114 protein-coding genes (2 of these 114 running past the window's edge) are annotated in these 111,804 nt (G+C 66.7%); 60 read left to right on the plus strand and 54 right to left on the minus strand.

All coding sequences use genetic code 11. The annotated features are described in order from the left end of the window. The 5 genes from ACN5W5_RS14010 to ACN5W5_RS14030 all read left to right on the plus strand — a co-directional run. Positions 1-684: the 3' portion of a VIT1/CCC1 transporter family protein gene (locus ACN5W5_RS14010; RefSeq protein WP_420049103.1), read on the plus strand. Its footprint begins 18 nt before the window's first position; only the last 684 of its 702 coding nucleotides appear in the window; its start codon lies beyond the left edge, outside the window; its stop codon occupies positions 682-684. A 29-nt stretch (positions 685-713) separates the two neighbouring features. Further along, complete coding sequence (locus tag ACN5W5_RS14015; RefSeq protein ID WP_420049104.1) at positions 714-1,508, plus strand: S1 family peptidase; 795 nt, start codon at positions 714-716, stop codon at positions 1,506-1,508. 98 nt (positions 1,509-1,606) lie between these two features. Next, entirely contained in the window at positions 1,607-2,239 is a 633-nt protein-coding gene (locus ACN5W5_RS14020; protein WP_420049105.1) for a DUF938 domain-containing protein, read from the plus strand. A 94-nt stretch (positions 2,240-2,333) separates the two neighbouring features. Continuing rightward, positions 2,334-3,287 (plus strand): aldo/keto reductase, encoded by a 954-nt coding sequence (locus ACN5W5_RS14025; RefSeq protein ID WP_420049106.1) that lies wholly within the window; start codon positions 2,334-2,336, stop codon positions 3,285-3,287. A 40-nt stretch (positions 3,288-3,327) separates the two neighbouring features. Further along, on the plus strand, positions 3,328-4,041 hold the full coding sequence (locus tag ACN5W5_RS14030; protein WP_420049107.1) for a DUF6064 family protein: 714 nt from the start codon (positions 3,328-3,330) through the stop codon (positions 4,039-4,041). Positions 4,042-4,066: 25 nt separating this feature from the next. On the opposite strand, the gene ACN5W5_RS14035 is transcribed toward ACN5W5_RS14030, so the two are convergent. From ACN5W5_RS14035 to ACN5W5_RS14045, 3 genes are all read right to left on the minus strand, one after another. Next, positions 4,067-4,561: a hypothetical protein gene (locus ACN5W5_RS14035; protein ID WP_420049108.1), complete on the minus strand. Its 495-nt coding sequence runs from the start codon at positions 4,559-4,561 to the stop codon at positions 4,067-4,069. Between the two features lie 136 nt (positions 4,562-4,697). After that, positions 4,698-5,465, minus strand: coding sequence for a hypothetical protein (locus ACN5W5_RS14040; protein ID WP_420049109.1), 768 nt, complete (start codon positions 5,463-5,465; stop codon positions 4,698-4,700). A 42-nt stretch (positions 5,466-5,507) separates the two neighbouring features. Beyond that, positions 5,508-5,723, minus strand: a complete 216-nt coding sequence (locus ACN5W5_RS14045) for a hypothetical protein (protein WP_420049110.1) — start codon at positions 5,721-5,723, stop codon at positions 5,508-5,510. Between the two features lie 345 nt (positions 5,724-6,068). Between ACN5W5_RS14045 and ACN5W5_RS14050 the strand changes: the two genes are divergently transcribed. After that, the gene (locus tag ACN5W5_RS14050; protein WP_420049111.1) at positions 6,069-6,281 is read left to right on the plus strand and encodes a hypothetical protein; all 213 of its coding nucleotides are present in this window, start codon (positions 6,069-6,071) and stop codon (positions 6,279-6,281) included. Between the two features lie 6 nt (positions 6,282-6,287). On the opposite strand, the gene ACN5W5_RS14055 is transcribed toward ACN5W5_RS14050, so the two are convergent. After that, positions 6,288-7,643 carry a tetratricopeptide repeat protein gene (locus ACN5W5_RS14055; RefSeq protein WP_420049112.1) on the minus strand — a complete coding sequence of 452 codons (1,356 nt, stop codon included), beginning with the start codon at positions 7,641-7,643 and terminating at the stop codon, positions 6,288-6,290. A 147-nt stretch (positions 7,644-7,790) separates the two neighbouring features. On the opposite strand from ACN5W5_RS14055, the gene ACN5W5_RS14060 reads away from it, so the two are divergent. Beyond that, positions 7,791-8,783 carry an AraC family transcriptional regulator gene (locus tag ACN5W5_RS14060; RefSeq protein ID WP_420049113.1) on the plus strand — a complete coding sequence of 331 codons (993 nt, stop codon included), beginning with the start codon at positions 7,791-7,793 and terminating at the stop codon, positions 8,781-8,783. Between the two features lie 30 nt (positions 8,784-8,813). Here the strand turns inward: ACN5W5_RS14060 and ACN5W5_RS14065 are convergent, their stop codons facing one another. Together ACN5W5_RS14065 and ACN5W5_RS14070 are read right to left on the minus strand one after the other, a co-directional pair. After that, a complete protein-coding gene (locus ACN5W5_RS14065; RefSeq protein ID WP_420049114.1) occupies positions 8,814-10,130 on the minus strand; it encodes a leucine-rich repeat-containing protein kinase family protein in 1,317 nt (438 codons plus the stop codon). Positions 10,131-10,217: 87 nt separating this feature from the next. Beyond that, positions 10,218-10,361, minus strand: a complete 144-nt coding sequence (locus ACN5W5_RS14070) for a helix-turn-helix domain-containing protein (protein WP_420049115.1) — start codon at positions 10,359-10,361, stop codon at positions 10,218-10,220. Here ACN5W5_RS14070 and ACN5W5_RS14075 point away from each other — a divergent pair. The 8 genes from ACN5W5_RS14075 to ACN5W5_RS14110 all read left to right on the plus strand — a co-directional run bounded on the left by ACN5W5_RS14075 (position 10,328) and on the right by ACN5W5_RS14110 (position 14,019). Beyond that, positions 10,328-10,642, plus strand: coding sequence for a hypothetical protein (locus tag ACN5W5_RS14075; protein ID WP_420049284.1), 315 nt, complete (start codon positions 10,328-10,330; stop codon positions 10,640-10,642). The genes ACN5W5_RS14070 and ACN5W5_RS14075 overlap by 34 nt on opposite strands. 118 nt (positions 10,643-10,760) lie before the next feature. Further along, positions 10,761-11,234: a YeeE/YedE family protein gene (locus tag ACN5W5_RS14080; RefSeq protein WP_420049116.1), complete on the plus strand. Its 474-nt coding sequence runs from the start codon at positions 10,761-10,763 to the stop codon at positions 11,232-11,234. Then, positions 11,231-11,659, plus strand: a complete 429-nt coding sequence (locus ACN5W5_RS14085; RefSeq protein ID WP_420049117.1) for a DUF6691 family protein — start codon at positions 11,231-11,233, stop codon at positions 11,657-11,659. Before ACN5W5_RS14080 ends, ACN5W5_RS14085 begins: the two co-directional genes overlap by 4 nt. A gap of 77 nt (positions 11,660-11,736) precedes the next feature. After that, positions 11,737-12,207, plus strand: coding sequence for a TerB family tellurite resistance protein (locus tag ACN5W5_RS14090; RefSeq protein WP_420049118.1), 471 nt, complete (start codon positions 11,737-11,739; stop codon positions 12,205-12,207). Between the two features lie 108 nt (positions 12,208-12,315). Continuing rightward, the gene (locus ACN5W5_RS14095) at positions 12,316-12,816 is read left to right on the plus strand and encodes an RcnB family protein (protein ID WP_420049119.1); all 501 of its coding nucleotides are present in this window, start codon (positions 12,316-12,318) and stop codon (positions 12,814-12,816) included. A gap of 94 nt (positions 12,817-12,910) precedes the next feature. Further along, a complete protein-coding gene (locus ACN5W5_RS14100; protein ID WP_420049120.1) occupies positions 12,911-13,495 on the plus strand; it encodes a thioredoxin fold domain-containing protein in 585 nt (194 codons plus the stop codon). Between the two features lie 88 nt (positions 13,496-13,583). Next, positions 13,584-13,724 (plus strand): hypothetical protein, encoded by a 141-nt coding sequence (locus ACN5W5_RS14105; RefSeq protein ID WP_177135669.1) that lies wholly within the window; start codon positions 13,584-13,586, stop codon positions 13,722-13,724. A gap of 13 nt (positions 13,725-13,737) precedes the next feature. Then, positions 13,738-14,019, plus strand: a complete 282-nt coding sequence (locus ACN5W5_RS14110; RefSeq protein ID WP_177135668.1) for a DUF427 domain-containing protein — start codon at positions 13,738-13,740, stop codon at positions 14,017-14,019. Between the two features lie 36 nt (positions 14,020-14,055). On the opposite strand, the gene ACN5W5_RS14115 is transcribed toward ACN5W5_RS14110, so the two are convergent. From ACN5W5_RS14115 to ACN5W5_RS14125, 3 genes are all read right to left on the minus strand, one after another. Further along, positions 14,056-18,054 carry a PAS domain S-box protein gene (locus ACN5W5_RS14115; protein ID WP_420049121.1) on the minus strand — a complete coding sequence of 1,333 codons (3,999 nt, stop codon included), beginning with the start codon at positions 18,052-18,054 and terminating at the stop codon, positions 14,056-14,058. Between the two features lie 206 nt (positions 18,055-18,260). Next, positions 18,261-18,902 (minus strand): response regulator, encoded by a 642-nt coding sequence (locus ACN5W5_RS14120; RefSeq protein WP_420049122.1) that lies wholly within the window; start codon positions 18,900-18,902, stop codon positions 18,261-18,263. A gap of 193 nt (positions 18,903-19,095) precedes the next feature. Then, a complete protein-coding gene (locus ACN5W5_RS14125) occupies positions 19,096-21,138 on the minus strand; it encodes a PAS domain S-box protein (RefSeq protein WP_420049123.1) in 2,043 nt (680 codons plus the stop codon). A gap of 193 nt (positions 21,139-21,331) precedes the next feature. Here ACN5W5_RS14125 and ACN5W5_RS14130 point away from each other — a divergent pair, with 193 nt between their 5' ends. Further along, a complete protein-coding gene (locus ACN5W5_RS14130) occupies positions 21,332-21,937 on the plus strand; it encodes a hypothetical protein (protein WP_420049124.1) in 606 nt (201 codons plus the stop codon). Here ACN5W5_RS14130 and ACN5W5_RS14135 read toward each other — a convergent pair. Next, positions 21,934-22,422, minus strand: coding sequence for a MarR family winged helix-turn-helix transcriptional regulator (locus tag ACN5W5_RS14135; protein WP_420049125.1), 489 nt, complete (start codon positions 22,420-22,422; stop codon positions 21,934-21,936). The genes ACN5W5_RS14130 and ACN5W5_RS14135 overlap by 4 nt on opposite strands. A gap of 52 nt (positions 22,423-22,474) precedes the next feature. On the opposite strand from ACN5W5_RS14135, the gene ACN5W5_RS14140 reads away from it, so the two are divergent. Beyond that, positions 22,475-23,038: a PaaI family thioesterase gene (locus ACN5W5_RS14140; RefSeq protein WP_420049126.1), complete on the plus strand. Its 564-nt coding sequence runs from the start codon at positions 22,475-22,477 to the stop codon at positions 23,036-23,038. Between the two features lie 34 nt (positions 23,039-23,072). Next, positions 23,073-23,486: a lactoylglutathione lyase gene (gloA, locus tag ACN5W5_RS14145; protein ID WP_420049127.1), complete on the plus strand. Its 414-nt coding sequence runs from the start codon at positions 23,073-23,075 to the stop codon at positions 23,484-23,486. 76 nt (positions 23,487-23,562) lie between these two features. On the opposite strand, the gene ACN5W5_RS14150 is transcribed toward gloA, so the two are convergent. Next, positions 23,563-24,123 (minus strand): OmpA family protein, encoded by a 561-nt coding sequence (locus ACN5W5_RS14150; RefSeq protein WP_420049128.1) that lies wholly within the window; start codon positions 24,121-24,123, stop codon positions 23,563-23,565. Between the two features lie 105 nt (positions 24,124-24,228). On the opposite strand from ACN5W5_RS14150, the gene ACN5W5_RS14155 reads away from it, so the two are divergent. Together ACN5W5_RS14155 and pdxH are read left to right on the plus strand one after the other, a co-directional pair. Next, positions 24,229-24,888, plus strand: coding sequence for a gamma-glutamylcyclotransferase (locus tag ACN5W5_RS14155; protein WP_420049129.1), 660 nt, complete (start codon positions 24,229-24,231; stop codon positions 24,886-24,888). 44 nt (positions 24,889-24,932) lie between these two features. Beyond that, complete coding sequence (gene pdxH, locus ACN5W5_RS14160; protein WP_420049130.1) at positions 24,933-25,568, plus strand: pyridoxamine 5'-phosphate oxidase; 636 nt, start codon at positions 24,933-24,935, stop codon at positions 25,566-25,568. Positions 25,569-25,684: 116 nt separating this feature from the next. On the opposite strand, the gene folK is transcribed toward pdxH, so the two are convergent. Genes folK through ACN5W5_RS14185 form a run of 5 tightly spaced genes read right to left on the minus strand, consistent with a single transcriptional unit; the run spans position 25,685 to position 30,329 of the window. Continuing rightward, positions 25,685-26,155, minus strand: a complete 471-nt coding sequence (folK, locus tag ACN5W5_RS14165; protein ID WP_420049131.1) for a 2-amino-4-hydroxy-6-hydroxymethyldihydropteridine diphosphokinase — start codon at positions 26,153-26,155, stop codon at positions 25,685-25,687. 24 nt (positions 26,156-26,179) lie between these two features. Continuing rightward, positions 26,180-27,838, minus strand: a complete 1,659-nt coding sequence (gene pcnB / locus ACN5W5_RS14170; protein WP_420049132.1) for a polynucleotide adenylyltransferase PcnB — start codon at positions 27,836-27,838, stop codon at positions 26,180-26,182. Continuing rightward, the gene (locus ACN5W5_RS14175; protein WP_177135656.1) at positions 27,835-28,503 is read right to left on the minus strand and encodes an HAD family hydrolase; all 669 of its coding nucleotides are present in this window, start codon (positions 28,501-28,503) and stop codon (positions 27,835-27,837) included. The genes pcnB and ACN5W5_RS14175 overlap by 4 nt, the downstream gene beginning before the upstream one ends. Positions 28,504-28,509: 6 nt before the next feature. Beyond that, positions 28,510-29,196, minus strand: a complete 687-nt coding sequence (gene hda, locus ACN5W5_RS14180; protein WP_420049273.1) for a DnaA regulatory inactivator Hda — start codon at positions 29,194-29,196, stop codon at positions 28,510-28,512. Between the two features lie 17 nt (positions 29,197-29,213). Then, positions 29,214-30,329 (minus strand): AI-2E family transporter, encoded by a 1,116-nt coding sequence (locus tag ACN5W5_RS14185; RefSeq protein WP_420049133.1) that lies wholly within the window; start codon positions 30,327-30,329, stop codon positions 29,214-29,216. Between the two features lie 191 nt (positions 30,330-30,520). Here ACN5W5_RS14185 and purM point away from each other — a divergent pair, with 191 nt between their 5' ends. The 4 genes from purM to ACN5W5_RS14205 all read left to right on the plus strand — a co-directional run bounded on the left by purM (position 30,521) and on the right by ACN5W5_RS14205 (position 33,939). After that, positions 30,521-31,558, plus strand: a complete 1,038-nt coding sequence (gene purM, locus ACN5W5_RS14190; RefSeq protein WP_420049134.1) for a phosphoribosylformylglycinamidine cyclo-ligase — start codon at positions 30,521-30,523, stop codon at positions 31,556-31,558. 232 nt (positions 31,559-31,790) lie between these two features. After that, positions 31,791-32,348, plus strand: a complete 558-nt coding sequence (locus ACN5W5_RS14195) for an isochorismatase family protein (RefSeq protein WP_420049135.1) — start codon at positions 31,791-31,793, stop codon at positions 32,346-32,348. After that, on the plus strand, positions 32,345-32,956 hold the full coding sequence (locus tag ACN5W5_RS14200) for a DJ-1/PfpI family protein (RefSeq protein ID WP_420049136.1): 612 nt from the start codon (positions 32,345-32,347) through the stop codon (positions 32,954-32,956). Before ACN5W5_RS14195 ends, ACN5W5_RS14200 begins: the two co-directional genes overlap by 4 nt. Beyond that, positions 32,941-33,939: a GlxA family transcriptional regulator gene (locus ACN5W5_RS14205; protein WP_420049137.1), complete on the plus strand. Its 999-nt coding sequence runs from the start codon at positions 32,941-32,943 to the stop codon at positions 33,937-33,939. Before ACN5W5_RS14200 ends, ACN5W5_RS14205 begins: the two co-directional genes overlap by 16 nt. 28 nt (positions 33,940-33,967) lie before the next feature. Here the strand turns inward: ACN5W5_RS14205 and ACN5W5_RS14210 are convergent, their stop codons facing one another. From ACN5W5_RS14210 to murJ, 3 genes are all read right to left on the minus strand, one after another. After that, positions 33,968-34,600 carry an NAD-dependent dehydratase gene (locus tag ACN5W5_RS14210; protein ID WP_420049138.1) on the minus strand — a complete coding sequence of 211 codons (633 nt, stop codon included), beginning with the start codon at positions 34,598-34,600 and terminating at the stop codon, positions 33,968-33,970. 170 nt (positions 34,601-34,770) lie between these two features. Next, a complete protein-coding gene (locus tag ACN5W5_RS14215; RefSeq protein ID WP_420049139.1) occupies positions 34,771-35,628 on the minus strand; it encodes a SirB1 family protein in 858 nt (285 codons plus the stop codon). A 51-nt stretch (positions 35,629-35,679) separates the two neighbouring features. Next, entirely contained in the window at positions 35,680-37,245 is a 1,566-nt protein-coding gene (gene murJ, locus ACN5W5_RS14220; RefSeq protein WP_420049140.1) for a murein biosynthesis integral membrane protein MurJ, read from the minus strand. A 121-nt stretch (positions 37,246-37,366) separates the two neighbouring features. Here murJ and rpsT point away from each other — a divergent pair, with 121 nt between their 5' ends. After that, positions 37,367-37,666, plus strand: coding sequence for a 30S ribosomal protein S20 (gene rpsT / locus ACN5W5_RS14225; RefSeq protein WP_226462997.1), 300 nt, complete (start codon positions 37,367-37,369; stop codon positions 37,664-37,666). A gap of 154 nt (positions 37,667-37,820) precedes the next feature. On the opposite strand, the gene ACN5W5_RS14230 is transcribed toward rpsT, so the two are convergent. Next, entirely contained in the window at positions 37,821-38,147 is a 327-nt protein-coding gene (locus ACN5W5_RS14230) for a DUF3579 domain-containing protein (RefSeq protein ID WP_290971267.1), read from the minus strand. 278 nt (positions 38,148-38,425) lie between these two features. On the opposite strand from ACN5W5_RS14230, the gene ACN5W5_RS14235 reads away from it, so the two are divergent. From ACN5W5_RS14235 to ACN5W5_RS14250, 4 genes are all read left to right on the plus strand, one after another. Next, the gene (locus tag ACN5W5_RS14235; RefSeq protein WP_420049141.1) at positions 38,426-39,634 is read left to right on the plus strand and encodes an aspartate aminotransferase family protein; all 1,209 of its coding nucleotides are present in this window, start codon (positions 38,426-38,428) and stop codon (positions 39,632-39,634) included. Beyond that, a complete protein-coding gene (gene argF, locus ACN5W5_RS14240; RefSeq protein ID WP_420049142.1) occupies positions 39,631-40,578 on the plus strand; it encodes an ornithine carbamoyltransferase in 948 nt (315 codons plus the stop codon). The genes ACN5W5_RS14235 and argF overlap by 4 nt, the downstream gene beginning before the upstream one ends. Before the next feature lie 90 nt (positions 40,579-40,668). After that, entirely contained in the window at positions 40,669-40,989 is a 321-nt protein-coding gene (locus tag ACN5W5_RS14245; protein WP_420049143.1) for a YkgJ family cysteine cluster protein, read from the plus strand. A gap of 2 nt (positions 40,990-40,991) precedes the next feature. Beyond that, on the plus strand, positions 40,992-41,981 hold the full coding sequence (locus ACN5W5_RS14250) for a class I SAM-dependent methyltransferase (protein ID WP_420049144.1): 990 nt from the start codon (positions 40,992-40,994) through the stop codon (positions 41,979-41,981). A 183-nt stretch (positions 41,982-42,164) separates the two neighbouring features. Here ACN5W5_RS14250 and feoB read toward each other — a convergent pair whose 3' ends face one another. Both feoB and ACN5W5_RS14260 read right to left on the minus strand, forming a co-directional pair. After that, positions 42,165-44,033: a ferrous iron transporter B gene (feoB, locus tag ACN5W5_RS14255; RefSeq protein WP_420049145.1), complete on the minus strand. Its 1,869-nt coding sequence runs from the start codon at positions 44,031-44,033 to the stop codon at positions 42,165-42,167. A 61-nt stretch (positions 44,034-44,094) separates the two neighbouring features. Next, entirely contained in the window at positions 44,095-44,421 is a 327-nt protein-coding gene (locus ACN5W5_RS14260; protein WP_420049146.1) for a FeoA family protein, read from the minus strand. A gap of 214 nt (positions 44,422-44,635) precedes the next feature. On the opposite strand from ACN5W5_RS14260, the gene ACN5W5_RS14265 reads away from it, so the two are divergent. From ACN5W5_RS14265 to kynA, 3 genes are read left to right on the plus strand one after another with little or no spacing between them, the layout of a single operon-like run. Further along, positions 44,636-45,346 carry a cyclase family protein gene (locus ACN5W5_RS14265; RefSeq protein WP_420049147.1) on the plus strand — a complete coding sequence of 237 codons (711 nt, stop codon included), beginning with the start codon at positions 44,636-44,638 and terminating at the stop codon, positions 45,344-45,346. Positions 45,347-45,368: 22 nt separating this feature from the next. Beyond that, on the plus strand, positions 45,369-46,643 hold the full coding sequence (gene kynU / locus ACN5W5_RS14270) for a kynureninase (protein WP_420049148.1): 1,275 nt from the start codon (positions 45,369-45,371) through the stop codon (positions 46,641-46,643). Between the two features lie 13 nt (positions 46,644-46,656). Then, positions 46,657-47,523, plus strand: coding sequence for a tryptophan 2,3-dioxygenase (gene kynA, locus ACN5W5_RS14275; RefSeq protein WP_420049149.1), 867 nt, complete (start codon positions 46,657-46,659; stop codon positions 47,521-47,523). Positions 47,524-47,812: 289 nt separating this feature from the next. On the opposite strand, the gene ACN5W5_RS14280 is transcribed toward kynA, so the two are convergent. Next, positions 47,813-48,079, minus strand: a complete 267-nt coding sequence (locus ACN5W5_RS14280) for a hypothetical protein (protein ID WP_420049150.1) — start codon at positions 48,077-48,079, stop codon at positions 47,813-47,815. Positions 48,080-48,463: 384 nt separating this feature from the next. On the opposite strand from ACN5W5_RS14280, the gene ACN5W5_RS14285 reads away from it, so the two are divergent. Next, on the plus strand, positions 48,464-49,240 hold the full coding sequence (locus tag ACN5W5_RS14285; RefSeq protein ID WP_420049151.1) for an enoyl-CoA hydratase/isomerase family protein: 777 nt from the start codon (positions 48,464-48,466) through the stop codon (positions 49,238-49,240). Here the strand turns inward: ACN5W5_RS14285 and ACN5W5_RS14290 are convergent. Genes ACN5W5_RS14290 through ACN5W5_RS14300 form a run of 3 tightly spaced genes read right to left on the minus strand, consistent with a single transcriptional unit; the run spans position 49,227 to position 52,144 of the window. Beyond that, entirely contained in the window at positions 49,227-50,030 is an 804-nt protein-coding gene (locus tag ACN5W5_RS14290; RefSeq protein ID WP_420049152.1) for an alpha/beta fold hydrolase, read from the minus strand. The two genes, ACN5W5_RS14285 and ACN5W5_RS14290, sit on opposite strands and share 14 nt — an antisense overlap. Continuing rightward, positions 50,030-51,028, minus strand: coding sequence for a Bug family tripartite tricarboxylate transporter substrate binding protein (locus ACN5W5_RS14295; RefSeq protein WP_420049153.1), 999 nt, complete (start codon positions 51,026-51,028; stop codon positions 50,030-50,032). The genes ACN5W5_RS14290 and ACN5W5_RS14295 overlap by 1 nt, the downstream gene beginning before the upstream one ends. Positions 51,029-51,067: 39 nt before the next feature. Next, positions 51,068-52,144, minus strand: a complete 1,077-nt coding sequence (locus tag ACN5W5_RS14300) for a mandelate racemase/muconate lactonizing enzyme family protein (RefSeq protein ID WP_420049154.1) — start codon at positions 52,142-52,144, stop codon at positions 51,068-51,070. Positions 52,145-52,347: 203 nt separating this feature from the next. On the opposite strand from ACN5W5_RS14300, the gene ACN5W5_RS14305 reads away from it, so the two are divergent. The 3 genes from ACN5W5_RS14305 to ACN5W5_RS14315 all read left to right on the plus strand — a co-directional run bounded on the left by ACN5W5_RS14305 (position 52,348) and on the right by ACN5W5_RS14315 (position 55,254). Continuing rightward, positions 52,348-53,304 (plus strand): Bug family tripartite tricarboxylate transporter substrate binding protein, encoded by a 957-nt coding sequence (locus ACN5W5_RS14305; protein WP_420049155.1) that lies wholly within the window; start codon positions 52,348-52,350, stop codon positions 53,302-53,304. Positions 53,305-53,405: 101 nt separating this feature from the next. Then, entirely contained in the window at positions 53,406-54,635 is a 1,230-nt protein-coding gene (locus tag ACN5W5_RS14310; protein ID WP_420049156.1) for a CaiB/BaiF CoA transferase family protein, read from the plus strand. Positions 54,636-54,648: 13 nt separating this feature from the next. Beyond that, positions 54,649-55,254 (plus strand): glutathione S-transferase family protein, encoded by a 606-nt coding sequence (locus ACN5W5_RS14315; protein ID WP_420049157.1) that lies wholly within the window; start codon positions 54,649-54,651, stop codon positions 55,252-55,254. Positions 55,255-55,266: 12 nt separating this feature from the next. Here the strand turns inward: ACN5W5_RS14315 and ACN5W5_RS14320 are convergent, their stop codons facing one another. The 3 genes from ACN5W5_RS14320 to ACN5W5_RS14330 all read right to left on the minus strand — a co-directional run bounded on the left by ACN5W5_RS14320 (position 55,267) and on the right by ACN5W5_RS14330 (position 58,024). Further along, complete coding sequence (locus tag ACN5W5_RS14320; protein WP_420049158.1) at positions 55,267-56,094, minus strand: amidohydrolase family protein; 828 nt, start codon at positions 56,092-56,094, stop codon at positions 55,267-55,269. 8 nt (positions 56,095-56,102) lie between these two features. Beyond that, on the minus strand, positions 56,103-56,672 hold the full coding sequence (locus ACN5W5_RS14325; RefSeq protein ID WP_420049159.1) for a carboxymuconolactone decarboxylase family protein: 570 nt from the start codon (positions 56,670-56,672) through the stop codon (positions 56,103-56,105). 95 nt (positions 56,673-56,767) lie between these two features. Continuing rightward, positions 56,768-58,024 (minus strand): LysR family transcriptional regulator, encoded by a 1,257-nt coding sequence (locus tag ACN5W5_RS14330; RefSeq protein WP_420049160.1) that lies wholly within the window; start codon positions 58,022-58,024, stop codon positions 56,768-56,770. A 159-nt stretch (positions 58,025-58,183) separates the two neighbouring features. Here ACN5W5_RS14330 and ACN5W5_RS14335 point away from each other — a divergent pair, with 159 nt between their 5' ends. After that, positions 58,184-59,275 (plus strand): DNA glycosylase AlkZ-like family protein, encoded by a 1,092-nt coding sequence (locus ACN5W5_RS14335; protein WP_420049161.1) that lies wholly within the window; start codon positions 58,184-58,186, stop codon positions 59,273-59,275. Positions 59,276-59,289: 14 nt separating this feature from the next. On the opposite strand, the gene ACN5W5_RS14340 is transcribed toward ACN5W5_RS14335, so the two are convergent. From ACN5W5_RS14340 to ACN5W5_RS14385, 10 genes are all read right to left on the minus strand, one after another. Next, positions 59,290-60,261 carry a Bug family tripartite tricarboxylate transporter substrate binding protein gene (locus ACN5W5_RS14340; RefSeq protein ID WP_420049162.1) on the minus strand — a complete coding sequence of 324 codons (972 nt, stop codon included), beginning with the start codon at positions 60,259-60,261 and terminating at the stop codon, positions 59,290-59,292. Positions 60,262-60,451: 190 nt separating this feature from the next. Further along, on the minus strand, positions 60,452-61,675 hold the full coding sequence (locus tag ACN5W5_RS14345; RefSeq protein ID WP_420049163.1) for an FAD-dependent monooxygenase: 1,224 nt from the start codon (positions 61,673-61,675) through the stop codon (positions 60,452-60,454). Between the two features lie 110 nt (positions 61,676-61,785). Beyond that, positions 61,786-62,838, minus strand: a complete 1,053-nt coding sequence (locus ACN5W5_RS14350; protein WP_420049274.1) for a VWA domain-containing protein — start codon at positions 62,836-62,838, stop codon at positions 61,786-61,788. Positions 62,839-62,870: 32 nt separating this feature from the next. Then, a complete protein-coding gene (locus ACN5W5_RS14355; RefSeq protein ID WP_420049164.1) occupies positions 62,871-63,953 on the minus strand; it encodes a DUF58 domain-containing protein in 1,083 nt (360 codons plus the stop codon). Between the two features lie 15 nt (positions 63,954-63,968). After that, positions 63,969-64,970 (minus strand): AAA family ATPase, encoded by a 1,002-nt coding sequence (locus ACN5W5_RS14360; protein ID WP_420049165.1) that lies wholly within the window; start codon positions 64,968-64,970, stop codon positions 63,969-63,971. 13 nt (positions 64,971-64,983) lie between these two features. Further along, positions 64,984-65,928 carry a S1C family serine protease gene (locus ACN5W5_RS14365; RefSeq protein ID WP_420049166.1) on the minus strand — a complete coding sequence of 315 codons (945 nt, stop codon included), beginning with the start codon at positions 65,926-65,928 and terminating at the stop codon, positions 64,984-64,986. 60 nt (positions 65,929-65,988) lie between these two features. Continuing rightward, a complete protein-coding gene (locus ACN5W5_RS14370) occupies positions 65,989-68,886 on the minus strand; it encodes an aconitate hydratase (protein ID WP_420049167.1) in 2,898 nt (965 codons plus the stop codon). A 181-nt stretch (positions 68,887-69,067) separates the two neighbouring features. Beyond that, on the minus strand, positions 69,068-69,937 hold the full coding sequence (locus ACN5W5_RS14375) for a hypothetical protein (RefSeq protein ID WP_420049168.1): 870 nt from the start codon (positions 69,935-69,937) through the stop codon (positions 69,068-69,070). A gap of 103 nt (positions 69,938-70,040) precedes the next feature. Next, positions 70,041-70,199, minus strand: coding sequence for a DUF3309 family protein (locus tag ACN5W5_RS14380; protein WP_177135629.1), 159 nt, complete (start codon positions 70,197-70,199; stop codon positions 70,041-70,043). 30 nt (positions 70,200-70,229) lie between these two features. Further along, positions 70,230-70,574, minus strand: coding sequence for a collagen-like protein (locus tag ACN5W5_RS14385; protein ID WP_420049169.1), 345 nt, complete (start codon positions 70,572-70,574; stop codon positions 70,230-70,232). Between the two features lie 186 nt (positions 70,575-70,760). Between ACN5W5_RS14385 and yegQ the strand changes: the two genes are divergently transcribed. Next, a complete protein-coding gene (gene yegQ / locus ACN5W5_RS14390; RefSeq protein ID WP_420049170.1) occupies positions 70,761-72,143 on the plus strand; it encodes a tRNA 5-hydroxyuridine modification protein YegQ in 1,383 nt (460 codons plus the stop codon). A gap of 10 nt (positions 72,144-72,153) precedes the next feature. Here yegQ and ACN5W5_RS14395 read toward each other — a convergent pair whose 3' ends face one another. Then, the gene (locus ACN5W5_RS14395) at positions 72,154-72,555 is read right to left on the minus strand and encodes a hypothetical protein (protein ID WP_420049171.1); all 402 of its coding nucleotides are present in this window, start codon (positions 72,553-72,555) and stop codon (positions 72,154-72,156) included. A gap of 122 nt (positions 72,556-72,677) precedes the next feature. On the opposite strand from ACN5W5_RS14395, the gene ACN5W5_RS14400 reads away from it, so the two are divergent. Both ACN5W5_RS14400 and ACN5W5_RS14405 read left to right on the plus strand, forming a co-directional pair. Then, complete coding sequence (locus ACN5W5_RS14400; RefSeq protein ID WP_420049172.1) at positions 72,678-73,511, plus strand: helix-turn-helix domain-containing protein; 834 nt, start codon at positions 72,678-72,680, stop codon at positions 73,509-73,511. A gap of 146 nt (positions 73,512-73,657) precedes the next feature. After that, positions 73,658-74,533: a Rossmann-like domain-containing protein gene (locus tag ACN5W5_RS14405; RefSeq protein WP_420049173.1), complete on the plus strand. Its 876-nt coding sequence runs from the start codon at positions 73,658-73,660 to the stop codon at positions 74,531-74,533. 48 nt (positions 74,534-74,581) lie between these two features. Here the strand turns inward: ACN5W5_RS14405 and ACN5W5_RS14410 are convergent, their stop codons facing one another. The 4 genes from ACN5W5_RS14410 to ACN5W5_RS14425 form a co-directional block, all read right to left on the minus strand. Then, positions 74,582-76,465 (minus strand): DUF3592 domain-containing protein, encoded by a 1,884-nt coding sequence (locus ACN5W5_RS14410; RefSeq protein WP_420049174.1) that lies wholly within the window; start codon positions 76,463-76,465, stop codon positions 74,582-74,584. A gap of 102 nt (positions 76,466-76,567) precedes the next feature. Then, entirely contained in the window at positions 76,568-79,168 is a 2,601-nt protein-coding gene (gene acnB, locus ACN5W5_RS14415; protein ID WP_420049175.1) for a bifunctional aconitate hydratase 2/2-methylisocitrate dehydratase, read from the minus strand. 69 nt (positions 79,169-79,237) lie between these two features. Continuing rightward, positions 79,238-80,260 carry an HpcH/HpaI aldolase/citrate lyase family protein gene (locus ACN5W5_RS14420; protein WP_420049176.1) on the minus strand — a complete coding sequence of 341 codons (1,023 nt, stop codon included), beginning with the start codon at positions 80,258-80,260 and terminating at the stop codon, positions 79,238-79,240. An 18-nt stretch (positions 80,261-80,278) separates the two neighbouring features. Then, positions 80,279-81,265, minus strand: a complete 987-nt coding sequence (locus ACN5W5_RS14425) for a malate dehydrogenase (RefSeq protein WP_177135620.1) — start codon at positions 81,263-81,265, stop codon at positions 80,279-80,281. 225 nt (positions 81,266-81,490) lie between these two features. On the opposite strand from ACN5W5_RS14425, the gene ACN5W5_RS14430 reads away from it, so the two are divergent. The 20 genes from ACN5W5_RS14430 to ACN5W5_RS14525 all read left to right on the plus strand — a co-directional run bounded on the left by ACN5W5_RS14430 (position 81,491) and on the right by ACN5W5_RS14525 (position 101,858). Next, positions 81,491-82,327 carry a GntR family transcriptional regulator gene (locus ACN5W5_RS14430; protein WP_420049177.1) on the plus strand — a complete coding sequence of 279 codons (837 nt, stop codon included), beginning with the start codon at positions 81,491-81,493 and terminating at the stop codon, positions 82,325-82,327. Positions 82,328-82,488: 161 nt separating this feature from the next. Beyond that, positions 82,489-82,920, plus strand: a complete 432-nt coding sequence (gene sdhC, locus ACN5W5_RS14435; RefSeq protein ID WP_420049178.1) for a succinate dehydrogenase, cytochrome b556 subunit — start codon at positions 82,489-82,491, stop codon at positions 82,918-82,920. Positions 82,921-82,946: 26 nt separating this feature from the next. Further along, positions 82,947-83,312, plus strand: coding sequence for a succinate dehydrogenase, hydrophobic membrane anchor protein (sdhD, locus tag ACN5W5_RS14440; RefSeq protein WP_177135618.1), 366 nt, complete (start codon positions 82,947-82,949; stop codon positions 83,310-83,312). Positions 83,313-83,316: 4 nt separating this feature from the next. Then, positions 83,317-85,122, plus strand: coding sequence for a succinate dehydrogenase flavoprotein subunit (sdhA, locus tag ACN5W5_RS14445; protein ID WP_420049179.1), 1,806 nt, complete (start codon positions 83,317-83,319; stop codon positions 85,120-85,122). A gap of 39 nt (positions 85,123-85,161) precedes the next feature. Continuing rightward, positions 85,162-85,866 carry a succinate dehydrogenase iron-sulfur subunit gene (locus ACN5W5_RS14450; RefSeq protein ID WP_420049180.1) on the plus strand — a complete coding sequence of 235 codons (705 nt, stop codon included), beginning with the start codon at positions 85,162-85,164 and terminating at the stop codon, positions 85,864-85,866. Between the two features lie 19 nt (positions 85,867-85,885). Next, positions 85,886-86,176 carry a succinate dehydrogenase assembly factor 2 gene (locus ACN5W5_RS14455; RefSeq protein WP_420049181.1) on the plus strand — a complete coding sequence of 97 codons (291 nt, stop codon included), beginning with the start codon at positions 85,886-85,888 and terminating at the stop codon, positions 86,174-86,176. Between the two features lie 20 nt (positions 86,177-86,196). Next, positions 86,197-87,507, plus strand: coding sequence for a citrate synthase (locus ACN5W5_RS14460; protein ID WP_290973581.1), 1,311 nt, complete (start codon positions 86,197-86,199; stop codon positions 87,505-87,507). 204 nt (positions 87,508-87,711) lie between these two features. Beyond that, the gene (locus tag ACN5W5_RS14465; protein WP_420049182.1) at positions 87,712-88,662 is read left to right on the plus strand and encodes a LysR substrate-binding domain-containing protein; all 951 of its coding nucleotides are present in this window, start codon (positions 87,712-87,714) and stop codon (positions 88,660-88,662) included. Positions 88,663-88,690: 28 nt separating this feature from the next. Then, entirely contained in the window at positions 88,691-90,112 is a 1,422-nt protein-coding gene (leuC, locus tag ACN5W5_RS14470; RefSeq protein WP_420049183.1) for a 3-isopropylmalate dehydratase large subunit, read from the plus strand. A gap of 35 nt (positions 90,113-90,147) precedes the next feature. After that, the gene (locus ACN5W5_RS14475; RefSeq protein WP_420049184.1) at positions 90,148-90,402 is read left to right on the plus strand and encodes a hypothetical protein; all 255 of its coding nucleotides are present in this window, start codon (positions 90,148-90,150) and stop codon (positions 90,400-90,402) included. A gap of 29 nt (positions 90,403-90,431) precedes the next feature. Beyond that, entirely contained in the window at positions 90,432-91,082 is a 651-nt protein-coding gene (leuD, locus tag ACN5W5_RS14480; RefSeq protein ID WP_420049185.1) for a 3-isopropylmalate dehydratase small subunit, read from the plus strand. Between the two features lie 33 nt (positions 91,083-91,115). Further along, positions 91,116-92,186: a 3-isopropylmalate dehydrogenase gene (gene leuB, locus ACN5W5_RS14485; RefSeq protein ID WP_420049186.1), complete on the plus strand. Its 1,071-nt coding sequence runs from the start codon at positions 91,116-91,118 to the stop codon at positions 92,184-92,186. Between the two features lie 297 nt (positions 92,187-92,483). After that, on the plus strand, positions 92,484-93,614 hold the full coding sequence (gene asd / locus ACN5W5_RS14490; protein WP_420049187.1) for an aspartate-semialdehyde dehydrogenase: 1,131 nt from the start codon (positions 92,484-92,486) through the stop codon (positions 93,612-93,614). Between the two features lie 285 nt (positions 93,615-93,899). After that, complete coding sequence (locus tag ACN5W5_RS14495) at positions 93,900-96,476, plus strand: FimV/HubP family polar landmark protein (protein WP_420049188.1); 2,577 nt, start codon at positions 93,900-93,902, stop codon at positions 96,474-96,476. 74 nt (positions 96,477-96,550) lie between these two features. After that, positions 96,551-97,336, plus strand: coding sequence for a tRNA pseudouridine(38-40) synthase TruA (gene truA / locus ACN5W5_RS14500; protein ID WP_420049275.1), 786 nt, complete (start codon positions 96,551-96,553; stop codon positions 97,334-97,336). Positions 97,337-97,435: 99 nt separating this feature from the next. Next, entirely contained in the window at positions 97,436-98,119 is a 684-nt protein-coding gene (locus ACN5W5_RS14505; RefSeq protein WP_420049276.1) for a phosphoribosylanthranilate isomerase, read from the plus strand. A 35-nt stretch (positions 98,120-98,154) separates the two neighbouring features. Then, positions 98,155-99,444 (plus strand): tryptophan synthase subunit beta, encoded by a 1,290-nt coding sequence (gene trpB, locus ACN5W5_RS14510; protein ID WP_420049189.1) that lies wholly within the window; start codon positions 98,155-98,157, stop codon positions 99,442-99,444. Continuing rightward, positions 99,441-100,250 carry a tryptophan synthase subunit alpha gene (gene trpA / locus ACN5W5_RS14515; protein ID WP_420049190.1) on the plus strand — a complete coding sequence of 270 codons (810 nt, stop codon included), beginning with the start codon at positions 99,441-99,443 and terminating at the stop codon, positions 100,248-100,250. Before trpB ends, trpA begins: the two co-directional genes overlap by 4 nt. A 52-nt stretch (positions 100,251-100,302) precedes the next feature. Next, positions 100,303-101,181, plus strand: a complete 879-nt coding sequence (gene accD, locus ACN5W5_RS14520) for an acetyl-CoA carboxylase, carboxyltransferase subunit beta (RefSeq protein WP_420049191.1) — start codon at positions 100,303-100,305, stop codon at positions 101,179-101,181. Then, the gene (locus ACN5W5_RS14525) at positions 101,178-101,858 is read left to right on the plus strand and encodes an LON peptidase substrate-binding domain-containing protein (protein WP_420049192.1); all 681 of its coding nucleotides are present in this window, start codon (positions 101,178-101,180) and stop codon (positions 101,856-101,858) included. The genes accD and ACN5W5_RS14525 overlap by 4 nt, the downstream gene beginning before the upstream one ends. A 114-nt stretch (positions 101,859-101,972) precedes the next feature. Here the strand turns inward: ACN5W5_RS14525 and nagZ are convergent, their stop codons facing one another. The 10 genes from nagZ to ACN5W5_RS14575 form a co-directional block, all read right to left on the minus strand. Further along, the gene (gene nagZ, locus ACN5W5_RS14530; protein ID WP_420049193.1) at positions 101,973-103,064 is read right to left on the minus strand and encodes a beta-N-acetylhexosaminidase; all 1,092 of its coding nucleotides are present in this window, start codon (positions 103,062-103,064) and stop codon (positions 101,973-101,975) included. A 19-nt stretch (positions 103,065-103,083) separates the two neighbouring features. Beyond that, positions 103,084-103,539, minus strand: coding sequence for a holo-ACP synthase (gene acpS / locus ACN5W5_RS14535; protein WP_420049194.1), 456 nt, complete (start codon positions 103,537-103,539; stop codon positions 103,084-103,086). Positions 103,540-103,546: 7 nt separating this feature from the next. Further along, complete coding sequence (locus ACN5W5_RS14540) at positions 103,547-104,323, minus strand: pyridoxine 5'-phosphate synthase (RefSeq protein ID WP_420049195.1); 777 nt, start codon at positions 104,321-104,323, stop codon at positions 103,547-103,549. Continuing rightward, the gene (gene recO / locus ACN5W5_RS14545) at positions 104,320-105,120 is read right to left on the minus strand and encodes a DNA repair protein RecO (protein WP_420049196.1); all 801 of its coding nucleotides are present in this window, start codon (positions 105,118-105,120) and stop codon (positions 104,320-104,322) included. The genes ACN5W5_RS14540 and recO overlap by 4 nt, the downstream gene beginning before the upstream one ends. An 18-nt stretch (positions 105,121-105,138) precedes the next feature. Beyond that, the gene (gene era, locus ACN5W5_RS14550) at positions 105,139-106,107 is read right to left on the minus strand and encodes a GTPase Era (RefSeq protein WP_420049277.1); all 969 of its coding nucleotides are present in this window, start codon (positions 106,105-106,107) and stop codon (positions 105,139-105,141) included. Positions 106,108-106,261: 154 nt separating this feature from the next. Next, positions 106,262-106,939 (minus strand): ribonuclease III, encoded by a 678-nt coding sequence (gene rnc / locus ACN5W5_RS14555; RefSeq protein ID WP_177135597.1) that lies wholly within the window; start codon positions 106,937-106,939, stop codon positions 106,262-106,264. A gap of 31 nt (positions 106,940-106,970) precedes the next feature. After that, on the minus strand, positions 106,971-107,318 hold the full coding sequence (locus tag ACN5W5_RS14560) for a DUF4845 domain-containing protein (protein WP_420049197.1): 348 nt from the start codon (positions 107,316-107,318) through the stop codon (positions 106,971-106,973). Between the two features lie 27 nt (positions 107,319-107,345). Continuing rightward, on the minus strand, positions 107,346-108,323 hold the full coding sequence (gene lepB, locus ACN5W5_RS14565; protein ID WP_420049198.1) for a signal peptidase I: 978 nt from the start codon (positions 108,321-108,323) through the stop codon (positions 107,346-107,348). Beyond that, on the minus strand, positions 108,323-110,131 hold the full coding sequence (lepA, locus tag ACN5W5_RS14570) for a translation elongation factor 4 (RefSeq protein WP_420049199.1): 1,809 nt from the start codon (positions 110,129-110,131) through the stop codon (positions 108,323-108,325). The genes lepB and lepA overlap by 1 nt, the downstream gene beginning before the upstream one ends. Before the next feature lie 532 nt (positions 110,132-110,663). Beyond that, positions 110,664-111,804, minus strand: partial view of a DegQ family serine endoprotease gene (locus ACN5W5_RS14575; RefSeq protein WP_420049200.1) — the 3' portion only. Its footprint extends 302 nt past the window's final position; 1,141 of the gene's 1,443 nt are visible here — the last part of the coding sequence; its start codon lies beyond the right edge, outside the window; its stop codon occupies positions 110,664-110,666.

Below are 111,804 nucleotides of genomic sequence, written 5' to 3' on the forward strand. Positions count from 1 at the left end.
CACGCCGAACGCCACCGAACCGACCGCATCGGCTGGCTGCGCGCCGCCGTGCTCGGCGCCAACGACGGCATCGTCTCCACCGCCAGCCTGGTGCTGGGGGTGGCGGCGGCGAGCGCCGACCACAGCAGCATCCTGCTGACCGGGGTGGCCGGGCTGGTCGCTGGCGCCATGTCGATGGCCGCGGGCGAGTACGTGTCGGTGCATTCGCAGGCCGACACCGAGGGGGCCGACCTGGCCCGCGAGCAGGCCGAGCTCGATGCCGACCCGGCCGCCGAACACCGGGAACTCAGCGCCATCTACGCCGGGCGCGGGCTGGACGCCGAACTGTCCCGGCAAGTGGCCACCCAGCTCATGGCACACGACGCACTGGGCGCCCATGCGCGCGACGAACTGGGCATTTCGGACACCCTGAGTGCGCGGCCGGTGCAGGCCGCGCTGGCCTCGGCCGCCAGCTTCGCAGCGGGTGCGGCGCTGCCGCTGGCGGTGACGGCGCTGGTGCCCGGGCCGGGTCTGATCGGCTGGGTGGCCGCCACCTCGCTGCTGTTCCTTGCCCTGCTCGGCGCCCTGGCCGCACGCGCCGGCGGTGCCCGCATGGGCCTGGGCGCCTGGCGCGTGGGCTTCTGGGGGGCACTGGCCATGGCCATCACGGCCGGTGTCGGCGCCCTGTTTGGCGCCGTGGTCTGAACCGCCGCTTCAGGAATACCGAACCCGCCATGAACCCGACCTCGCCACCACCCCCCCGCAACGCCACCGCCACGGTGGACCCGCTGTTCCTGGCCGCGCCGCGCGTGTCCACCTTCCTGCGCAGCTACGCGCTCACCAACGCCAGCGGTTTCTTCTTCCAGCGCGACGAGCGCCTCTACCTCGTCACCAGCCGCCATGTGGTGATCGACGAAGCCACCAGCCACCTGCCCGACCGGCTGGAGATCGAGGTGCACCTGGACGCCAGCAACCTCACCCGCTCGACCGGGTTTTCGATGCTGCTCTACAACCAGGGCGCGGCGGTGTGGCGCCAGGGCCGGGACGGCGGCAGCGAGATCGACGTCGCCGTGCTGGAGCTGGACCGCAGCCAGCTGCCGGCCGGCGCGATCATCCGCGCCTTCACCCCGGCGCACCTGCAGACCTCGTTTGCCAGCGTCCCGGTTGACGCCTCGCTGCTGGTGGTCGGTTTTCCGCTCGGCTTTCACGACGCCGTGCACCACCTGCCGGTGGTGCGCCAGGCGGCGATCGCGTCGCCCTATGGCATCCGCTTCCAGGGGCAGGGCTTCTTCCTGACCGACGCGCGCACCCACCGCGGCACCAGCGGCGCGGCGGTGGTGATGCGCGACACCGCGCCCACCCCCGAGACGGCCGCGCTGCCCTGGAAATTGCTGGGCGTGCATTCGTCGCGCATGGACATGGGCAACCGCGACCGCGTGCTCGACGAATCGCTGGGCCTGAACTGCGCGTGGTACGCCGACATCCTGCTGACCCTGACCGCGCCCCGAACCACCAGCGACCCGGGCTGACCGCCGATCAGAGATTCCCGAACGCCCCCCTGCGGTACTGGCTGAATGCCAGTGCCTGGTGATAAATTGCCAGATTGCCCTGCCCCCCAGCGACCCCCATGGCCACCCTGCCGTTCAGTCCCGCCGCCGACCGCAACAAGCAACCGATTCTGGAAGCCTTGCGCGAGCTGCTGCCGGCCCGGGGCCGGGCACTCGAAATCGCCTCGGGCACCGGGCAACACGCCGCCTGGCTGGGCGCCGGCCTTCCCGGCTGGGAGTGGCAACCCACCGAAGCGAACAGCACCGCCCTGCCCACCATCGCGGCCTGGGTGCGGCAGGCCGGGGCCAGCAACGTGCGCCCGCCCTGTCTGCTCGACGTCATGGAGCCGCAGTGGCCGAGCGACGAAGAGACCCTGGCCAGTGCTTTCGCGCGGCCTTTTGACGCCATCTTCTGCGCCAACATGCTGCACATCTCGCCCTGGACCGCCTGCAAGGCACTCATGCAGGGCGCACGCCGCCATCTCGCAGCCGACAGTGGCCTGCTGCTGATCTACGGCCCGTTCCTGGAAGACGGTGTGTCCACCTCGCCGGGCAATCGGAACTTTGACGCCAGCCTGCGCACCCAGAACCCGGTCTGGGGCCTGCGCCAGCGCGAAGCGGTGGAAGAAGAAGCCACGCGCTGCGGCCTGCGCCTGCGCCAGCGGCTCGCCATGCCGGCGAACAACCTGCTGCTGGTGTTCGGGTTTCACTGACCCCGGTGCGTCCACCCGGCGGGCCGAAGCCCGACCGGAACTTCGGGCCGCAGGGGCCACTCCCAAGCAGGCCGTCTTTTGAAGCAGGCTCCGCATGCACCGACCGCACCGACTTTCGCCAGCCCCGTTCGCACCGGAGCGCCGCCGCTGGCTGGCCGCTTCGGCGCTCGCCGCTGGCCTGCCCGCCTGGGCCCCACGCGCCACGGCGCAGCCCGCGCAAAGCCTCCTGACCCGCCCCATTCCCGCCAGCGGCGAAGCGCTGCCGGTGGTGGGGCTGGGCAGCTGGATCACCTTCAACGTGGGCAACGACCCGGTGGCCCGCGATGCGTGTGCCGAGGTGGTGCGCGCGTTCTTTTCCGAGGGCGGCCGCCTGATCGACAGCTCGCCCATGTACGGTTCTTCGCAGCCCGTGATCGGCCATGCGCTGGCGAAACTGGGCCACCCGGCCACGCTGTTCTCGGCCGAAAAGGTGTGGATGGGTGACTCGGCACGCGGGGTCGGGCAGATGGCGGCTTCGCGGGCGCACTGGGGCGTGCCGCGCTTCGACCTGATGCAGGTGCACAACCTGCTGGCCTGGGAGGAACACCTGCCGAAGCTGCAGGCGATGAAGGCCGCGGGGCAGCTGCGCTACGTCGGCATCAGCACCTCCGAAGGCCGGCGCCACGCCGAACTGGAGCGCATCCTGCGCACGCAAGCGATCGACTTCGTGCAGCTCACCTACAACCTGCTGGATCGAGAGGTCGAGCAGCGCCTGTTGCCGCTGGCACAGGAACGCCGCATCGCCGTGATCGTGAACCGGCCGTTCCGCCAAGGGGTTTTGCTGGACCAGTTGCGTGGCCATCCGCTGCCGGGCTGGGCACGCGAGATCGGTTGCGACGGCTGGGCGCAGGTGGCGCTGAAATTTGTGGTGTCGCACCCCGCCGTCACTTGCGCCATTCCCGCCACCAGCCAGGTGGCCCATCTGCGGCAGAACATGGGCGCGGCGCGCGGACGCCTGCCCGACCCCACCCTGCGCGCGCGCATGGCGCGCGACGTGGCCGCGCTGTGAGCAAGCCCGCGATGCAAGGCGCAACCCAGCCGAGACAGCCATGAGCGAATGGTGGACCTACCAACCGGCCGATCTGCTGATGTTCGCGCCGCGCACCTATTGGCGCCTGTTCGAGCTGCAGAACCAGGCGCTCTGGCCCATGCCGGTGTTGACCACGCTGATCTTCCTGGCCGTGGGCCTCGGCCTGCTGCGACGCAACGACACCGCACTGCGGGCAGGCACTGCGGCGCTAGCGCTGTGCTGGGCGCTGGTGGCCTGGAGTTTTCACCTGCAGCGCTATGCGCCCATCAACCCGGCGGCCATGGTGTCGGCCGGCGTCTTCGCCGTGCAGGCGCTCGGTCTGCTCGCGCTGGCGGGCGCCGGCGGTCTGCGCACCACGGTTCACCCCCTGCGCTGCGAGATCGGCCTCGGCTTGCTGGTCTGGGCGCTGCTGCTGTACCCGCTGCACGCAATGGTCGCGGGCCGGTCGCTGGTTCAGGCCGAGGTGTTTGGTTTTGCGCCCGACCCGACGGCGATCGGCAGCCTGGGTCTGCTGCTGTGCGCGGACGCGAGCGGACGTTTCGCGCGCAGGCTCCTGGGGGCCTTGCAGGGGGTGGCGGTCGCCTGGTGCGTCGTCAGCGCGGCCACTTTGTGGACCATGGCGTCACAGCAAGGCTGGGTGCCCTTGGTCGCCGCCCTGATCACGCTGGCGGTGCGCTGGCACTGGCCCCACCCGTTGGACCGGCGGCCAACGGGCATCGCCAGCCGCCGATGAAGGGCGCTGGCGCGCCGCGATCCGGTTATCTGGGTGCGGGCATCGGCGCTGGCATGGGGGCCTGCATTGGCGCTTGCATTGGCGCTTGCATGGGGGCTTGCATCGGGGCCTGCATGGGCGCCGGCGCCGGAACCACGGTCACCAGTTCACGCAACACACCGCCGGCGGCCACGGAACCCGTTTCATTGCCTTCGCCCCGCGCCCTGCGCTCACAGAGCATCTTGTCGTCGGGCGGCAGCTTCTGGCAGCGCTGGAGGGCGTTGCGGGCCAGTTCTTCGGGTGAGGTTCCGGTCGACCGACGGCCCTTCAGGGCTTCGGCGCGCACCGCACCGGCCTCGCGCAGGCAGGCCGTGCGTTCGTGCATCGACGCGCTGTCGAGACAGGCGGCGCGGTCCCTCTGGTAGGTCGCATCAATCGACGATCGGGATTTTTCGGGCTGGGCCAACGCGGCGGGCGACAGCATGATCAGGGCGGCGGTGGCCAGCAGACCGCGGGTCATGGAATGGGACAAGAGGGACATACGGTCTCCTTTGGAACAGGGATGAAAGCGTGCGGTGGCGAGCCACCGCATCACCGGAACAAGGTAACGCCCGCGCGGTGGTCCGTCTGTGCACCAGCGCACAGTGCACGGCAGGTGCCGATCTCGCAGCGGCGGTTCAGGAAGGCATGGCATGTGTGACTGGCGGCGCCTGGAACCCGAACACCTGCTGCAGGGATTTGTGTTCCGGCAGCACATAAATCACGGCATGCCGGCCGGAAAACACCGGACGGATGTGCGCGTCGTAGAAATCGGCCGGCACGTTGATGCAGCCATACGAGATGCGCTTGTCGGCGACGGCGGGCGACGCGAGCCGCTCCAGCCGGCGCTCGGTGGGTTGGGTGGTGCGAACCCGGTGCATCGACACGGCCGCACCGTGATCGACCCACACCACGTCTTCGCCGGTGTGGTTGCGGCCTGACATGCCCACGAAGCGGCCCGCGGGCGTGGTGCGCTCCTCGGGCCTGACCTCGGCGATGGGCCGCGAGCCGATGCCCGGCACGGAGTCGTCGCCCGGCGCCGAGCCCAGCAAGACCGGCGTGGCATCGAGCAAGCGCGCAGCGGCGTCAAACACATAGAGCCGGGCCGCCTTCTTGTCGATGACGACGAACGGCTGGCCACGGTGGTCGCGGGTCCCAGCCACCCAGTGGACCACCTGGCGGGTCTCGGTCGAGGGCTCGCTGGTGCCAAAGTCGGGCTGCAGGCTCACGCTGACCGGAGCGGCCTGCAGCGGGACCCGGTGCGCCGGCGGCATCCCCAGCGCCAGGATGGCGACGCCGGCCAGCACACCGCGCTGGATGTCCTCGATCAGGCTCGGACGGACCGCGTCCGGCGGTCCGGGCAATGGGGTCTGCGCAGAACTGCCCATGGTGGAACGGTGGGTCACGCCAGACCGGAACGGATCAACCTGGCGCGCCCATCCTTCGGGTCAGTTGCGGTCGGGTCGCATCACCGGTTCGCTCATCTCGGCGGCGGGAGCCGCGGCGTCCGGTGCGGGTGTGGCGGCGGTGGTGTCCGCAGGCGCCGTCATGGGTGTCTGCGCCTCGGCGGCCGGCGCGGGTGCGGTCTGGGCGTAGACCCAGCCCACGGCGCCCACAATGGCCAGGGCGGTCACCGATGAGGTGAGAAGTCTGGAAGCAGTCATGACAGTTTCCTTCAGCGTTGCTGCTCGTGGCAGGGGAATGGTGAAACCCGCCGGAAAAGCCGGCTGGGTTCCGCTTGGAACCGGCCATGGGGGCGTGGTTCGCTCCGAAAAAAGGTCGTTACGCGTGGTTCGTTTTGAACAACGGGACTTACATAAAAGTACACGCACGGCATGGGAAATCCGGGGCTCGCCACCGATACTGGTGACGAAGGTCCGGTCTTGTTCGTGGTGCGCAGCACAGAACAACCGGACGGATCAAGAATGGCCAGGTGTTTCCGGCAACGCGCCGATCCAGGTTTCGCCCTTCGGCGAAGCCGCCCCCATCACATCCAGAGGGCATCGCAGATGGCACAAACCGCACGCATTGTTGGCAAGGTCGAGTACCGCGAAGGCGACGGCCCGAACATCGCCATCCGCCCCGGACCGGTGGAGGTGACCCAGGGGCTGAACGACGTCACGCTGAGCTGGGTCGATGAAGAGACCCACGGCGTGGCGGCGATGCCCCTGGCCGATTTCAAGCGCTACGTGGCCGAAGGCCAGATCCGCCTCGACGCCTGACCCCGGTCATTGCGCCTCCGCGACCCGCCTGGTGGCCCGAGGAGTCGTTCCAGTCGCCTGAGCGCGCCGCAGGAACCCGCGGTTGACGGGGCTGTGCGGCCGCAGCGCCAGGCGTTCGTGGGCCAGGGCTTCGGCCATGCCGGGCTGGCCCGCGCGCAGGGCGGACTCGGTCAGCGTCCAGTCGATGATGTCGCGCTGCGCGTGGCTGCCGCCGAAGCGGTTGGCGATGTGCCGCGCGCGGTAGAGGTGTTGCACCGCAAGGTCGTGCTCGCCGCGCCAGTGGGCGACAAAACCTTCGATCAGATCGTGCCCGGTGTCGGCTGCCCAGCGCGAGACCTCGCTGGCGCCGTCGGCGCTGCGCATGGCGTCGCGCAGGCGCTGCACGTCGTGCACCCGGTCGGCGCCGAGGTAGGCCATCACCGCATGCCAGTCGTTGAACGGGTAGAGGCGGCCATCGGCGTGCGCGTCCCAGGTCTGCGCCAGCTCGGTCCAGCGCCCGCCCACGTCCACCCCCGCGAGCTGCAGGCGCCACAGCAGGGCCGAGGCGTCCACCAGGTCCAGCACCACGGCGCTGGGCGTCTGGCGCACGGTGCCGTCGTAGAGCGCGAGCACGGCGTCCGTCTGGCCCAGTTCCAGGTGGCAGAGCGCGCCGTGCCAGGCGTTGTGCACCTTGAAGAAGTTGTCGTCGCCCGACCAGTAGGGCTGGCGCGCGGTCATCCAGCCGATGCCGTCCTGCGCGCGGCCCTGCATTTCCATCACGTGCGCCACCGCGTGGTGCGCCCAGCAGTCCAGCGGCTGCGCGTCGAGCGCCTCACGCCCCACCGCTTCGGCGTGCGCGTAGTCGCCGCTCTCTTCGAGGCCAAACGCGTACATGCCCAGCACGATGGAATGGCCCGGCATGTCGGGCGCCCAGTGCGGCAGCACGCGCGCGATGCGGTCGCGCAGGTTGCGCGCACTGGCGCGGTAGAAGTCGATCAGGTGCCCGGCCTGCAGCGCCACGATGTCGTAGGGGTGCTGCATGTGGTGCAGGTCCATGGCCAGCGCGGCCTGGGTCCATTCGCCCTGCAGCACGCGCTCGATCACCGCCACGTGCGAAGCCTCGCGCTCGTTCAGGGGCAGTTGCCGGATGGCCTGCACCACGTCCTGCGCCATGGCGACGGCACCGGGCTCGGTGGCCAGCGCCAGCATGTGGGCCTGCAGGATGTGCGCCATGGCAAACCGCGGCGCTGCGGCGGTGGCCTGCGCCAGGCTGGCCATGGGGTCGCCGCGGTAGAGCTGGAAGGCCGTGACGGCCTGTTCGTAGAAGGGCAAGGCTTCGGTGGTGGCGCCGCTCAGTGCGTGGCCCTGGATGTCGGTGATCATGGGGTTGCTCCTTGGATGGTTCTCGCTCGCTGCCGGCCGGGAGCAGCGGGTGGGTGTTGCGTCTGCGGGGCCGGTGGGGGTACTCTAGGAGCCTGTCGGCGTGCGGACAATATCCAGGGCGCCGGCATTTGTCGCCGAAACGCCGCCATGCTGGAACAGCGCCCCGCCGACCCTCTGACCGAGATCCTGCGCGCCATGCGCCTGACCGGTGGCGTGTTTCTGGAAGCGGCGTTCACCTCGCCATGGTGCGTGGTGTCCCGCGTCACGCCCGAAGAATGCGCGGGTTACCTGCCGCTGCCGCGGCACATCATTGCCTACCACTTCGTGTGCGAGGGCGAGCTCTCGGTGCGGGTGGACGGGGCCGCTCCGGTCACCGCGCGCCGCGGCGAGATCGTGATCCTGCCGCGCAACGACCACCACCTGCTCGGCAGCGATCTGGACATGGCGCCGATCGACGTGAACGACTTGTTTGAACCCGGTGACGCCAGCCACCCCGGGCGCCTGGTCTATGGCACGGCCGCCACCGCGGACACGCGCTTCTTCTGCGGCTTCCTGTCGCACAACCAGCCGGACGACCCGCTGATCAGCGCCCTGCCCCGCGTGCTCAAGTCGCGCATGGAGGACGCGGCCGCGAGCGACTGGGTCGAGAGTTCGCTGCGCTTCGCTTCACGCCGGCCAACGCCGGACGAAAAGCTGCCGCCGGCCGTGCTCGGCAAACTCGCCGAGCTGCTGTTCATCGAGGCGGTGCGCCAGTACCTGCAGGACGATCCCGCCGCCAGCGGCAGTGGCTGGATCGCCGGGCTGCGCGATCCCCGGGTGGGCCGCGCGCTGGCCCTCCTGCACGGCCAGCGCGAACGCGCCTGGACCACCGAAGACCTGGCGCGCGAGGTGGGCTTGTCGCGCTCGGCCTTTGCCGAACGCTTCACCGGTCTGGTGGGCGATCCGCCCATGCGTTACCTGGGCAAGTGGCGCCTGCAGCACGCGGCGCGCCGCCTGGTGGAAACCACCGAACCCATCGCCCGCATCGCTGGCGAAGCGGGCTACGAGTCCGAGCCGGCGTTCCACCGCGCCTTCAAGCGCGAACACCGGATGACGCCCGCCAGCTGGCGGAAACACCACGCGATGGCCGGCGACGCCTGAACCGGCTGAACGCCAACTCGACGGGCTTGTTCAACGGGCCAGGGTGTCGAGTTCGCTGGCGATGCCGGCCATCCCGGGTCGCGCGGCCGGGTCGGTGTGCAGGCAGGCGGTGGCGAGACCGGCCAGACGGTCCAGCGCCGGCGATGCCGTGGCACCGGCGCCTTGCGCGTGGGCCACGAGTTCCTCCAGCAGGCAGCCAAAGGCGCGCACGTCCAGCGCCAGCAGGGCGTGGCGCAGCGCGGGCTGGTCGTCGGGCAGCAACGTGGCGCCGCCCAGGTCGCTGAGCATGGCCTCGCCGCTGGCCGGGTCCCAGAGGATGTTGTGGGCGTAGAAATCGCCGTGCATCACGCCGCGCTGGTGCAGGTGGGCCAGCGCGCCGGCCATGGTCCGGGCCACTCGCAGCGCGGCGCTGGTGGACAGGGTGAAGCCTGGCTCGTACACGTCGCGCGTGCAGCTGTCGAAGCTGGGCGGGCCAGCGAGGTTCACCAGCGCGGGCGGCAGCAGCGGCAGCAACATGCCGCGCGCGCCTTCGGGATGCTCGCCCAGTTCGGCGCTGGGCGTGCACAGCGCCGGGTGTTGCCCGGCGGCCTGGCAGGCGGCGAGTTCGTGTTCGGGCAGGCCGTCGCTGGTGACCGCACCTTTGAACAGCTTGAGCGCCAGCGCTTCGCTGTCACCGCCGTCCAGGTGCACGCGATGGATGTGGCCCGAAGCGCCCTCGCCCAGCCGCTCGGCCACGCGCAGCCGGCTCCAGGCGATGCGGGGCAGCGGCGCGGGCGCCGCGCGGTGCCAGCCCAGCGGATTGCCCGCCAAGGCCAGCCAGGCCAGGCGCGGCAGTTGGGTGAGCCAGCCGGGCAGCGCGGTGAAGCGGTTGGCCGACAGGCGCAGCAGCTCCAGGCGCTGCGCATTCGCCAGCCCCGGTGGCAGTGCGTCGAGGCGGTTGCCCGCGAGCATGAGCTTCTGCAGCGCCGGGCGCTGGCCCAGTTCGGCGGGCAGCTGTTCGATGGCGTTGTCGGTCAGGATGAGCCAGCGCAGCTTGGTCGGCAGTGCAGCGGCTGGCACCTGCTGGATGCGGTTGGCCTTGAAACCCACCATCTCCAGCGCCGGGCAGTCGCCCAGCGATTCGGGCAGGTGGGTGAAATGGTTGCTGGAGCAGAAAACGATCTTCAGCCGGTGCAGCCGGCCCAGGTCGGGCGGCAGTTCGCACAGGCGGTTGCCGGTGAGGTTGAGCACCTCCAGCGTGTCGGCCAGGTCGAACACCTCGGGCGGCAGTTCGGTCAGGCCGCAGCTCAGGTCGAGTCGGCGCGTGCCGGCGAGCGCGCCGCTGCGCAGTTGTTCCAGGGTGTGCATGCAGGTGGACGGTGAAGGGCTGCCCGGGTGCGCCGGGCGAAACACCTGATTATCGAAGCCGGGCGGTCTCAGCGCGCGTTGGTGTCCTCATGGCGTATCACCGTCGGGCTGGTAGACCAGCAGCCCGCCGGGTTGGCACTGCAGGTACTCGCAGATTTTCTCCAGCGTCTCGACGCGCACGCCCGCTGCAGCTGGCCGTGGCGTCGAGCGCCACGCCGGGTCTGAAGGCACCGACGGCCGGGCGGCGCTGGCTGCTCTGCAGCATGCCCCCGGCCACGCAGGCCGAGCTGCGGCGCGTGCAGGCCCTCGTGCGGCAGGTGCAGGCCGCAACCGACAAGAAACGCGGCGGCAGCCTGGGCGTGGAGGTGGAGCAGGACTCGCTGGCGGTCACCGACCCGGCGCTGTCCCGCACCCGCTGGGACACCTGGCTGCGGGTGCGCCAGAGCGAGGGCTTTTTCGAGGCCTGGTCCGGCGCGCCCGAGCAACTGCGCCAGGCGGCGCAGAAGCGCTGAGCCTCGGCCGGCACCCCGCGACGTGCACCGGGATGGTCTGAAAGGGACCGCACGCAACGCCACCGGGGTCTTGCCGCCTGCGGCCGACGCTTCGCAAGGCGCCACGGATAATCGGCCCATGGATGCCACACTTTCCCTCTTCCCCCTGGGCTGGCAGCACTACCTGCTGGGCGGTCTTTTCATTGGCGCTGGCGTGGCGCTGCTGTTCGTGTTCACCGGTCTGGTGGGAGGCATGAGCTCGGTGTTTTCTTCCACCTGGTCTTACCTGCTGCGCCAACCCTACTTCCAGCAGGCGCGCTACACCGGCTCACGCGGCTGGCGTCTGGTCTACGCGGCCGGGCTGGTGCTCGGTGCGCTGGTGTGGTGGCTGGGTTTTTCCGACGGCACGCCGCTCACCACCGAAGTCCCGGTGTGGGCGCTGCTGGTGGGCGGGTTTCTGGTGGGCTATGGTGCGCGGCTGGGCAACGGCTGCACCTCGGGCCACGGCATCTGCGGCCTCGGCTCGCTGCAATGGCCTTCGCTGCTGGCGGTGCTGACCTTCATGGCCACGGCCTTCATCACGGCCAACCTCGTCGCGGGGTGGATGGCATGAGTTCAGCGCCCAAAATGACGCTGGGCCAGTTCCTCGCCGTGCTCGCGGGTGGCGCGCTGTTCGGCTTTGGCCTGGCGCTCTCCACCATGGTGCGGCCCGAGGTGGTGCTGAGCTTCCTGCGCTTCCAGGACTTCGGGCTGATGCTGGTGATGGGCGGCGCGGTGGCGGTGACGCTGCTGACCTACCTGCTGTTGCCCCGCCTGCTGGGGCAGCCCCTGCTGGGCGGCTATTTCCACCAGCATGTGGCGCACTGGAACCGCGACACGCTGGTCGGCTCGGCGCTGTTTGGCGTCGGTTGGGGCCTGTGCGGCGTGTGCCCCGGTCCGGCCATCGCGGGCCTGGGTACCGGCAACTGGAGCCTGCTGTGGGCGCTGGCCGGCATCGCCCTCGGTGCGCTGGTGCAGGGCCTGCGGGCCAAAGCCTGACCTGCTCACCCGGCGGCGCGGAACCAAAGCGCGGCCGGGAAGCTCCACCGGTTCCCAACCCATCGCATTCAGCCACCATGCTCAGAACCCTGAAAGACCTGTTCGATGCCTTCAACGCCCCACCGGCCGGCCAGTCGCCCGCCGAAGAGGCGCACGCCCTGCAGCTGGCCACGGCGGTGCTGTTGGTCGAGGTGATGCGGGCCGATCCGGCCATCACCGACGCGGAGCGTGACGCGGTGCTGCTCGCGTTGCGCGGCAAGTTCTCGCTCAGCGAGGACGAGCTGGAGCGCCTGCTGGAGGTCGCCCACGAAACCGCCCACACCGCCTACGACTACCAGCGCTTCACCAGCCAGCTCAACGAGCGCTTCACGCAGGAGCAGAAGGTGCAGGTGGTCGAGGCGATGTGGCAGGTCGCGTACGCCGATGACCACCTGGACGCACACGAAAACCACGTCATCAGCAAGGTGGCCGGTCTGCTGCACGTGACACACGGCGAATACATCGCGGCCAAGATGCGTGCCCGCGAAGCGGCCCAGCTGGCGCCCTAGCCAGACGAACAACTGGCTACCCGGCTTTGCACGTTGAGCGTCGCGCCTTTACCCGGGCGACACAAGCGGCTGTCAGGATTCGCTCACCCCAACCCATCGGAGTTATCCATGAAATCCAGAACCCTCATCAGTGCCCTTGTGGCCGCCACGCTCGGCCTCGGCTCGCTGTCGGCCTTTGCCCAGTCGAACGACCGGCGCACCGACAGGCACACCGATGTGCGCGTGGTCGTGCAACCGGTCCAGCACGTCGAGCGGCGCGACGACCGCCGCGATGACCGTGCTGAGCGCCGGGATGACCGCCGGGATGACCGCTTCGATCGCCGCAACGACCGTCGCAATGACCGCTTCGAGCGCCGCAACGACCGCCGCGATGCACGCAACGACCGGGACTTCCGGCACCACCGCTACTACAACGCGCGCAGCCCCGAGTTCCGCCGCGGTCACTACATCCCCTATGAGTACCGCCATCGCCAGTACTACGTGGTGGACCACCGTGGACACCGCCTGGCTCCGCCCCCGCGGGGTCACCAGTGGGTGCAGGTGGGCTCCGACTACGTGCTGATCGCGATCACGACCGGCCTGATCGCCAACATCATCCTGAACCACTGACACCCCCCGGGGTGCCTGGGCATCGGGGGCTGCGCACCCGGTGCCCAATGTCTGCGATGATGGCGGCCTCGCCAGGCCACACCTCGCCAAAACCATGATCTTCAGACACCTCTCCCTCGCCGTTCTGGCCTCGTCCACGCTGCTGCTCGCGGCATGCTCCAAAGAAGAGGCCGCTGCGCCGGCCGTGGCCACCGTGGCGCCGGCCCAGGCCTACGACGCGGTCGCCGCCAGCGCCAAGGGTTTCACCGTCGGCGCGCTGATGGGCGCCAACCCGGTCTACGTGCTCTTTGACCCGCAGTGCCCGCATTGCAGCCAGCTCTGGAAAGCCAGCCAGCCGCTCAACACCAAGGTGAAATTCATCTGGGTGCCGGTCGCCATCATCGGCCCCAAGAGCCTGCCGCAAGGCGCCGCACTCATGCAATCCAGCGACCCCGTGCAGGCCATGAGCGCCCACGAAGCATCGCTGCTCGCCGGACAGGGCGGCATGTCGGCTTCGGCGAATGTGCCCGCCGACGTGGAAGCAGCGATCAAGTCCAACACGCAGTTGCTCGACAGCCTCGGCGCCGACTCGGTGCCCTTCATCGTGGCCAAGAACGCGCGCAACGGTCAGGTGGTGACCAAGGCCGGCGCGATGGCCACGCCGGCGCTGGCAGAACTGCTCGGGGTGTCGGCCCCCTGATGCGGCCGCCCGGTCCGCCAGCAGGGGTGCCGGTCGCTTAACATTGGCGTCTACCCGCCGCGCACAGCGGTCACCAACGGAGATCCCCATGGGCAAAGAACAACGCAACGAAAAGCTGTCGAAAAAACCGAAGAAGGACACATCGGCGCCCAAAGGCCCGTCCACTTCGGACCGCCCGACGCCACCCGTCACGGCCGTGTTGCCGCGCGGCAAAGAGAAGAACAAGTGACCAGGGCTCTCGCATGAAAGCCACCTGGAACGGCGTCGTCGTGGCCGAAAGCGACGACACGGTGATCGAGGAAGGCAACCACTACTTCCCCGAAAGCGCCCTCAACCGCGCCTACGTCACCTTCAGCAACCACCGCACCAGTTGTCCCTGGAAGGGCCAGGCGAGTTATTACTCGCTGCTGGTCAATGGCGAACTCAACGCCGACGCCGCCTGGTACTACCCGGACCCGAAACCCGAAGCGGAACACATCCGCGGCCGCGTGGCGTTCTGGAAAGGCGTGAAGGTCGAAGCCTGACGGGCCCTCCTCGCCTGCGCCATACGGCGAGAGGCCCTAGCCGGCCTTGAACAGGGGCCAGCGCCGCAGCAAGGCGCTCAGGGCTTCGCGATGGACCGGTTTTCTCAGATGGCCCAGCATGTTCAGGCCGTGCGCGCGTGCCAGCCGTTCGGCCGTGTCGATCCCCCGCGGATCAGGCCCCACCACCAGGGCCAGGGCGCCGGCAAAGTGGATGCGCGCCAGGTGGCCGATCAGTTCAACGCCGTCCATGTGGGGCATGTTGAGATCGATCAGCAGCAACACCGGCGCGGTATCGACAAGCCCCAGGCGCTCCAGCAAGCTGCCACCTTCGGCGAAGCCCTCGCTCCCGTGCAGGCCCAGCGCCTGCAGTTGCTGTTGCAAGCCGCCGAGCTGCACAGCATCGTCGTCCACGCAGATCACCCGCCCAACCGGATCGCCACCGCCGGTTTGAAGATGCCGGAAATGCCGGTGCACCGCATCCACCGCTTCGCCCAGCCCGGGCATCAGGCGGTGAACGGATGTCCCGTCGTTGTCGCGCCCCGCGCTCTCCATGCCCTCGAACTGCTGGCCCACGCCCAGCGCCCCCACCGCACGCGACGATGACTTCAGGCGGTGCGCGGTCATGCCCACGGCGCGCCAGTCTTCCGCTGCGACGGCGTGGGCGATTTCGACCATGGCGGCGTCCAGACTGCCGAGGTAGCGCTGGCGCAGTTCCAGCTGCACATCGGCTTCCGGTCCGACCAGGCGCTCCAGCGCCTGGTCATCAAACGCCGGTCTGTCGGTGCCGGGTGGCAGCGCGGCAAACCCGTTGGGCGTCGAAGCGGGCGGCGGCGGTGCGGCACTGGGCGCCAAGGTCTGTGCCAGCCAGTAGCGCAGCGTGTCCTGCAGCAGTGTCAGGGGGACGGGCTTGCTCAGGTAGCCGTCCATGCCCGCGGCCAGATACCGTCCGTCTTCGCCGCCCATCTGGTTCGCGGTAAGGGCGATCACCGGCAGGCGCCGGCCCGGGGCTTCCTCGCGACGGATCGCTGCGGTGAGATCAAACCCGTTGAGCAGGGGCATGTGCAGGTCTGTGAGCAGCAGGCCGTAGCGCGCCGGGTCGGCGCGCCAACGCGCCAGCGCCTCTTCGCCATCGCCCACCTGCTCCGAAGCCAGGCCCATCAGGTCGAGCTGATGAGCGATCACCTTGCGGTTGATCAGGTTGTCTTCCGCGACCAGGATGACGCGGCCCTGTGCCACCGCGAGAACACGGTCTACGGCATCGTGGCTGGGCACGAAGGCGGCTTGCTCTGGCTCGGACAGCGGTTCGGGCAACTCGCGCCCCGTGGCCAGCAGCACCGCGCGCAACAGCTGCATGCAGCGCAGCCCTTCGCCATCGAGCTCCACGCGCCCGGGCCCGGGTTTGCGCAGCTCGGACTGCATGCCGCGGCACACCTCCACGCGGGGCAGGAGGGTGACCAGGGCACCGTCGGTCCCGGCACCCGGCGCCATCAGCCCGCGGTCCAGGATCCACACCACGTTCTCGCTGGCGTTCACCGCGGGACCGGGCAGCGTGTCGTGGACCGTGGCCGTGCCGCCCGCGGCCACCATGTAGGTGGCCCAGTCGCTGGCACGCTCGGGGTCATCGAGCCAGAGATGACAGTGCAGGCCGTCCAGTTCGGTGCGCCGGTGCGCGCCGGGCATCCCGGTCAGGGGCAGGTCGACGCAGAAGACCGCGCCCGCCCCGGGCTCGCTTTGCACACCGATCGAGCCGCCCATGGCATCCACCAGCCGCTGGCAGATGACGAGCCCCAGACCGGTGCCGCCGTAGGTGCGTGTGGTGGCGGCTTCGCCCTGCACAAACGGTTGGAAAATGCGCCGCTGCACCTCCTCGGACATGCCGATGCCGTTGTCCGAAACCACCAGACGAACACCCCCGCCGGGGGCCGGCAGCGCGCGCAGGGAGACGCGGCCGGGGCGGCCGAGGTCGGCTGAAAACTTGATCGCGTTGCCCACCAGGTTGAGAACGATCTGGCGGATGCGGGCAGCGTCGCCCAGCACCTGCGGGGGCAGCGCCGGGTCGACGAAGGCGTGCAGCCGCACATCGCGCGCCGATGCCATCGGGCGGAGCACATCGCTGGCTTTCTCCACCAGGCTGCGCAGCACCACCGGCACACACTCCAGCTCCAGGCGACCGGCTTCGATCTTGGAGAAATCCAGGATGTCGTCGATCAGGGTCAGCAACACGAAGGCGGACTCGCGCAGGGTGTCGGTGAGGTCCCTCTGGTGCGGCGTGAGGCCGGTTTCACGCAACACGTCGGCCAGCCCGATCACGCCGTTCATGGGCGTGCGGATCTCGTGGCTCATGGTGGCCAGGAAAGCGCTCTTGGCCGCGCTCGCCATCTCGGCGGAGCGGCGCGCGCGTTCCAGCTCGCCGGTGCGCTGTTCCACCAGTTCGTCGAGGTGGTTGCGGTAGCGCTCCAGATCCTCGGACATGCGCCGCTTCTCGGTGATGTCCTCTTTCACCGCGAGGTAGTTGGTGATGCGCCCGTCGGGACCGCGCACCGGTGAGATCACCGCGTATTCGATGTAGTGGCTGCCGTCCTTGCGCCGGTTGCTGAGAAAACCGCGCCAGGGCTGGCCGGCCTGCAGGCGGGCCCAGAGTTTGCGGTAGCGGGTGCGCGGTGTCATGCCCGACTGCAGCAGCCGCGAGTTGCGGCCCAGCAGCTCTTCGCGCGAGTAGCCCGAAGAGCGGGTCGCGGCCTCGTTGACGTATTCGATGTTGGCGGCCAGATCGGTGATGACGATGGACTCCGAAGCCTGCTCCGCGGCCATCGACAGCTTGCGCAACCAGCCGTCGTCCTCGCGGCGGCGGCTGATGTCGCGCAAGACCCGCATCTGGTTCCCGTCGTCCAGCGCTGTGATCACCTCTTCAAAACAGCGCATCTCGCCATCGGGGTGCCAGTAGTCCCGCTCGGTGCCCTGCGCGCCGTTGACCCGTTGAAACGAATCGCCGTCGGGGGAGGACCCTGCGGGCGCGCCGACAAACAGGCGCTTGATGGACCGGTTGCTCAGCTCGGCCACGCTGCGCCCGAGCAGCCGCTCGGCCTGCGGATTGGCATCGAGAATGCGCTCCTCTGCATCGACGATCAGGACGCCGAAAGGCAATTGTCTGAAAACCTGGTGGCGCGCCTGCCTGGCCACCTGCCGTTCGGTGACGTCAAACATCACGCCGTTGACGATCATGCCCGGGCCGTTGGCCGGCATCTCGACGCGGACCACGTCCTCGATGTGCCGCCACCCGCCGGACGCATGGCGCAGCCGGTAACGCAGCGCAAAAGGCTCGCCCGCCTCCAGGCCTTCCGCCTGTTCGTCGAGCACGCGTTCGCGGTCATCGGGGTGCAGGGCACGCAACCAGGTTTCGGGCTGCTCCAGCCACTGCTCGGGGGTGTAGCCCAGGTCGCGGATGCGCGGGCTCACATAAGGTGTCGAAGGGGCACCGTCGAGCACATCGCGGTAGACGATGCCGGGCAGGTGTTCGGCCAGTTGCCGGAACGCCGCTTCGCGCTGCAGCAGTTGCTCCTGCTGGCTCTGGCTGATGAGCCAGTGTTCGATGGCCTGCGCGATGTCGAGCATCAGCACCCGTTCTTCGGCGTCCATCGTGCGCGGCTGGCGGTCCATGACGCACAGGACCCCGACCTTGCGACCGCCGTGCCGGATCGGCGCACCCGCAAAAAACACCAGCCCCAGGGCCCCGGTGACGCTGGCATCGGATGCAAAGCGCGGATCGAGCCGGGCATCTGGCAAAACCAGCACGTCGTGGTCGGGCACGGCGTGGGTGTATGCCTGCAACCCGACATCGGACCCGCCGTGTTCGATCCCATGGCAGGCCTTGAACCACTGGCGATCCTCATCCACCAGGCTGACCAGCGCCACCGGGCTGCGCAGCGCGTGCGCAGCCACGCGAACGATGTCGTCCAGCGACTGGTCCTGCGTCGTGCGCAGCACCCCCCGCGTGCGCATGAACGACAACTGGGACAACTCGGCGACAGGCAACAAGGTGGTCACGGTACGGAAAAAGAACGATGGGCATCCACGCGGCGGACGGCATCACCGCCGGGAACCATCACGAAGCGTGATGGGACGCCATGAATATGCGATGAAAATCCCTGCCCGGATGTAGGGAGTTCTGCATACAAGTCGTTACACGCGGACGGATGCGTGACTTATTCCCTGCAAACCTCGGTGCCGGTCGACCAGGGTCCTCACATCTCGTCGGCACTGATCAGGCTTTCGCGGATCGCCAGGCGCACCAGGGCCGGCACATCCGACACCTCCAGCTTGCCCATCAGGCGACTGCGGTAAGAGTCCACGGTCTTGGGTGAGAGGTGCAGCAGCTCGGCGATGGCGTTGCTGGAGTGACCGCGCACCACCAGCAGGATGATTTGCCGCTCGCGGGCCGACAGCTGGCCCAGCGCACCCGACCGCTGCGTCTGCGTCAGCGCCTTGGCAGCCAGTTCGTCCACGCCGGGACCGAGGTAACGGCCCTCGCGCACCACGGTGCCCACGGCGGCCAGCACCGTCGACGCGGGCGAGCCCTTGAGCACATAGCCGGCCGCCCCCATGCGCAAGGCCTCCGCCACGTGGTGCGGCTGGGCCGACATGGTGAGCACGATGGTGCGCGTGGCGAGCTTGCGCCGCGGCAGCTGTTCCAGCAGCTCCAGCCCCGAACGTTTGCCCAGGTTCAGGTCGAGCAGCAGCACCCCGGGCGTCAGGCGCTGGATGTCGGCCAGCGCGATGGTGGGGTCGTCGGATTCCCCCACCACGCGATGACCGCCGTGCTCCAGCACCACCCGCAGGCCGTCGCGCATGAGCGCGTGGTCGTCAACGAGGTAGATGTCGCTCACTGGACGACCCTCCGTGCTGCGCACTGCGGGGCAGAGCGCCTTCGAAACGGCCGGTCGGCGCTCACTGGAGTACCTTCGCCCTGCGGGCTGCGGTGCGAGCTGGCTTGGGAACGGCCCGGCGCGGCGCTCACTGGAGTACCTTCGCCCTGCGGGCTGCGGCGCGAGCTGGCTTGGGAACGGCCCGGCGCAGCGCTCATGGCGCTGCCTCTTCCCGCGTGAGCTCCACCACCGTGCCACCCGCCGCCCCGCGCTCCACCAGCAGGTCCGCGCCAATGGCCGCCGCCCGTTCGCGCATGCCGACGATGCCCAGATGCCCGGAGCGCCCGTGCAGGTCATCGTCTTCAATGCCCTTGCCGTTGTCCTCGATCCGCATGCGGAGATGCCCGGCATCGCCGTCGAGCGACACCCTCACCCGCGTGGCCTGGGCGTGCCGCACGGCATTGCCGATGGCTTCGCGCGCGATCATGAAAGCGGCGTATTCCACCGCATCGGCCCAGCGGATGCCGCGAACCGAGGTACCCAGCTCCAGCTCGACCGCCAGCCCCAGATCGCTGGCGGGCGAAGCGCGCAGTTCGTTGTCCAGCGCCGCGGCCAGGCCCTGGTCTTCCAGCAGGGGTGGGCGCACCTCGCGCAACACATCGCGCACGTGCGCGATGGCGCTGTCGAGCATGCCGGAAGCCTTCGCCAGAGGCCCGGACGCCACGTTCTGTGCCGGTCCCGGACGCGCCATGGCCACATCCAGGTACAGCCGCGCGCTGCTGAGCTGCTGGCCGAGCTGGTCGTGCAGTGACTGGGCGATGCGCCGCGTCGTGAAGCGCTCCTGCGCCATCAGCCGCTGGGACAGGTCGGACAAGGTCGCCTTCGACTGCTGCAATTCTTGCTCGGCCTGCTTGCGCGCCGTGATGTCGGTGATGTAGCCGGCGACATGGTCGCCGGCGGGGTACCAGCGCACCTCCAGCCACAGGCCCCAGGGCTGGCACCAGTCTTCCACCACCTCGGATCGTCCGCTTTCGCGCGCGCGCCAGTACGCGGCCTTGAAACGTGTTCCCCGGGAATCGGGAAACACGTCCCAGACGATGTGACCCAGCATGTCCTGAGGAGACGCCACGCCCACCAGGCGGGCGGCCCGGTCGTTGGCATACACCAGGCGCTGATCGGGTCCGGCCGACACGAAGGCGTCGGTCACGCGGCTGAGCACATCCTCCAGCAGCCTGTGGGCGGCGTCTCGCTCCAGTTCCACCCGCCGCTTGGCGGTCACATCATTGATCAGGACGATCCGGGCCGGCCGCCCTTCATACTCGATGTTGCGCCCCGATATCTCCACCTCAACCACGCGACCGTCCTTCAGCCGGTGAGGCCACGGGCCGGTGACCTGGTTCGCCATGGAAGGTGCCTTCAGCGTCGCCGGCATGACGCGCTCCGGCCCATTCACCAGATCGGGCGGGGCCACCACCGGCAGGCGCATCGACAGGAACTCATCGCGGCTGTAGCCGTAGTGCACCACGGCGGCGTCGTTGACGGCGAGAAACTCCAGCGTCTCCAGATCGATCACCCACATCGGCTGCGGGTTGTTCTCGAACAGCAGCCGGTAGCGCCTTTCGCTCTCCTGCAACTGGCGCCGCACCGTCACCATGTCCGTGATGTCGCGGGCCATGCCGAACACACCGATGGTGCCCGTCTCATCGCGCAAGGGGCCCTTGATCGAATTGAAGGTGCGCCGACCTTCGTTGGTATCGACCTCGTACTCCAGGTTCTCGATACGGCCCTCGCGCATGATGCGGCGCTCGTCCTCCCATATCTTGTCGGCCTGTTCGGCGGGCAGCAGATCCTGGACCCGCAAACCCAGCATCGGCGTCACGCCCTTGCAGACCATGCGCTCGGTTTCCTGGTTGACCAGCAGATAGCGCCCCTCACGGTCCTTGGCAAAGATCGCATCGGGCGAGCTGTCCATCAAGGCCTGCAGCAGGGCTGCGGTTTGCGCCTCCCGCCGCAGGGCCTGCAGCTCGACTTCGGTCTGCCGCTGCATGCGCGCGTGCACGCGCCGGAGGAACAGGAACAGCAGTCCGGTGGTTACGAGCACGAACAGCAGGCCTTTCCAGGCTTGCGCCGCGGCGAGCAACTCGATGTTCTCGAACAGCAGCTCCACCAGCGCGTCGGACCACAGGATCCAGAGCACGGCCACCACGCCGTAGCCGGCGACCACGCGGCCAAAAGGGGCGAATGAGGAGGCGCTCATGGACTGTGGATGGGTTGAAGGCGTGGCTGGGACCGGGGATGCGGCGTTACCGAAAGCAGCGCCATTTTCGCTGTTGGACAACCACCGCGGACGGATGATCTTCTGAAAGGGTCTCGGCCGTGTTCACCAGCGACCTGAAGCCTGCGCCATGGGCAGTGACTACACTGCATGCCTTCTGCGCTCCGGTTTTCCCATGGATATCTTCACACTCAGCCTGCTGGCCTTTGCCGGTGCCTTCATCCTCAAGACCACGGACCAGCGCCAGCGCATCCTGCTGCTGGGGCGCCATCTCGGCCAGTTCCAGATCGAAAAGCTGATGGCACACCTGAGCGAGGGCTACATGCGGGCACTCAGCGAAAAAGACCCTCAGCGACGCCAGCAGATATGGCAACTGCAGGCGTCCACCGAAGCCTCGCTCGCCAGTCAGTTCCAGCGCTTCGCCGCCGGCCTGGCCAAGGACACCTCCGCGCCGTTCCGCGTCAACCGCATCGCCCTGCCCTACGCCGACCGCTGGTTGCCGGGCGCCAGTTTCGATCTGCGTGAGGCCATGCACATCCACGCCCGCGGCATCCAGCAAACGGTGGACAACACGGCACAACGCAGCGAACGCGACCGGGCCTACACCCTGCTGGCCGAGCTGTACCTGATGCAGCACACCTGCCACTGGTACTGCCGAACCCGCGCGACCGCCTCCGCGCGGGTGCTCGCCCGCCACCAGACCCCGTACGCCCAACTGGTGGCCTCGGTGTCGCCGGAGACGCGCCAGGCCTACAGCGCGCTGGTGGGCATCAAAAGCTAAAGGCCGATCCCGTCGTCACCGGCCACCGGTGACAGGCAGGCCATGGCTTCGTCCAGCAAGCTGTGCAGGGCCGCCACGCGCTCCACGCCGAGCGCCCGGTTGATGCCCTCTTGCGCGACGCGCCAGCGCCGCTGGGCTTCTGCCCGCTTGGTCTGACCGGCCTCGGTGGCCATGATCAGGTGGCTGCGCGCGTCGGCCCCCGGCCCCACCGAGAGCCAGCCCGCGGCCACCAGCGGCTGCAGGTTGCGCGACAGGGTCGAGGTGCTGACTTTCATCTCGGCGGCCAGGTCCACCGCACGGATCGGCCCAAGCTTGACCACATAGGACAGCAGCGAATACTGCGTGCCCTTCAGCCCCGACTTGCCCACCTCGTTGTCGTAGTGCTGCGCCACGCGGCGCATCAGCTGGCGCAGCTTGAGATTGGTGCAGCCCTGCGGCTTGACCGCAGCGCCTGTGGGGTTTGACGCGGTGGTGACAGGGTTCATGCGATTGATTGTATCTACAATGAATGCATATGCAACTGTTAAGGAGCAACCCATGAGCGCCAACGACAACCTGGAAACCTGGCTGGCCCAGGAGCAAGAAATTCAGCAACGCCTGGCCGCCGGCCCCGGGCCCGGCGTGGCCCGGCCCGACCAGATCGCCGGCAAGACCGGACTGGAAGTGATGCAGGCCATGTTGCTGGGCGAGATTCCCTACGCCGCCATCGCCAAGACGCTGGACTTCCTGATCGTCGAAGTGGGTGACGGCAGTGCCGTCTTCCAGGGCACGCCGGGCTCGCAGCATCTCAACCCCATGGGCACGGTGCACGGCGGCTGGTTCGCCACCCTGCTCGACTCCGCACTGGGCTGCGCGGTGCACACCAAGATGCCGCCCGGCCGCGCCTACACCACCGCCGAGCTCAGCGTGAACATCGTGCGAGCCCTCACGCCCAAGGTGCCGCGCGTGCGCGCCATCGGCCGCGTGGTCCACTGCGGTCGCCAGCTTGCCACCGCCGAGGCGCAACTGGTCGGGCCCGACGGCACGCTCTACGCCCATGCCACCACGACCTGCCTGGTATTCGACCTGCAGCACAAGCCCGCGGGCGGTGCGACGACATAATTGCGGTCCACGAACCGACCCGAGAGAACCCGACATGCGACTCCTTCACACCATGCTGCGCGTGGGCAACCTGCAGCGCTCGATCGACTTCTACACCCAGGTGATGGGCATGCAGCTGCTGCGCACCTCGGAGAACCCGGAGTACAAGTATTCGCTGGCGTTCCTCGGATTCGAGGGCGGCAACCCCGGCCAGGCCGAGATCGAACTCACCTGGAACTGGGACACCGACAGCTACGACATGGGCACTGCCTATGGCCACATCGCCCTGGGCGTACCCGATGCCTACGCCGCCTGCGAAAAAATCAAGGCAGCGGGCGGCAACGTGACGCGCGAGGCCGGCCCGGTCAAAGGCGGCAGCACCGTGATCGCCTTCGTGACCGACCCCGACGGCTACAAGATCGAGCTGATCCAGCGCGCTGAAACCGAAGGCGGTGCCGGTCTGCGCTGATCCGCCGCCTGCGCTGCAGGCGCCCACAAAAAAGCCCGGCAGTCCGGGCTTTTTTTGCGGGCGCGAGACGCGAGGATCAGTCGACGATCATCACTTCCACGCGGCGGGCTTCGGCGTCGTTGCCGGTGCCGGTGGCTTCTTCAGGCTTCTTGAGTTCCAGCGAAGCAGCGGCCACGCCCGCGCCCACCAGGGCGTCGCGCACCGAGAGCGCGCGTTTCTTGGCCAGCTCGGCGTTCTGTGCCGGGTTGCCGGTCGCATCGTGGAAGCCGGACAGTACCAGGCGTTTGCCCCCCTTGGCGGCGGCGATCGCATCGCCCAGCGCGTCCAGCGCGCCCGACGCCAGATCGGCCTTTCCGGAAGCAAAGTAGAACGTGACCACACCGTTTTCGATCACCACGCTGGCGTCTTCGGCCACCACCGGGGCAACAGCAACGGGAGCGGCGGCGCTGACGGGCGCATCGCTGGCGACTGGTGCATCGGCAACGGGCGCGACCACCACAGCGGTTGCCACGGCGCTGCCGGTGCCACGGGCTTTCTGGATGCCGAAGCCCACCGACAGGCCCACGGCCAGCAGCACGGCAGCCATCAACACCGCCGCGACGACGCGGCCTTCCTGATCGTCATCTTGAGAAGACATGGTCAAACACTCCCTGAAAAACAATGCGCAAGAGAAAATCGACACTGTTCGCAGCCGGCCAGGGAAATGAACCCCAAGACCTGCGCGACCAACCCCGCATTCTAAATGGCCCCATCTGACATGCATCCTGCCCAGAGCTTTCCCCGAGCCCGCCGACCCGACACCTGGGACCCAGCCCGACGCGACGGCGCCCGGATGATGGCCGACACCGTGGCCGAATGGCGCAGCCAGGGGCCAGCGCCCGACCTGTGGGTGTTCGGCTACGCCTCGCTGGTCTGGCGACCCGAGTTCGACGCCGCCGAACAGCGCCTGGCCCGGGTGCACGGCTACCACCGCTGCCTGCAGATGTGGAGCCGGGTCAACCGTGGCACACCCGAGCGGCCCGGCCTGGTGTTCGCGCTGATGAGCGGCGGCAGCTGCACGGGACTGGCACTGCGGGTGCCCCACGCCCAGGTTGAGGCGCTGTTTCCCACGCTCTGGGCGCGCGAAATGCCCAACCCCGTGTACGACCCGAAGTGGCTGCACTGCCAGACCGCACAAGGCCCGGTGCAGGCGCTGGCCTTCACGCTGTCGCGCCGCAGCCCCAACTACACCGGCACGCTCGACGACGAACGCTACCGCGACATCTTCACGCACTGCCGCGGGCGTTACGGCAGCACGCTGGACTACGCCCGCCAGACGCTGCACGGCCTGCGCGCCCACGGCATCGAAGACCACGCGCTGGAGCGCCTGCTGCGGCTGGCCCCGCCCGAAGCAGCCGATTGACCGCGCGCAAGCGCCGCGCACCCCTGGCTGCCTATACTGATCATATGAACATCGCCGACCTGCGCAAAAGCTATGAAAAAGCCGAACTCAGCGAATCCGCTTCCCAGGCCGATCCGCTCAAACAGTTCGACCAGTGGCTCACCGAAGCCATCCACAGCGAAGTGCCCGAACCCAACGCCATGACGCTCGCCACCGTGGGGGCCAACCTGCGGCCGAGCACGCGCGTGGTGCTGATCAAGGGCTACGACGAACAGGGCATCGTCTGGTACACCAACTACCAGAGCCAGAAAGGCCGCGAGCTGGCCGGCAACCCCTACGCCGCGCTGCAGTTCCACTGGGTTGAGCTGGAGCGCGTGGTGCGCATCGAAGGCCTCGTCGAAAAGGTGAGCGCTGAAGAAAGCGATGCCTACTTCAAGAGCCGCCCGCTCGACAGCCGCATCGGTGCCTGGGCCAGTCCGCAGAGCGAGGTGATCGACAGCCGCACCGTGCTGGTGACCAACGCGGCGAAGTATGGCGCGCAGTTCCTGCTGCAGCCCCCGCGCCCGCCGCACTGGGGCGGCTACCGCCTCAAACCCGACAACTGGCAGTTCTGGCAAGGCCGCAAGAGCCGGTTGCACGACCGGCTGCGTTACACGCTGCAAGGCGATGGCAGCTGGCTGCGGGAGCGGCTGGCGCCCTGAACGGAGCACCCCCCCGCGCCGCTTCGCGTCACCCCCCTCAAGGGGGGCGATGCCTGTGGCCGGGCAAAGCCCGTTCCACGGCATCCTGGTTTCGGGCACGCGCTCCGGCTGCGACCTCACATGCGCTGGATGCCTTGGCCTGATACCGCGGCCAGTGCCTCGTCTGTCACCCGCCCGGGCGCAATCTCGTGCAACGGCACCAGCACAAACGCCCGCTCCCCCATGCTAGGGTGCGGCACGGTCAGCGTTGGCGAATGGATGCGCGCGCTGCCGTACAGCAGCAGGTCCAGATCCAGCGTGCGCGGCGCGTTGCGGTAGGGACGCTCTCGCCCTGCGCCCTGCTCGATCGCTTGCAGGGCGGTGAGCAGACCGGGTGCGGTGAGCGTGGTGGCGATCTCGGCCACCGCGTTGAGGTAGTCCGGCCCGCTGGAGTCGATGGGCGTGGTGCGGTACAGGCTGGAGGCCCTTACCAGCCGGACGCCCGGGGTTTCAGACAAGCGCTGCAAGGCTTCTCGCAAGGCCTGCGCCGGATCGCCGAGGTTGGCGCCCAGCGCCACAAAGGCCGTGACTTCAGCGCGCTGTTGCATGCCCGAGGCCTGCACGGATCGAGATCAGTCGCCGGAACCTTCGGTGGCGCCGCCCTGCCCGGCCGCACCACCTGCGCCACCGGGTTTGCGACGGCGGCGGCGGCGCTTCTTGGCGGGTGCCGTCGTTCCATCGGCGGAGGCGCCCGCTTCGGCTGGCGCGTTGTCGTCGTCGCCGTCTTCGTCGTTATCAGCCACACCCGCCGCCCGGAAGCGTGGATCCGGCTCGGTCGCGCTGGCCGGGTGGTCGGCATCGGTGCGCTTCACGCGGCGCGCACCGCCAGCTCCGCCCTTGGGCTGGTTGACCTTGCGCTGCGCGTCCACCATGTCTTCACGGATTTCGTCGCTGGCGTTCTGGAACGTCTCCCACCAGTGGGCGAGCTCTTCCTCGATCTCGCCCACCTGGGCGCGCAGGCGCAGGAAGTCGAAGCCGGCGCGGAAGCGTGCCTGGTCCACCAGGCTGAACGGCGATGTGCCCACGCGCTTGTCAAAGCGCGGCTGCATCATCCAGATCTCGCGCATGTCGGCGCCCAGCTTGCCGCGACCCGACACGTCACCAATGCGGGACTCGAACACCTCGTCCACCGCGTCCTGCAAGGCACCAAACGCCGGCGGCGGGCGCTGGTTGCCGCGCGGCTGCAGGCGCTGGCTCCAGCCTTTGCGCACATCGGCCCACAACACACAGGCCAGCAGGAAGCTCGGCGCCACCGGCTTGCTTTCGCCGACGCGGCGGTCGGTGTCCTGCAGGGCCAGTTTCACGAACGGATCGTCGGCACGCTCCACCACCACGTCGAGCAACGGGTAGATGCCGGTGTTCAGGCCGACCGCCCGGAGCTGCTCCACACTGGCCAGCGAATGCCCGGTCTGCAACAGCTTGAGCATTTCATCGAACAGGCGGCTCTGCGGCACGTCGGCCAGCAGCTTGTGCGACGAAGCCAGCGGCGCCAGGGTCTTGGCGTCGAACTTGAAACCCAGGCCGCTCAGCTTGGCGGCAAAACGCACGGCGCGGATGATGCGCACCGGGTCTTCGCGGTAGCGCGTGGCGGCGTCACCGATCATGCGCAGGGTGAGCTTCTTGGCGTCGCGGATGCCGTTGTGGAAATCGACCACGACCTGGGATTCCGGGTCGTAATACATGGCGTTGATGGAGAAATCGCGGCGCGCCGCGTCCTGCTCGATCGGACCCCAGACGTTGTCGCGCAGCACACGCCCGCTGGCGTCCACCGCGTGCTTCATGCTGGCGAGCTCCCCCTTGCTGGTGCGCTCGTTGCCGCTCACCTGCTCGGCGTCGGCGCTGTCGAGGTAGGCGCGGAAGGTCGAGACTTCGATCATCTCGTGCTCACGGCCACGGCCATAGACCACGTGCACGATGCGGAAGCGCCGCCCGATGATGAAGGCACGGCGGAACAGGCTCTTCACCTGCTCGGGCGTGGCGCTGGTGGCGACGTCGAAGTCTTTCGGACGCAGGCCGAGCAACAGGTCGCGCACCGCGCCGCCCACGATGTAGGCCTCGAAGCCAGCCTGCTTGAGCGTGTGCACCACGTCCAACGCACGCTGGTCCACCAGGCTGCGGTCGATGCCGTGCACCGACACCGGCACGTCTTCGCGTTTGCCGAATTTGGAGATCTTGGCGTTTTTGGAGCCGCTGGCTTTGCCAAGCAGCTTGTCGATGAATTTTTTGATCATTCGAATAGGTTCAGGATGCGCCAGCCCCGCTCGCTGGCGATGGGCCGGAGCCGGGCGTCCGGGTTGGTCGCGACGGGCTCGTGCACTTTTTCCAGCAGCGGCAGGTCGTTGATGGAGTCGCTGTAGAAGGTGCTGTGCGCCACGCTGGCCCAGGAATGGCCGCGCGCAGCCAGCCATTGTTCCACACGCGCGACCTTGCCCTCGCGAAACGACGGTGTGCCCCGGATCGCGCCTGTGGGTTCACCTTGCGCGTCGCGCTCCAGATCGATGGCGATCAGCTCGTCCACCCCGAAGGCTTCGGCGATCGGGCGGGTGACGAATTCGTTGGTGGCGGTGACGATGATCACCGTGTCGCCGGCGTCCTGGTGCTGGCGCACGAGATCGAAAGCAACGGGTTTCATGGCCGGGCGGATCACCTCGTCCATGAAGCGGCGGTGCGCGGCGTCGGATTTCTGGGCGCCGTGCTCGGCCAGGGGTGCCACGGAGAAACGGATGTATTCGTGGATGTCCAGCGTACCGGCCTTGTACTGCTCGTAAAAGGCGTCGTTCGCCCGGGTGTGGGTTTCGGCATCGCGCCAACCCAGGGTCACGGTGAACTGACCCCAGGAATAGTCGGAGTCGATGGGGATGAGGGTGTGATCGAGGTCAAAGAGTGCGAGGCGCATCGGGTGTCATTCGTTTTCCAGCATGGATTTGATCAGCGGGATGGTGATCGCGCGCTGGGTGCGCAGGGCGTAGGCGTCGAGCTGGTCGAGCAGCATCATCAGGCTGGAGAGGTCGCGCGAGAAGCGGGTGAGCATGAAGTCCATGACCTCGTCGCTGAGGAACACGCCGCGCTCGTCGGCCGCCCGGCGCAGCACGGCACGGCGCTCGGTTTCACCCAGTGCGTGCAGCTGGAACACATGGCCCCAGCCGAGCCGGGTGCGCAGGTCTTCGCGCAGCTGCAGGTCGGCCGGCGGCCGGTCGGCGGCGGCCAGCACCCAGCGCGCCGGCCCGTGAGCCGGACTCTGGGCATTGACAAACCAGTTGAAAGCGGCGGCCTGCTGCTCGGCGGTGTAGAGCTGGCAGTCGTCGAGCAACACCACCTCCCAGTGCTCGTCGTATTCGGCGGGGTGCAGTGTGGCGGCGTCGATCCAGCCCACCCGGCTGCCGTGGTCGCGCAGGGCCTCGCGCACCGCGCGAAGCAGATGCGTCTTGCCGCTGCCGCCCTCGCCCCACAGGAAGGTGGGCACGGGCGAGCGCAGCGGGTTGCCGGCCCACAGGCGCAGGTGGGCCAGCGCGGCTTCGTTGCCCGCGGCCACAAAGTTGGCCAGCGTGGCCACGGGCGCCAGGCCGATGTCCAGCGCCATCTGTTTCATGGGGGGCTGACCGCTGCTCATGCCGGGCCGTCCTGCTCGGGCACGGCGCCAACCGCGGGCCGTTGCGCAACGCCTTCGAGATAGAGCTCGCTGGCCATGTAACGGCTCTTGGCCCGGCGGATCGCCACCAGCAGCACCGCGCTGGCCGGCAAGGCAACCAGCACGCCCACGAAGCCAAACAGGTGTCCGAAAGCCATCAGGGCGAAGATGACGGCGATGGGGTGCAGGCCGATGCGTTCGCCCAGCAGCCGCGGCGTGACGTACATGCTCTCGACCACCTGACCGACGGTGTACACCGCCGCCACCAGAGCGACACCCAGCAGCGCCTGAAATTGCAGCACGGCCGCCAGCAGGCCCATGACGAGCCCCAGACCAAAGCCGAGGTAGGGAATGAACACGGCCAGCCCGGTGAACACCCCGATCGGCAAGGCCAGCTTCAGACCCACCAGGGCCAGCCCCACGGTGTAGAACACCGCCAGCACCCCCATGACCAGCAATTGTCCACGCAGGTATTGCCCGAGAACGGCATCGGTTTCGTCCAGAAAACCCTGCACCCCCGCACGCCAGCGCGGCGGGATCAGGCCCTTGCTGCGCTCGACCAGGTTGGCCCAGTCGAGCAGCAGGTAATAAGCCACGATGGGCGCCAGGATCAGGTTGCCGAACACGGCGGCGAGCGCGCTGCCGCCGATGCGCAGCGACGACAGCAGACCCTGGATGAGCTCACTTTCGTGGCCGGTGATGAGTTCCTGCATCCAGCCGCGCACCAGCGCAACGTCCACCTGCAGATCGATCCCGAAACGGGCCAGCAGCGGCACCAGCCGGGTGTTGACACTGTCCAGCAGCGCCGGCACCTGATCCCTGAGCAAGGGCACCTGCTTGGTGATCACCGGCACGATCAGCAGCACCACCGCGAGCATCACCAGCGACAGCATCGTGATGGCCAGGCCGGCGCCGAGCCAGCGCGGGATGCGCCGCGCATGCAGCCGCTCGACCAGCGGGTGCAGCGCATAGGCCAGCACGGCGGCCAGCAGAAAGGGCATGAGCACCGGCGCCAGCAGTGACAGGAGCAGCCAGCTCACCAGCGCAATAGCGGCCCACGAGGCGACACGGATCTGGTTGGGCGTGAAAGTCATGAACAGGTGTGTCGGGGGTGAACGATCGGGCTGCAGGGGCAAACCCTTAAAATCTGGGGCAAATTCTAGTCCGCCACCCCGGGTGGACCCGCAACCGACCGCCAAACCCCGCTGCCCCACCCTGGTGGAGGCTGCTCCATCGACGTTTTCCCCGTCCCAACGCCCGGCCCCGCCGCCGGCACACGCACTCCATGACCTCCAGCAACACTCCCCTTTCCTACAAAGACGCCGGCGTTGACATCGTCGCGGGCGACGCGCTCGTCGAACGCATCAAGCCGCTGGCGAAGAAGACCATGCGCGAAGGCGTGCTGGCCGGCATCGGCGGTTTTGGCGCGCTGTTTGAAGTACCCAAGCGCTACCAGGAACCGGTGCTGGTGTCGGGCACCGATGGCGTGGGCACCAAGCTCAAGCTGGCTTTTGAATGGAACATGCACGACACCGTGGGCATCGACCTGGTGGGCATGAGCGTGAACGACGTGCTGGTGCAGGGCGCCGAGCCGCTGTTCTTCCTCGACTACTTCGCCTGCGGCAAACTGGATGTGGACACCGCCGCGGCCGTGGTGGGTGGTATCGCCCTGGGTTGTGAACTCTCGGGCTGCGCGCTGATCGGCGGCGAAACCGCCGAGATGCCCGGCATGTACCCGGCTGGCGAATACGACCTGGCCGGTTTCTGCGTCGGCGCGGTTGAAAAGAGCAAGATCCTGACCGGCCAGAGCGTCAAGCCCGGTGACGTGGTGCTGGGCCTGGCCTCGCACGGCGTGCATTCCAACGGATTCTCGCTGGTGCGCAAGTGCATCGAACGCGCCAGCAGCGACCTGCCCGCCACGCTGGACGGCCAGCCGTTCAAGCAGGCCATCATGGCCCCGACCCGCCTGTACGTGAAGAACGTGCTCGCCACGCTCGCGAAACACCCCGTCAAGGCGCTGGCCCACATCACCGGCGGCGGCCTGCTGGAGAACATCCCGCGCGTGCTGCCCGAGGGCACCGCTGCCCATCTCAAGAAAGGCAGCTGGCCGCAGACCGAGCTGTTCGCCTGGCTGCAGAAAACCGCCGGCATCGACGACATCGAGATGAACCGCACCTTCAACAACGGCATCGGCATGGTGGTGGTGATCGCCGCCGAGGAAGCCGCCGCCTGCGCCGCCACGCTGCGCGAGCTGGGTGAGACGGTGTATCAGATCGGCATGATCGCACCCCAGGGCGACGGCGCGGCCGTCACGGTGAACTGAAGCCACCCCGCTTCGTGCTCAGGAAGGCCCGGCAACGGGCCTTCGCCGTTTCCGGGATCCAATGCGCCCAGGGAGCGAAAGTGTCCGGAAATTTCCTGTCCGTGGCGACGGTCATGGGCACCTGGAAGACAATGGCCATGTCCTGAAATGATCGGTTCCTGTCTGGCGACGAGCAGACACCCGCACCGGTCACCGGCACGATCAGGGCTTCAACAACCCCGACGGAGCCCCCATGAAAACCGCCCTGCTGGTCATCGACGCGCAAGAGTCCTTCCGCCACCGCCCCTTCTTCACCGAACTGGACCTGCCCGCCTACCTGGCCGCGCAAAACGCGCTCATTGCAGGCGCCCAGGCGGTTGGCATGCCCATCGTTCGCATCTTCCACGTGGACGGGCCGCAGGTTGCGCAGAACCCTTTCTCGCTGGAGTCGGGCGCCGTGCGTCCGCTCGACGGCCTGGCCGACTTCGAAGCCGCCGCGACCTTCCACAAGTCGCGCCACAGTGCGCTCGTGGGCACCGGGCTGGAGGTGTGGCTGAACCGAAATGCCGTCCAGCGCCTGATCGTCAGCGGCATCCGCACCGAACAGTGCTGCGAAACCACCGCCCGGCACGCGGCCGATCTCGGCTACACGGTGGACTTCGTGACCGACGCCACGCTGACCTTTGACATGGTGCAGCCCGACGGCACGCCACTGCCGGCCGCCGACATCATGGCCCGCACGGCCACGGTGCTGAAAGACCGCTTCGCGCGTCTGTGCAGCGTGGCCGACGCGGTAGCGCAACACTCATGAGCATCGCAACACTGACGGTGGCGATCCTGGCCTTCGACGAGGTCGAGGCGCTGGACTTGGCGGGTCCTTACGAGGTGTTCACCACCGCGAGTCGCATGGCCTTGCGCGAAAGGCCTTCAGACCCGGCACCGTTCGCGGTGTTCTGCGTGGCACGCGAGCGCCAGCCCGTGCGCGCCCGCGCTGGTTTGACCCTGCTGCCCGACCACGGTTTTTCCGATACACCGCCGGTGCATGTGCTGATCGTGCCGGGCGGTGTCGTGGACGGGGCCATACGCTGCGCCGAGACTTTGCGCTGGGTGGCGCAGGCCAGCGAACGCGCGCAACTGACGGCCTCGGTCTGCACCGGTGCCTTCGTGCTCGCAGCCAGCGGCGTGCTCACCGGCGGCCCCGTCACCACCCATTGGGAAGACCAGACCGACCTGGCCCGAGCCTTCCCTTCGCTCGACGTGAAAGCGGGCGTGCGCTGGGTCGATCAGGGCCGGATCGTCACCTCCGGCGGCATCAGCGCCGGGATCGACATGAGCCTGCACCTGGTGGCGCGGCTCGCGGGCGAAGCGCTGGCCCTGCGCACCGCGCGGCAGATGGAGTTCCAGTGGACGCGAACGTGAGCGGGCCGATCCGCGTGTCCTTCGTGCTGCTGCCGGGCAGCCTGATCCTCGACTGGGCGGGTCCGGCCGAGGCACTGCGCATCGCCAACCAGTGCTTGCAGGCCAGCGGCCAACCCGCCGCGTTTGATCTGCGGTTCATCGGTCCGCAGGCGCAGGCCACCAGCTCCGTGGGAGCCAGCATCAGCGGCATCGAACCCCTGCCCGACGTGGTTTCCGAGGCACTGTCAGCACCCCACTGGGTGGTGTTGCTCGGTCAGCCCGGTGACACCATCGACGTGCGCAGCCCAGGCGTGCCGGAACTGCTGCACTGGCTGCGTGGGCTGCGGCTGCAGGCGGGCCTGCTGGAGCTTGTCACGGTGTGCGCGGGCGCGATCCTCGCCGCACACGCCGGCCTGCTCGACGGCCACCGGGCAACCACCCACCACCACCACCTCGACGAATTGCGCCAGGTGGCGCCGCGCTGCGACGCGGTGGCCAACCGGGTGTTCGTGCTCGACGGCGCGGTCAGCAGCAGCGCGGGCGTGACCACCGGCATCGACCTGTTCCTGCACCGCATCGCGGCGGTCTGTGGCCCGGCGCTCGCGGCCCGCGTGGCGCAGACCATGGTCGTCGCGCTGCGGCGCGGCCCCGGCGACCCGGAGCTGTCGCCTTTCCTGCGCCACCGCGCCCACCTGCATCCGGCCATCCACCGGGTGCAGGACGCCATCGGCCAGCAACCGCAGGCCGACTGGTCGCTGCAGCGCATGGCCGACGTGGCCTGCACCTCGCCGCGCCACCTCGCGCGCCTGTTCATCACCCACGCGGGCATCGCCCCGCTGGCCTACCTGCGCAGCATCCGGCTGGACCTGGCCGACGCCGCGCTGCGGTCGGGCCACAGCGTGACGCTGGCCGCCGAGCTCGCCGGCTTCAGCTCCGACACCCAGCTGCGCCGCACCTGGCACCAGCTCGGCAAGGCGGGCTCACCGGCGCACCGCGGCCACTGAGCCTGGAAACGGCCGTGGTCCAGGCTGACTACAGCAGCACCTCCGACGGCAGCACATGCACCCCCGGCGTGGCGGCCAGCGCGGCCTGCAGCAGGTGGTGCGCGATGCGCTGGGCGGGGACCACGCGATAGCGCCGCGGCAGCAGCGGCTGCATCCACTGAGAGATGCGCACCGCGAGCTGTTCGGCCGGCCGGCTCTCCAGCCGCACGCCCCCGATGAGGCCCGGGCGCACCAGCGTGAGCGAGGGGTAGCCCACGGCCTGCAGATCGCGTTCGGTCTCGCCCTTGGTGCGGGCATAGAAAACGCGCGAGGCCGCGTCCGCGCCCAGGGCCGAGTTGAAGGCGAAGGCCCGCGCGCCGTGGCGCCGCGCGAGGTAGGCCACCTCCAGCGGGTGGTCGTGGTCCACCTTGTAGAAAGCGGCCTGCGAACCGGCCTTGGCGATGGTGGTGCCCAGGGTGCAGACCACGGCGTCGACCGCCCACCAATCGGCGTCTTCGGGCAGGCGCTCGAAGTCCACCAGCGGATTGAGCAGCCTGGGGTGTGGCGCCAGCGCCTTGCGGGTCGGTGCGACCACCTGGGCCACAGCTGGGTCGGCCAGGGCCTGCTGCAGCACGGCCTGCCCCACCAGGCCGGTGGCACCGACCAGCATCAGGCGCGTCATCCGCGGGCTCAGAGGTTGAGAGTTTTTCGGACGTGACCGAGCAACGCGCCAAAACGTGCCCGATCTAGGCGCAAAGCACAGCCATAGCTCAAGCTATGGCGCGCATTTGCAACAACGAGCGGGTGCGTTTTGGCGGGGTGAGCGGGCATGAGCGAAAGACTCTCAACCTCTCAGTTCAACGCGCGGCGCAGTTCCTGCAGCCGGCGGTCCATGGCGTCGCGATCGAGCGCGTCGTCGGTGTGGGCGATGTAGATCTCCAGATCGCTCACCGCAAGGCGGGCGTCACCCATTTCGGCCCAGGCCAGGCCGCGGTCGCGGTACTCAGACCAGGCATCGGGCAGCAGCACGAGCAGGCGGTCCTGCACCGCGATCAGGCGCAGCCAGTCTTCCTGCGTGCGGTGGATCTCTTTCAGGTTGCGCAACATGCGCGAGAGGATTTCGCGCGATGGCGCAGCCTGCAGGTAGAGGCCGACCGGCACGTCGAAATCGTCCACCAGTCCGTTGCGCCGCTTGTAGGGCTCCAGCCGCTCGGACAGGTCTTCGCGGCTGAGCGACTGGCCGGTGAACGGGTCGATCACCACCTGACCATTGGGCAGGTTGACCTTCACCATGAAATGCCCGGGGAAGTTGACGCCCCGCGCCTTCAGGCCCAGGCCCTGCGCCAGCTCCAGCCAGAGCACACCCAGGGAGATGGGGATGCCGCGCCGGGTCCGGAGCACCGCGTTGAGGTAGCTGTTGTCGGGGTCGTAGTAGTTGTTGACGTTGCCGCCAAACCCCATGTCGCGAAAGAAGAACTGGTTGAGCGCCCGCAGCCGCTGCAACGGGTCGGTGGCGTCGTCGCAGCGCCGGCGCACCCGGGCCAGCAACTGGTCCACGTCGCCCAGCACCTCCTGCACATCCATCTCGGGGTATTCGTCCTGGGCGATGGCGGTGGCGGCTTCCAGCAACGGCAAGCCGTCATCGTCGGCCACCAGCGCGGCGAAGTAGCCCAAGGGCGTGGGCGTGGGGAATTCAAAGGCTGAAGACATGGTCAGGGCGGCGGGCAGACCGCTGAACGGCGGGTGCCGGTGCAGCGGACTTCATTTTCGGACGAATTGGCGAAGTTTCAAACCGGCCACGGTCAGGCTCAGGAAATAGATCAGGGCCGCTCCCACCACGCACAGGGCCAGCAGGCCCACACGCTGCAGCGCCAGGCCCTCAAAGCCCAGCCAGTTGAAGCGCGCGGCAGACCACATCAGGAACACGGACATCAGCGCGCTGGCGGCGACCACCTGCAGGGCAAAACGCGCCCAGCCGGGTGAGGGCGTGTAGGCCCCGCGGCGCAGCAGGCCGATCAACAGCCACAGCGCATTGACCATGGCCCCGATGCCGATGGCCAGCGCCAGCCCGGCGTGGGCCAGGTAAGGCACGAACAGCAGGTTCATCAGCTGGGTCAGCACCAGCACCACCACCGCGATCTTCACCGGCGTGCGGATGTCCTGGCGGGCGTAAAAACCGGGCGCCAGCACCTTGATGGCGATCAACCCGATCAGGCCGGCACCGTAGCCCATCAGGGCGCCGGTGGTCTGCTGCACGTCGGCCGCGGTGAAGGCACCGTAGTGGTAGAGCACGGCCACCAGCGGTTTGGCAAAAGTCAGCAGCGCCACCGCACAGGGCACGGCCAGCAGCACCACCAGTCGCAGGCCCCAGTCGAGCAGGTTGCTGTAGCGCTGGGCATCTTCGGCCGCTTTGGCGGCCGCCAGCTGGGGCAGCAGCACCACGCCCAGCGCGACGCCCAGCATGGCGGTGGGAAATTCCATCAGGCGGTCGGCATAGGTGAGCCAGCTCACGCTGCCAGTGGCCAGGTGCGACGCGATCTGGGTGTTGATCAACAGCGAAATCTGCGCCACGCTGACCCCCAGCAGGGCCGGCAGCATCAGCGTGGTCACGCGGCGCGTGCCGGGGTGGTTCCAGGCGGTTTTCAGCGACGACCAGCGCAAACGGATGCGCGGCAACATGCCCAGCCGCAGCAAGACCGGGATCTGCACCCCCAGCTGCAGCGCACCGCCCAGCAACACCCCGCCCGCCATGGCGTAGATGGGCTGGATGCCCAGGCTCTTGAACCAGGGTGCGCCCCAGTACGCGGCCGAGATCATGGCCACGTTGAGCAGCACCGGCGTGGCCGCCGGCACGGCAAAGCGCTTCCAGGTGTTCAGGATGCCGGCCGACAGCGCCACAAACGACATGAAGGCGATGTAGGGAAACATCCAGCGCGTCATGAAGACGGCGGCCTCAAAGCCGTCGGGGCTCTGCTTCAGGCCGCTGGCCATGGCCCAGACCAGCACCGGCGCCCCGGCCACGCCCAGCACGCAGGTGGCGGTCAGCGCCCAGGCCAGCACGGTGGCGATCTGGTCCACCATCTGGCGGGTGGCGGCGTCGCCCTCCTTTTCACGCACACCGGCCAGCACGGGCACGAACGCCTGACTGAACGCGCCTTCGGCGAACAGCCGGCGCAGCAGGTTGGGGATGCGGAAAGCGACGTTGAAGGCGTCGGTCAGGGCGCTGGCACCAAAGGTGGACGCCATCAGCAGTTCGCGCACCAGCCCGGTGATGCGTGAGGCCAGCGTCAGCAGGGAGACCAGGGAGGCGGATTTGAACAGGGACACGGCCGCCAGTGTAACCACGCACACCCGACGCCCGGCGGACACGCTACCCAGGCTGGCGGCACCATGCTAAAATCGCGGGCTTTGCTGGGCATCATCCCCAAACATCTGAAGGAAATTCACCATGGCAACCAAGCCGAAGAAAAAGAACCCCCGTCTGGCATCTGGCCGCAAACGCGTCCGCCAGGACATCAAGATCAACGCCGCGAACACCTCGCTGCGTTCCAAATACCGCACCGCCGTCAAGAACGTTGAAAAAGCGGTTCTGGCCGGCGACAAGACCAAGGCCACCGAACTCTTCTCCAAGATGCAAGGCGTTGTGGACATCATTGCCGACAAGGGCATCTTCCACAAAAACAAGGCCGCTCGCGACAAGAGCCGCCTGTCCGCCAAGGTCAAGGCACTGGCACTCGCCACCGCCTGACCACCCCACCGGCCTGATCCGTCAGGCCACCAGCCCGGACCCCTCGGGGTCTGCCGTTTGAAACGGGTGCGCTGCCAGCAAAGAAAAGCAAAAAACCGCCTTCGGGCGGTTTTTTGTTGCCTGTCCACTGCTCAAGTGGCCTTGGCCAGGTGGTTCAGGGTTTTGCGGCCGGCTCCGGCAGCACGCAGCCTTCGGCCACCTGCAGGTCGTTGTCGCGCGCAAAGTGCATGACGAAGTCCCAGGCCATGGGTTCGGCTTCGCGCAGATCGGTGTGGACGATGACGACCTTGACGCCGTTCATGACCGTGGGCACGCACCAGGGCGAATACGCGATGTGACTGCCCTGACGGACCACGCCGCCGCCGGGGCGGAACTGGCTCATCACGCCGGCCAGACGTTCGGCCCAGTCGCTGGGGCGAAAGGTGCGGCCACTGCGTGTGACGCCCTGGATGAACACTTGTTTGGCAGTCGGTGAAACCATCGGGGAAGCCTTCGGATGGAGGGCCCTGGAAGGGACGCATGACCACCGCCAGACCGAGGATCGCTGGCCGGGGTGGATGGCAGGTATTCTATCTTATATAAGACCTGAACTCAGGGATAACCCGGGGCTCCGGTCGGTTGACCACAGGCTGCCATGGCTTCATGACAGCGATGCGGAACAAGCAATGATGATGCCCGCTCCTGCCCCTAAAATCGCTTTTCAACGGCTCAACCTTCGTTGAGCCGCTTTCTTTTGGCCCTTCCCCACCGGAGTCCCGCATGAATGCCGCCGCCACCGCCGTCCCCTCGTCGCCCCACGTGATGAACACCTACGGCCGCTTGCCGATCGCGATGTCGCATGGCCGAGGCTGCCGCGTCTGGGATGTGAACGGCAAGGAATACCTGGACGCGCTGGCCGGCATCGCCGTCAACACCCTGGGCCACGCCCACCCCAAGTTGGTGCCTGCGCTGCAGGACCAGGTGGCCAAGCTGATCCACTCCAGCAACTACTACCACGTGCCCAACCAGGAAGTGCTGGCCCGGATGCTGGTGGAACGTTCGGGCATGACCAACGTGTTCTTCTGCAGCTCCGGCCTGGAGGCCAACGAAGCCGCGCTGAAACTGGCGCGCAAGTACGGCCACGACAAGGGCATCGAACGCCCGGAGATCGTGGTCTACGAAAAAGCCTTTCACGGCCGCAGCATCGCCACGCTCTCGGCCACCGGCAACCCCAAGGTGCAGGCCGGCTTCGGTCCGCTGGTCGAAGGCTTCATCCGCGTGCCGCTCAACGACATCGAAGCCCTGAAAAAGGCCACCGTGGGCAACCCCAACGTGGTGGCGGTGTTCTTTGAAACCATCCAGGGCGAAGGCGGCGTGAACCCGATGCGCGCGCAGTACCTGCAGGAGGTGCGCGCACTGTGCGACGCACAGGACTGGCTGCTGATGATCGACGAGGTGCAGTGCGGCATGGGCCGCACCGGCAAGTGGTTTGCGCACCAGTGGGCCGGCATCCAGCCCGACGTGATGCCACTGGCCAAGGGCCTGGGCTCGGGCGTGCCGATCGGCGCCGTGGTTGCCGGTCCGAAAGCCGCCCACATCTTCCAGCCGGGCAACCACGGCACCACCTTCGGCGGCAACCCGCTGGCCATGCGCGCCGGGGTGGAGACCATCCGCATCATGGAAGAAGAGGGCCTGCTGGAAAACGCGGCCACGGTGGGCGCACACCTGCGCGGCCAGCTCGACTCCGCCCTGCTCGGCAAGCCCGGCGTGAAAGACATTCGCGGCCAGGGCCTGATGATCGGCATCGAGCTGGACAAGCCCTGCGGCGTGATCACGCAGCGCGCGGCCGACGCCGGCCTGCTGCTGTCGGTCACAGCCGACAGCGTGATCCGCCTGGTACCGCCGCTGATCATGACCACCGCCGAGGCCGACGAAGTCGCGGCCATCCTGTTGCCGATCATTGTTTCTTTCCTGGCAGAAAACGCATGAAACTCCGCCACTACCTCCAGTTCAAGGACCTGAGCGCCGACGAGTACGCCTACCTGCTCACGCGCGCCGCCTTCATCAAGGCGAAGTTCAAGGCCGTCGAAAAGCACCAGCCGTTCGCCGACCCGGACCGCACCCTGGCCATGATCTTCGAGAAGGCCAGCACGCGCACCCGCGTGAGCTTCGAGGCCGGCATGTACCAGCTCGGCGGTTCGGTGGTGCACCTGACCACGGGCGACAGCCAGCTCGGCCGCGCCGAACCGATTGAAGACAGCGCCAAGGTCATCAGCCGCATGGTCGATCTGGTGATGATCCGCACCTACGAGCAGAGCAAGCTGGAGCGCTTCGCCGAGCACTCGCGCGTGCCGGTCATCAACGGCCTGACCAACGAATTCCACCCCTGCCAGATCCTGGCCGACCTGTTCACGATGGTCGAGTACCGACCGGCCGCCAGCGGCAACCCGCTCGAAGCCATCAAGGGCAAGGTCGTGGCCTGGGTCGGTGACGGCAACAACATGGCCAACACCTGGCTGCAGGCGGCCGAACTGCTGGGCTTCACCGTGCACGTGAGCACGCCCAGTGGCTACGAAGTCGACCCGAAGCTCGCCGGCGTCTCCAACCCGGCCTGCTACAAGGTGTTCAAGGACCCGAAGGAAGCCTGCAAAGGCGCCGACCTGGTGACCACCGACGTCTGGACCAGCATGGGCTACGAGGCCGAGAACGAGGTGCGCCGTGCCGCGTTCGCGCAGTGGTGCGTGGACGAAGCCATGATGGCCGTGGCCAAACCCGACGCGCTCTTCATGCACTGCCTGCCCGCGCACCGCGGCGAAGAGGTGAGCGCCGAAGTCATCGACGGCCCGCAATCGGTCGTCTGGGACGAGGCGGAAAACCGCATGCACGTGCAGAAGGCACTCATGGAATACCTGCTGCTGGGGCGCCTGGCCTGATGCGCCGGACCAGTGCGGCGCGGCCATGAGCAGCACCCGGCCGCTCCGAAGGCGCTCAGCCCCGCAGCGCGCGGCACGGAGGATCGTCCAGTGAGTGCCTGCACCAGCTGCGGCGCCTGTTGCGCGAGCTTTCGCGTGGATTTCTCGGTCTGCGAAACGCAGGCCGCAGGGGGCAGCGTGCCCGACGGGCTCACCGTCTCGGTCACCGACACCATCAGCCGCATGCGCGGCACCGACCACGGGCAACCCCGTTGCGCCGCGCTGTCGGGCCGCATCGGCGAAAAAGCCACCTGCGGCATCTACGAGTGGCGGCCCAACCCCTGCCGCGAGTTCGAAGAAGGCAGCGACGCCTGTGGCCAGGCGCGCCGCCGCCACGGCCTGCCGCCGCTGGGTGACTCGCCGGAACACTGAACATGCAAGCCCTGCTCGACACCATCGCCACGATGGCCATGCCCACCGACGCCCAGCGCCTCTTCCACGGCCGGGGCGGCCTGCACCCGGGTTGTGAAGCCTGGACGCTGGATGCGTACCCACCGGTGTGGGTGCTGACCCGGTTTGGCGAAGCCAGCGACGACGAACTGGCCACGGTGTCGGCCGCGCTCACCGCGCGCCACGGGCAGATCGCACCCGGTGAACCGCTGAACTGGGTGTTCCAGAGCCGGCACGAAGGTCGCAGCGAAACCCGGTTGATGGCCGGCAGCGTGCCCGAGCCCCACGTGGTGAGCGAACGCGGTGCGCGCTACCTGGTGCACGTGCTCAAAGGGCAAAACCACGGTCTGTTCCTCGACATGGCCGAAGGGCGCCAGTGGGTGCGTGAGCACGCCGCGGGCGCCAAGGTGCTCAACCTCTTTGCCTACACCTGCGCTTTCTCGGTGGCGGCGCTGCAGGGCGGCGCGAAGCAGGTGGTCAACGTGGACATGAGCGCGGGCGCCATCGCCATCGGGCAACAGAACCACGCGCTCAACGGACTGCAGGCCGGCGCCAGCTTCCTGGCCCACGACATCTTCAAGACCTGGGGCAAGCTCACACGATCGGGCCCCTACCACCTCATCGTCGTGGACCCGCCGAGCTACCAGAAAGGCAGCTTCGTCGCCACCAAAGACTACGCCCGCCTCATGCGCCGCCTGCCGGACCTGCTGCGGCCCGACGGCGAGGTGCTGCTGTGTCTCAACGCGCCCGAGCTGGACACCGCGTTTCTGCAAGACCAGATGCGCGACGAGGCACCCGAACTGGTGTTTGTGGAACGCCTGCCCAACCCGGCCAGCTTCGCCGACGCGTCGCCCGAGCGCGCCCTCAAGGTGCTGCGTTACCGGGCGTCCGGGCTGGACGCACAGCCTGCTCAGGCCCTGGGTTTGGGGCAACCCGAACAGGCCGAGCAGGCACCGCAAGCACCCGGAGGCTGACCGCCCCCGGTGTTCCCGCTGGCCCGCCGACCCGGCTGCAGCCAGCGCCGCAGGCTCGGCCGCAGCACGTACCCCAGTGCCACCAGCACACACACGCCAACGATGAAGCCTTGAACGCTCACTGGGTGACCTCCATGCTTCGCACTGGGGTGCGAGCCCCCGTCGGAACGGCCGGGCGGGGGCTCATGTGGCGCCCCATGCCCCGGCGACCCGGTAGGTGATCCAGGCCATCAGATAGGCCAGCGCAAACAGGTAGGCCGCCATGCCCAGGGCGTGGCGCCAGTGACCGGTTTCGCGCCGCACGGCCGCCAGCGTGGCCACGCACTGCGGCGCATAGACAAACCACACCAGCAAGGCCAGCGCGGTGGGCAGGGTCCATTGTTCGGCGATCAACGCGCCCAGCGCCTCGTGCACCTGCTCACCCTGCGCGGACAACGCGTAAACCGTGCCCAGGGCCGCCACCACCACCTCGCGCGCCGCCATCGCCGGAATCAACGCCACCACGATGCGCCAGTCAAAGCCCAATGGCGCGAACAAGGGCTCCAGCACACCACCGAGACGGCCGGCAAAGCTGTGCGCCACGGCCGACCCGGCAAAGCCTTCGGGGGCCGCCGGGTAGCTGGAGAGAAACCACAGCAGCACCATGAGCGCCAGGATGATGCCGCCGACCCGACGCACAAAGATCACCCCCCGTTCCCACAGACCGCGCGCGATGTTGCGCGCGCTCGGCCAGCGGTAGGCCGGCAGCTCCATCAGCAGCGGGGTGGGCTGACACTTGCCACTGTGGCGCGAAACCACATACGCCACCAGCATCGCGCTGGCGATGCCCATGGCGTACAGCGCAAACAGCACCAGTCCCTGCAGGTTGAACACCCTTCCCACCGTGCGCTGCGGGATGAAGGCGCCGATCAACAAGGCGTACACCGGCAGCCGCGCCGAGCAGGTCATCAGCGGCGCCACCAGGATGGTCAGCCAGCGGTCGCGCCAGTGGGTGATGGTGCGCGTGGCCATGATGCCGGGTACGGCGCAGGCAAAGCTGGACAGCAGCGGGATGAAGGACCGGCCCGAGAGGCCCACCAGCCCCATCCAGCGGTCCATGAGAAACGCCGCGCGCGGCAGGTACCCCGAGTCCTCCAGCAGGAAGATGAAAAAGAACAGGATCAGGATCTGCGGCAGGAACACCAGCACTCCGCCCACGCCCGCGATCACCCCGTCGACCAGCAGGCTGCGCAGCGGGCCGTCGCCCATGCGGGTGGCCACCTGCTCGCCCACGAAACCGATGCCCGCTTCGATCGCGTCCATCGGCCAGGCCGCCCAGGCGAACACCGCCTGGAACATGAACAGCAGCATCAACGCCAGCAGCACCATGCCCCACAGCGGATGCAGCGCAAAACGGTCGATGCGATCGCTCAGGCCCCAGCGCTTCGCAGGTGCCTGCAGGGTCAGCGCCAGCACCTCCCGCACCCGCTGGTTGAGCGCCACCGGGTCCACCACGCCGGCATTGGCTGCGGCAGGCAGCGGCGCAGGAAGGCCCTGGGTGAACAAGACGTCCAGTTGCGCCAGCAACGCTTTCGCACCGTCTTTTTGCACGCTCACCGCGGACACCACCGGCATGCCGAGTTCTGCGGCCAACGCCACGGTGTCGATGCGCATCCCCTGCGCCTGTGCCACGTCGGCCATGTTGAGCACCAGCACCATCGGCAGTCCCAGCGCCTGGGCTTCGAGCACCAGCCGCAGGTTGAGCTGCAGGTGCGTGACATCGACCACGCAGACCAGCAGGTCGGGCCGGGCCTCGCCGGCCAGCCGCCCCTGCACCACGTCGCGCGTGACCCGCTCGTCCTGGCTCAGCGGGTCCAGGCTGTAGGTGCCGGGCAGGTCCAGCAGTTGCGCGCGCCGGCCCTGCGGCGTGGTCAGCCAGCCCTGCTTGCGCTCGACCGTCACGCCCGCATAGTTGGCCACCTTCTGCCGGTGGCCGGTGAGCAGGTTGAACAGCGCGGTCTTTCCGCAGTTCGGGTTGCCGAGCAGGGCCAGCCGGGGCGCCCCTGTGGTCATTGGGAAGCCTCCGTGCTTCGCACTGCGGTGCGAGCTGGCTTGGGGCGGCCCGGCGCGGCGCTCATACCTTCAAGGCCCAGCGCACCTGCAGCAACGCCGCTTCGTGGGCGCGCAAGGCGAAGGTGGACTGCCCCACGCGCACCGCGATCGGCCCGCCGCGCAACCAGCCCCGCGACACCACCCGCACCGACTCGCCGGGCAGGAACCCGATTTCGGCCATCCGGCGCAAGGTCTTGCGGCTGTCGTCGTCACGCGCCGGAGCGAAGGCCTGCAACACGCCCGGCGTGTGCAGCGGCCCCTGGTGCAAGGCACTCACCCGATCGGCAGGCGCCAGATCATCGTCAACGTGCAAAGGCCAGGAAACCGCTTGGGGTGTGGAGAGGGACACGGTCACATCCATGAATGAACAGAAGTGGGCAGAGCGTAAACAAACGAGATTGGTTCTCATTTGCTTTAAATCAAACTTTCACAAAAATCCGGAACGGCACAGGGCATCCGTCGGGTGGTGTGAATCCAATATTTTGTTTAGACCTAAAATGATTATCTTCCGTTGGAAATAACCGACACCATGGTTTTTTCACCGGTGCTACCTTCGCCGGACCATGAAAAAGCTCTGGGACATTTCCCCCCCCGTCAACGCCAGCACGCCGGTTTTCCCGGGTGATACGGCCTATGCCCAGCAGTGGGTGGCGAGCATCGAACCGGGCTGCCCGGTCAACGTGAGCGCCATCACGCTCTCGCCCCACGTGGGGGCACACGCCGACGCGCCGCTGCACTACGACCCCGCGGGCGCCGCCATCGGTGCGGTCGAGCTCGACGCCTTTCTCGGTCCGTGCCGCGTGATCCACGCCATCGGTTGCGGCCCGCTGGTTCGGCCGGAACACCTGGCTCACGCGCTCGACGGTTTGCCGCCGGGTCACGCCCAAGGCGGACCAGCCCCCGAGGGGGACAGCGACCCGCGAAACGGCGGAGCATGGGGGCTCAGGACCCTGCCACCTCGCGTGCTGGTGCGGGTCTACGAACACATGCCGCAAGACCGCTTTGACAACGCGCTGCCGGCTTTTGCTCCGGAAACGGTTGCACTGCTGGCCGACCGCGGCGTGAAGCTCATCGGCATCGACAGCGCCAGCATCGACCCCGCCGACAGCAAGACGCTGGAGAGCCACCAGGTGATCCGCCGCCGCGGCCTGCGCGTGCTGGAAAACCTGCTGCTCGACGACGTGCCCGAAGGCGACTACGAGCTCATCGCCCTGCCCCTGAAACTGACCACAGCTGACGCCAGCCCGGTGCGAGCTGTCTTGCGCGAACTGTGATTTCCCGAAGGAGACAACACCCATGACCACCCAACAACACTGCATCGCCCTCGACGCGCAAGACCCGCTGCGGGACCTGCGCAAGCTCTTCACCCTCCCCGAGGCCACCATCTACCTCGACGGCAACTCGCTCGGCGTGATGCCCGCCGCCGCCCCGGCCCGTGTGGCCGACGTCGTGACCCGCGAGTGGGGCACCGACCTGATCCAGAGCTGGAACAAGAACGGCTGGTTCGCCATGCCGCAGAAAGTGGGCGACAAGATCGCGCGGTTGATCGGCGCCGCACCGGGCACCGTGGTGGCCACCGACAGCACCTCGGTCAACCTGTTCAAGGTGCTCTCCGCCGCGCTGCACCTGGCCGCCGCCGACGCGCCGCAGCGCAAACGCATCGTGAGCGAGCGCAGCAACTTTCCGACCGACCTCTACATCGCCGAGGCGCTGTGCAAGGAACGCGGCTACGAACTGCTGCTGGTGGAGCCCGAGGAGATCGCGGACTCGCTGAACGAGCAGGTTGCGGTCTTGATGCTGACCCACGTGAATTACCGCACCGGCGCCATGCACGACATGCCCACTGTGACCGCCGCGGCCCACGCTGCGGGCGCGCTCATGGTGTGGGATCTCGCGCACAGCGCAGGCGCCGTGCCAGTGGATCTGACGGGCGCTGGCGCCGACTACGCGGTCGGCTGCGGCTACAAATACCTGAACGGTGGCCCCGGTGCGCCCGCCTTCGTGTGGGTCAACCCGCAACACGCCGACCGTTTCTGGCAGCCGCTGGCCGGCTGGTGGGGCCACGCCACGCCGTTCGAATTCACACCCGACTACCGGCCGGCCCCCGGCATCACGCGCTACCAGTGCGGCACACAACCCATGATCAGCCTGGCCGCACTGGAATGCGGCGTGGACACGCTGCTGGCCGCCGAGGCCCACGGTGGCATGGCCGCGCTGCGCACCAAGTCGCTGGCGCTGACCGACCTGTTCATCACGCTGGTCGAAGAACGCTGCGCCGGGCACGGCCTGGGTCTGGCCACACCGCGGGACCACGTGCGGCGCGGTTCGCAGGTTTGCCTCACCCGAGACGAGGGCGCCTACGCCATCGTGCAGGCCCTGATCGCGCGCGGGGTGGTGGGTGACTACCGCGCCGGCGATGGTGGTCGCCACAAGGACATCCTGCGCTTCGGCTTCACCCCGCTCTACATCGGCTTTGTGGATGTGTGGAACGCGGTTGAGCACCTGAAACAGGTGCTCGAAACAGGCGAATGGCAGCGCCCCGAATTCAACCGCAAACACGCCGTCACCTGAACCGGAGCACCCCATGGCCTGTCCACACCACGAAACCCCCGCGTCCCGCACCGAAGCCATCGTCGCCGAAGAAAAAGCCCAGCTCGACTTCAGTCGTGACATGAGTTACGGCGACTACCTGCAGCTTGACGCCATCCTGAACGCGCAGAAGCCGCTCTCGCCCGCACACGACGAACTGCTGTTCATCGTGCAGCACCAGACCAGCGAACTCTGGATGAAGCTCATGCTGCACGAGCTGAACGCCGCGGTGAAGAACATCGCCGAGGACGAACTCAACGCCGCCTTCAAACAGCTCGCGCGCGTGAGCAAGATCATGGAGCAGCTGGTGCACGCCTGGGATGTGCTGGCCACCATGACACCGCCCGAATACAGCGCCATCCGGCCCTACCTCGCCAACTCCAGCGGCTTCCAGAGCTTCCAGTACCGCTGCATCGAATTCGCGCTCGGTAACAAGAACGCCGCCATGCTCAAACCCCATGCGCACAGTCCCGAGCGGCTGGCGATGGTGCAGACCGCCTTTGAGGCCCCATCGCTGTACGACGAGGCCCTGCGCCTGCTCGCGCGTCGCGGCATCGCCGTGCCGGCGAGCCATACGCAGCGCGACTGGACGAAGCCTTATGAGTCCAGCGAGGCGGTGGAACAGGCCTGGCTGCAGGTCTACCGCAACCCCAGGGAACACTGGGACCTGTACCAGCTGGGCGAAGAACTCACCGACCTCGAAGACGCCTTCCGCCTCTGGCGCTTCCGCCACGTGACCACGGTCGAACGCGTGATCGGCTTCAAGCGCGGCACCGGCGGCACCGGCGGTGTGAGCTACCTGCGCAAGATGCTGGACGTCGTTCTCTTCCCGGAAATCTGGCAATTGCGAACGGAATTGTGATGGAGTGGTGGTTTCGGGTCAGAGATCGGTGAACTTCAGCACCTTCCATCATTTGCGCAGCCTCTGCGCCCGTGGCAGACGAAACTTGGAGAGATCAATGGCCCCCATTCACGCCGCGGTAGCTTTCCGAGGCGTTCAGGTCGCCGGAGATTGGCGTCCACCAGGTGGCGCCGCCGATGCCGGTGTCCCACGGGATACCGGGGTACAGCTGCTCATCTCTGCTGTTTCTCGGGTCGGCCATCGGTCGCGCCGTCGAGCGCATCGCGGGCCTGCAGCAGGCCCTTGACAATCAGCGCGCGGTCACCGTCCGAATAGACACGGCTGAGGATGGGGAGTCCCCCGCGTCGGCGGGCGCGATCGCCGCGAAAGCCTGGATGCCGTACAGGGAGCCAACCTGTGCCGCATGCAGCTTCATGCCCAGGCATCCACCGCCCTGGAGCTGAAACCGGCCGTTCCACGCCAGCGGCAGACGCAGCTCGAAGTTGATGCCGTCGTGCACACCGTGGACGCCGCTGCGCGGGCTGAATTCGCCTCTGACCAAGCAATGCGCAGGCATGGGTTTGCCACCAGCACCCATCCCAGATGGACACGAGCGTCGCGCTGCGCAACACCGTGTTGTCAAAGGTCAGGGCCCGCACCGCGCCACAGTCCGGGGCCAGCGGAGCGGCCTTCCCTGCGACGACGGGTTTGCCTCACCCGGCACAGCCTGCGGCCAGCAGCCCGGCCGTGGTCGCCAATGTCAAGCGGGTACGTTTCAAGAAATGTCTCCTTCGTTGCCAGGCATGAAACAGGTCGCTGCTTTCGCGCGACCCGGAATATCGCGCACCGTCGCAGCGCGTGGAACAAGTCGGGTCGCAATTCAGCTATGCGCTTCCCGCAGCAACAGGCAGCGTTCTGCTCGGCACAATGGGTCGATCTGCTGACAACCCAAAGAGACACCATGGACGACCTGACCCAACTCATCTACCAACTCGACGGCCATGTCGCGACGCTCACGATGAACGCGCCGCCCGTCAACGCGCTCACCCGCACGCTCAACGACGAACTCACGCTGGCGCTGGACCGCATATCCGAAATGGACGAAGTGCGCGCTGTGGTGCTCACGGCCGCCGGCAAGGTTTTCTGCGCTGGCGCCGACCTGAAGGGACGCGCCGAAAACATCAAAGGTCCGGGCGACCTGCCGGCGCACTCGCGCCGCACGCGGGAGTGTTTCCATGCGATCCGCGAATGCGCGAAGCCGGTGGTGGTGGCCGTGAATGGCGCTGCGCTGGGTTCGGGCCTGGCCATGGTCGCGTCCAGCGACATCATCGTGGTGTCGGAGAAAGCCACCTTGGGCCTGCCCGAGGTGGATGTCGGCTTGCTGGGCGGCTGTCGCCACGCCATGCGCCTGTTCAGCCATTCCCGACTGCGCCGCATGGCCCTCACCGGGATGCGCGTGGGCGGCGAAGAACTGGTGCGCCTGGGCATCGCCGAGATGTGCACCACACCCGAAGACCTGCTGCCCAGGGCGATGGAGATCGCGCAGACCATTGCCTCCAAAAGCCCGGTGTCAACCCGCATGGGAAAACACACGCTCAACGTGATCGAGGACATGTCCTTGCGCGACGGGTACCGCTACGAGCAGGACATGACGGCGCAAATCGGCAAGACAGACGATGCGAAGGAAGCGCAGCGCGCGTTCGCAGAGAAACGCGCGCCGGTGTTCACGGGCCGCTGAACGCGGCGCTGTCCACCCAATCCACAACCGCCTCTGCAACGGCACGTGGTTGTTCCACCAGCAGCGCGTGACTGGCGTTGTCGATCACGCGCACCGTCACCTTCCCGCCCAGCGCGTCTCGCAGTTCGCTGCGCGTTTCGGGTGGACGCCACGGATCGTGCTCGGCCTGCAAATCCAGGATCGGCGCATGGGTCACGGGCCACCACACCGACTTGTCTGGCACCGCACCGGCAGCGCGGTAGGCCGCACGCACAGTGGGATGCCAACCGTGCAACCACGGCCCCGGGTCATTGCCTGGTGCAAAGAACCCTTCGCGCAAGGCCGCCAGCCGCAGCGCATCGGGCAGCGACGTGTCCGATGCGGTGGTCAATGTCGCCGGCATGTGGGCAGGAAATACCCGGGCCGCTGCGGCAGCCACCACCACACCCCGCACCGACGACGGGTGCACCAGATCGGCCACACGGGCCACGAAATGACCAAAGGCATGGCCAAGCCAGATCGCGGGCGCTCCGCTGCTCAGGCGTTGCAGCGCAAACACCGCATCGGCCGCCAGCGTGTAGAGGCTCAAACCCTCCTGCGTGCCGTTGCTCCCGCCCATGCCGCGCGGCCAGGGTCGCAGCACCCGGAAACCCGCCTGGGCCAACAACGCGGCACTCTCGTCGAAATCGCCCGCATCGCGCTGTGATGAAGCGAGCATGATCAGCGGCGAGCCGTCGTCCGGCCCTTCCACCGTCACTTCAAGGACGTGTCTTTCCTGCTTCAGCAGAACACGGCGGCGCAGTCCCGGCATCAGTCCACCGTGGCGCCCGAGCGCTTCACGATCTCAGCCCACTTCGGGATTTCGGTGCGCACCAGCGTGCCCAGGGCCTCGGGCGTGCTGAATGCCGGTTCGATGCCGAGCGACACCAGCTGTTCGTGCAGCGCAGGCACGGCCAGCGCACGGCCAATGGCGGCGTTGAGCGATTTCACGATGCCAGCCGGTGTGCCCGCAGGGGCAAACACACCCAGCCAGTTGGACACTTCATAGCCCGGCAGCCCCGCTTCCTCCAGCGTGGGCAGGGTTGGCGCGACGCCCATGCGGGTGCGGGACGTCACTGCGAGAGGAACGACCTTGCCGGCCTTGATGTGCTCCTGGTACACGGTGTAGGAATCAAAGGTCATGTCCACGCGCCCGGCGAGCACGTCGGCCATCAGCGGCGCGCTGCCCTTGTAAGGAATGTGCAGCATTTTCACGCCGGTGATCGACTCGAACAAGGCGCCCGACAGATGGCTGGAGCTGCCGTTTCCTGCCGAACCGTAGGTGAGCCCATCGGGCTTGCTCTTGGCCAGCGCGATCAGTTCGGCCACGTTGCGCGCTTTGACCGATGGGCCCACCACCAGCACACGCGGGGTGATGTGGGTCAGCGCCACGGGCGCGAAATCCTTCACCGGGTCGTAGCGCAACTTGGGATACAGCGCGACGTTGATCGCGTGGGTGCCCATGGTGCCGAAGAACAGCGTGTGGCCGTCGGGTGCCGATCGCGCCGCAGCTTCTGCCGCAGGGGCGCCGCCTGCGCCGCCGCGGTTGTCAATGATGATCTGCTGGCCCAGCTCGGTGGTCATGCGCTCGCCCAGGGTGCGCGCCATGGTGTCCGCTGCGCCCCCGGCCGGGAACGGAACAATCAGGCGGATCGGCTTGTCGGGATAGGCCGCGTACGCGCTGAGCACAGGAACGCCGAAGGCGACCACGGTCGCGAGTTGCGCGCCACGTGTCAGCACGGTGCGGCGGGTGATGAAGTTCGATGTCATGGTGTCTCCTTGGTATTGAAAAGGCTTCTCTGCGTCACGTCACGCCACCGGATTGCGCCAGGTCACGCCGCAGCCGGGTCCGCCGGGCAAGGTCAGCGTGCCGCGTTCGACCGGCAACGGGGTGAAGGGGTCGTCCTGCAGGTGCAGGTGCTCGGACAGTTCGCTGGCATACGGCAACCGCGTGACCACACTCGCGGCCTGCAGGCTCATCGCCTGCAGAAGCGCCGGACCGAAGGCCGCGCCCATTCGACAGCCCATCTGACCGGCCTCGCATATCTTCACGGCCTGCAGAAAGCGCCGGATGCCGCCGAGGTTGGTGATCTTGAGGTTGATCACATCCACCGTGCGTTCGGACACCAGGCGGAACACGTCGCGCACGGTCTGCGCACTCTCGTCGGCTTCGATGGCCACGGGCAGGGTGCGCGTGAGCAGCGCCAGGCCCGCGATGTCGGCGGCCGGCACCGGCTGCTCGATCAAGGCGATGTCGTAACACTCCATCTTGGCGAAGGCGCTGATCATCTGCTTGGCGCTGTACGACTGGTTCGGGTCGAGCGTGAGTGTCATCGCGTCGCCGACGGCCGCGCGCACGGCGGCCACGCGCTGCACATCCAGCGCCATGTCGCCCGAGAGCTTGAGCTTGAGCTGGCCATAACCTTCGGCCGCCAGCTGTTCCGCCTGGGTCGCCATCGCTTCAGGCGCCTTGATCGGAAGGATGCGCGACAAGGTCACCGCATCGCGCAGCTTGCCACCGAGCAGCACATGCACCGGCACACCGAGGCGGCGCGCCAACAGATCGTGCAAGGCCATGTCGATGGCGGCTTTCACCGTCGGCTGGAAAGCCAGCGTGGCGTCGATCTCTTCCATGGTGCCTGCGAGGTCGTCCACGGGCCGACCCACCAAACGGGGCGCGAGAAATTCAAGACCGGCCTGTGCGCCCGCGCCATGCGTGGAAATGGCGGGGATCGCATGGCAATAGCCCAGGCCCTGGTGGCCGTCGTCGTCGCTCAGGCTGAGCACCCAACCGTCGAGCTGCGGCACCTGCGCGCGCGCAAACTTCCACTCGGGGTCACTCAGTGCTTGTGTGCAAGGGCGGAGCGTGACGGTGGCGATCTTCATGTGCCGCGAGTCTATGCAGCGGCGTTGAACCAGACCCGCACGGTTGCCGCAAGGCTGGTATGCAGACGCGACGCAGGAACTCAGGGTTAACACGCAGCGTCACCGATTGCACAGCTGAATTGCCGGCGTGTGCGCAGCGCCGATGCATTCGGAAATCTACAGTCCCTGCTGTTCTGATCACCCCCTTTCACGGAGACACCACCATGTTCAAACAAGCCGCCATCGTCCTGGGAACCTTCGCGGTTGCCACATCCGTGTTCAGCCAAGCCTGGCCCGAGCGCCCCATCCGTCTTGTGGTGCCCTATGCCGCCGGTGGCCCCACCGACGTCATGGCCCGCAAGATCGGCGCACACATCGCGGTGAAGACCGGGCAGCCGGTGATCATCGACAACAAGGGCGGTGGCGGCGGCACCATTGGTGTCGACCAGGTGCTCAAGGCCAAGCCCGACGGCTACACCCTGGGCCTGGTGGCTCCGGGCCCTGTGGCAGGCATGTTTGCACTCTCCAAGGTGGTCTATGCGCAGTCGGACATCGGCTACATCAGCCTCGTGGCGCGCAACCCGGCCGTCATCGCCGTGAGCGCCAAGTCGGGCATCAAGACACTCGCCGAACTCACGCAGAGCGCCAAGGAAAAACCCGGCACGCTGAATTTCAGCTCTGCAGGTCCGGGCACCACGCCGCACATCGGCGCCGAACTCTTCAAGCAGGAAGCACAGCTCGACGTGGTGCACATTCCCTACAAGGGCGCGGCGCCGGCGGTGACCGCCGTGCTCTCGGGCGAGGTGCAATTCATCTCGACCGATCTGATGGCGGTGCTGCCTTTCGCTCAACAGGGGCAGCTGCGGATTCTCGCGGTGGTGGGCACCAAGCGCTCACCGCAGATCCCCGACGTGCCCACCACGACCGAGCTGGGTCTGCCCAAGGTCGTGATGGAAACCAACTACGGTGTGGTCGGCCCCAAAGGTATCCCGGTCGATCTGCAGAAGCGCATCCGCTCGGTGCTGGACGAAGCCGTGAACAGCCCCGATGTGAAAGAGCTGCTCAACCAGCTCGGCGCGTTGGCGGTCACCTCGTCCTCCGACGAATACCGCGCCTTGATGGAATCCGAATACGAAAAATGGAAACGCGTGGCGACCAAGGGCAACATCCGCCTCGACTGATGTCATGCGCGCAGCGGCATGGCAGCGTTGCTGACCACCACCTAGCGCGACGCCAACCGCCTGCGTACATTGAGACATCCCCATTTTCCCGCCACCACACCATGCAAACATCTCGCGGACCTTTGTCCCACGTGAAGGTCCTGGACCTGAGCCGCATCCTCGCAGCCCCCTGGGCCGGGCAAATCCTGGCCGACCTGGGGGCCGAGGTACTCAAGGTCGAACGCCCCGGCAACGGCGACGACACCCGCTCCTGGGGCCCGCCATTCCTCAAGGACGCGAACGGGAACGACACGAGAGAAGCCGGCTACTACCTGGCCGTGAATCGCGGCAAGCGCTCCGTCACCATCAGCCTGGACAAGCCGGAAGGACAGAAGATCGTTCGCGAGCTCGTGCAGAAGGCGGACATCGTGCTTGAGAACTACAAGGCCGGCACGCTCGATCGGTATGGCCTGGATGCGGCCAGCCTGCGCAAGCACAACCCCAAACTGATCTACTGCTCGGTCACCGGCTTCGGCCAGACCGGCCCGCGCCGCGATCAACCGGCGTACGACTTCCTGATCCAGGCCATGGGCGGCCTCATGAGTGTGACCGGCGAGCGCGACGACCAGCCCGGCGGCGGACCGCAGAAGGTGGGGGTGCCGATCGTCGACCTGATGACGGGCATGTACACCGCCGTCTCCGTGCTGGCCGCGCTCGCGCGCCGCAACGAGACCGGTGTGGGCGACAACATCGACATCGCCATGCTCGACGTGCAGGTGGCCACCCTCGCGAACCAGGCCATGAACTTCCTGGTGTCTGGCAAGACACCGCAACGCAACGGCAACGCCCATCCCAACATCCAGCCGCAGGACGTCTACCGCTGCAACGATGGCAACGTCATCCTCGTGGTGGGCAACGACGGTCAGTTCGACAAGCTGTGCCAGGTGCTGGGCCACCCCGAATGGGCCAGCGACACGCGCTTCATGACCAACGCCGAACGCGTGCGCAACATCGCCGTGCTCTCGGACTTGCTGCGCGCCGAATTCGCCCTGCGCAGCCGTGCAGACCTGATCGCCGCATTGGACAAGGCGGGTGTGCCCTGTGGCGCCATCAACACCGTGCCCGAGGTGTTCGAAGACCCCCAGGTGAAAGCACGTGGCATGCTCAAGCACGTTCCACACCCCAGCGGCGCGATGGTTCCGCAGGTGTCGACACCCATGCGGTTCTCGGAAACCCCGCTGGTCGACGTGGCCGCGCCACCCACACTCGGCCAGCACACCGATGACGTGCTGACCGAGCTGGGCTACGACGACAAGACCATCGCGGCGCTGCGCGCTGCCGGTGTGGTCTGAACAGGAACGCTCGATGCAACTGCACTGGTCCCCCAAGTCGCCCTATGTGCGCAAGGTGATGATCGCGGCCCACGAACTGGGTGTCGTGGAACAACTCGAACTCGTGCGTTCCGTGGCGGCGATGCTCAAGCCCAACCCTGGGCTCATGGAGGTCAACCCGCTGTCCAAGATCCCGGTACTGGTGCTGGACGATGGCAGCACATTGTTTGACTCCGTGGTGATCTGCGAGTACCTGGACGCACGCGCTGGCGGTCGCCTGTTTCCCGCCGAAGGTCCTGAGCGCTGGCAAGCCTTGCGCTGGCATGCGTTGGGCGACGGGTTGCTGGACACACTGATCCTGTGGCGCAACGAACGCGAACGCGAGGCACCGCTGCCCACGCTGATCGCCGCGTTCGAACTCAAGCTCCATGCCTCACTGGCGCTGCTGGAGGCGGAAACGCCCGAGTTGGAGCCAACACCTTTCGGCATCGGGCATCTGGCCCTGGTCTGCGCACTCGGCTACATCGACTACCGCTTCGCCAGCCAGGCCTGGCGCACGCATGTGCCACGGCTGGCCGCCTGGTTCGGAGCGATGCAGCAACGCCCCTCGGTGCGAGCAACCGAGCCCGTCGACGGTTGAGACGTTTCACCCTCAGGCGTAAAGCCGCTGCGGGTTGTCCGCGAGGATCTTCCCCGCGACCGCCGGTCCGCCGGCCCAGTCGTGGAACAACTCCAGCAGCAACGCGGCATCGGGCACGGGCTTCACGTTGAGATGCGGCCAGTCGCTGCCCCAGACCAGTTGGTCTGCGTTGGCCTGGGTCAGCGCCTGCTGGAACACGCGGCCCGCCTCCCGCCATTGGGACGACGGCAATGCCAGCAGATTGCGGTAAGCGCACAGCTTGACCCACACATGGCCCTCGCCGAGCAGTTGCACCAACGTGGCGAAGCCAGGTTCTTCAATGCCCGCGCTCGCGTCGAAGCCAGCCATGTGGTCGAGCACCACGGGCACTGGCAGCGCCCGCAGCGTGTCGGCGATGGCGGGAAGCATCTGTCGCTCGGTCCACAGCTCGGCGTGCAGGTCCGCGTCGGCCAGCGCTGGCGCCATGGCAATCAGGTCGTCCAGCGAAGCACTGCCCAGGAAGTTGGCCCCGGCGCCACCGCGGTGGCTGTAGCGCAGCGCGCGCACACCCTGTGAACGCAACGCCTTGAGGTCCAGCGCCGTGTGGGCCTGTGCCACGAGCACGCCACGCCACTGTGGTCTGGCGGCGAGCGCGGCCAGCACCAGCCGGTGGTCGGTGCCGTAGGCGCTGGGATGCACCAGCACACCGTGGGCCATGCCCAGACGCTCCAGGAGAGCGGCGTACTGCAGCTCCAGGGCTTCGTCGGGCGTGTAGGTCCGCTCGGGAGCCAGCGGGAACTTGGCGTAAGGGCCGAACAGGTGGGCGTGGCAGTCCCAGTGACCCGAGATCGTCGGGTTCATGAAGCTGTTCAAGACGGTTCGTCCTGCGGCCGCGCAAACGCAGGCTCGACACCGGCGGGCAGCGGGATTTCGTGCGCGTTGAGCGTCATCGCCACCAAGGTGTAGTAGCCCACCAGCGCGGTGAGTTCCACGGCGCCGCGTTCGCCCAGTGCCGCAACCACCGCCGCGTGCGTGGCGCTGCCGACCGAGTGGGTCTGGTTCAGCTCGAGCGCGAACTGGTAGATCGCCGCGTCGTTGGTGTCCAGACCCTCAGGCCGCCGCTGCGCCAGCAAGGCTTCGATCACGTCTTGCGGCAGACCCGCCTTCTCGGCCTCGGGGCGGTGCGCGTGCCACTCGAACGGCGAGCGGCAATGCCGGCCGGTGATCAGGATCGCCAGTTCCGACTGGCGCGGTGTGAGCGTGGTCTGGTAGCGCAGCAGCGCACCCAGGGCCTGCCAGCGATCGGCCAGCTCGGCGTTGTGCAGAGCGGCCCTCAGCGGGCCTTTGATTTCGCCGCGCGGACCCGACACCACTTTGTTGTGAACGGCCAGTTGTTCGGGCGACATGGTCTCGGGCGTCGGGAAAGAAAGGCGCGGCATGTGTTTGTCTCGTGTTCTGGCAGTGAAAACCGGTTCACAAGCTTACGTGCCAACCAGCGACAAGCCACCACACCAGTGGTACATCAGCTATGCATTCACTCGGGTCCGCCGACCTGCCACATGCCGCGGCGGGCTTCGTCGGCCACCGCCTGCTCGATGAGGCCGGTGACGGCCGAGATCACCTTGGCGGGCCCCTTGGAACGCGCCAGCGACATGGAGACGATGCGTTGCAAGGAAGGTGAAACAATGCGCGAGGCCTGCAGCTTGCCTTCTTCGACTTCGCTCCACACCGCGTGCAGCGGCAACACGGTGTACAGGCCTTCCTCTGCGACCACCGAACGCAAGAGGGGTAGCGAGTCGGCCTCGATCACCGGTTCGAGCGTGATGCGGTGCTGCCGCGCCAGCGCATCCAGCGCAGTGCGCAGACCGTTGGGGGCACTGGGCAGGATGAAGGGCAAGCCGTCAAGCGACACGAAGCTGATCTCTGGTGCCTGTGTGAACCGGTCGCCTCGCTGACCGATCAGGTAACTTTGCACGGTACACAAGGCCTGCTCGTGTTCCGCCAGCGAACGACCGTAGCGGTAGAGGATGGCGACATCGACGCGTCCATCGGCGAGCCATTCCTCGACCTGGCCACTGGAGCCTTCAAGGATCTTGAGCTGAATGCTCGGGTAACGAGTTCGGATCTGTTTGTACAGCTTGCCCGCGAACGAGTTCGTGATGGAGGGCAACGAACCGAGCACCACGCGACCCATCGGTTCGGGCGCCTCACCACCAACTTCCTGTTCCAGCTGTTCAGCGCTGGCCAGCAGCGCACGCACGTGGGGCAACAGTCGCAGGCCCGTGTCGGAGGGCTCGACGCCACGGCCGGTTCGGTTGAAAAGCCGCGCTCCGCAGGCGCGTTCCAGTGCATTCAAATGGCGGCTCAACAGAGACTGATTGACATCCAGGAACAGCGCCGCGCGGGTCAGACTGCCACATTCCGCGATGGCAAGGAAGTCACGCCATTGCTGCAGATCTGCGGTCAGGGTCAGCTGGACGTTGGTGATTTTTTTGGCGGACATGGCGAGAGCGAAATGAAATTTTATTGTCGCATCGAATGCCCGCGCTCTCCGTATGCTCAGCAGCTTTGCTGCCTCGCGACATGTGCCACGCTTCCATGCCCGATGTGCACGGTCGCGCTCGCGACGCGTTCTGATCCGACCTTGGGATCTGTTTTTCATCAGCGAAATCACGTCCCGCAGAACGAACACCGAGGGACGCCTGGAATCCCAATCTGGACTGCGCACCGCTGTGCGAAGAGAGAGATGGCGTGTCCCATGCATGAGACCTAAAAATTGAACAAACGTCATGAGCTTCTCTGTGCCTCATGTCGATGTAAAAAGGCCGAGCGGCATGCGCGGCACCGCCAAGTCATACATGCCCACAAACGAGGGCGAAGCCGGTTCCATCGCAGCCTTGGTCAGGGCACCTCACGCTGGAAATGCGTTTGAATGCGGCATGATGGATCGATGGTCACCCTCTCCATCGCCCACCTGCGCCGCTACGCCGTGGACCGCAGCCTGTTCACGCCCACCACCCTGCCCAAGGCCATTGAGCGATTGGGCTTCGTGCAGGCCGACCCGATCCGTTCACCGGCCCGCGCGCAGGACCTGACGCTGCGCCACCGGGTCAAGGCGTACCGGGTGGGCGATCTGGAGCGGCACTACCCGCGGCTGGCGGTGGAAGAAGATTTTTTCGTCAACTACGGTTTCGTCACGCCCGCGCTACACGCCCGCATGCACCCGCGCACCGCGCGCGCCGAGTGGCCGCCCGAGCGCATGGCGCAGGCCCAGGCGGTGTGGGTCTTCGTTCAGGAGCGCGGCGAAGTCCACCCGCGCGAGGTGGACGCGCATTTCGCACACGGCCACACCACCAACGGCTTCGGTGGCCAGTCCAAAGCCAGCACCCAGCTGCTCGACGGCATGCACTACCGCGGCTGGCTGCGCGTGGCCCGGCGCGAAAACGGCACCCGGCTGTACGCGGTGCACACCCCGCAGGAAGCGCCTGCCGACGTGCCCGCCACGCTGGACGCGCTGGTGGACACCCTGGTGGCGAAGTACGCCCCGCTGCCCTCACCCGGCCTGCGCCAGCTGGTGGGCCTGTTGCAGCACGCCGTGCCACAGTGGAAGGGTCAGTTGCGCCCGGCGCTGCAGCGCACCTGCGCGCGGCTGCCGCACGCTGAAGTGGGTGGCACGACCTGGTACTGGCCTGAGGAAGAAGACCCCCGCTCGCGCCGCTGGAGAACGCCAGAGGGGGTGCGCCTGCTGGCGCCGTTCGACCCGGTGGTCTGGGACCGCGACCGCTTCGAACGCCTGTGGGATTGGGCCTACCGTTTTGAGGCCTACACACCGCCAGCCAAGCGCGTGCGCGGCTACTACGCCATGCCGCTGCTGTGGCGCGACCAGGTCATCGGCTGGGGCAACCTGTCGGTGGCCGGTGGGCGGCTGCAAGCGGACATCGGCTACGTCAATGGCCAAGCCCCGAGCGATGCGAGCTACCGCCCGGCACTGGACACCGAACTGTCGGCCTTGGCCACCTGCCTGGGCGTCGAGTGGAATTGAACCGGTGCGGGGGATCAGGGTTTTATGTTGTTCTTCTGAATCACCTCGGCCATCGCGGCCGTGTCCTTGCGGATGCGGTTGGCCAGGCCTTCGGGCGAGGTGCCCGCCACCTGCCAGCCCTGGGCCAGGATCTTTTGCCGTATTTCGGGCCGGCGCACGATCTCGGTCAGCAACACCGCGAGCCGGTTCACATGGGCCTTGGGCAGGCTGTTCGGCGCGGCCACGGCGTTCCAGATTTCCAGCTGCAGGTCTTTCACGCCGGCTTCGGCCAGGCTGGGCACCTCGGGCACCACGCTGCTGCGTCCGGCCGATGTCACGCCGATGGCCTTGAGCTTGCCCGCGCGCACCTGCGCCATGGCCAGACCCGGCGGCAGCAACGACATCTGGATCTGCCCGCCGAGCAACGCGGTGATGACCTGCGGGTTGCCCGGGTAGGGCACGTGCACCGGCGCGATGCCGGCGCGCGATTTGATGAGCTCCATGCCCAGGTGGGCCACCGTGCCCACACCCGGCGTGCCGTAGTTCCAGCGGTCACCCGACTCGCGCGCGGCGGCGAAAAAGGCGGCGCCGCTGGTGGCGGTGTCGCCCGGCGCGCTGAGCACCAGGGGCGCCACGGCGAGCAGAGAGACCGGTGTCAGGTCTGTGAGCGGGTCGTAGGGGGTGGCCGGGTTGAGGATCTTGGCGATCGTCAGGTTGCCGTTGATCATGAGGCCGATGGTGTGGTCGTCGGTGGCGCGCGCCACCTGGCTGGCCGCGATGTTGCCCCCGGCGCCGGCCCGGTTGTCCACCACCACCGGCTGGCCCAGCGCCTGCGACAGCGGCTCGGCGATCAGGCGCGCCATCAGGTCGGGCGAGGAGCCGGCGGGGAAACCGACCACGATCTTCAACGGTTTGCTCGGCCAGGGGGTCTGGGCGAACACGGTGGACACACTGCAGGCCATGGCGATGGCGGCAGCGATGACATGGCGGCGTTGGGGTTGGAACATGCGTCGAGTCCTCAAGGTGAACAACAGGCCCGCAGATTAACAGGCGAGGTGCTGCACCAGCGCGCTCACACAGCAGGACTGACCTTTTGCAGGGCGTGGCCGCGTTGTATCGAACCGGCGCGACATGCCCCACCCAGGATACGGTGGAACCGGCTCCGCCGGGCCACTCGCATCGCCCCCCTGGGGGGTTTTACACAGGTACAGGCGGCCCGCTGTAGAGCCAGGGGTTGTCGAGCAAGGACTCGCCCAGCAGGCCCATGGACGCGTTGCGCGCCCAGCGCAACGCGCCGCTGGCATGGAAGATGGTGCCGTTGCGCTGCGAGCGGCTTTGCACCCGAGCGTTGCGCTGCCAGCGGGTCTGCGCATACCGCGCGAACAGGGCTGGCCAGTCGACAGGTTCGGCCACGGGCTGTGTCTGCAGCAGCCAGCCGAGCGTCCAGGCGTCTTCGATCGCCATGGCCGCACCCTGCGCGAGGTAGGGTCGCAAGGGGTGCGCGGCGTCACCGAGCAGGGCCACCCGCCCCTGGGCATGTTCCTGCGCGCTGGCCACGGGTGCGCGGTCGTTCAGGGCCCAGAGCTTCCATTCGGTCACCGCACCCAGCATGTCCTTGAGGTCGCCGCACACCGGTCCCAGCGCCCGCTGCAGGTCGGCGCTGCGCGCCTCGTGGCTCCAGGCCTGCGGATCGCTGCCCGGCGGGCCACCGTGGCCTTGGCCGAGCACGCCGTGCACCACGGCCACAACGTTGAACCACTCACCGCGTTTGACCGGGTAATGCACCACATGCAGCTGAGGCCCCAGCCAGGCGGTCACGCACGAAGCGCGCAAGGCCGCGGGCAGGTCTTGCGAACGCACCATGCCGCGGTAGGCCAGGTGGCCACTCACGCGCACCGGGTGGGCGCCCAGCATCTGGGTGCGCACACGGCTCCACAAACCGTCGGCCCCAACCAGTGCCGCGCCCTGGAACACCGAGTCGTCTTCGCAGGTGGCACGCACCGAGACCTGGGTCGGCTCGTACGCCGTCAAGCGCGCGCCCAGGTGCAGGCGCACGGCGTCCTGGCGCTGCACGGCCTGCAACAACAGTTCGTGGAGGTCGGCGCGGTGGATGGTGGCATAGGGTTGGCCATAGCGGGCGCGGATCATGGCGCCCAGCCGCAGGCGACCCAGGTGCACACCCCGGTGGGCGTCGCGCACCCGGAGTTCGTCGGGGAAAGCGGCGCGGGCGTGCAGTTCGTCGATCAGGCCCCAGTCGTCCAGCACGCGCACCGCGTTCGGACCGAGCTGCAAGCCGGCGCCCACTTCACCCAGTGCGCCCGATTGCTCCATCACATCGACCGAGGCACCCGTCCGCGCCAGCGCCAATGCACAGGCCAGACCACCGATGCCACCCCCCGCCACCAAGACATGCGTATTCATCGGCGCATTTTGCCGTGCGCCCAGTCCTGGTCTTTTGACACAGCGCAGGAATCGGCTGCGCAGGCGCGCCGCCCGGGCTTGGGCAAGCCGGGCCCACCGGCAAGGCTGATCTACAGCACGCGGTTGAACCAGAACAGCGACAGGCCCGAGGCAAGCAGCACCAGCAGTGCGGCCACCAGCGCCAGCAGGCCCGAGATCTCGGTTTCCTTTTTCTCCACCGTGAGCCGCGTGCTCAGGGTCTCGTAGACCTTCTTCAGGTTCTCGGCCGTCCCGGCGTAGAAGTACTCGCCCTGGGTCGTGCGGGCGACTTCCTTGAGGGTGTCTTCATCGAGCCGCACCCGCATGGACCAGCCTTCAAAACCGATCACCTCGCCGCTCACGGTGCCCACACCCACGGTGTACACGCGCACACCCCGGTCAGCGGCCATCTTGGTGGCCTCCTCCGTGTCCACGCCGGTGGTGCGCTGGCCGTCGGTGAGCAGGATGATGGCGGCCGAGGTGTAGGAGCCGGGGGGCACGGGTTCGAACGCTTTCTTCTCGGTCTGGGGCTGGTCGATGGCGCGACCCTGGGGCGCAAACGGATCGTTGTGGCGGCCAAAGGTCATGTTGCCCAGGTCGATGCCCTGGTCCGGGAACAGCTCCGAGAGCGCCACCACGATGGCGCTGCCGATGGCGGTGGCGCGCTGCAGCTGGAACTTGTCGATCGCGGTCACCAGGTCTTCGCGGCTGAGCGTGATGGGTTGCACCACCTGCGCCGTGCCGGCAAAGGCCACGATGCCGACGCGCACATGGCGCGGCAACTCGGCCAGAAAGGCCTTGGCGGCGTTCTGCGAAGCGACCAGCCGGTTCGGCTCCACGTCGGTGGCGCGCATGCTGCCCGACACATCCATGGCGAGGATGATGGTCTGCTGGGTCGACGGCAGCAGGATCGTCGCCATGGGTCGGGCCGAGGCCAGCAGCATGGCGGCAAAGGCGAACAGCAGCAGCACCGGCGGCACGTGCCGGCGCCAGCCCGGGCCTTTGCCCATGGCCTCGCGCACGATGGCCAGGCTGGCAAAACGCAGGGCCGTCTGCCGGCGCCGCCGCAGCAGCCACCAGTACAGCAACACCAGCAGCGGCAGGATCAGCAGCAGCCAGAGCAACTGGGGCCACAGAAAGGACACCGGCGACTGGGCCAGCAGGGCGTTGAGGCTGTTCATGCGCGTGCTCCGAGGTGCGCCGGCAACGGGCGGCGCGGTTGGGCGCGGCGCTTGCGCATGTCCACAAACCGCAGCACGGCGTCGGCCAGGTCGTCGTCGGTGGCGAGCTCCAGGGTGTCCACACCGGCGCGGGTCAGGCTCTCGCGCAGCTGGGCTTCGCGCTGCGCGGCGATGCGGGCAAAGCGCTGGCGAAAGCCGCTGTCGTGCGTGTCGACCAGCAGTTGCTCGCCGGTTTCGGCGTCGCGCACGGTGACCAGCCCCAGGTCGGGCAGGTCCAGCTCCAGAGGGTCCAGCAGGCGCACAGCCACCACATCGTGGCGCCGCGCGAGTTCACCCAGCGGCTGCTCCCAGCCGGGTTCGCTGATGAAGTCGGACACCACGAACAGCGTGCAGCGCTGGCGCACCGTGTGGGTGGCGGCGCGCAGCAGGTCGGCCAGGCGGGTCGAGCCGTCTGAAACAGCGCCTCCCAGGGACACCGCCGGGCCGGCTTTGCCGGACGGCTGGTGTCGCCCCCTTGAGGGGGTCGCGCGCAGCGAGGCGGGGGTGTGATCCAAGTCACGGCGCCGGATCATCTGCATCAGTTGCAGCACCTGGTTGCGCCCGCCGCGAGCGGGCAGCACCGCATCCACCACCGGCTGACCGCGCGATCCGTACAGCACCGCGCCCACGCGGTTGCCGTGGCGGCTGATCAGGCGCGCGAGCACCGCCACGAAGCCCAGCAGCACCTGGCTCTTGCGCTGCTCGCCCGAACCGAAATCCACCGAGGGGCTGAGGTCCAGCAGGAACCAGGCCGCCATCTCGCGGTCTTCGGTGAACACGCGCACGTGCGGTGTCTGCAGCCGCGCGGTGACGTTCCAGTCGATATGGCGCACGTCGTCGTGGTGCTGGTATTCGCGCAGGTCGGCCAGGTCCAGGCCACTGCCGCGCATGAGCGTGCGGTAGTCGCCCTGCAGCAGGCCGTCGAGCCGGCGGATCACGGTCCACTCCAGCTCGCGCAGCAACGCGTCGGCCCGCGCCGCCTGCGCGACCACCGGCGGCTCAGGGGCTTGGGAACGGGATTTGAACAGGCCGAACAGCATGGTGGTGCCTCTGCTTCAAGCGGCCTTTCTGTCGTGCTCCAGCGGCTTGGCTGGCGGCGTGACGGCGTCCATGATGCGCGCGATGAGCGCGTCGCTGTCCAGCCCCTCGGACAGGCCCTCGTAGGACAGCACGATGCGGTGACGCAGCACGTCGGGCACCAGATCGCTCATGTCCTCGGGCAGCGCGTAGTTGCGCCCGCGCAGCATGGCCAGCGCGCGCGCGCCTTCCACCAGACCGATGGTTGCGCGCGGGCTGGCGCCGTAGGTGATGAAGCGTGCGGTGTCTTTCAGGCCGTGTTTCTCGGGCGTGCGCGTGGCCGACACGAGCCGCACGGCGTACTGCACCAGCGCCGGGTCCACATAGACCTGGCGGCACTGCGCCTGCAGCGCGGCGAGCTGGTCGGTGGTGGCCACGGCCTGCACCTGCACGGCGGGACCGGTGACGCGCTCGACGATGACGTATTCCTCTTCATCGGTCGGGTAGTCCACCAGCACCTTCATCATGAAGCGGTCCACCTGCGCCTCGGGCAGCGGGTAGGTGCCTTCGGTCTCGATCGGGTTCTGTGTTGCCATCACCAGAAACGGGCTGGGCACCTTGTGCGACTCGCCCGCGATCGTCACCTGCCGCTCCTGCATCACCTCCAGCAGTGCGCTCTGCACCTTGGCCGGTGCGCGGTTGATCTCGTCGGCCAGCAACAGGTTGGCAAACACCGGCCCCAGCGCGGTGCTGAAGTCGCCGGTTTTCTGGTTGTAGATGCGCGTGCCCACCAGATCGGCCGGCACCAGGTCGGGCGTGAACTGGATGCGCTTGAACTGCCCCTGCACCACACTGGCCAGCGTCTTCACGGTCAGCGTCTTGGCCAGCCCGGGCACCCCTTCGACCAGCAGGTGGCCCTGCGCCAGCATGGCCACCATGACACGCTCCAGAAAGCGGTCCTGGCCGACCACCACGCGCTTCACTTCGTACAGGATCTGCTCCATGAGCTGGGCGGTGTCGGGGGCGTTGTTGTCGCTCATGAAGCACTCCTGTTCAGAATGGGGGAAGGCCGACGGCGCCGGCAGCGCTTTCAATCGGCACGGCAAAACCGATACCGACAAAGGTGCGGTGGTTGGTGGGGTTGAGGATGCCGGTGACGATGCCGACCACCTCACCGTCCATGGTGACCAGCGGCCCGCCGGAATTGCCCGGATTCGCCGCCGCGTCGAACTGGATCAGGTTGTCGATCTCCTGTTCGCCTTCGGGCGACCTGAAGGCGCGACCCAGACCCGATACGACACCCGCCGAGGTGGAAGGGCCGATGCCGAAGGGAAAACCCACGGCCACCACGTGGTCACCCGCCACCAGGTCCCCGGTGCTGCGCAGGGTGGCGGCGTGCAGGTCGTCGGGAATGGTGTGGGCCTGCAGCACGGCCAGGTCGTTTTCAGCCTGCACACCGGTCACGGTGGCCGCCGATTCGGAGCCGTCGGCAAACACCAGTTTGACGGTCTGCGCGGACTGCACCACGTGCAGGTTGGTCAGGATGACGCCCTTGTCGAGGATCACCACGCCGGTGCCCACGCCGTGCTCCACCTCTTCGCCCTTCTTGTCCTTCACGAAGGACATCACGCGGACCACGGCGGGACGGATTTTCTCGGCCGCGCGCGCCGCCGCCGAGGGCAGGTTCTGGGTCGTGAGCGTGCGCAGCACCGCGGCGTCGATGTCTTTCTGGGTCAGCGCCCTGGCGCCCACCGGGCCCTGCGTCCAGATGTTGGCCAGCAGCAGCGCGCCGAGAAAGGCCAGCGCGGCCCACATCATGCGCGGGTTGATCGCCGCGCGGGCCAGGCCGGCACGCCAGCCGCGCCGTGCGGTCCGGACGGGTGGGGGCCCGGTCACCACACGATCGGTGTCCGGGGGGGCGTCCAAACCCACCGGGTGCCCGCCCGCTGGCGCAGGGCCGGCGCGGGCCGATCGGCTGTAGAGGGCAGGCTTGCGCACGGCGGCTCCTGAAACGCTGGGGGGCGATGTGGCACATCATGCCGCGTTGCGGCGCGTGGCTCAAGCTCCCAGCAGTTGCCTGAGCACGTAGGGGAGGATTCCGCCCGCGCGGTAATAGTTCACTTCCACCGGCGTGTCGATGCGCAGCGTGAGCGCAACCTCGCGGCGCTGCCCGTCGGGGCGCGTGATCACCATCGTGGCCTCGCTCTGCGGCAACAGTTGCGGGTGGGGCAACACGTCGATCCGCTCCTCGCCGGTGAGCCCCAGGCGCTCCCAGCTGTCGCCGGGTTTGAACTGCAGTGGCAGCACGCCCATGCCCACCAGGTTGCTGCGGTGGATGCGCTCGAAGCTGCGCGCCACCACCGCCTTGATGCCCAGCAGCTGCGTGCCCTTGGCCGCCCAGTCGCGGCTGGAGCCGGTGCCGTATTCCTCGCCCGCGAACACCACGGTGGGCAGGCCCGCGGCCTGGTAGCGCATGGCGGCGTCGAAGATGCTCATCTTCTCCGCCGCACCGCCGCCCTGGTACAGCGTCCAGCCGCCCTCCTCGCGCGAGCCGTCGGGGCCCGGCGGCAGCATCAGGTTCTTGATGCGAACGTTGGCAAAGGTGCCACGCATCATCACCTCGTGGTGGCCGCGGCGCGCGCCGTAGCTGTTGAAATCGGCCTTCAGCACGCCACGCGCCAGCAGCCACTGGCCTGCGGGCGATTTCTCGGCGATGTTGCCGGCGGGCGAGATGTGGTCGGTGGTGATGGAGTCGCCGAACAGGGCCATGACGCGCGCGCCGCGCACGGCCGGGGCCTGCTCGGCCGGCTGGGCCAGCTCAAAATGTTCGAAGAACGGCGGCTCGGCGATGTAGGAGCTGGCCGGCCAGGTGTAGGCGTTGCCGCTCACACCGTGGATGCGCTCCCAGAGTTTGCCGGGCTCGCTGGCGACCCGCGCGTAGTTCTCGCGGTAGGCCTTGCCGTTCATCGCGAAGCGCATCAGCTTGTGGATCTCGTCGCTGGTCGGCCAGACGTCGCCCAGGTACACCGGCTTGCCGCCTTTGCCCAGCCCCAGCGGCTCGGTCATGAGGTCTTTCATGACGTTGCCCGCGATGGCGTAGGCCACCACCAGCGGCGGGCTGGCCAGGAAGTTGGCCTTGAGGTTGGGGTGGATGCGCGCCTCGAAGTTGCGGTTGCCCGAGAGCACGGCCGCGCACACCAGGTCGTTCTGCGTGATCACGGCGTTGAGCTCGGGCGTGAGGTCGCCGGCGTTGCCGATGCAGGTGGTGCAGCCATAGCCCGCGAGCGAAAAACCCAGCTTCTCCAGGTAGGGCAGCAGGCCGGTGGCCGTGAGGTATTCGGTGACGATGCGTGAGCCCGGGGCCAGCGAGGTCTTGATGTGCGGCCGCACTTTCAGTCCCGCCTCCACCGCCTTCTTGGCCAGCAGGCCGGCGGCCAGCAGCACGCCGGGGTTGCTGGTGTTGGTGCAGCTGGTGATGGCGGCGATCAGCACGTCGCCGTTGCCGATGGACAGCTTTTTCTGCACGGCGTGCGACTGCGGCTCGGCCCCGGCATGGGCCGTGGCGCGCGCCGGCTTGTTGGCTTCCATCTCGGCCTCGAAACGCGGCGCGCCGGCCGGGGTGGGTGTCGCCTTCTCGGGCGCCGGGGGGTCGGCCGGCTCGCCCAGCTCGGGCTGGAAGCGCGTGTGCAGCAAATCGGCCGGGCGGTTGAAGCCGTTCTGCGCGTTGGGCTTGCTGAAGAGATCGGCGAACCGCTGCGCCACCTGGCCCAGCTCGATGCGATCCTGCGGGCGCTTGGGGCCGGCCAGACTGGGCGTGACCTGGCCCAGATCGAGCCGGACCACCTGCGAATAATGAATATCGCCCGAGGCCTGCGAAGCCCCCGCGGCGCCGGGCACGCCAAACAGCCCCTGGGCGCGGAAGTAGGCTTCGAAGGCTTCAATCTCGGCCTTGCTGCGGCCGGTGCCACGGAAATAGTCGAGCGTCTTCTCGTCCACCGGGAAAAAGCCCATGGTGGCACCGTATTCGGGCGCCATGTTGGCAATCGTCGCGCGGTCGGGCAGCGCGAGCGAGGCCGTGCCCTCGCCGAAGAACTCGACGAACTTGCCCACCACCTTGTGGCTGCGCAGGATCTCGGTCACGGTGAGCACCAGGTCGGTGGCGGTGCAGCCTTCGCGCAGGCGGCCGGTGAGCTCGAAGCCCACCACGTCGGGCGTGAGGAAGTACACCGGCTGGCCCAGCATGGCGGCCTCGGCCTCGATGCCGCCCACGCCCCAGCCCACCACGCCGATGCCGTTGATCATGGTGGTGTGGCTGTCGGTGCCCACCAGGGTGTCGGGGTAGTACAGGCCGCCCTTCAGGTGCACGCCGCGCGCCAGGTACTCCAGGTTCACCTGATGCACGATGCCGAACCCCGGCGGCACGACGCCAAAGGTGTCGAAGGCCTGCATGCCCCATTTCATGAACTCGTAGCGCTCGCGGTTGCGCTGGAATTCGAGCTTCATGTTGAGGTCGAGCGCGTTCTTCGTGCCGTAGTAGTCGACCATCACCGAGTGGTCCACCACCAGGTCCACCGGCACCAGCGGCTCGATGCGTTTGGGGTCCTTGCCCAGGCGCTGGGCCACGCTGCGCATGGCCGCCAGATCGGCCAGCAGCGGCACGCCGGTGAAGTCCTGCAGCACCACGCGCGCCACGGTGAAGGGGATCTCCTGCGTGCGCGCCGCGCTCGGCTGCCACTGCGCGAGCTGGGCCACATGTTCCGGCGTCACGCGCTCGCCATCGCAGTGCCGCAGCACGCTTTCCAGCACGATGCGCAGCGACACCGGCAGGTGTTTCACCCCCGGGTACTGCTTCGCCAGCGCCGGCAGCGAATAGAAACGGCCGCTTTTGCCCGAAGCGGTCTTGAAGGTCTTGACCGTGGATGCGAACGGATGGGCGTAGACGGCGCTGGGGGACATGCCTGGCTCCTGAGGGAATCGTCGGTGGAAACTCGGACCATTCTGTCAGCAGCCTGTTTCACCGTGCTGCCAGTAATGGCATGTCGCGCGGGTGTGCGCCCACCGTTCTGGCCCGGTCGGCAGCGCGCCCAGGTCGGCACCCGGCCGGGTTGGGCGTGCGCCTGGGCAGGACATAGCCGGATCAGTTCCGGCCGCGGTTGTGCTCTCCGTCCCTGGGCTTGCGTCCCGGTTCCTTGCGGGGAGGCGGCGCTGCGCGGCAGCCCGGTGAGCCGGGTTCGCAGGCTTGCGACCGATCTTTCTTCGACGGCTGCCGCTGGGACGGCCCGTCGCTGGAGCGCCGGTCGCTGTCGGAGCGCGGCCCGATGCGGGCCGGCTGCTCGCGCGACGACTCACGGCGCGAATCGGGGCGCGCGTCGGGCTCGACACGCCGCTGCAACACCGGTGCCGGGGCTTTCAGATGCTGGCGCGACACCGCCTCGCGGGGCACGTACCGGTCGTGCTCCGAGCGGATCTTGCGCTGCTGCTCGACCGCGTGGGGATAGCGGTCGCCGGGGTATTTCTGCTGGTAGCGCGGCAACGGGGCCGCGGCGGGGGTCTTGTTGCGGTCCCAGCGGTCCCACCCCGGTCGGCGCTGCGCCCAGCCACGCCCCCAGTGTTCGTCCCACCGGGGCGGCGCGTCCGCGCGCCAGCCGCTGAAGTGGCCGGGCGGGTGGCGGTAATAGCGCACGGGGATGCGCAGCACGAACAGGGGCACGTAGTCCCGGCTGGTCAGCGCCCAGGGGCCGTTGTACCAGCTGCTGGCGTACCAGTTGTCGTCGGTGTAGACCCAGTACAGGCCGTCGTAGAAAAAGTAGTTGGCGCTCGCCTGGGGGTCGTAATAGACCGGGTAGCCGGGCACCGCGACCAGCGTCGGGTACGAAGGCATGTTGACCCCGATCTGGACACCCGGCAAGCCGATCTGGATGCCCACACTGACCTGCGCGTGCAGCGCTGTGGCGGGAAGAATGGACAGCGCCAGAGCGATGCCCAGGGTACGAAGAGCGGTGTTCATGCAGGTCCCTTGGATTCAAGACAGCGAAGCGCGGTCACATCCAGGGTGACCCGAATGCCTGTCCACACCACTTTTCGGGTGTGAACAGGTCCGTTGAAGCCCGTCAGATGCGCCCCATCAGGAGCAGCACCACCAGGATGATCAACACCAGGCCCAGCCCGCCGCTGGGACCGTAGCCCCAGCCTTTGCTGTGTGGCCAGGTCGGGAAGGCGCCGATCAACATCAGGATCAAGACGATGAGAAGGATGGTTCCGAGGCCCATGGCAGTCTCCTTGTATGGCGTGGAAAAGACTCAGTTCGCGGGCGCCGCAGGACGGGGCACCACGATGACGGTGTCGCCGGTCTTGCCGGTATCGCCCGTGTTGCCGGTATTGCCCTGCGCGCCGGTATCACCCGTGCTGCCCGTGTTGCCCTGTGCGCCTGTATCGCCGGTGCTGCCTGTACTGCCGGTGTTGCCTGTGAAGCCTTGATCGCCGGTGGCGCCGGTGGCACCCGTTGCACCGGATTCGCCCGCAGGACCGGCGGGGCCGGGCACCGTGACGGTGGCGGGCGGCGTGTTGACCACCACAGGTTCGCGGTCACAGGCGGCCAGACCGATGGTGGACAGAAGCGCCAGCAGCAAGAGGGAGTTTTTCATGGGGATTCCTTGAGTGTCAACGGGTGTGGTTCGTGCGGTTGCACCGCTCACACGGATCACCGGTTGGACCAAACTGTCCAATCGGCATGAACCGAGCGTAGCGACCGCTTCGCACCGGGTCTGTGCGCTGGCGAACACGGGCCCGAATTCAGGGCCGCAACCGCCGGTTTGCGGGACAATTCGGGGGTGAACTCCAAAGCCCCCGAACTCCTGCTCCCCGCCGGCACGCTGCAACGCATGCGCGCCGCCTACGACTTTGGCGCCGACGCCGTCTACGCCGGCCAGCCGCGCTACAGCCTGCGCGCGCGCAACAACGAGTTCCGCATGGAACAGATCGCGGAGGGCATTGAAGAAGCCCACGCGCGCGGTAAAAAGTTCTTCGTCACCAGCAACCTGATCGCCCACAACGACAAGCTGCGCACCTACCTGCGCGACCTGCAGCCGGTGGTCGAACTCAAGCCCGACGCGCTCATCATGGCCGACGCCGGCCTGATCATGCTGGTGCGCGAGCAGATGGAGAAAGGCCTCTGGCCCGAGGTGCCGATCCACCTCTCGGTTCAGGCCAACACCACCAACAGCGCGGCGGTCAAGTTCTGGCAGAAGCAGGGGGTGAGCCGCATCATCCTGTCGCGCGAGCTCAGCCTCGATGAAGTGGCCGCGATCCGCAACGACTGCCCCGACATCGAACTCGAAGTCTTCGTGCACGGCGCGCTGTGCATCGCCTACTCCGGTCGCTGCCTGCTGAGCGGCTACTTCAACCGCCGCGACCCCAACCAGGGCACCTGCACCAACGCCTGCCGCTGGGAGTACAAGACCCAGGCTGCGACCACCGACACCGACACCGGTGAAGCCGTGCCGCTGGCGCAGCTCGACGGCTTCAACTTCGCCCAGGAAGACGAAGAAGCGGCGAGCGCCTTCTCCACCGTGGGCAACGGCCAGCGCCACCCCGAGGCCAACAAGGTCTGGCTGATCGAAGAAGCCGGGCGTCCCGGCGAGCTGATGCCCATCATGGAAGACGAGCACGGCACCTACATCATGAACAGCAAGGACCTGCGCGCCGTGGAGCACGTGGGCAAGCTGGCGGCCATGGGCATCGACTCGCTGAAGATCGAGGGCCGCACCAAGAGCCACTACTACGTGGCGCGCACCGCGCAGGTCTACCGCCGCGCCATCGACGACGCCGTGGCGGGCAAGCCCTTCAACCCCGAGCTGCTGCTGGAGCTGGAAGGCCTGTCCAACCGCGGCTACACCGGCGGCCTGATGGAGCGCCGCCCGGCGCAGGACTACCAGAACTACATCACCGGCCACTCGGCCAGCCAGCGCAGCCAGTTCGTGGGCGAGGTGCTGCAGGTGCGTGAAGACGGCTGGACCGAGGTCGAGGCCAAGAACCGCTTCGCCGTGGGCGACCGGCTGGAGGTGATTCACCCGAGCGGCAACCGCGTCGTGCAGCTCGACGCCATGCGCAACCAGGACGGCACCGCCATCGAGGTCGCGCAGGGCAGCCCGATCCGCGTCTGGGTGCCGCTGGGAGCGCCGACCGAAGGCGCACTGATCGCGCGGTTGATCTGAGCCATCGCGCTCAGGCCACCGCCAGGCTCTGCGCCTGACGGCTGCCCGCCCACTCCAGTTCGGCCAGACCGAACACGAACACCGCCTGCAGCAACACCCAGACCACGCCCAGGCTGGTGAGCGGCAGGCCAGCGCCCCAGGCCACCCACACGCTGGCAGCCACCCAGAGGAAGTTGCCCGCCGCGAGCAGGCGCACGCCCACCGCCGGAGGCAGGGCCCGAGACGCCAGAGCGCCCGACAGCAGCGCCGCGCCACAGACGATCACACCCGACACCTGCAGCCAGGCCAGCGGCAGGCCCAGCCATTCGGACAACAGGTCGGACAACCCGAAGTGGGCCACGGCCATACCCAGGCCACTGGCGGCATCCAGCCAGAGCACGCGACGCAACGCAGAAACCGACAGATTCAACATGGTGAACTCCTTGAAGGGGTTGAAAAGAAGGAACGGGAGCCGCCATGCTCGGCCGGCGCCCGCACCGGGTCCATGACCCTGCAGGTCATGGACCGTCGGCGCGCCCGCTCTACCATGTGCCCATGCACGCCCCCACCACCCTCGCCGCTCCACCCACGCGCCGCACCAGCGTCGGCGACCACCTGCGCCACTGGCGCCAGCTGCGCCGCCTGAGCCAACTCGACCTTGCGGCCGAGGCCGAGCTGTCCACCCGCCACCTGAGCTGCGTGGAAACCGGCAAGGCCAGCCCCAGCCGCGAGCTGGTGCTGCGGCTGTGCGAGCGGCTCGCCGTGCCGCTGCGCGAGCGCAACGCCTGGCTGGTCGCGGCGGGTTACGCGCCCATGTACCGGGAGCACGCCATGGACGACCCGAGCATGCAGGCCGCGCGCCGCGCCGTACAGCACATCCTGGACAGCCACCAACCTTGGCCCGCCGTGGCCTTCGACCGGCACTGGAACCTGGTGATGGCCAACCGCATGGTCGCGCCGCTGCTGGCCGGTGTGGCGCCCGAGTTGCTGCAGGGACCCGTCAACCTGCTGCGCATCAGCCTGCACCCGGGCGGCCTGGCGCCGCGCATCGCCAACCTCAACCAGTGGCGCGAGCACCTGTTTGCGCGCCTGCGCCAGCAGATCCACCAGACGGGTGACGAAGGCCTGGCCGACCTGCTGACCGAACTGATGGCCTACCCGTCCCAGCCCGCCGACGCCGCGCAACGCCTGGACGGCGAACACCCCGGCGTGCTCATGCCCTTCCTGTTCCAGACGCCGGGCGGCACGCTGCACCTGATCAGCACCACCACCGTGTTCGGCTCGCCGGTGGACATCACGCTGCAGGAACTGGCGTTGGAGACCTTCTTCCCTGGTGACGAGACCACCGCCGACGCCTTGCGCGCGATGGCCGCCGGGCTCGCCGGCTGAGGGCTCGCGGCAGGTCCGGCGGTGCCCCCGGCTGGGTCCACTTCATTCACCGCGGGTCGCGCTCCGGCCCCGCCAGGTGCCAGAATCGGACCACCGGTGCCGTCCCTGCGGAGCCCGCAACGCCGTCACGCCATCCTCCAGCCGCCATGAACCCGATACCCTCCATCGCCTCGGCCATCCTCTCGCAACTCGCGGCCATCGCGCAGCGGCATCCCGCGCCCCGGGTGCGCCGTCTGCACGTGCCCCGCCGGCCAGACACCACGGGCGCCGCGGGTGAGCACGATGCCGAGTTCTGCGCCATCGAGCTGGAAGACGGCGGATTTGGCCTGTCCTATGTGTTGCTCGGCGACACGCTGGCCGCGCTGCTGCGCGCGCACGGCGGCGGTGACGGGCCCTTGCAGGGCGCAGACCCGCTGGCCCTCGCGCAACGCCTGGCCGGTGGCAGCGCGGTCGAGCGCGCCATTGCACTGGCTGCCGTCAACGCCCTGACCGACTCGGTCTGGCGCCGGGTGGGCTACGAGCCGCCGCCCGCGGGCAATTCGCTCGGCGACGTGCAACTGACCGCGCATGACCACCTGGGCATGATCGGCTTCTTTCCGCCGCTGGTGAAACGCGTCGCCGAGGCCGGCGGGCGGCTCTCGGTGGTGGAGATGAACGCCGAGATGGTCGCGCGCCAGCGCGAGCGTTTCCCGAACGTGCACATCACGCTGGACCGCGCCGACCTCGCCCCCTGCAACGTGGTGGTGGGCACCTCGACCATGCTGCTCAACGACACGCTGGACGCCATGCTCGCCGCGGCGCCGAATGCGAAGCGCTTCGCGGTGATCGGCCCTTCGGCCGGGCTGTGGCCGGACGCCCTGTTCGAGCGCGGTGTCACGCTGCTGGGCGGCACACGGGTGACCGATCCCCAGGCCTTCAGCGAGGCCATGGCCGCGGGCACATCGTGGAGCGAGGCCACACGCAAGTTCGCCATCGCGCGCGACGGCTGGCCAGGCTGGCGCACGCTGTCCGGCCTGCCCTGACCAACCCCTGCCGGCCCGCATCCACCGCGGCCCGCACCGACACGACACCTACAGCCAGCCGGGCCCAGCGGCGAGCAACAGCAGCCACAGGGTCCAGACCAGCCAGCCCGCGGCAGGCCGCCACGACGCCCCGGATGGCGGGCGCAGGGCACCGGGGGTGAAGCGCCCGGCCCGGTGCTCCCGGGCCGCCTGCAGCGCCTGCGCCACTGCCACCGCCGAAGCCGCCCCGGGCAGGCCCGGCGTCAGCCGGACCGAGGGCCCGGAGGCCACCTCGCGGGCATGCAGCGCGTGAAACGCCGTCGTGGCCCGTCCGCTGCTTTGTGTGTAGAGCAGCTTGTGGAACAGGTGATCGAGCGACGCCAGCGGGAACACCCGCGTCCGGCGCCACATCCAGGAGGCCAGCTCCCGCTCCACACCGTCGTCGCGCACCCGCAGGCGCCATTGCCGTGTACCCGCGTGCAAGACAAACAGCAGCAGGAACGCCACTCCCCACCAGAGGCCGGAGCCCAGCGCATCGGACCAGGAAGCGCGCGGCCCCGACGTCCACCACAGCCCCGAGAGAACCACCACCGGCACCATCGCCAACGCGGCCGCCCAGCGCCACCCGCTCTGCCGGAACCGCATCTCCCAGGCATCGGATTGCTCGACCACCTGGACCTGGTCCGGCAATGGCAGTGGCGATGGAGCGTCGCCGGCCGACCACCCTTCGTGGCGCGGCGCAATCGCCTCCTCGTGCCCCCAGACCGCCCGGCGGTCAAACCGGTCGGGCGCGGCCATCGGGTGGCCCGCAGACCGGGCTGGCGTCTCCTGAACCGGCACGTCGTACGACACCTCGACAGCCCCCTCCGCCGTCAGGATTTCCAGCCGCCAGTCGACCCGTTCCCCCGAGCGCCGGCCGCCATGCATGGGCGCGTCGGCGGGCAGCTCAAAGCGCGCGTGCCACCGCTCGCCGCCGGCCATGTCGGGCATCGCCGTCGCCACCCGCTCAAAGGCCTCCACCTGCCGTTCCTGGGTGCCTGAGCCAGAATCGTCCACCCGGTACTGCGCGAGCCGCAGCCGCCGGCCAGCAGGCGCTGAGTTCTGCAGCGCGCGGGACGCCAGCGCCAGTTCCACCTCGAAGGACTCCCCGGCCTGAGGCCCGGCCGGTACGAAGCGGACCGAGGTCCCAGCAAAGCGCCACGCCAGTACCGACTGCCGCCAGGCCAGCGTGAGCACGCCGATACCGATCACCACGAAGACCGACACAAAGACCTGGGCCCACCAGGGCGAACCGCCCATCCAGAACAGCGCCGCCATCGGAAACGAGATGCCACACCAGAACAGCGAAAAAACCCAGAGCCCGCGCTGGCTGCGGCTGGCCGAACTGCGAGCGGCGGCGGCATCCAACGCGCCGCCATCACGCCCCGACAGCGCGCGCCAGAACACCCACAAGGCCCCCAGGCCAACGCCCGTGAACACCAGCGCAAACGGCAGGTGGAAGATGGCCTTGGCCCAGCGGATGTGAGGATCCAGCACCGACCTCGTCGGGTCTGCGGGGTCCACCCAGACCGTGACCGGTTGACCCCGGTCCCGGGCCGAACTCAGACGCGCGTGCCATTGCTGGTGCCAGTCCCCGATGTTGTCCGAACCGGCTGCCGGATCCAGCCCGACGCGGGAGGATTCGTGGGTACGGCCAGCGGCGGTGTACCGGTAGCGGACCTGGACCGCATAGGTGGTGCTGTCGCTGCCCTGGTTCGATGTGAGCTGGCTCGACAGCACCTCGGCCGGTACCGCCTGCCAGGACCGGACCTCCCAGGCGGCGCTCATCGTGCGGGCCAGTGGCAGCACGCCGAAATACAGCCCGCCACCGCCAAACGCCAGGGCAAACACCGCGCTGAACAGCAGGGTGCCCAGCCGCGCTGCGATGCTCCATGGCGCCTGTGATGTCCTCATGCGGTCAGCATAACAAGGCGCCTGCGCTCGCCGGGATGGCGACGCATCGGCAAAAAAAAACGGCCCCGGAGGGCCGTTCTCAATTGCTCAGCGCGCGGACGATCAAGCCGTCACGCCCTTGGCGGTTTCTGCGTACTCTTCGATCTGGTCGAAGTTCAGGTACTGGTAGATCTTGCTGCCGTCCTTGTTGATCACGCCCATGTCGGCCTGGTATTCGGCCACGGTGGGAATGCGACCGATCTTGGAGGCGATCGCTGCGAGCTCGGCCGAGGCCAGGTACACAAACGTGTTCTTGCCCAGGCGGTTCGGGAAGTTGCGGGTCGAGGTGGAGACCACGGTCGCGCCTTCGCGCACCTGCGCCTGGTTGCCCATGCACAGCGAGCAGCCGGGCATTTCGGTGCGGGCACCGGCGGCGCCGAAGACGCCGTAGTGGCCTTCCTTGGTCAGCTCGCTGGCGTCCATCTTGGTTGGCGGGGCGATCCACAGCTTGACCGGGATGTCGCGCTTGCCTTCGAGCAGCTTGGACGCGGCACGGAAGTGACCGATGTTGGTCATGCAGGAGCCGATGAACACTTCATCGATCTTGGCGCCGGCGACTTCGCTCAGCAGCTTGGCGTCGTCCGGGTCGTTCGGGCAGCACAGCACCGGCTCGGTCAGTTCGTTCAGGTCGATCTCGATCACGGCCGCGTATTCGGCGTCCTTGTCGGCTTCGAGCAGGTTCGGGTTGGCCAGCCAGGCTTCGACTTTCTCGATGCGGCGCTGCAGCGTGCGCGCGTCGGCGTAACCGTCGGCGATCATGTTCTTCATCAGCACGATGTTGCTGGTGAGGTATTCCTTGATCGGAGCGGGGTTCAGCTTCACGGTGCAACCGGCGGCCGAGCGCTCAGCGGAAGCGTCGGACAGCTCGAACGCCTGTTCGACTTTCAGGTCGGGCAGGCCTTCGATTTCCAGGATACGGCCGGAGAACACGTTCTTCTTGCCGGCCTTGGCCACGGTCAGCAGACCGGCCTTGATGGCGTACAGCGGAATCGCGTGCACCAGATCGCGCAGCGTGATGCCGGGCTGCATGGTGCCCTTGAAGCGCACCAGCACCGATTCGGGCATGTCCAGCGGCATCACGCCGGTGGCGGCGCCGAAGGCCACGAGGCCGGAACCGGCGGGGAAAGAAATGCCGATCGGGAAACGGGTGTGCGAGTCACCGCCGGTGCCCACGGTATCGGGCAACAGCAGGCGGTTGAGCCAGCTGTGGATCACGCCGTCGCCCGGACGCAGGGACACGCCGCCACGGCTGCTGATGAACTTGGGCAGTTCGCGGTGCGTCTTCACGTCGACCGGCTTGGGGTAGGCCGCGGTGTGGCAGAAGGACTGCATCACCAGGTCGGCACTGAAGCCCAGGCAGGCCAGGTCCTTCAGCTCGTCGCGGGTCATCGGGCCGGTGGTGTCTTGCGAACCCACGGTGGTCATCTTCGGCTCGCAGTAGGTGCCAGGGCGCACGCCCTGGCCTTCCGGCAGACCGACGGCGCGGCCGACCATCTTCTGCGCCAGCGTGAAGCCGGCCTTGGTCGCCACGGGCGTGGTGGGCAGGCGGAACAGCGTGGAGGCGGGCAGGCCGAGGAACTCGCGCGCCTTGGCGGTGAGCGAGCGGCCGATGATCAGGTTGATGCGGCCGCCGGCGCGCACTTCGTCGAACAGCACGTCGCTCTTGAGCTTGAACTCGACCACGGTTTCGCCGTTGCGCACGATCTTGCCGTCGTAGGGCATCACGTCAACGACGTCGCCCATTTCCAGCTTCGTCACGTCGACTTCGATCGGCAGCGAGCCCGAGTCTTCCTGCGTGTTGAAGAAGATGGGCGCGATCTTGCCGCCCAGCGTGACGCCGCCGAAGCGCTTGTTCGGCACGAAGGGGATGTCCTGGCCGGTGGCCCAGATCACCGAGTTGGTGGCGGACTTGCGCGAAGAGCCGGTGCCCACCACGTCGCCCACGTAGGCCACGAGGTGGCCCTTTTTCTTCAGGTCTTCGATGAACTGCATCGGGCCGCGCTTGCCGTCTTCTTCGGGCTTGAAGGCCGCGCCTTCGCGGGTGTTCTTCAGCATCGCCAGGTAGTGCAGCGGGATGTCGGGGCGGCTCCAGGCGTCGGGCGCGGGCGACAGGTCGTCGGTATTGGTTTCGCCGGGCACCTTGAACACGGTGACGGTGATCTTCTTGTCGACTTCGGGGCGGCTGGTGAACCACTCGCCGTCGGCCCAGCTCTGCATCACGTCCTTGGCATGGGCGTTGCCGGCCTTGGCTTTTTCGGCGACGTCGTTGAAGAAGTCGAACATCAGCAGCGTCTTCTTCAGCGCGGCGGCGGCCACGGCGGCGACTTCGGCATCGTCCAGCAGCTCGATCAGCGGGTGCACGTTGTAGCCGCCCACCATGGTGCCGAGCAGTTCGGTGGCCTTGGCCTTGGAGATCAGGCCGACCTTTTCATCGCCGTGCGCGACCGCGGCCAAAAACGAGGCCTTGACCTTGGCCGCATCGTCCACGCCCGGGGGCACGCGGTGCGTGAGCAGGTCCATCAGGAAAGCGTCTTCTCCGGCCGGCGGGGCCTTGATCAGTTCGATCAGGTCGGCGACCTGCTTGGCTTCAAGCGGCAGCGGCGGAATGCCCAGGGCGGCGCGTTCGGCAGCGTGGGCGCGGTAGTCGGTCAGGAAGGTCGACATGGTTTTCTCCAGAGGGGTGGGGAAGGAACTGTTATGAGGGAAGACAGGGAGCGTGGGGACCAAGCAAACTCAGTGCCCCACGGCTTGGACCGTCGCCAGGGGCGCCGATGGGGCTGATTCGAACCAGTGGCGCACGGATTCGGGCACGGCATGCCCGGTCTGGTGCGCCCGTTCGAGCACCTGCCAGTAGAAGCGATAGCTCGCGCGGTCGTGCAGGCGGCCGTCGAACTGCACCGGCGCCCAGTCGGCGGCGGCGGCGCGTTCGATGATGCCGGCGGCCGTGTCGATCTCACGGTCTTCGGGCGCAAACGCGGCCAGGATCGGCCGGATCTGGTCCGGGTGGATGCTCCACATGCGGGTGTAGCCCAGCTCGCGGGCAGCCTTGTGCGCGGCGGCCTGCAACGCGGCGGGATCCTTGAACTCGGTGACCACGTTGTGCGAGGGAACCTTGCCGTGTGCGTGACAGGCCGAAGCGATCTCGATCTTGGCGCGCAGCACCAGCGGGTGGCTGAATTGACCGGCCACGCCCATGCCATCGGCCGGGATCGCGCCGCCATGGGCCGACACAAAATCCATCAGGCCGAAGCTGAGCGATTGCACGCGCGGGTGGGCGGCGATGTCAAAGGCGCGGTGCACCGCGGCGGGCGACTCGATCAGCACATGCAGCGGGAGTGAGGTTGCACCGGCGGCGTCCATGGCCGCGACAGCACGCTGCACATCGGCAACCGACTCGACCTTGGGCACCATCAGGTGCGTCAGGTGCGATGCGGCCTGGCCCGCGATGGTCGCCACATCGGCGTCGAACGCGGGGTGGTCCACCGGGTGAACGCGCACGGCCACGCGGGCTTCGGACGCGGCGGCCAGGGCCAGTCCGGTCACCAGCGCCGCGTGATCGGCCTCGCCGCCCACAGGTGCACCGTCTTCGCAATCCAGCGTGACGTCAAAGACACAGGTACCGAACTCGGCCGCCATCTCGGCCTGCAACTGCAGGCTCTTTTTCATCCGTGCTTCCACACCGCTGTAGTGGTCGCAGACCGGCAGCGCGAACGCGCCGGCCTGGGCAACGAGGAGGATGTCGCGCGGATGGATCACGCCGTGGTTACCAACGGGTTACAGGAGGTGCTTGACGCCGTCCTGCTCGCCTTGCAGCTCGGCCAGGGTCTTGTTGATGCACTCTTGCGAGAAGGCGTCGATGTCCAGGCCTTCGACCACGGTGTATTCGCCGTTGGCGCAGGTGACCGGGAAGCCGAACATGACTTCCTTGGGGATGCCGTACCAGCCTTGCGAGGGGATGCCCATCGTGACCCATTCGCCGTTGGTGCCCAGGGCCCAGTCGCGCATGTGGTCAATGGCGGCGTTGGCGGCCGAGGCGGCGGAGCTCAGGCCACGCGCTTCAATGATGGCCGCGCCGCGCTTGCCGACGGTGGGCAGGAACACGTCCTTGTTCCAGACCTGGTCGTTGATCATGTCCTTGACCGAAGCGCCGTCGATGGTGGCGAAGCGGTAGTCGGCGTACATCGTGGGCGAGTGGTTGCCCCACACGGCCAGCTTCTTGATGGAGGACACGGCCTTGCCGGTCTTGGCGGCCAGCTGGCTGGCGGCGCGGTTGTGGTCCAGGCGCAGCATGGCGGTGAAGTTGCCCGGCTTCAGATCGGGGGCGGCCTTCATGGCGATGTAGGCGTTGGTGTTGGCGGGGTTGCCGACCACCAGCACCTTGACGTCACGAGAAGCGACGGCGTTGAGCGCCTTGCCCTGGGTCGTGAAGATGGCGCCGTTGATGGCGAGCAGTTCAGCGCGCTCCATGCCGGGACCGCGCGGACGTGAGCCGACCAGCAGCGCGTAGTCGGTGTCCTTGAAGGCGGTCATCGGATCGCTGTGGGCTTCCATGCCAGCCAGCAGCGGGAAGGCGCAATCTTCCAATTCCATCATCACGCCCTTGAGCGCCTTCTGGGCCTTCTCGTCAGGGATTTCCAGCAACTGCAGGATCACGGGCTGATCTTTGCCCAGCATTTCGCCCGAGGCGATGCGGAACAACAGGGCGTAACCAATTTGACCTGCGGCACCGGTGACGGCAACACGAACGGGCTTCTTGCTCATGGTGAAAACTCCAGAAAAGGACGTTGGATAAATGAAAAGCGGACGGGAAGAACCCCGGGTCCGGGACCTCACGAAGCGCGGGTAAACCCGCAAACCGTGAACCAGGCTCAGCCTTGAAGTGTACCCTCGCAAACCCTGATTGGTCAATTTGTCTTATGTCTTATATAAGATATCATTGACCTCGTCGCCGGACACCCACGGTGACACCATCGAGTTCACAAAACCATGGCCACCCCACCCACCTTTCTGCCCGATCCGTCATCAATGGACACCCGATCCACAGAGGATCCGGGTGCACAGAACAGCGGCGACGCCATCGGTTCACCCGGTCAGGGTGCCCCGGCGTTCAGCCCGCTGTACCAGCAGATCAAGACCCTGATCCTGCGCAGCCTGCAGGCCGGCGAGTGGAAACCGGGCGACATGATTCCCAGCGAGTTCGATCTGGCCGCTCGCTACCGTGTGAGCCAGGGCACGGTGCGTAAGGCCATCGACGAACTCGCCACCGACAACCTGCTCGTGCGCCGACAGGGCAAGGGCACCTTCGTGGCGACCCACGCCGAACAACACATCCAGTACCGCTTTCTGCGCCTGCTGCCCGACACCGGCTCGCTGGAAGCCCAGGGGCCCGCCGAGCGGCGCATCATCGAGTGCCGCCGTCTGCGCGCACCGGCGGAGGTCGCGCGCCAGCTCGCCTTGCGCACCGGCGATCCGGTGCTGCAGGTCCGTCGGGTGCTGGCCTTCGGCGGCACGCCGGCCATTCTGGAAGACCTGTGGTTGCCCGGAACAGCCTTCAAGGGACTCACGCAGGAAACGCTGGCCGAAGACAAGGGCCCCATGTATGCGCTGTTCGAGACCCAGTTCGGCGTGCGCATGGTGAGGGCCGTCGAAAAGCTCAAGGCGGTCAACGCCGATGCCGATACCGCGAGCTGGCTCGGCATCGAAGCAGGACATGCCCTGCTCAGCGTCGAACGGCTGGCCTACACCTACAACGATGTGCCCATGGAACTGCGCCGCGGCCTCTACCGCACGGAAACCCGGCACTACCACAACGAATTGAGTTGAGCGCCATGGTCCGCATCGCCATCAACACCAGCCGCACTCGCACCGTGTCAGGCAACGGTATGCTGCGTTGCAATAGAATTTGCGGGCCCGTGGTCTGAGTTACCAACGAGTTACAAGAAACCTTCCAACCTCCCTGCATCCTCACCGGAAGAAAGCCCACCATGACCGAGTTGACCAAGAAGCGGCCCGAATTCCGCAACATCAACGCCTTCACAGACTTGACCACCTACCGCCTGCCACTGGCGGGTTGGGTGTCGATCCTGCACCGCGCCAGCGGTGGCCTGATGTTCATCCTGTTGCCGCTGATCGTCTGGCTGTTTGACACCTCGGTGTCGTCCGAGCTGTCCTTTGAACGCTTCAGCGCGGCCTTCTCTGCCGGCATCGGTTTCGTGCCGGGCTGGTTCTTCAAGCTGGTCGTGCTCGCCATCATCTGGGCCTACCTGCACCACCTGATCGCCGGCCTGCGCCACCTGTACATGGACGTGGCCCACGCCGTCAGCAAAGAGTTCGGCAAATCGTCGGCCATCGTCACGCTGGCCCTGAGCATCGGCCTCACGCTGGTCCTGGGCGCCAAGCTGTTCGGCCTGTACTGAGCACGGTCATCAAGAGGAACAACCCCATGTCTGTCAACTTCGGTTCCAAGCGCGTCGTCACTGGCGCCCACTACGGCCTGCGCGACTGGCTCGCCCAGCGCGTCACCGGCGGTCTCGTCGCCCTCTTCACCTTCATCGTGCTCGCGCAGGTGATTTTTTCCAGCGGCCCCATGGGCTACGAAACCTGGGCCGGCATCTTCGCTGCCCAGTGGATGAAGGCCCTGACCTTTGTCGTGTTCGTGGCCCTGGCCTGGCACGTATGGTTCGGCATGCGCGACATCTGGATGGACTACGTCAAGCCCGCCGGCATCCGCCTTGTCCTGCACATCTTCACCATCGTCTGGCTCGTGGCCTGTCTGGGCTGGGCTGTTCAAGTTCTCTGGAGGCTCTGAAGCCATGACCGTTACTGCAAATCTTCCCAAGCGCCAATTTGACGTCGTGATCGTCGGCGCCGGTGGCTCCGGCATGCGCGCCTCGCTGCAACTCGCCCGCGCCGGACTGAAAGTGGCCGTGCTCTCCAAGGTGTTCCCGACCCGTTCGCACACCGTGGCCGCCCAGGGCGGCGTGTCGGCCTCGCTCGGCAACATGAGCGAAGACAACTGGCACTATCACTTCTACGACACCATCAAGGGTTCGGACTGGCTGGGCGACCAGGACGCCATCGAATTCATGTGCCGCGAAGCCCCGAAGGTTGTCTACGAGCTCGAACACTTCGGCATGCCGTTCGACCGCAACCCCGACGGCACGATCTACCAGCGCCCCTTTGGCGGCCACACCGCCAACTACGGTGAAAAGCCGGTGCAACGCGCCTGCGCTGCGGCCGACCGCACCGGCCACGCCATGCTGCACACCCTGTACCAGCAGAACGTGCAGGCCCGCACCACCTTCTTCGTCGAATGGATGGCACTGGACCTGATCCGCGACGCCGACGGCGACGTGATCGGCGTGACCGCGCTGGAAATGGAAACCGGCGAAACCTACATCCTCGAAGCCAAGCAGACCCTGCTGGCCACGGGTGGCGCAGGCCGCATCTTCGCCGCCTCCACCAACGCCTTCATCAACACCGGCGACGGCCTGGGCATGGCGGCGCGTGCTGGTGTGCCGCTGCAGGACATGGAGTTCTGGCAGTTCCACCCCACCGGCGTGGCCGGCGCAGGCGTGCTGCTGACCGAAGGCTGCCGCGGCGAGGGCGCGATCCTGCTCAACAGCGAAGGCGAGCGGTTCATGGAACGCTACGCGCCCACACTGAAAGATCTGGCCCCGCGCGATTTCGTTTCGCGCTGCATGGACCAGGAAATCAAGGAAGGCCGAGGCTGCGGTCCCAACAAGGACTACGTGCTGATGAAGCTCGACCACCTGGGCGCCGAAACCATCCGCAAGCGCCTGCCCTCGGTGGAGGAAATCGGCCACAACTTTGCCAACGTCGACATCACGCGCGAACCGATCCCCGTGGTGCCCACCATCCACTACCAGATGGGCGGCATCCCGACCAACATCAACGGTCAAGTCGTCACGCCCGATGGCAGCGGCTCGCAAAAAGTGGTCAATGGCCTCTACGCGGTCGGCGAATGCGCCTGCGTGTCGGTGCACGGCGCCAACCGCCTGGGCACGAACTCGCTGCTGGACCTGCTGGTGTTCGGCCGCGCCGCAGGCAACCACATCGTCGAGAACAACAACAAGCTGCAGGTGCACAAGCCCCTGCCGGCCGACGCCGCCGACAAGACCCTGGCCCGCCTCGCGCGCCTGGATGCTTCGAGCGAAGGCGAATACGCCCAGGACGTGGCCAACGACATGCGCGCCATCATGCAGCAGCACGCCGGTGTGTTCCGAACCCAGGCCAGCATGGACGAAGGCGTCACCAAGATCAACGCCCTGCGCTCGCGCGTGGCCAAGATCACCCTGGGTGACAAGTCCAAGGTGTTCAACACGGCGCGCATCGAAGCGCTGGAAGTGGACAACCTGATGGAAGTGGCGCAAGCCACCATGACCTCGGCCGCAGCCCGCAAGGAATGCCGCGGTGCGCACACCGTGAACGATTACGAGCGCCCCGCCGACGACGCCCAGTTCCCGCTGGGTCGCAACGACGCCGAGTGGATGAAGCACACGCTGTGGGACAGCGCCACCAACAGCCTGTCGTACAAGCCCGTCAACTTGAAGCCGCTGACCGTGGAATCGGTGCCCCCGAAGGTTCGCACCTTCTAAGCACCCACCCAGAACCGAACAAGCCCGGAGAAAAATACCATGGCCCTTCGCACATTCAAGATCTACCGCTACGACCCGGAAAAAGACGCCAAGCCCTACATGCAGACCATCGAGGTCGAGCTGGACGGCCACGAGCGCATGCTGCTCGACGCGCTGATGAAGCTCAAGAAGGTCGATCCTTCGATTTCGTTCCGCCGCTCCTGCCGCGAAGGCGTCTGCGGTTCGGACGCGATGAACATCAACGGCAAGAACGGTCTGGCCTGCCTGACCAACATGAACACGCTGCCCGGCGTGATCACCTTGAAGCCGCTGCCCGGTCTGCCGGTGGTGCGCGACCTGATCGTGGACATGACGCTGTTCTTCAAGCAGTACAACAGCATCAAGCCCTACCTGATCAACGAAACCCCGCCACCCCAGACCGAGCGCCTGCAGAGCCCCGAGGAGCGCGAAGAGCTCAACGGCCTGTACGAATGCATCCTGTGCGCCAGCTGCTCGACCAGCTGCCCCAGCTTCTGGTGGAATCCGGACAAGTTCGTCGGCCCAGCCGGTCTGCTGCAGGCCTACCGCTTTATCGCCGACAGCCGCGACGAAGCCACCAGCGAACGCCTGGACAACCTGGAAGACCCGTACCGCCTGTTCCGCTGCCACACCATCATGAACTGTGTGGACGTCTGCCCCAAGGGACTGAACCCCACAAAGGCCATCGGCAAAATCAAGGAAATGATGGTGATGCGCTCGATCTGAGCACACTGCCCGAACCACTATGGATGCCAGCACCTGTGACGCCCCGCTCGATCAACGCGCTCTGAGCAAGCTGCGCTGGCGCTGCCGCCGTGGACTGCTCGAAAACGACCTGTTCATCGACAGCTTCTTCGCCAGGCACGAATCTGGCTTGACTGTCAGGCAGGCTGAAGCTCTGGGGGTTTTAATGGACTTGTCCGACAACGATCTGCTCGATCTGTTGCTCGGCAGGAAACCACCCCAAGGCGAGCTGGCCCGTGACGACGTCACACACGTATTGGGCATGCTTCGCGCAGCCCGGCTACCCGTTTAAGCCCCTCAAAAGGAAACCGAATGAAACTCGTAGACAACAAAGCCACCCTGTCGTTCTCCAACGGCAGCCCCAGCGTTGATATGCCGGTGTATGCCGGCAGCATCGGCCCGGACGTGATCGACATCCGCAAGCTGTACGCACAGACCGGCATGTTCACCTATGACCCCGGCTTCCTGTCCACCGCTTCCTGCCAGTCGGCCATCACCTACATCGATGGTGACAAGGGTGAACTGCTGTACCGTGGCTACCCCATCGAACAGCTCGCCACCAACTGCGACTACCTCGACACCTGCTACCTGCTGCTCAATGGCGATCTGCCCAACGACCAGCAGCGCGGCGATTTCCACAAGCTCGTGATCAACCACACCATGGTCAACGAGCAGATGCAATTTTTCCTGCGTGGCTTCCGCCGCGATGCCCACCCCATGGCCGTGCTGACCGGTCTGGTGGGTGGTCTGTCGGCCTTCTACCACGACAGCACCGACATCAACAACCCGGAGCACCGCCACGTGGCGGCCATCCGCCTGATCGCCAAGATGCCCACCCTGGTGGCGATGGCCTACAAGTACGGCGTGGGCCAGCCCTACATGTACCCGAAGAACGACCTGAGCTATTCGGGCAACTTCCTGCGCATGATGTTCGGTACCCCGTGCGAAGAGTACAAGGTCAACCCGGTGCTTGAGCGCGCCCTCGACCGCATTTTCATCCTGCACGCCGACCACGAGCAGAACGCCTCCACATCCACCGTGCGCCTGTGCGGTTCGTCGGGCACCAACCCGTTTGCCGCCATCGCGGCCGGCGTGGCCTGCCTCTGGGGTCCCGCTCACGGCGGCGCCAACGAAGCCTGCCTGAACATGCTGGAAGACATCCAGCGCCAGGGCGGCGTGGCCAAGGTCGGCGAGTTCATGGAGAAGGTCAAGGACAAGAACAGCGGCGTGAAGCTGATGGGCTTCGGTCACCGCGTCTACAAGAACTACGATCCTCGCGCCAAGCTGATGCAGGAAACCTGCGATGAAGTGCTGAAGGAACTGGGCCTGGAAAACGACCCGCTGTTCAAGCTGGCCAAGGAACTGGAGCGCATTGCCCTGGAAGACGAATACTTCGTCTCGCGCAAGCTGTACCCGAACGTGGACTTCTATTCCGGCATCGTGCAGCGCGCCATCGGCATCCCGGTGAACCTGTTCACCGGCATCTTCGCCTTGGCCCGCACGGTCGGCTGGATCGCCCAGCTCAACGAAATGATCAGCGACCCCGAGTACAAGATCGGCCGTCCGCGCCAGCTGTTCACGGGTTCCGAGCGCCGCGACGTCCCCGCTGGCTTCAAGCGATAAACCCCGAACCGCCTGCGGCGTCTCCCTTCCAGGAAGCGCCAGCAGGGCTCGGCAGAGCCGGTTCCGCGCCGGCCTCGTCCCCAAAACAAAACCCGCCAATGGCGGGTTTTGTTTTGGCGGGGTCACCCATCGCGAAATGCGATGATCAACCTGCGAACAAGGTGAGAAAATTGATAACTCATCGTCATTCACGACGAGTCACCCATGAACACCCCGGACCGCAGCTTCACCCGCCGCCTCGACCTCACCTCGCTCCAGCTCTTTGTGGCGGTGTGCGAGCGCGGCAGCATCGGCAAGGCGGCCGAGCAGGAGTTCATGGCCACCTCGGCCGTGAGCAAGCGCCTCTCCGATCTTGAAAGCGCCGTGGGCACCACCCTGCTCTACCGCCATGCCCGGGGTGCCAACCCCACGCCCGCCGGCCAGAGCCTGCTCCACCATGCGCGCTCGGTGCTGTTCAGTCTGGACAAGATGCAGGGCGAGCTGTCCGAATACGCCGATGGTGTGCGTGGTCATGTGCGCATGCACGCCAACATCTCGGCCATCGTCCAGTTCCTGCCCGAGGACCTGGGCAGCTTCACCCGCCTGCACGACCAGGTCAAAATCGATCTGGAGGAACACCTGTCCAGCGAGGTGGTGCGGGCCGTGCAGGAAGGCGCGGCCGATCTGGGCATCTGCCACACGGGGGTGAGCGGGCCCCTGCCCGAACTGCAGACCCGCCCCTACCGGCAAGACCAGTTGGTGCTGATCGTCCCGCAGGAGCATCCTCTCGCGGGCGTGGAACAACTGGCTTTCATCGACAGCCTCGACTGGGATCATGTGGGACTGCACGCCAACAGCTCCATCTACCAGGCCATGCACCAGGCGGCCACCACCGCCGGCCGCGGCATCCGCTTGCGCATCCGGGTGACCGGGCTGGACGCCATGTGCCGCATGATCCACAACGGTCTGGGCGTCGGCCTGATGCCCCAGCGTGCTTTCGAGCTGATGCACGGCGTGGGCGAGCTCACCTGCGTGGCGCTCACCGATGACTGGGCCACCCGGCAGATCGACCTGGTGGCCCGCGATTTTTCGACCTTGCCCGTCACCGCCCGGCTGCTCGTTGCCCACCTGGGCGAGCAGTCAGGGCAACACACCGTTACAGACCCCCACGCATAAAATTCCATCAGAAAAGGAAACCCTCCCCATGGCACGCACGCTCTACGACAAGATCTGGGACGAACACGTCGTCCACACCGAAGAGGATGGCACGTCCGTCCTCTACATCGACCGCCACCTCGTGCACGAAGTGACCAGTCCACAGGCGTTTGAAGGCCTGCGCCAAGCGGGCCGCAAGGTCTGGCGCGTGAGTTCGATCGTCGCCACCGCCGACCACAACACGCCCACCACCGGCTGGGAACAGGGCTACGACGGCATCACCGACCCGATCAGCAAAGAGCAGATCACCACGCTGAACGACAACATCGCCGAATTCGGCGCGGCAGCTTTCTTCCCCTTCATGTCCCAACGCCAGGGCATCGTGCACGTGATCGGTCCGGAAAACGGCGCCACCCTGCCCGGCATGACGGTGGTCTGCGGCGACAGCCACACCAGCACCCACGGGGCGTTTGGCGCGCTCGCGCACGGCATCGGCACCAGCGAGGTCGAGCACGTCATGGCGACGCAGACCCTGCTGGCCAAGAAGGCCAAGAACATGCTGGTGCGCGTGGACGGGCAACTCGCCAAGGGCGTGACCGCCAAGGACATCGTGCTGGCCATCATCGGCAAGATCGGCACCGCTGGCGGCACCGGCTACACCATCGAGTTCGGCGGCAGCGCGATCCGCGCGCTGTCCATGGAAGGCCGCATGACGGTGTGCAACATGGCCATCGAGGGCGGTGCTCGCGCGGGTCTGGTGGCAGTGGATGAAAAAACCATCGAATACGTCAAGGGTCGCCCGCTCTCCCCCACCGGGGTGGAATGGGAGCAGGCCGTGACCTACTGGAAGGGTCTGCAATCGGACGCCGATGCGAAGTTCGATGCCGTGGTGGAGCTGGACGCCAGCAGCATCGTGCCGCAGGTCACCTGGGGCACCTCGCCCGAGATGGTGCTCGGCGTGGACGCCCGCGTGCCCGATCCCGAGAAGGAAAAAGACCCGAACAAGCGCGGCGCCATCGAGCGTGCGCTCACCTACATGGCGCTGGAGCCGGGCAAGGCCCTGAACGACATCTTCGTGGACAAGGTGTTCATCGGCTCCTGCACCAACAGCCGCATCGAAGACATGCGCGAGGCCGCAGCGGTGGTGAAAAAGCTGGGCCAGAAGGTGGCCAAAAACATCAAGCTGGCGATGGTCGTTCCCGGCTCCGGTCTGGTCAAGGAACAGGCCGAGCGCGAAGGCCTGCACGAGATCTTCAAGGCCGCCGGCTTCGAGTGGCGCGAACCCGGCTGCTCGATGTGCCTGGCCATGAACGCCGACCGACTGGAACCCGGCGAACGCTGCGCCTCCACCAGCAACCGCAACTTCGAAGGCCGCCAGGGCGCCGGTGGCCGCACCCACCTGGTGTCCCCGGCAATGGCCGCCGCCGCCGCGATCCACGGCCATTTCATGGATGTGCGCACCATCGCCTGACCTGCCATCCCGAGTCCTCATCAAGGAGTCCTCCCATGTGCTCTGTCAAACCCCTGATCACCCTGCTTGCCACTGCAACGCTGGTGTCACTGGCCGCCTGCAACACCGTGCAAGGCATCAGACAGGACGCGCACGTGGTCAAGGACAAGGCTTTAGACGTCAAAGACGCGGTCGTTGACAAGGCCATCGAAGTCAAGGACAAGACCGTCGAAGGCGGCAAGGCCGTCGGCCAGTCGGTCGGCTCCGGGCTGGAGAAGGCCGGCGAAGCCGTCAAGGGCGCGATCAACTGAAGCCAGCCTCACAACCTCCTCACACCATCATGCAGAAATTCACCATTCACCAGGGCCTCGTGGCCCCCATGGACCGCGAAAACGTCGACACCGACGCCATCATCCCCAAGCAGTTCCTCAAATCCATCCGGAAAACCGGCTTCGGCCCCAACCTGTTCGACGAGTGGCGCTACCTGGACAAGGGCGAGCCCGGCCAGGACCCCGCCACGCGCAAGCCGAACCCGGACTTCGTGCTCAACCAGCCGCGCTACGCTGGCGCCTCGGTGCTGCTGACCCGCAAGAATTTCGGCTGCGGCTCCAGCCGCGAACACGCGCCATGGGCCATCGACCAGTACGGCTTTCGCGCCGTGATTGCACCGAGCTACGCCGACATCTTCTTCAACAACTGCTTCAAGAACGGCCTGCTGCCCATCGTGCTGCCCGAGGCCACGGTCGCCCAACTGTTCGACGAGGTGTATGCCTTCCCGGGCTACCAGCTGACCATCGACCTGGAACGCCAGGTGATCGTGAAACCTCAAGGCGAAGAAATCCCGTTCGAGGTGCAGGCCTTCCGCAAGTACTGCCTGCTCAACGGTCTGGATGACATCGGCCTGACCTTGCGCCACAAGGACAAGATACAGGCCTTCGAGGCCCAGCGTCTTGCCACCAAACCGTGGCTCGCCCACACGATGGTGTCCTGATCGGGCACCCCTTCAACTCCAGACATTCATCTCATGAAAATCGCAGTTCTCCCGGGTGACGGCATCGGCACCGAAATCGTCGCCGAAGCGGTCAAGGTCCTCAACGCGCTCGAGCTCCCCTTCGAAATGGAATCGGCCCTGGTCGGCGGCGCGGCGTACGAAGCCCACGGGCATCCGCTGCCCGAGTCCACGCTCAACCTGGCCAAGGCCGCCGACGCCATCCTGTTCGGCGCCGTCGGTGACTGGAAATACGACAAGCTCGACCGCCCGTTGCGCCCCGAGCAGGCCATCCTGGGCCTGCGCAAACACCTGGGCCTGTTCGCCAACTTCCGTCCCGCCATCTGCTACGAACAGCTGGTGGGGGCTTCCAGCCTCAAGCCCGAGCTGATCGCCGGCCTGGACATCCTCATCATCCGCGAGCTGACCGGTGACATCTACTTCGGCCAGCCGCGCGGCCGCCGCGTGGCCACCGACGGCCATTTCCCCGGTGCCGAAGAAGCGTTTGACACCATGCGCTACAGCAAGCCCGAGATCGAGCGCATCGCCCATGTCGCCTTCCAGGCAGCACGCAAGCGCAGCAAGAAGGTCACCAGCGTGGACAAGGCCAACGTACTGGAGACCTTCCAGTTCTGGAAAGACGTGGTCACCGAGGTGCACGCCCAGTACCCCGACGTGGAACTGCAGCACATGTACGTGGACAACGCTGCGATGCAGCTGGTCAAGGCGCCCAAGGCTTTTGACGTGGTCGTCACCGGCAACATGTTCGGCGACATTCTTTCCGACGAAGCCTCCATGCTCACCGGCTCCATTGGCATGCTGCCCTCGGCCTCGCTGAACTCGAAGAACCAGGGCCTGTACGAGCCCAGCCATGGCAGCGCGCCCGACATCGCCGGCAAGGGCGTGGCCAACCCGCTGGCCACCATCCTGAGCGCAGCCATGATGCTGCGCTTCAGCCTGAATCAGGAAACTGCCGCGCAACGCATCGAAGCTGCCGTGCAAAAGGTGCTGGCGCAGGGGCTGCGCACACCCGACATCTGGAGTGAAGGCACCACCAAGGTGGGCACCGCCCAGATGGGCGATGCGGTGGTCAAGGCGCTGGGCTGATCACATCACCTCGTTGTCCGGACAAGGCAGCACACGGGCTGCCTTTCTTGCGCCCGCGTGTCAGCTTCGCCCAAGCCACCATCCGGTACAATCTCCACCCATGTTTGCCGCCCGCCCGTTCAACCTGAACAAAGCACCCGCCGTCCTGGCCGGTGAGGCTCTGCGCGCAATCACCATCAAAACCACGACCATTAAGGGCTGATCCAGCCTGGTTCGTCGTGCGCCCTCCCCGGCCAGACGAGCCGGGCAAGTCGGTCTGGTCTGGACCTGTTTTATCTACTTGAAAGGGCGTTTGAAATGAGCAAGTTGGTTGGTTTGGTCGGCTGGCGCGGCATGGTTGGCTCGGTGTTGATGGATCGCATGGTCGCGGAAAACGACTTCGACCTGATCGAGCCCCTGTTCTTCTCAACCTCCAACGCTGGCGGCAAGGCCCCTGCGATGGCGAAGAACGAGGCCACGCTGCAGGACGCGCACGATATCGCGGCCCTCAAGCGCTGCGACATCATCATCACCGCCCAGGGTGGCGACTACACCAGTGAAGTGTTTCCCAAGCTGCGCGCCGCAGGCTGGAACGGCCACTGGATCGACGCCGCCTCCACGCTGCGCATGGAAAAGGATGCCGTCATCATCTTGGACCCGGTGAACATGCCGGTGATCAAGGACGCGCTGGCCAACGGTGGCAAGAACTGGGTGGGCGGCAACTGCACAGTGAGCTGCATGCTCATGGGCGTTGGCGCGTTGTACAAAGCCGGTCTGGTCGAATGGATGAGTACCCAGACTTACCAGGCCGCCTCCGGCGGCGGCGCTCAGCACATGCGCGAACTGCTGACGCAGTACGGCACGCTGAATGCCGAAGTGAAGGCCTTGCTGGACGACCCCAAGAGCGCCATCCTGGAGATCGACCGCAAGGTGATCGCCAAGCAGCGCAGCCTGACCGGCGCCGAGACGGCCAACTTCGGCGTGCCGCTGGGTGGTTCGCTGATCCCCTGGATCGACAAGGACCTGGGCAACGGCATGTCGAAAGAAGAGTGGAAAGGCATGGCCGAGACCAACAAGATCCTCGGCATGGGTGAGGGCTTCGGTTCGGCCGCCATCCCCGTGGACGGTTTCTGCGTGCGCGTGGGTGCGATGCGCTGCCACAGCCAGGCATTGACCTTCAAGCTCAAGAAAGACGTGCCGACTGCCGATATCGAGGCCATGATCGCGGCGGACAATCAGTGGGTCAAAGTGGTGCCCAACACCCGCGAAGCCACCATCAAGGACCTGACGCCCGTGGCGGTCACCGGCACCATGACGATTCCTGTGGGTCGCATCCGAAAGCTGGCCATGGGCCCGGAATACGTGGGCGCCTTCACCATCGGCGACCAGTTGTTGTGGGGCGCTGCCGAACCGCTGCGCCGCATGCTGCGTATCCTGCTGGACGCCTGAGTTCGCGATGGGAGGAACGGTTGTGGGCCTCCACCAAGGTCCACTTCCCGTTGTGCAACAACAACGTCCGCGGGGGTTGAACGCGCGCCACACGCAAGCCGGGAAACTCAAGCGAATTCTCAGCTTGTCACCGTAATGCGTTGATGTTATGGTCAATTCTCGGTTTTTTACGTCGAGGTCAACGTGCCAATTCACACCCGCCACACACCATCCATCCGAACCTGCGCCACCGCCGGCGATACCGGTTCAAAAGGACTTGCGCGGTTACACGCAATAGCTGCCGCGGTGGTTTTGTGCACCGGCCTGCTGCAGGCCAGCGATGCTCAAGCCTTGGCACTGGGGCGCATGGTGGTGCAATCAGCGTTGGGGGAACCCCTGCGGGCCGAGGTTGATGTGCTTGAAATCACGGCTGAAGAATCGGCCAGTCTGCGTGTGGGCTTGGCCGCAGCAGGTGCGTTCCGTGCAGCCGGCATGGACTTCAATGCTGCGCTGGCCGACCTCCAAGTCGTTCTGCAGCGCCGCCCCGATGGCCGCGCTTTCCTGCGCCTGACAGGCAGCCGCCCAGTCAATGAGCCTTTCATGGACATGATCCTGGAGGCCAACTGGGCATCGGGCCGCATTGTGCGCGACTACACGCTGTTGTTTGACCCCCCCAACCTGCGTCCGCCAGTGCCAGCGCCTTTGGCGCCCGCAGTGACAGCACAGGCGACGCCTGCACCGGTCACTCCGCCTGCTGTGCCATCGACTGCGGCCGTCCGCCCCCCCGAGGCTGCCTCTGCCCCAGTCGCCCGCGCACCCGCCGCTCCGGCATCTGCCGCGCCCGATGCCGGAGCTGGCACCGCCTCGCGTGTGCGGGTCAAGACAGGTGACACCGCCGGGCGCATTGCGGCCAGCCACTTGCCTGCCAATGTGTCTCTCGATCAGATGCTCGTGGCCATGCTGCGTGCCAACCCCGATGCATTCATCGGCGGCAACGTCAACCGAATCAAAGCGGGTTCCCTGGTGGAGCTGCCCGATGAGACGGCTGCAGCAGCCACGCCAAGCGGCGAGGCGCGCCAGATCATCGCAGCGCAGAGCAGCGATTTCAATGAGTTCCGCCGTCGACTGGCGAGCCGGGTCCCCGCAGCCGAGGTCGCCGCCGCAGACCGGCAAGCCGCGGGTCGTGTGCAGGCCGAAGTCCAGGACCAGAAGCCAGCGCCTGCAACCCAGGACAAGCTGACGCTGTCCAAGGGTGCCGCCGCGCCAGGTCAGTCCGCACCGGAAGCCAAGATCGCTGAGGAACGTCGCGCAGGCGAAGCGTCAACCCGGGTCGCTGAACTCTCCCGCAACATTGAAGAGCTGAACAAGATCGCTCCAGCCGCGGCGCCAACGGCTGCCGCTGGCAGCGCTCCGGCTGCGCCGGACGCGCCGAAGCCGGCAGCGGTTACCCCGGAAGTGGTTGCTACGCCTGCGGCAATACCTGCGCCCGCGACCCCCGCCGCACCCGTTGAACCGCCAGCGCCGCCCGTTGCACAAACGCCTGCCCCGGCACCTGCGCCCAAACCCGCGGCACCGATGCCTGTTCCAGCAGTTGATGAACCTTCCTTCATGGAACAGCTGCTCGGCAACCCATTCGTGCTGCCTGCAGCCGGTGGATTGCTCGCACTGCTTGCCGGTCTGGGCCTGTACCGCATGCGCCAGCGCAAGAAGACGTCCGCCGCAGACAGCTCCTTCCTCGAAAGCCGGCTGCAACCCGATTCGTTCTTTGGCTCCAGCGGCGGACAGCGCATTGACACCGCCGAAGCGTCGGCATCGGGCTCCTCCATGGTGTACTCGCCTAGCCAGCTGGACGCAGCGGGTGACGTGGATCCGGTTGCCGAGGCCGACGTTTACCTCGCCTATGGCCGCGACCTTCAGGCAGAAGAGATTCTCAAGGAGGCCATGCGCAGCACCCCCACACGCGTGGCCATCCACAACAAGTTGCTGGAGATCTACGCCAAGCGCCGGGACACCAAGGCCTTTGAAGTGGTAGCCACCGAAGCCTACGGTCTCACCCAGGGGCAAGGGGCTGAGTGGGAACACGCCTGCGGTCTGGGCAAAGAACTGGATCCGAACAATCCGCTGTACCAGCCTGGTGGCAGTCCGGCGGCCAAACCGGGCGCTGTTGTTACCGGTAGCGCCAACACCATTCCTTTTGGCAACAGCACGCTCTCACAACACACCACCCCCGGTGCACCCATTGGCGCCGAAGCTGACGCCGACCTCGGTCTTGACCTTGATCTGGACATTGGGCTGGATGAGCCTTCGGCACCGGCCGCGCTGCAAATGCCCGCCCCGGTGGAAGCCCAGATGTCCAGCCTGGACGATCTGGCACAAACGGAGGCGCTCACGAGCGCACCAGGCGAGGTCAGCGACATGGCCTCCCGTCCGATGGACTTTGACCTGGATTTTCCCTCGGAGCCTGTACCTTTGTCCTCGTCAGCGCCAACGGCAAAAACCGTGGATGGTTCGGCGGAACAGCCCACATTTGACGACAGCGAAGTGCTGCCGGCGTTCGATTTTGATGAGCCCTCATCGCCATCGGTCCAGAGCAGCAACGGACAGGACCACGGCACATCCACAGCCAACCCGCCCACGGCCGAACTGTTGTCCTTTGACCTGAGCGACATTGAACTGGAGCTGAGTGAGCCTGAGCCAGCCAAGGGTGACGAACCCAGCAGACTGAGCGCAGAAAATCCGCTCGAAACCAAGCTTTCCCTGGCCGAAGAATTTCGGGCCATCGGTGACCTTGAAGGCGCGCGATCACTGGCCGAAGAAGTGTTGGCCGAAGCCTCCGGCACTCTGCGAACCAAGGCAGGCACCTTCCTGGCCGACCTCGCCTGACACGACCCCGCGGTCTGCATTCGCCTTTGATCACGGCCACATCTGCCGGCGCCTCTCCCCATGAGGCGCCGCCATTGCGCATCGCGCTGGGGGTCAGCTACCACGGCCATGCCTACGATGGTTGGCAGAGTCAACCCAGTGGCCGCACGGTGCAGGACCAGCTGGAACGGGCCCTGACGGAATTCACAGCCCTCGACAAAGTCAGCACGCTGTGCGCCGGGCGCACCGATGCCGGCGTGCACGGACTCATGCAGGTGGTGCATTTCGACACCCCGGTCGCCCGGCCAGACAATGCCTGGGTACGCGGCACCAACCGTTTTCTGCCTCCCGACATTGCCGTGCAATGGGCGCAACGCGTGCCAGCCAGCTTTCATGCCCGCGCCAGCGCCCGTTCGCGCCGCTACGCCTATGTGCTGCTTGAATCCCCGGTCAGGCCCAGCATCGACCATGGCCAGGTGGGCTGGGTGTTCCGGCCACTTCAGCTTGAATCCATGCAGCAGGCGGCGCAGACGCTCGTGGGTGAACACGACTTCACCTCGTTTCGAGCCTCGGCGTGCCAGGCTCACAGCCCCGTCAAAAAGATGCGACGCATCGACATCACTCGGCGCGGCGCCTACTGGCGCTTCGAGTTCGAAGCATCCGCCTTCCTGCACCACATGATCCGCAACATCATGGGCTGCCTGATCGCCATTGGCAACGGCAACCGCCCGGTCGACTGGATGGCCGAGGTGCTGGCGGCGAAAAGCCGCGACGCGGCGGCGCCCACCTTTTCCCCGGACGGGCTGTATTTTTTGGGTCCCGTGTACGATGAGTCGCTGGGTCTGCCCACGCGCACACCGGCATTCGACTGGCTTCCCTGACCCACCCCCGCGGCGCTTCGCGCCACCCCCTCAAGGGGGCGACACTGGCGGCCCGGCAAAGCCGGTTCCGCGGTGTCCTTGAACAAGTCACTTCTGCTAATGAAACCCTTTCGAACTCGCATCAAGATCTGTGGCCTGACTCGCGAATCCGACGTGGACACCGCCGTGCAGGCCGGTGCGGACGCTGTCGGTTTCGTGCTCTACCCCCAGAGCCCGCGCTTCGTCTCGCCGGAGCGTGCTGGGGAACTGGCGCGCCGCTTGCCGGCTTTCGTCACACCGGTGCTGTTGTTCGTGAACGCCAGCCCCGAATTCATCACCCAAGGTACTGCTGCCGTGCCCAATGCCCTGCTGCAATTCCACGGCGACGAAACACCCGATGACTGTCTGGCCACTGGCCGCCCGTTCCTGCGCGCGGCGCGCATACCCACCGGCCCGGCCGGGGCAGGCTTTGATCTCCTAAAATACGCGCTGGACTTTGCCGCCGCCCAGGCTGTCTTGCTCGACGCCCATGTCGAGGGTTTTGGCGGTGGAGGTCAATCATTCGACTGGAACGCTTTCCCTTGGTCACATCCGCTTCTAAACGCCAGCTCTCGCCTCGTTTTGTCTGGTGGACTCACGCCTGCAAACGTGACCGATGGCATCAGCCGCGTACGGCCCTGGGCCGTTGACGTGAGTTCCGGCGTCGAGGTGTCGAAAGGCATCAAGGACGCCGACAAGATCCACGCATTCGTCGCCGCCGTGCGCGCGGCCGACACCCTCTTATCCCGTCCGAGCAGAACCTGATTGCGGGTCGCTCGGGCCATAGCACCGAGAAACCCATGGACACCTACCAGCAACCCGACGCCCGCGGTCACTTCGGCATCTACGGCGGCAGCTTCGTGAGCGAGACACTCACCCATGCCATCAACGAGCTCAAGGCCGCCTACGCGAAGTACCAGCACGACCCCGAGTTCCTCGCCGAATTCAAGAGCGAACTCGCTCACTTCGTGGGCCGCCCGTCTCCGGTCTACCACGCAGCCCGCATGAGCCGCGAGCAAGGTGGCGCGCAGATTTTCCTGAAGCGCGAAGACCTGAACCACACTGGCGCCCACAAAGTCAACAACACCATCGGACAGGCCATGCTGGCCAAGCGCATGGGCAAGCCGCGTGTGATCGCCGAGACCGGTGCCGGCCAACACGGCGTGGCCACCGCCACCATCTGCGCCCGCTACGGCCTGGAGTGCGTGGTCTACATGGGCAGCGAAGACGTCAAACGCCAGAGCCCCAACGTCTACCGGATGAAGCTGCTCGGTGCCACCGTGGTGCCCGTCGAATCGGGCAGCAAGACACTGAAGGACGCGCTCAACGAAGCCATGCGCGACTGGGTCGCCAACGTGGACAACACCTTCTACATCATCGGCACCGTGGCCGGCCCACACCCCTACCCGATGATGGTGCGCGACTTCCAGAGCGTGATCGGCGAAGAATGCCTGGTGCAGATGCCGGAGATGCTCAAAGCCGCCGGTTGCCACGGCGAGCAGCCCGATGTGGTGGTCGCCTGCGTGGGTGGCGGCAGCAACGCCATGGGCATTTTTTACCCCTACATCAACCACACCAGCACGCGGCTGATCGGCGTCGAAGCCGCCGGCGAAGGCCTGGACAGCGGTAAACACTCGGCATCGCTGCAGAAAGGCAGCCCCGGCGTGCTGCACGGCAACCGCACCTATGTGCTGCAGGACGACAACGGCCAGGTCACCGAGACGCACAGCGTCAGCGCGGGCCTGGACTACCCCGGGGTCGGCCCCGAGCATGCGTTCCTGAAGGACATCGGCCGCGCCGAGTACGTTGGCATCACCGACAAGGAAGCGCTGGAGGCCTTCCACTACCTGTGCCGCACCGAGGGCATCATCCCCGCGCTCGAATCGAGCCACGCCGTGGCCTACGCCATGAAGCTGGCCAAGACCATGAAGCCCACGCAATCGATCCTGGTCAACCTCTCGGGCCGGGGTGACAAGGACATCGGCACCGTGGCCGACCTATCGAATGCCGACTTTTATTGCCGACCGAGCTGCCGTGGGCAGTCCGTCAAAGGCGGCATGGAAACCGCCACCATCAAGGTGACCAAATGAGCCGTATCGAAAAAGCCTTCGGCGAATTGAAGGCGCAAAACCGCAAAGCCCTGATTCCCTTCGTGACCGCTGGTTTCCCCTACGCCGACATCACGCCCGACCTCATGCACGGTATGGTGGAAGCTGGCGCCGACGTGATCGAACTGGGTGTGCCGTTCTCCGACCCGTCGGCAGACGGCCCGGTGATCCAGAAGGCGGGCGACCGCGCACTGGCGCTGGGTATCGGACTGACCCAGGTCATCGCCATGGTGAAGACCTTCCGCGAACGCAACGCCACCACGCCCGTGGTGCTGATGGGTTACGCCAACCCGATCGAGCGCTACGACCAGAAGCACGGCGCCGGCAGCTTCGTGCGCGACGCCTCGGCCGCGGGCGTGGACGGCGTGCTGGTGGTGGACTACCCGCCGGAAGAGTGCGAGGACTTCGCCGCCACCCTGCGTGCCGCCAACATGGACCTGATCTTCCTGCTCGCGCCCACCAGTACCGACGAGCGCATGGCGCAGGTGGCACGCGTGGCCAGCGGCTACGTGTACTACGTGTCGCTCAAGGGCGTGACGGGCGCGGGTACGCTGGACGTGGGCCAGGTTGAAGCCATGCTGCCACGCATCCGCGCCCACGTGAGCGTCCCGGTGGGCGTGGGCTTTGGCATCCGCGATGCCGAGACCGCCAAGGCCATCGGCAAGACCGCCGACGCGGTGGTGATCGGCAGCAAGATCATCCAGCTGATCGAGAACGAGCCACATGAAAAAGTGGTGACGGTCGCCATGCATTTCCTGCGCACCATACGAAAAGCGCTGGACGCATAATTCGACCACTTCGCCGGGCCACCCGTGCCCGGCAACCAGCGAAGGAGACCCTATGTCCTGGCTCGAAAAACTGCTACCTCCCAAAATCACCCATACCGACCCGACCGAGCGCCGCAGTGTGCCCGAGGGCCTGTGGATCAAGTGTCCGAGTTGCGAGGCCGTGCTCTACAAGACCGATCTGGAGAAAAACCAGAACGTCTGCCCGCACTGCAGCCACCATCACCGCATCGGCGCACGCGCGCGCCTCAACGCCTTCATGGACGCTGAAGGCCGGTATGAAATCGGTCAGGAGGTGCTGCCGGTCGACGCCCTGAAGTTCAAGGACAGCCGCAAGTACCCTGAACGCCTGAAGGAAGCGCTGGAGACCACGGGTGAAACCGACGCGCTGGTTGTCATCGGCGGAGCGGTGCAAGGCATCAGCCTGGTGGCGGCCTGCTTCGAGTTCGACTTCATGGGCGGCTCCATGGGCTCGGTGGTGGGCGAGCGTTTCGTGCGCGGCGTCGAGGAAGCCATTGCCCAGAAAGTGCCCTTCGTCTGCTTCACCGCCACCGGCGGCGCGCGCATGCAGGAAGGTCTACTCTCGCTGATGCAGATGGCCAAGACCAACGCCGCCCTCACCCGTCTGGCCAAGAAAGACCTGCCCTACATCAGCGTGCTGACCGACCCGACCATGGGCGGGGTGTCGGCCGGCTTCGCCTTCGTGGGCGACGTGGTGATCGCCGAGCCCAAGGCGTTGATCGGCTTCGCCGGCCCGCGCGTGATCGAGAACACCGTGCGCGTGAAGCTGCCCGAAGGCTTCCAGCGCGCCGAGTTCCTGATCACCAAGGGTGCGGTCGACTTCATCTGCGACCGGCGCGAACTGCGTGCCACGGTGGCCAGTTGCCTCGCCATGCTGCAGCGCCAGAGTGCCGACGCGGTGGTTGCCGATTGAAGGAAACACCTGAGGCAGCTCCGCTGGCGCTGTCGCAACTGCCCCTGTTTCCGCTGCAGACCGTCCTGTTTCCCGGCGGCTGGATGCCCTTGCGCATTTTTGAAGTGCGCTACCTCGACATGATCAGCCGTTGCCACAAGGCCGGCGCGCCCTTCGGCGTGGTCTGCCTGTCCGAAGGCAGCGAGGTGCGGCGCATCGATCCCAAGGCCCCACCCCATGGCGACGCGTTTGCGCGTGAGGTTTTTTACCCGGTGGGCACACTGGCGCGCATCGAGCAGCTGGAGCGGCCACAGCCCGGACTGCTGGTGATTCACTGCCGAGGCCTGCAACGCTTTCACGTGACCGCCAGCCACCAACTGCCGCACGGCCTGTGGGTGGGCGACGTGCAACTTGACGACGCGGAGCCCGTGATCCCCGTGCCCGAACATCTCGTGCCCACGCGGGATGCGCTGCAGCGCCTGCTGCACAATCTGCAGGAACGTGAGCCCGACGACATGAACGAGCTGCCGTTGCAACCGCCCTACCAATGGGACGACAGCGGCTGGGTGGCCAACCGTTGGGCCGAGCTCCTGCCCGCGCCGGCCGAACTCAAGCACCGGTTGATGACGCTGGACAACCCGATGCTGCGCCTCGAATTGATTTCGGATCTGCTCGACAAACTCGGCGTCGAGCGCTGAACCTGTAACCCCCTCTCCGAGGCGCGCGCTTTCGCCAGCACACACCGCGGAACTGTCTTTGCCAGGTCACTGGTGTGCGCCCCCTTGGGGGAAGCCGCGCAGCGGCGCAGAGGGTTATGGCAAAGTGCTCAGCGCGTGCATGTAGCGCTCGCTGACCATCAGCGTGTCCCAGTCCATGCCCGCAGCGCGCGGCAACAGCGCCAGACGGCGTTCTTCGCTGGCGGGGTTGGGCTGCCAGTGGCCTTCGATCACCGCTCTGGACAGGTCTTCGATGGCGGTGTCGATTGGCGCACCGCCTTCCACCACCGACTGGTTGCACACCACCACCATGTCACCACCCGCGGTGAGTGCGGCCAGCGCGGCTTCGGCGAAGCTCACGTCGCGCCCGTCGATGTGGCGCGCCGCTTCCATGCTCAGGTCATCGCTGAAAATGGCGCCGGTGAAGCCCAGCTGGTGGCGAAGAACGTCCTGCAACCAGCGCTGCGAAAATCCGGCTGGCCGACCGTCTACCTTGGGGTAGATCACGTGCGCGGGCATCACCGCCTGCAGGCTGCTGGAGAGCCAACCGTAGGGCGCGGCGTCTTCGGCCAGGATGGCCTTGAGGCTGCGGTTATCGACTGGAATGGCCAGGTGCGAATCCGCCTTGACGAATCCATGGCCGGGGAAGTGCTTGCCACAGTTGCCCATGCCGCTCTGCTGAAGGCCCGACATCAGGGACTGGGCCAGCAGGGTGACCACGCGCGGATCGCGCGCGAAGGCGCGGTCGCCGATGACCGAACTTTCACCGTAGTCCAGATCCAGCACCGGGGTGAAGCTCAGGTCCACGCCACAGGCACGCAACTCGGCGCCGAGCACATAGCCAGCGGCCGTGGCCGCGTTGGAAGCGCGCATCGCGGGACCGCCCTCGCCTTCGCCCTTCTTCGGCGCCGACATCCACAGAGCGCCGAAGGCGGCCATGGGCGGCAGGTGGGTGAACCCGTCGGTGCGAAAGCGCTGCACGCGCCCGCCTTCGTGATCCACCCCGATCAGCAGGTCGGGCCGCACGGCCTTGATCTGGCGGCACAGCCGGGTCAGCTGCTCGCGGTCCTGCCAGTTGCGGGCAAACAGGATGACACCACCCACCAGGGGATGGGCCAGGCGCTGGCGCTCGGCGGTGGTGAGGCTGTGGCCGGCAACATCGATGATGAGTGGGGCGTGTTGATGCATTTTTTGTGCAGGCAGGTGGTCAGGTTTCGTGGCCGGGTCGCACTGGGACGGAACTCGCGGGGCCCGCGGGTGGTGTGTAGGCATCGACCTTCTCAACCACCACGAAGCTGGCGGCGTGGTCGGTTTCGTCGGTCACGGTCACATGGGCACGCAATCCCTGCGCTTCAAACCATGTCTTGAGATCGTCGTGCAACACGATCACGGGCTGTCCACTGGGCAGATTGGCGATTTCGCAGCGCCGCCAGGTCATCGGCAAACGCATGCCCAGACCAATGGCCTTGGAAAATGCTTCCTTGGCAGAAAAACGCGTCGCGAGATAGCTCAGGCCGCGGTGCGGCCATCGCGCGCTGCGCCGCTGCCAGACGAGGAATTCGGCGTCGCTGAGCACCTTGCGTGCGAACCGCTCACCCTGGCGTTCGAAGGTCGCCGCGATGCGTCGGATGTCGCAGATATCGGTACCAATGCCGAAGATCATGGGCGGGTCAGGCGGACGCCTCGTGAATGCAACGGTTGTAGTCAGCGATGGTGGCTGCATAGCCCAGCTCCAGCGCATCGGCGATCAGCGCGTGGCCAATCGAGACCTCGCTCACGCCCGGCACAGCGCGCAGGAAAGCGGTGAGGTTGTCACGGTTGAGGTCGTGTCCGGCGTTGACGCCCAGGCCCGCATCCAGAGCCGCCTGCGCGGCGGCGCGGAAGCGTTCAAGCTGCACACCGCACTCAGGCGTGTGCCATGCAGCGGCATAAGGCTCGGTGTAGAGCTCCACCCGGTCCGCACCCACGGCTTTGGCCGCGGCCATCTGCGCGGGTTCGGCGTCCATGAACAGGCTCACGCGCGCGCCCAGCGCGCGCGCTTCGGCCACCACGACCTGAAGGCGCTCGGCATCCTGCGGGAAGGTCCAGCCGTGATCGCTGGTGAACTGGCCTTCGCTGTCGGGCACGAAGGTCAACTGGTGCAGCGGCAAGCCCTTCGCCTTCACCTGGCGTGCGACATCCATGAGGTTGTGAAACGGGTTGCCTTCGATGTTGTATTCGCGATCGGGCCAAGCCTTGAGCAGTTCCGCCAGATCGAACACATCGTGGGGCCGGATGTGGCGTTCATCCGGACGGGGATGCACGGTGATCCCGCGTGCCCCGGCCTGCAGGCACAAGCTGGCCGCCCGAGTGACCGACGGGATGCCCAGGTGGCGGGTGTTGCGCACCAGGGCGACCTTGTTGAGGTTGACCGACAGCGCGGTAAGGGAAGTGGAAGCCGTGGTCATGGCATGGTCTGGAGGTTGGTGAAGGCCGCTTCGGGCGACGCCCGAGGCCGGCCCATGGCCTGCACATCCAGCATCAGCTGACGGGTCTTGAACACCCGCACACCGCTATGGTAGTGCAGCAGGTTGCGCAACTGCGGCTGCAGCGCCTGCTGGCAACCGACGCAGGCGCGCAGGGTGGCGATGAGGGGATCGGCCTCGTCCAGCGCGATCTGGAGCGAGCACCACTGCGCCCCCGTCAGGGCATGTGTATCGTCGTCATGCGCCGCACGAAGGCCACTCTCCGGACCGAGCACGTAAAACACCCCTTCCTTCAGGGACGCCAGCGTATTGCCCTCGTGGGCCAGATCGGGCAGCAGGCCGATGTCGCGCAACAGCAGCAACTCGAACGCGCGCAGGATGAGTTGTTGGGCGTCGGCCCGCTCCGCCAGCAACTGTACCGCCAGGGTGTAGTGGTCGTACAAGGCTGCGTGCGGATCGTCACGGGCCAGCAGGCGCATGAGCAGTTCGTTGAGATAACAGCCGGAAAGCAGCGCTTCGCCGGTGGGCATGACATGCCCGCCCTGCCACTGGGCCGACTTGAGCGTGCGCACCTCGGCGTCACCGCCCCAGCTCAGGTGCAACGGCTGCAACGGCAGCAGCACCGGGCGGAACTGGGAGGTGGGGCGTTTGACACCTTTGGCCACCAGCGCGATACGGCCATGGTGGCGCGTGAACACTTCCAGCACCAGGCTGGACTCGCTCCAGTCGTAGCGGTGCAGGACGAAAGCAGGTTCTTCAGAAAACCGGCGCGTGGCCATGGTTCGCTTGTGGGGACTTCACTCGTAGCCAAACGAGCGCACGCGCGCATCGTCATCGGCCCAGCCCGAGCGCACTTTGACCCACAGCTCCAGAAACACCTTGCAGTCCCAGAGCTTCTCCAGTTCCTGGCGCGCCTCGGTACCGATGCGCTTGAGCTTCTCGCCCTTGTCGCCGATCACCATGCCCTTGTGGCCATCGCGCTCCACCACGATGGTCGCCGCGATGCGCCGGAGCTGGCCTTCCTGCTCGAACTTGTCGATGATGACGGTGGACGTATAGGGCAGCTCGTCGCCGGTCAGGCGGAAGAGCTTTTCGCGCACCATCTCGCTGGCCATGAAGCGCTCGCTGCGGTCGGTGAGCTCTTCGGGATCGTGCATCCAGGGTTGCTGCGGCAGGTATTTCTCGCAGATCGCAAACAGGCGCTGGATGTCCTTGGTGTTCTTGGCCGACATCGGCACGAACTCGGCAAACGCGTGGCGCTCCTGCATGGAGCGCAGCCAGGGCGCGAGGTCGCCACGACGGTGCACCAGATCGAACTTGTTGGCCAGCAGCACCACGGGCACGTTCGCCGGCAGGAGGTCCAGCACCTTGGCATCGGCCAGGTTGAAATGCCCGGCCTCCACCACGAACAGGATCAGGTCCACATCGTTCACCGCACCGAGCACGGTCTTGTTGAGTGCCCGGTTCAGCGCATTGCCATGCCGGGTCTGGAAACCCGGTGTGTCCACGAACACGAACTGCGTCGGCCCAACGGTGCGGTATCCGGTGATGCGGTGCCGTGTGGTTTGCGCCTTGCGTGAGGTGATGCTGACTTTCTGGCCGACCAAGGCATTGAGCAGGGTCGATTTGCCCACGTTGGGCTTGCCCACGATGGCCACAAAACCGCAGTGCTGAGCCGCAGGTTCAACAGGCGCCGGCTCTGGCACCGCCGCCTCGGGCTCGGCTGCTTCGGTCTCGCCGGGTTTCCCCAAGGCCCGGGCCAGCATGGCGTCGAGCTCGGGATTGGCAACGGTTTCGACCGGCTGTATCGGGGCGGACAGGGGAACGGATTTTCGGGACATGGATTCGTGCCGGCGGGTCAACGCCTGGAGCAAAGTGGGAAACAGCGCAAGCGGCGTGTTTCAGAAACGGTGAGACGGGTCACTCCGCCATGAGGTGCTGCAACATGGCCGCCGCTGCGGCCTGCTCACCCGCGCGACGCGAAGCACCGATGCCGCGTTCGCTGCGGCCGGTTTCCGTCACGGTGCATTCGACATCAAACGTCTGCTTGTGGGCTTCACCCAAGGTAGCCACCACGCGGTAGACCGGGAGTTTCATTTTGCGCGCCTGCAGCCACTCCTGCAATTCGGTCTTCGGATCCTTGCCCATGGCGCTCATCTGGGCGTTCAGTTCGACATCGCCGTAGAGCCTGCGCACCATCGCGGCGGCCACCTCAAACCCCGCATCCAGATACACCGCGCCGATGATGGCTTCAAGCGCATCGGCCAGGATCGACGGCCGCTTGTGGCCCCCTGAGCGTTTTTCACCGTCGCCCAGGCGCAGGCATGCAGAGAGCCCGAGCACGGAAGCGATCTGGAACAGCGTGTCCTGCTTGACCAGGTTCGCCCGCACCCGCGAGAGGTCGCCCTCGGGCAGCTGACTGAGTTTTTCAAACAGCAGGCCGGAAATGGCCAGATTGAGTACCGAGTCACCCAGAAACTCCAGCCGCTCGTTGTGGTCGGAAGTGAAGCTGCGATGCGTCAGCGCACGCTCCAGCAGGCGCGGATTGGCGAACGGGTGCTGGAGGCGCTTTTGCAGCGCGATGAGTTCCGGGTTCAAATCAGGCAGCACCCTTTGCACAGGGCCCCACTCACTTGGAGCTGCCCGTGTACTTCATCACCAGGTAGGCCGGACCCACCAGCGGGATTTCGCGCTGGTAGTCGAAAGAAACCACCACCCGGTCACCCTGCTTGCTCACTTCTAGGTCTTTGCCGGTGATGGTGGTGATGTCATCAATGGAGGCTGCCTTGTCAAAAATGCTGCGCACCTCGGCCACGGTGGTGCCCTCTGATGCCTTTTGAACCGCTTTCTCCACCGCCATGAACTCGATATAAGTGGGTACAAACTGCGCAAAGATCACGCCCGCGAAGGCCAGCAGGATGCCGACGATCAGCAAGCCAAAAAATGTCAAGCCTTGTTGCCCTTGCTTCAGTTTCATGGTTCTTTTCTCCAAAGATGGTCAAACTTACTCAAACGATCCGATGCGCCCGAGATCCCCAAAATTCATCCAGACAAAGAAGGCTTTGCCCACAATGTTGGCCTCGGGCACAAAGCCCCAGTAGCGCGAATCCAGGGAGTTGTCCCGATTGTCGCCCATCATGAAGTAGTGCCCTTCAGGCACTTTGCAGACCACACCCTCCACCGAATAGCGGCAGTTGTCCTTGTAAGCGAACTCCGTGGTGCCCGAGACGAACGCTGGCCGGTCTTCGTCATTCAGGGTCTTGTAGTTTCGCCCACCCAGGCTTTCCCCGAACTGTTTGGCGTACCGCATGACATCGCTGTCAAAGAACTCGGGCTCCTGGCTCCGCGGCACGGGCTGCCCGTTGATGCTCAGTTGTTTGTTGAGATAGGCCACTTCATCGCCAGGAACACCCACCACTCGCTTGATGTAATCCAGACTGGGTTGCGGGGGATAGCGGAACACCATCACATCGCCGCGCTGCGGCTCGTTGTTCGCGATCACCTTGGTGTTGAACACGGGCAGGCGGATGCCGTAGTGGAATTTGTTCACCAGGATGAGGTCACCCACGCGCAAGGTGGGGATCATGGAGCCGGACGGGATCTTGAACGGCTCGAACAGGAACGAACGCAGAACAAACACTGCCAGGATCACAGGGAACAGGCCTGCCGTCCAGTCCAGCCACCACGGCTGCATCAGCAACCGCTGGCGAGCAGGCTCCACATCGACATCGGCTCCGCCAAAGCCTTGTTGCTGCAGGGCCGCGACGCGGTCACCTTGAGCTTGCAGCAAGCGCTGCGCATCGCGCTGGCGCTGCGGCAGGAAAACCAGCTTCTCGGCCACCCAGTACAAACCGGTGATGGCCGTGGCCAGCATCAGCAACAGGGCGAAGTTGCCTTCGACATAGCCAAAGAAAAACGCCCCCGCATACGCGGCAAAGGCGGCCAAGACCACCGCCGTGATCGCACTCATCGTGGATTGCATCAGTCCTGCACCTGCAAAATCGCGAGGAAAGCCTCTTGGGGCACTTCAACCGAGCCAATCTGTTTCATGCGCTTCTTGCCTGCTTTTTGTTTCTCAAGGAGTTTGCGTTTGCGACTGATGTCGCCACCGTAACATTTTGCCAGCACGTTCTTGCGCAGTGCCTTGATGGTTTCACGCGCGATCACGTTGCCACCGATGGCCGCCTGGATCGCCACGTCAAACATCTGGCGGCTGATGATCTCGCGCATCTTCGCCACCACGGCGCGGCCACGGTACTGCGACTGGCTGCGGTGCACGATGATGGACAGCGCGTCCACCTTTTCCCCGTTGAGCAGGATATCGACCTTGACCACATCGGCTGCGCGGTACTCCTTGAACTCATAGTCCATGGAGGCGTAGCCACGGCTCACCGATTTGAGCTTGTCGAAGAAGTCCAGCACGATCTCGCCCAATGGCATGTCGTAGGTCAGCATGACCTGTTTGCCGTGGTAAGCCATGTTGAGCTGCATGCCACGCTTCTGGTTGGCGAGCGTCATGACCGCGCCGACGTATTCCTGTGGCATGTAGAGATGCACGGTCACGATGGGCTCGCGAATCTCTTCCAGCCGGCCCTGGTCGGGCATCTTGGAGGGGTTCTCGACCATGATGACTTCGCCATCAGGCTTGACCACCTGGTAGACCACACTCGGCGCTGTGGTGATCAGGTCCTGATCGAACTCGCGCTCCAGCCGCTCCTGCACGATCTCCATGTGCAGCAGGCCCAGAAAGCCACAGCGGAAGCCAAAGCCCAGCGCCTGCGACACCTCGGGCTCGTACATCAGCGCGGCGTCGTTGAGCTTGAGTTTTTCCAGCGCGTCGCGCAGGCCGTCGTACTGGTTCGCCTCGGTCGGGTACAGACCGGCAAACACCTGTGGCTGCACTTCCTTGAAACCGGGCAGCGCCTCTTCGGCCGGACCGAGGTTGTTGGGCAGCTTTTTTTCCAGCGTGATGGTGTCGCCCACCTTGGCCGCCTGCAGCTCCTTGATGCCGGCAATGATGTAGCCCACTTCACCGGCCTTGAGCGCGCCTCGCGGTTCGTTGCCGGGCGTGAAAACGCCCAGGTTGTCGGCGTTGTAGACGGTGTTGGTGGCCATCATCTTGAACCGCTCACCCTTGAGCAGCTGACCGTCGACCACGCGCACGAGCATCACCACGCCCACATAGGCGTCGTACCAGCTGTCCACAATCATGGCGCGCAGCGGTGCATTGGGATTGCCTTTTGGCGCCGGGATGCGAGCAACGACGGCCTCCAGAATGTCTTCCACACCCATGCCGCTTTTGGCCGAACAGGGAATGGCATCGGTCGCGTCGATGCCGATCACGTCTTCGATCTCGCTCTTTGCGTTTTCGGGATCGGCGTTGGGCAGGTCCATCTTGTTGAGCACCGGCACCACCTCCACACCCAGGTCGAGCGCGGTGTAGCAGTTGGCCACGGTCTGCGCCTCAACGCCCTGGCTGGCATCCACCACCAGCAGCGCACCTTCGCAAGCTGAGAGGGAGCGGCTCACTTCATAGGAGAAGTCCACGTGGCCCGGTGTGTCGATCAGGTTGAGGTTGTAGACCTGCCCGTCGCGCGCCTTGTATTGGAGCGCGGCGGTCTGCGCCTTGATGGTGATGCCACGCTCCTTCTCGATGTCCATCGAGTCCAGCACCTGCTCACTCATCTCGCGATCGGACAGGCCGCCACAGAGGGAAATGATGCGGTCGGCCAGTGTGGATTTGCCGTGATCGATGTGCGCGATGATCGAAAAATTGCGGATGTGGTTCATCAAGAAAAACAGCTCTACCAGGGGAACAAAGCGCCCACGCACGAGGTTGCGGGGAACCATAAAAAAGGGCGCGTCAGCTGTTGACGCGCCCATAACCAACAATCAATGGCAACTGCGATAGTTGGGACTTCATTGTAGGCAAAAAGCCCGGAATTCAAACCCGACAACCGCTCACCGAGACTTGTTGCAGCGCAGCAACATGAAACTTATACACAATTCATCCACAGGAAATTCAGTGCTCTTGTGAAGCATCTGTGGATGACCGAAGCCATTCGGAGGTAATTCTCACATCGTGGACCGATGTAGAGCCTCGACGACGGAATCGATCCAGAACTGGTTCGATTTTATCGAATTCGGTCAGGAGAAACCGGAGAATTGTGAGCAATCACTCACAACAACGGTGGGCAGACCCGGTATCGCGACAGACAAGCGGTGTGTGGCGTGGCAGCCACCCCAACCCACAACCTCTATATCCCATAAAGATCAGTGGGTTATTGGCCTCAGTTGGGGTGGATTCGAGTTTCGTCCGGCTTCATCGACTCGGGCGGATCACCGCATACTGCGCCCAATCGCCGCGACGAAACAGCACATTGACCGGGCGTGACTTGTCGAGTTTCACCAGCGCCGCCTCGAGTTCAGCGACGTTGCCGGTGTCTGTGTTGGCGACGGCAATGATCACATCGCCTTCGCGCAAGCCAGCGCGCGCAGCCGGCCCTTCAGCACTCTCCACACGCACGCCACTCTTGAGGTTCAGCTCTTTCTTCAGCGCCGGGGTGAGATCGGAGAGCGTCAAACCCAGAGCCTTGGCCGTCCCCGCTGGCTGTGGCTTGGCAGGCTCGGGCGCTGAGGGGCGCGATGCTGTGCGCTCGGGCTCCAGTTCGGCCACCGTGATGTTCAGCTCGCGTTGCGAGCCGCGACGGAACACCGTCATGCGGCTCTTGCTGCCGGGTCGTGTATTGCCCACCAGCCGTGGCAGGTCCACCGACTTGTCGATCTCTATGCCATCGAAACGCAGGATGATGTCACCCGGTTCCAGCCCCGCTTTGGCCGCTGGCGAGTCGTTTTCGACACCGCGCACCAAGGCGCCCCGGGGCCGCCCAAGACCAATGGACTCGGCCACTTCCTTGCTGACCTGATCAATCTGCACACCGATGCGCCCCCGCGTGACGCGCCCGGTCGCCCGGAGCTGGTCCGACACGCGCACCGCCTCGTCGATCGGGATGGCAAACGAAATCCCCTGGAAACCACCTGAGCGTGAATAGATCTGGCTGTTGATGCCCACCACCTCACCCCGCATGTTGATGAGCGGACCACCTGAGTTGCCGGGATTGATCGCCACGTCGGTCTGGATGAAGGGCAGAAAGTCCCCCGTGTCACGTTTCTTGGCACTCACAATGCCGGCGGTCACCGAGTTCTCAAGTCCAAAGGGCGACCCGATGGCCATCACCCATTCGCCGACGCGAAGACGGTTCACGTCACCGATCTTCACCGCACTCAGACCACTTGCCTCGATCTTGACCACCGCCACATCGGTGCGCTTGTCAGTACCCACCACCTTGGCCTTGAACTCACGCTTGTCCGGCAGGGTGACGATCAGTTCGTCAGCGCCGTCCACCACATGCGCGTTGGTCATGATCAGGCCATCACTGCTGAGAATGAAGCCCGAGCCCACA

Origin of the sequence: Hydrogenophaga sp. ZJX-1 (assembly GCF_048590325.1) — a bacterium.
Classification (GTDB): domain Bacteria; phylum Pseudomonadota; class Gammaproteobacteria; order Burkholderiales; family Burkholderiaceae_C; genus Hydrogenophaga.

Coding starts and splice junctions, on each gene's coding strand:
- ACN5W5_RS14015 (WP_420049104.1), top strand. CDS start 714: ATGAACCCGACCTCGCCACCACCCCCCCGCAACGCCACCGCCACGGTG.
- ACN5W5_RS14020 (WP_420049105.1), top strand. CDS start 1,607: ATGGCCACCCTGCCGTTCAGTCCCGCCGCCGACCGCAACAAGCAACCG.
- ACN5W5_RS14025 (WP_420049106.1), top strand. CDS start 2,334: ATGCACCGACCGCACCGACTTTCGCCAGCCCCGTTCGCACCGGAGCGC.
- ACN5W5_RS14030 (WP_420049107.1), top strand. CDS start 3,328: ATGAGCGAATGGTGGACCTACCAACCGGCCGATCTGCTGATGTTCGCG.
- ACN5W5_RS14035 (WP_420049108.1), bottom strand. CDS start 4,561: ATGTCCCTCTTGTCCCATTCCATGACCCGCGGTCTGCTGGCCACCGCC.
- ACN5W5_RS14045 (WP_420049110.1), bottom strand. CDS start 5,723: ATGACTGCTTCCAGACTTCTCACCTCATCGGTGACCGCCCTGGCCATT.
- ACN5W5_RS14050 (WP_420049111.1), top strand. CDS start 6,069: ATGGCACAAACCGCACGCATTGTTGGCAAGGTCGAGTACCGCGAAGGC.
- ACN5W5_RS14055 (WP_420049112.1), bottom strand. CDS start 7,643: ATGATCACCGACATCCAGGGCCACGCACTGAGCGGCGCCACCACCGAA.
- ACN5W5_RS14060 (WP_420049113.1), top strand. CDS start 7,791: ATGCTGGAACAGCGCCCCGCCGACCCTCTGACCGAGATCCTGCGCGCC.
- ACN5W5_RS14065 (WP_420049114.1), bottom strand. CDS start 10,130: ATGCACACCCTGGAACAACTGCGCAGCGGCGCGCTCGCCGGCACGCGC.
- ACN5W5_RS14080 (WP_420049116.1), top strand. CDS start 10,761: ATGGATGCCACACTTTCCCTCTTCCCCCTGGGCTGGCAGCACTACCTG.
- ACN5W5_RS14085 (WP_420049117.1), top strand. CDS start 11,231: ATGAGTTCAGCGCCCAAAATGACGCTGGGCCAGTTCCTCGCCGTGCTC.
- ACN5W5_RS14090 (WP_420049118.1), top strand. CDS start 11,737: ATGCTCAGAACCCTGAAAGACCTGTTCGATGCCTTCAACGCCCCACCG.
- ACN5W5_RS14095 (WP_420049119.1), top strand. CDS start 12,316: ATGAAATCCAGAACCCTCATCAGTGCCCTTGTGGCCGCCACGCTCGGC.
- ACN5W5_RS14100 (WP_420049120.1), top strand. CDS start 12,911: ATGATCTTCAGACACCTCTCCCTCGCCGTTCTGGCCTCGTCCACGCTG.
- ACN5W5_RS14105 (WP_177135669.1), top strand. CDS start 13,584: ATGGGCAAAGAACAACGCAACGAAAAGCTGTCGAAAAAACCGAAGAAG.
- ACN5W5_RS14110 (WP_177135668.1), top strand. CDS start 13,738: ATGAAAGCCACCTGGAACGGCGTCGTCGTGGCCGAAAGCGACGACACG.
- ACN5W5_RS14125 (WP_420049123.1), bottom strand. CDS start 21,138: ATGAGCGCCTCCTCATTCGCCCCTTTTGGCCGCGTGGTCGCCGGCTAC.
- ACN5W5_RS14130 (WP_420049124.1), top strand. CDS start 21,332: ATGGATATCTTCACACTCAGCCTGCTGGCCTTTGCCGGTGCCTTCATC.
- ACN5W5_RS14135 (WP_420049125.1), bottom strand. CDS start 22,422: ATGAACCCTGTCACCACCGCGTCAAACCCCACAGGCGCTGCGGTCAAG.
- ACN5W5_RS14140 (WP_420049126.1), top strand. CDS start 22,475: ATGAGCGCCAACGACAACCTGGAAACCTGGCTGGCCCAGGAGCAAGAA.
- gloA (WP_420049127.1), top strand. CDS start 23,073: ATGCGACTCCTTCACACCATGCTGCGCGTGGGCAACCTGCAGCGCTCG.
- ACN5W5_RS14150 (WP_420049128.1), bottom strand. CDS start 24,123: ATGTCTTCTCAAGATGACGATCAGGAAGGCCGCGTCGTCGCGGCGGTG.
- ACN5W5_RS14155 (WP_420049129.1), top strand. CDS start 24,229: ATGGCCCCATCTGACATGCATCCTGCCCAGAGCTTTCCCCGAGCCCGC.
- pdxH (WP_420049130.1), top strand. CDS start 24,933: ATGAACATCGCCGACCTGCGCAAAAGCTATGAAAAAGCCGAACTCAGC.
- folK (WP_420049131.1), bottom strand. CDS start 26,155: ATGCAACAGCGCGCTGAAGTCACGGCCTTTGTGGCGCTGGGCGCCAAC.
- pcnB (WP_420049132.1), bottom strand. CDS start 27,838: ATGATCAAAAAATTCATCGACAAGCTGCTTGGCAAAGCCAGCGGCTCC.
- ACN5W5_RS14175 (WP_177135656.1), bottom strand. CDS start 28,503: ATGCGCCTCGCACTCTTTGACCTCGATCACACCCTCATCCCCATCGAC.
- hda (WP_420049273.1), bottom strand. CDS start 29,196: ATGAAACAGATGGCGCTGGACATCGGCCTGGCGCCCGTGGCCACGCTG.
- ACN5W5_RS14185 (WP_420049133.1), bottom strand. CDS start 30,329: ATGACTTTCACGCCCAACCAGATCCGTGTCGCCTCGTGGGCCGCTATT.
- purM (WP_420049134.1), top strand. CDS start 30,521: ATGACCTCCAGCAACACTCCCCTTTCCTACAAAGACGCCGGCGTTGAC.
- ACN5W5_RS14195 (WP_420049135.1), top strand. CDS start 31,791: ATGAAAACCGCCCTGCTGGTCATCGACGCGCAAGAGTCCTTCCGCCAC.
- ACN5W5_RS14200 (WP_420049136.1), top strand. CDS start 32,345: ATGAGCATCGCAACACTGACGGTGGCGATCCTGGCCTTCGACGAGGTC.
- ACN5W5_RS14210 (WP_420049138.1), bottom strand. CDS start 34,600: ATGACGCGCCTGATGCTGGTCGGTGCCACCGGCCTGGTGGGGCAGGCC.
- ACN5W5_RS14215 (WP_420049139.1), bottom strand. CDS start 35,628: ATGTCTTCAGCCTTTGAATTCCCCACGCCCACGCCCTTGGGCTACTTC.
- rpsT (WP_226462997.1), top strand. CDS start 37,367: ATGGCAACCAAGCCGAAGAAAAAGAACCCCCGTCTGGCATCTGGCCGC.
- ACN5W5_RS14230 (WP_290971267.1), bottom strand. CDS start 38,147: ATGGTTTCACCGACTGCCAAACAAGTGTTCATCCAGGGCGTCACACGC.
- ACN5W5_RS14235 (WP_420049141.1), top strand. CDS start 38,426: ATGAATGCCGCCGCCACCGCCGTCCCCTCGTCGCCCCACGTGATGAAC.
- argF (WP_420049142.1), top strand. CDS start 39,631: ATGAAACTCCGCCACTACCTCCAGTTCAAGGACCTGAGCGCCGACGAG.
- ACN5W5_RS14250 (WP_420049144.1), top strand. CDS start 40,992: ATGCAAGCCCTGCTCGACACCATCGCCACGATGGCCATGCCCACCGAC.
- feoB (WP_420049145.1), bottom strand. CDS start 44,033: ATGACCACAGGGGCGCCCCGGCTGGCCCTGCTCGGCAACCCGAACTGC.
- ACN5W5_RS14265 (WP_420049147.1), top strand. CDS start 44,636: ATGAAAAAGCTCTGGGACATTTCCCCCCCCGTCAACGCCAGCACGCCG.
- kynU (WP_420049148.1), top strand. CDS start 45,369: ATGACCACCCAACAACACTGCATCGCCCTCGACGCGCAAGACCCGCTG.
- kynA (WP_420049149.1), top strand. CDS start 46,657: ATGGCCTGTCCACACCACGAAACCCCCGCGTCCCGCACCGAAGCCATC.
- ACN5W5_RS14280 (WP_420049150.1), bottom strand. CDS start 48,079: ATGCCTGCGCATTGCTTGGTCAGAGGCGAATTCAGCCCGCGCAGCGGC.
- ACN5W5_RS14285 (WP_420049151.1), top strand. CDS start 48,464: ATGGACGACCTGACCCAACTCATCTACCAACTCGACGGCCATGTCGCG.
- ACN5W5_RS14290 (WP_420049152.1), bottom strand. CDS start 50,030: ATGCCGGGACTGCGCCGCCGTGTTCTGCTGAAGCAGGAAAGACACGTC.
- ACN5W5_RS14295 (WP_420049153.1), bottom strand. CDS start 51,028: ATGACATCGAACTTCATCACCCGCCGCACCGTGCTGACACGTGGCGCG.
- ACN5W5_RS14300 (WP_420049154.1), bottom strand. CDS start 52,144: ATGAAGATCGCCACCGTCACGCTCCGCCCTTGCACACAAGCACTGAGT.
- ACN5W5_RS14305 (WP_420049155.1), top strand. CDS start 52,348: ATGTTCAAACAAGCCGCCATCGTCCTGGGAACCTTCGCGGTTGCCACA.
- ACN5W5_RS14310 (WP_420049156.1), top strand. CDS start 53,406: ATGCAAACATCTCGCGGACCTTTGTCCCACGTGAAGGTCCTGGACCTG.
- ACN5W5_RS14315 (WP_420049157.1), top strand. CDS start 54,649: ATGCAACTGCACTGGTCCCCCAAGTCGCCCTATGTGCGCAAGGTGATG.
- ACN5W5_RS14320 (WP_420049158.1), bottom strand. CDS start 56,094: ATGAACCCGACGATCTCGGGTCACTGGGACTGCCACGCCCACCTGTTC.
- ACN5W5_RS14325 (WP_420049159.1), bottom strand. CDS start 56,672: ATGCCGCGCCTTTCTTTCCCGACGCCCGAGACCATGTCGCCCGAACAA.
- ACN5W5_RS14330 (WP_420049160.1), bottom strand. CDS start 58,024: ATGACGTTTGTTCAATTTTTAGGTCTCATGCATGGGACACGCCATCTC.
- ACN5W5_RS14335 (WP_420049161.1), top strand. CDS start 58,184: ATGGTCACCCTCTCCATCGCCCACCTGCGCCGCTACGCCGTGGACCGC.
- ACN5W5_RS14340 (WP_420049162.1), bottom strand. CDS start 60,261: ATGTTCCAACCCCAACGCCGCCATGTCATCGCTGCCGCCATCGCCATG.
- ACN5W5_RS14345 (WP_420049163.1), bottom strand. CDS start 61,675: ATGAATACGCATGTCTTGGTGGCGGGGGGTGGCATCGGTGGTCTGGCC.
- ACN5W5_RS14355 (WP_420049164.1), bottom strand. CDS start 63,953: ATGCTGTTCGGCCTGTTCAAATCCCGTTCCCAAGCCCCTGAGCCGCCG.
- ACN5W5_RS14360 (WP_420049165.1), bottom strand. CDS start 64,970: ATGAGCGACAACAACGCCCCCGACACCGCCCAGCTCATGGAGCAGATC.
- ACN5W5_RS14370 (WP_420049167.1), bottom strand. CDS start 68,886: ATGTCCCCCAGCGCCGTCTACGCCCATCCGTTCGCATCCACGGTCAAG.
- ACN5W5_RS14375 (WP_420049168.1), bottom strand. CDS start 69,937: ATGAACACCGCTCTTCGTACCCTGGGCATCGCTCTGGCGCTGTCCATT.
- ACN5W5_RS14380 (WP_177135629.1), bottom strand. CDS start 70,199: ATGGGCCTCGGAACCATCCTTCTCATCGTCTTGATCCTGATGTTGATC.
- ACN5W5_RS14385 (WP_420049169.1), bottom strand. CDS start 70,574: ATGAAAAACTCCCTCTTGCTGCTGGCGCTTCTGTCCACCATCGGTCTG.
- ACN5W5_RS14395 (WP_420049171.1), bottom strand. CDS start 72,555: ATGTTGAATCTGTCGGTTTCTGCGTTGCGTCGCGTGCTCTGGCTGGAT.
- ACN5W5_RS14400 (WP_420049172.1), top strand. CDS start 72,678: ATGCACGCCCCCACCACCCTCGCCGCTCCACCCACGCGCCGCACCAGC.
- ACN5W5_RS14405 (WP_420049173.1), top strand. CDS start 73,658: ATGAACCCGATACCCTCCATCGCCTCGGCCATCCTCTCGCAACTCGCG.
- ACN5W5_RS14410 (WP_420049174.1), bottom strand. CDS start 76,465: ATGAGGACATCACAGGCGCCATGGAGCATCGCAGCGCGGCTGGGCACC.
- acnB (WP_420049175.1), bottom strand. CDS start 79,168: ATGTCGACCTTCCTGACCGACTACCGCGCCCACGCTGCCGAACGCGCC.
- ACN5W5_RS14425 (WP_177135620.1), bottom strand. CDS start 81,265: ATGAGCAAGAAGCCCGTTCGTGTTGCCGTCACCGGTGCCGCAGGTCAA.
- ACN5W5_RS14430 (WP_420049177.1), top strand. CDS start 81,491: ATGGCCACCCCACCCACCTTTCTGCCCGATCCGTCATCAATGGACACC.
- sdhC (WP_420049178.1), top strand. CDS start 82,489: ATGACCGAGTTGACCAAGAAGCGGCCCGAATTCCGCAACATCAACGCC.
- sdhD (WP_177135618.1), top strand. CDS start 82,947: ATGTCTGTCAACTTCGGTTCCAAGCGCGTCGTCACTGGCGCCCACTAC.
- sdhA (WP_420049179.1), top strand. CDS start 83,317: ATGACCGTTACTGCAAATCTTCCCAAGCGCCAATTTGACGTCGTGATC.
- ACN5W5_RS14450 (WP_420049180.1), top strand. CDS start 85,162: ATGGCCCTTCGCACATTCAAGATCTACCGCTACGACCCGGAAAAAGAC.
- ACN5W5_RS14455 (WP_420049181.1), top strand. CDS start 85,886: ATGGATGCCAGCACCTGTGACGCCCCGCTCGATCAACGCGCTCTGAGC.
- ACN5W5_RS14460 (WP_290973581.1), top strand. CDS start 86,197: ATGAAACTCGTAGACAACAAAGCCACCCTGTCGTTCTCCAACGGCAGC.
- ACN5W5_RS14465 (WP_420049182.1), top strand. CDS start 87,712: ATGAACACCCCGGACCGCAGCTTCACCCGCCGCCTCGACCTCACCTCG.
- leuC (WP_420049183.1), top strand. CDS start 88,691: ATGGCACGCACGCTCTACGACAAGATCTGGGACGAACACGTCGTCCAC.
- ACN5W5_RS14475 (WP_420049184.1), top strand. CDS start 90,148: ATGTGCTCTGTCAAACCCCTGATCACCCTGCTTGCCACTGCAACGCTG.
- leuD (WP_420049185.1), top strand. CDS start 90,432: ATGCAGAAATTCACCATTCACCAGGGCCTCGTGGCCCCCATGGACCGC.
- leuB (WP_420049186.1), top strand. CDS start 91,116: ATGAAAATCGCAGTTCTCCCGGGTGACGGCATCGGCACCGAAATCGTC.
- asd (WP_420049187.1), top strand. CDS start 92,484: ATGAGCAAGTTGGTTGGTTTGGTCGGCTGGCGCGGCATGGTTGGCTCG.
- ACN5W5_RS14505 (WP_420049276.1), top strand. CDS start 97,436: ATGAAACCCTTTCGAACTCGCATCAAGATCTGTGGCCTGACTCGCGAA.
- trpB (WP_420049189.1), top strand. CDS start 98,155: ATGGACACCTACCAGCAACCCGACGCCCGCGGTCACTTCGGCATCTAC.
- trpA (WP_420049190.1), top strand. CDS start 99,441: ATGAGCCGTATCGAAAAAGCCTTCGGCGAATTGAAGGCGCAAAACCGC.
- accD (WP_420049191.1), top strand. CDS start 100,303: ATGTCCTGGCTCGAAAAACTGCTACCTCCCAAAATCACCCATACCGAC.
- nagZ (WP_420049193.1), bottom strand. CDS start 103,064: ATGCATCAACACGCCCCACTCATCATCGATGTTGCCGGCCACAGCCTC.
- acpS (WP_420049194.1), bottom strand. CDS start 103,539: ATGATCTTCGGCATTGGTACCGATATCTGCGACATCCGACGCATCGCG.
- ACN5W5_RS14540 (WP_420049195.1), bottom strand. CDS start 104,323: ATGACCACGGCTTCCACTTCCCTTACCGCGCTGTCGGTCAACCTCAAC.
- recO (WP_420049196.1), bottom strand. CDS start 105,120: ATGGCCACGCGCCGGTTTTCTGAAGAACCTGCTTTCGTCCTGCACCGC.
- era (WP_420049277.1), bottom strand. CDS start 106,107: ATGCTGGCCCGGGCCTTGGGGAAACCCGGCGAGACCGAAGCAGCCGAG.
- ACN5W5_RS14560 (WP_420049197.1), bottom strand. CDS start 107,318: ATGAAACTGAAGCAAGGGCAACAAGGCTTGACATTTTTTGGCTTGCTG.
- lepB (WP_420049198.1), bottom strand. CDS start 108,323: ATGCAATCCACGATGAGTGCGATCACGGCGGTGGTCTTGGCCGCCTTT.
- lepA (WP_420049199.1), bottom strand. CDS start 110,131: ATGAACCACATCCGCAATTTTTCGATCATCGCGCACATCGATCACGGC.